Annotated in this window: 97 protein-coding genes and 4 tRNA genes (2 of these 101 cut by a window edge); 51 read left to right on the top strand and 50 right to left on the bottom strand. The window is 35.4% G+C overall.

Annotated features, from left to right (window positions below):
- The 3 genes in view from JMA43_RS06860 to JMA43_RS06850 are tightly spaced (each overlapping or abutting the next) and all read left to right on the top strand, a layout consistent with a single transcriptional unit that may run on beyond the window.
- Nucleotides 1–503, top strand: partial view of an RNA polymerase sigma factor gene (locus JMA43_RS06860; RefSeq protein WP_342155742.1) — the 3' portion only. The gene continues 40 nt to the left of window position 1, outside the view; only the last 503 of its 543 coding nucleotides appear in the window; the start codon falls outside the window, past its left edge; it ends in the stop codon at nt 501–503.
- A complete protein-coding gene (locus JMA43_RS06855; RefSeq protein ID WP_342155741.1) occupies nt 487–1,080 on the top strand; it encodes a hypothetical protein in 594 nt (197 codons plus the stop codon). The genes JMA43_RS06860 and JMA43_RS06855 overlap by 17 nt, the downstream gene beginning before the upstream one ends.
- Nucleotides 1,052–2,485 carry a hypothetical protein gene (locus JMA43_RS06850; RefSeq protein WP_342155740.1) on the top strand — a complete coding sequence of 478 codons (1,434 nt, stop codon included), beginning with the start codon at nt 1,052–1,054 and terminating at the stop codon, nt 2,483–2,485. The genes JMA43_RS06855 and JMA43_RS06850 overlap by 29 nt, the downstream gene beginning before the upstream one ends.
- 18 nt (nt 2,486–2,503) lie before the next feature.
- On the opposite strand, the gene msrA is transcribed toward JMA43_RS06850, so the two are convergent.
- The 9 genes from msrA to JMA43_RS06805 form a co-directional block, all read right to left on the bottom strand.
- The gene (gene msrA, locus JMA43_RS06845; RefSeq protein WP_342155739.1) at nt 2,504–3,184 is read right to left on the bottom strand and encodes a peptide-methionine (S)-S-oxide reductase MsrA; all 681 of its coding nucleotides are present in this window, start codon (nt 3,182–3,184) and stop codon (nt 2,504–2,506) included.
- A 182-nt stretch (nt 3,185–3,366) separates the two neighbouring features.
- A complete protein-coding gene (secA, locus tag JMA43_RS06840) occupies nt 3,367–6,723 on the bottom strand; it encodes a preprotein translocase subunit SecA (protein ID WP_342155738.1) in 3,357 nt (1,118 codons plus the stop codon).
- A gap of 82 nt (nt 6,724–6,805) precedes the next feature.
- Nucleotides 6,806–7,027, bottom strand: a complete 222-nt coding sequence (locus JMA43_RS06835; RefSeq protein ID WP_008612884.1) for a DUF2795 domain-containing protein — start codon at nt 7,025–7,027, stop codon at nt 6,806–6,808.
- 132 nt (nt 7,028–7,159) lie between these two features.
- Nucleotides 7,160–7,747 (bottom strand): cob(I)yrinic acid a,c-diamide adenosyltransferase, encoded by a 588-nt coding sequence (locus JMA43_RS06830; protein ID WP_342155737.1) that lies wholly within the window; start codon nt 7,745–7,747, stop codon nt 7,160–7,162.
- Nucleotides 7,748–7,897 (bottom strand): hypothetical protein, encoded by a 150-nt coding sequence (locus tag JMA43_RS06825; RefSeq protein ID WP_342155735.1) that lies wholly within the window; start codon nt 7,895–7,897, stop codon nt 7,748–7,750. It abuts the gene before it with no gap.
- Nucleotides 7,898–7,951: 54 nt separating this feature from the next.
- The gene (locus tag JMA43_RS06820) at nt 7,952–8,506 is read right to left on the bottom strand and encodes a DUF4256 domain-containing protein (protein WP_342155733.1); all 555 of its coding nucleotides are present in this window, start codon (nt 8,504–8,506) and stop codon (nt 7,952–7,954) included.
- A 60-nt stretch (nt 8,507–8,566) separates the two neighbouring features.
- Nucleotides 8,567–9,052 (bottom strand): hypothetical protein, encoded by a 486-nt coding sequence (locus JMA43_RS06815; RefSeq protein WP_342155731.1) that lies wholly within the window; start codon nt 9,050–9,052, stop codon nt 8,567–8,569.
- 227 nt (nt 9,053–9,279) lie between these two features.
- Nucleotides 9,280–11,145 (bottom strand): ABC-F family ATP-binding cassette domain-containing protein, encoded by a 1,866-nt coding sequence (locus tag JMA43_RS06810; protein ID WP_342155729.1) that lies wholly within the window; start codon nt 11,143–11,145, stop codon nt 9,280–9,282.
- 198 nt (nt 11,146–11,343) lie between these two features.
- On the bottom strand, nt 11,344–11,772 hold the full coding sequence (locus JMA43_RS06805) for a hypothetical protein (RefSeq protein WP_342155727.1): 429 nt from the start codon (nt 11,770–11,772) through the stop codon (nt 11,344–11,346).
- A gap of 195 nt (nt 11,773–11,967) precedes the next feature.
- Here JMA43_RS06805 and JMA43_RS06800 point away from each other — a divergent pair, with 195 nt between their 5' ends.
- The gene (locus JMA43_RS06800) at nt 11,968–12,411 is read left to right on the top strand and encodes an Lrp/AsnC family transcriptional regulator (protein WP_342155726.1); all 444 of its coding nucleotides are present in this window, start codon (nt 11,968–11,970) and stop codon (nt 12,409–12,411) included.
- 11 nt (nt 12,412–12,422) lie between these two features.
- Here JMA43_RS06800 and JMA43_RS06795 read toward each other — a convergent pair whose 3' ends face one another.
- On the bottom strand, nt 12,423–12,986 hold the full coding sequence (locus tag JMA43_RS06795; protein ID WP_342155725.1) for a DUF1543 domain-containing protein: 564 nt from the start codon (nt 12,984–12,986) through the stop codon (nt 12,423–12,425).
- A gap of 130 nt (nt 12,987–13,116) precedes the next feature.
- Between JMA43_RS06795 and JMA43_RS06790 the strand changes: the two genes are divergently transcribed.
- Both JMA43_RS06790 and JMA43_RS06785 read left to right on the top strand, forming a co-directional pair.
- Nucleotides 13,117–14,496 carry an alpha/beta hydrolase gene (locus JMA43_RS06790; RefSeq protein WP_342155724.1) on the top strand — a complete coding sequence of 460 codons (1,380 nt, stop codon included), beginning with the start codon at nt 13,117–13,119 and terminating at the stop codon, nt 14,494–14,496.
- A gap of 216 nt (nt 14,497–14,712) precedes the next feature.
- Complete coding sequence (locus JMA43_RS06785; protein WP_342155723.1) at nt 14,713–15,456, top strand: class I SAM-dependent methyltransferase; 744 nt, start codon at nt 14,713–14,715, stop codon at nt 15,454–15,456.
- 108 nt (nt 15,457–15,564) lie between these two features.
- Here the strand turns inward: JMA43_RS06785 and JMA43_RS06780 are convergent, their stop codons facing one another.
- Nucleotides 15,565–16,767 (bottom strand): MDR family MFS transporter, encoded by a 1,203-nt coding sequence (locus JMA43_RS06780; protein WP_342155722.1) that lies wholly within the window; start codon nt 16,765–16,767, stop codon nt 15,565–15,567.
- A gap of 544 nt (nt 16,768–17,311) precedes the next feature.
- On the opposite strand from JMA43_RS06780, the gene JMA43_RS06775 reads away from it, so the two are divergent.
- Complete coding sequence (locus JMA43_RS06775) at nt 17,312–17,992, top strand: DUF1684 domain-containing protein (RefSeq protein ID WP_342155721.1); 681 nt, start codon at nt 17,312–17,314, stop codon at nt 17,990–17,992.
- Here the strand turns inward: JMA43_RS06775 and lnt are convergent, their stop codons facing one another.
- Nucleotides 17,993–19,579 carry an apolipoprotein N-acyltransferase gene (gene lnt, locus JMA43_RS06770; protein WP_342155720.1) on the bottom strand — a complete coding sequence of 529 codons (1,587 nt, stop codon included), beginning with the start codon at nt 19,577–19,579 and terminating at the stop codon, nt 17,993–17,995.
- A gap of 148 nt (nt 19,580–19,727) precedes the next feature.
- Here lnt and JMA43_RS06765 point away from each other — a divergent pair, with 148 nt between their 5' ends.
- Nucleotides 19,728–20,498, top strand: coding sequence for a CDP-alcohol phosphatidyltransferase family protein (locus JMA43_RS06765; protein ID WP_342155719.1), 771 nt, complete (start codon nt 19,728–19,730; stop codon nt 20,496–20,498).
- Nucleotides 20,499–20,579: 81 nt separating this feature from the next.
- Here the strand turns inward: JMA43_RS06765 and JMA43_RS06760 are convergent, their stop codons facing one another.
- The 5 genes from JMA43_RS06760 to JMA43_RS06740 form a co-directional block, all read right to left on the bottom strand.
- A complete protein-coding gene (locus JMA43_RS06760) occupies nt 20,580–21,386 on the bottom strand; it encodes a copper resistance protein NlpE N-terminal domain-containing protein (protein ID WP_342155717.1) in 807 nt (268 codons plus the stop codon).
- A gap of 77 nt (nt 21,387–21,463) precedes the next feature.
- Complete coding sequence (gene lptB, locus JMA43_RS06755; RefSeq protein ID WP_342155716.1) at nt 21,464–22,204, bottom strand: LPS export ABC transporter ATP-binding protein; 741 nt, start codon at nt 22,202–22,204, stop codon at nt 21,464–21,466.
- Between the two features lie 71 nt (nt 22,205–22,275).
- Nucleotides 22,276–22,626, bottom strand: coding sequence for a carboxymuconolactone decarboxylase family protein (locus tag JMA43_RS06750; protein WP_342155715.1), 351 nt, complete (start codon nt 22,624–22,626; stop codon nt 22,276–22,278).
- Entirely contained in the window at nt 22,619–23,464 is an 846-nt protein-coding gene (gene tatC, locus JMA43_RS06745) for a twin-arginine translocase subunit TatC (protein ID WP_342155713.1), read from the bottom strand. Before tatC ends, JMA43_RS06750 begins: the two co-directional genes overlap by 8 nt.
- Nucleotides 23,464–24,429 carry a KpsF/GutQ family sugar-phosphate isomerase gene (locus JMA43_RS06740; RefSeq protein WP_342155712.1) on the bottom strand — a complete coding sequence of 322 codons (966 nt, stop codon included), beginning with the start codon at nt 24,427–24,429 and terminating at the stop codon, nt 23,464–23,466. Before JMA43_RS06740 ends, tatC begins: the two co-directional genes overlap by 1 nt.
- Before the next feature lie 85 nt (nt 24,430–24,514).
- Between JMA43_RS06740 and recQ the strand changes: the two genes are divergently transcribed.
- Nucleotides 24,515–26,716 (top strand): DNA helicase RecQ, encoded by a 2,202-nt coding sequence (recQ, locus tag JMA43_RS06735; RefSeq protein ID WP_342155711.1) that lies wholly within the window; start codon nt 24,515–24,517, stop codon nt 26,714–26,716.
- Between the two features lies 1 nt (nt 26,717).
- Here the strand turns inward: recQ and JMA43_RS06730 are convergent, their stop codons facing one another.
- From JMA43_RS06730 to JMA43_RS06720, 3 genes are read right to left on the bottom strand one after another with little or no spacing between them, the layout of a single operon-like run.
- Nucleotides 26,718–27,104 (bottom strand): gamma-glutamylcyclotransferase family protein, encoded by a 387-nt coding sequence (locus JMA43_RS06730; RefSeq protein WP_342155709.1) that lies wholly within the window; start codon nt 27,102–27,104, stop codon nt 26,718–26,720.
- Nucleotides 27,104–27,604 carry a GNAT family N-acetyltransferase gene (locus JMA43_RS06725; protein WP_342155708.1) on the bottom strand — a complete coding sequence of 167 codons (501 nt, stop codon included), beginning with the start codon at nt 27,602–27,604 and terminating at the stop codon, nt 27,104–27,106. Before JMA43_RS06725 ends, JMA43_RS06730 begins: the two co-directional genes overlap by 1 nt.
- Nucleotides 27,605–27,662: 58 nt before the next feature.
- Nucleotides 27,663–28,724 (bottom strand): S66 peptidase family protein, encoded by a 1,062-nt coding sequence (locus JMA43_RS06720; RefSeq protein WP_342155706.1) that lies wholly within the window; start codon nt 28,722–28,724, stop codon nt 27,663–27,665.
- Nucleotides 28,725–29,108: 384 nt separating this feature from the next.
- Between JMA43_RS06720 and JMA43_RS06715 the strand changes: the two genes are divergently transcribed.
- From JMA43_RS06715 to JMA43_RS06700, 4 genes are read left to right on the top strand one after another with little or no spacing between them, the layout of a single operon-like run.
- Nucleotides 29,109–30,437 (top strand): 2TM domain-containing protein, encoded by a 1,329-nt coding sequence (locus JMA43_RS06715; RefSeq protein ID WP_342155705.1) that lies wholly within the window; start codon nt 29,109–29,111, stop codon nt 30,435–30,437.
- Nucleotides 30,438–30,446: 9 nt separating this feature from the next.
- Complete coding sequence (locus JMA43_RS06710) at nt 30,447–30,758, top strand: 2TM domain-containing protein (protein WP_342155704.1); 312 nt, start codon at nt 30,447–30,449, stop codon at nt 30,756–30,758.
- Between the two features lie 12 nt (nt 30,759–30,770).
- Entirely contained in the window at nt 30,771–31,100 is a 330-nt protein-coding gene (locus tag JMA43_RS06705) for a 2TM domain-containing protein (protein WP_342155703.1), read from the top strand.
- A gap of 9 nt (nt 31,101–31,109) precedes the next feature.
- Nucleotides 31,110–31,865: a LytR/AlgR family response regulator transcription factor gene (locus JMA43_RS06700; RefSeq protein ID WP_342155702.1), complete on the top strand. Its 756-nt coding sequence runs from the start codon at nt 31,110–31,112 to the stop codon at nt 31,863–31,865.
- 126 nt (nt 31,866–31,991) lie between these two features.
- Here JMA43_RS06700 and JMA43_RS06695 read toward each other — a convergent pair whose 3' ends face one another.
- Nucleotides 31,992–32,138 (bottom strand): hypothetical protein, encoded by a 147-nt coding sequence (locus tag JMA43_RS06695; protein ID WP_342155701.1) that lies wholly within the window; start codon nt 32,136–32,138, stop codon nt 31,992–31,994.
- Between the two features lie 104 nt (nt 32,139–32,242).
- Between JMA43_RS06695 and JMA43_RS06690 the strand changes: the two genes are divergently transcribed.
- The 4 genes from JMA43_RS06690 (at nt 32,243) to JMA43_RS06675 (ending at nt 36,336) form a co-directional block, all read left to right on the top strand.
- Nucleotides 32,243–32,788, top strand: a complete 546-nt coding sequence (locus JMA43_RS06690; RefSeq protein ID WP_342155700.1) for a hypothetical protein — start codon at nt 32,243–32,245, stop codon at nt 32,786–32,788.
- Nucleotides 32,760–33,590, top strand: coding sequence for a tetratricopeptide repeat protein (locus JMA43_RS06685; protein WP_342155698.1), 831 nt, complete (start codon nt 32,760–32,762; stop codon nt 33,588–33,590). The genes JMA43_RS06690 and JMA43_RS06685 overlap by 29 nt, the downstream gene beginning before the upstream one ends.
- 96 nt (nt 33,591–33,686) lie before the next feature.
- Nucleotides 33,687–34,823, top strand: coding sequence for a vWA domain-containing protein (locus JMA43_RS06680; protein WP_342155697.1), 1,137 nt, complete (start codon nt 33,687–33,689; stop codon nt 34,821–34,823).
- A 40-nt stretch (nt 34,824–34,863) separates the two neighbouring features.
- Nucleotides 34,864–36,336, top strand: coding sequence for a magnesium chelatase (locus tag JMA43_RS06675; RefSeq protein WP_342155696.1), 1,473 nt, complete (start codon nt 34,864–34,866; stop codon nt 36,334–36,336).
- A gap of 280 nt (nt 36,337–36,616) precedes the next feature.
- On the opposite strand, the gene JMA43_RS06670 is transcribed toward JMA43_RS06675, so the two are convergent.
- The 4 genes from JMA43_RS06670 to JMA43_RS06655 all read right to left on the bottom strand — a co-directional run bounded on the left by JMA43_RS06670 (nt 36,617) and on the right by JMA43_RS06655 (nt 42,273).
- Nucleotides 36,617–37,492 (bottom strand): alpha/beta hydrolase, encoded by an 876-nt coding sequence (locus JMA43_RS06670; RefSeq protein ID WP_342155695.1) that lies wholly within the window; start codon nt 37,490–37,492, stop codon nt 36,617–36,619.
- Between the two features lie 55 nt (nt 37,493–37,547).
- Nucleotides 37,548–39,056: a M20 family metallopeptidase gene (locus JMA43_RS06665; protein ID WP_342155694.1), complete on the bottom strand. Its 1,509-nt coding sequence runs from the start codon at nt 39,054–39,056 to the stop codon at nt 37,548–37,550.
- A 264-nt stretch (nt 39,057–39,320) separates the two neighbouring features.
- Nucleotides 39,321–39,617 carry a hypothetical protein gene (locus JMA43_RS06660; protein ID WP_342155693.1) on the bottom strand — a complete coding sequence of 99 codons (297 nt, stop codon included), beginning with the start codon at nt 39,615–39,617 and terminating at the stop codon, nt 39,321–39,323.
- A 220-nt stretch (nt 39,618–39,837) separates the two neighbouring features.
- Nucleotides 39,838–42,273, bottom strand: a complete 2,436-nt coding sequence (locus JMA43_RS06655) for a M14 family metallopeptidase (protein WP_342155692.1) — start codon at nt 42,271–42,273, stop codon at nt 39,838–39,840.
- Between the two features lie 636 nt (nt 42,274–42,909).
- On the opposite strand from JMA43_RS06655, the gene bshC reads away from it, so the two are divergent.
- Both bshC and JMA43_RS06645 read left to right on the top strand, forming a co-directional pair.
- Nucleotides 42,910–44,523, top strand: coding sequence for a bacillithiol biosynthesis cysteine-adding enzyme BshC (gene bshC / locus JMA43_RS06650; protein ID WP_342155691.1), 1,614 nt, complete (start codon nt 42,910–42,912; stop codon nt 44,521–44,523).
- A 148-nt stretch (nt 44,524–44,671) separates the two neighbouring features.
- On the top strand, nt 44,672–46,057 hold the full coding sequence (locus tag JMA43_RS06645) for a pyridoxal phosphate-dependent decarboxylase family protein (RefSeq protein ID WP_342155689.1): 1,386 nt from the start codon (nt 44,672–44,674) through the stop codon (nt 46,055–46,057).
- A gap of 292 nt (nt 46,058–46,349) precedes the next feature.
- On the opposite strand, the gene JMA43_RS06640 is transcribed toward JMA43_RS06645, so the two are convergent.
- Complete coding sequence (locus JMA43_RS06640) at nt 46,350–47,543, bottom strand: LETM1-related biofilm-associated protein (protein ID WP_342155687.1); 1,194 nt, start codon at nt 47,541–47,543, stop codon at nt 46,350–46,352.
- A 174-nt stretch (nt 47,544–47,717) separates the two neighbouring features.
- Between JMA43_RS06640 and mgrA the strand changes: the two genes are divergently transcribed.
- The gene (gene mgrA / locus JMA43_RS06635; RefSeq protein WP_342155685.1) at nt 47,718–48,716 is read left to right on the top strand and encodes an L-glyceraldehyde 3-phosphate reductase; all 999 of its coding nucleotides are present in this window, start codon (nt 47,718–47,720) and stop codon (nt 48,714–48,716) included.
- 47 nt (nt 48,717–48,763) lie between these two features.
- Here mgrA and JMA43_RS06630 read toward each other — a convergent pair whose 3' ends face one another.
- Entirely contained in the window at nt 48,764–49,513 is a 750-nt protein-coding gene (locus JMA43_RS06630; protein WP_342155683.1) for a C40 family peptidase, read from the bottom strand.
- Between the two features lie 27 nt (nt 49,514–49,540).
- A complete protein-coding gene (locus JMA43_RS06625) occupies nt 49,541–50,716 on the bottom strand; it encodes an acetyl-CoA C-acyltransferase (RefSeq protein WP_342155681.1) in 1,176 nt (391 codons plus the stop codon).
- 481 nt (nt 50,717–51,197) lie between these two features.
- On the opposite strand from JMA43_RS06625, the gene JMA43_RS06620 reads away from it, so the two are divergent.
- From JMA43_RS06620 to JMA43_RS06600, 5 genes are all read left to right on the top strand, one after another.
- Nucleotides 51,198–53,246 carry an HD family phosphohydrolase gene (locus JMA43_RS06620; protein ID WP_342155679.1) on the top strand — a complete coding sequence of 683 codons (2,049 nt, stop codon included), beginning with the start codon at nt 51,198–51,200 and terminating at the stop codon, nt 53,244–53,246.
- Between the two features lie 133 nt (nt 53,247–53,379).
- Nucleotides 53,380–53,463: transfer RNA gene (locus tag JMA43_RS06615), tRNA-Ser, on the top strand.
- A 48-nt stretch (nt 53,464–53,511) separates the two neighbouring features.
- Nucleotides 53,512–53,589, top strand: a tRNA-Pro gene (locus JMA43_RS06610).
- A 5-nt stretch (nt 53,590–53,594) separates the two neighbouring features.
- Nucleotides 53,595–53,668 (top strand) — tRNA-Arg (locus JMA43_RS06605).
- Nucleotides 53,669–53,767: 99 nt separating this feature from the next.
- The gene (locus tag JMA43_RS06600; protein WP_342155677.1) at nt 53,768–54,226 is read left to right on the top strand and encodes a COG2426 family protein; all 459 of its coding nucleotides are present in this window, start codon (nt 53,768–53,770) and stop codon (nt 54,224–54,226) included.
- On the opposite strand, the gene JMA43_RS06595 is transcribed toward JMA43_RS06600, so the two are convergent.
- Complete coding sequence (locus tag JMA43_RS06595; RefSeq protein ID WP_342155675.1) at nt 54,204–55,205, bottom strand: helix-turn-helix transcriptional regulator; 1,002 nt, start codon at nt 55,203–55,205, stop codon at nt 54,204–54,206. The genes JMA43_RS06600 and JMA43_RS06595 overlap by 23 nt on opposite strands.
- 330 nt (nt 55,206–55,535) lie before the next feature.
- Here JMA43_RS06595 and JMA43_RS06590 point away from each other — a divergent pair, with 330 nt between their 5' ends.
- The 5 genes from JMA43_RS06590 to JMA43_RS06570 all read left to right on the top strand — a co-directional run bounded on the left by JMA43_RS06590 (nt 55,536) and on the right by JMA43_RS06570 (nt 62,688).
- The gene (locus JMA43_RS06590; RefSeq protein WP_342155673.1) at nt 55,536–56,591 is read left to right on the top strand and encodes an NAD(P)/FAD-dependent oxidoreductase; all 1,056 of its coding nucleotides are present in this window, start codon (nt 55,536–55,538) and stop codon (nt 56,589–56,591) included.
- 340 nt (nt 56,592–56,931) lie between these two features.
- Nucleotides 56,932–57,225, top strand: coding sequence for a hypothetical protein (locus JMA43_RS06585; RefSeq protein WP_342155672.1), 294 nt, complete (start codon nt 56,932–56,934; stop codon nt 57,223–57,225).
- An 8-nt stretch (nt 57,226–57,233) separates the two neighbouring features.
- Nucleotides 57,234–58,805 (top strand): PepSY-associated TM helix domain-containing protein, encoded by a 1,572-nt coding sequence (locus JMA43_RS06580; RefSeq protein ID WP_342155671.1) that lies wholly within the window; start codon nt 57,234–57,236, stop codon nt 58,803–58,805.
- Between the two features lie 128 nt (nt 58,806–58,933).
- A complete protein-coding gene (locus tag JMA43_RS06575; protein WP_342155670.1) occupies nt 58,934–61,309 on the top strand; it encodes a TonB-dependent receptor in 2,376 nt (791 codons plus the stop codon).
- A 113-nt stretch (nt 61,310–61,422) separates the two neighbouring features.
- The gene (locus JMA43_RS06570) at nt 61,423–62,688 is read left to right on the top strand and encodes a DUF4374 domain-containing protein (RefSeq protein WP_342155669.1); all 1,266 of its coding nucleotides are present in this window, start codon (nt 61,423–61,425) and stop codon (nt 62,686–62,688) included.
- 83 nt (nt 62,689–62,771) lie between these two features.
- Here the strand turns inward: JMA43_RS06570 and JMA43_RS06565 are convergent, their stop codons facing one another.
- Nucleotides 62,772–63,239 (bottom strand): hypothetical protein, encoded by a 468-nt coding sequence (locus JMA43_RS06565; RefSeq protein ID WP_342155668.1) that lies wholly within the window; start codon nt 63,237–63,239, stop codon nt 62,772–62,774.
- An 83-nt stretch (nt 63,240–63,322) separates the two neighbouring features.
- Nucleotides 63,323–63,673, bottom strand: a complete 351-nt coding sequence (locus JMA43_RS06560; protein ID WP_342155666.1) for a hypothetical protein — start codon at nt 63,671–63,673, stop codon at nt 63,323–63,325.
- Nucleotides 63,674–63,825: 152 nt separating this feature from the next.
- Here JMA43_RS06560 and JMA43_RS06555 point away from each other — a divergent pair, with 152 nt between their 5' ends.
- Nucleotides 63,826–64,377 (top strand): DUF4251 domain-containing protein, encoded by a 552-nt coding sequence (locus JMA43_RS06555; RefSeq protein WP_342155665.1) that lies wholly within the window; start codon nt 63,826–63,828, stop codon nt 64,375–64,377.
- 37 nt (nt 64,378–64,414) lie between these two features.
- On the top strand, nt 64,415–65,626 hold the full coding sequence (locus JMA43_RS06550) for an OprO/OprP family phosphate-selective porin (RefSeq protein ID WP_342155664.1): 1,212 nt from the start codon (nt 64,415–64,417) through the stop codon (nt 65,624–65,626).
- Here JMA43_RS06550 and JMA43_RS06545 read toward each other — a convergent pair.
- Complete coding sequence (locus tag JMA43_RS06545) at nt 65,623–66,465, bottom strand: AraC family transcriptional regulator (RefSeq protein ID WP_342155663.1); 843 nt, start codon at nt 66,463–66,465, stop codon at nt 65,623–65,625. The two genes, JMA43_RS06550 and JMA43_RS06545, sit on opposite strands and share 4 nt — an antisense overlap.
- A gap of 79 nt (nt 66,466–66,544) precedes the next feature.
- Complete coding sequence (locus JMA43_RS06540) at nt 66,545–67,264, bottom strand: NUDIX hydrolase (RefSeq protein WP_342155662.1); 720 nt, start codon at nt 67,262–67,264, stop codon at nt 66,545–66,547.
- Between the two features lie 176 nt (nt 67,265–67,440).
- On the opposite strand from JMA43_RS06540, the gene xylE reads away from it, so the two are divergent.
- The 12 genes from xylE to JMA43_RS06480 all read left to right on the top strand — a co-directional run bounded on the left by xylE (nt 67,441) and on the right by JMA43_RS06480 (nt 90,789).
- Entirely contained in the window at nt 67,441–69,069 is a 1,629-nt protein-coding gene (xylE, locus tag JMA43_RS06535) for a D-xylose transporter XylE (protein ID WP_342155661.1), read from the top strand.
- A 10-nt stretch (nt 69,070–69,079) separates the two neighbouring features.
- Nucleotides 69,080–70,573: a xylulokinase gene (locus tag JMA43_RS06530; protein WP_342155659.1), complete on the top strand. Its 1,494-nt coding sequence runs from the start codon at nt 69,080–69,082 to the stop codon at nt 70,571–70,573.
- A gap of 67 nt (nt 70,574–70,640) precedes the next feature.
- Nucleotides 70,641–71,954 (top strand): xylose isomerase, encoded by a 1,314-nt coding sequence (xylA, locus tag JMA43_RS06525; RefSeq protein WP_342155658.1) that lies wholly within the window; start codon nt 70,641–70,643, stop codon nt 71,952–71,954.
- A gap of 38 nt (nt 71,955–71,992) precedes the next feature.
- Entirely contained in the window at nt 71,993–75,124 is a 3,132-nt protein-coding gene (locus JMA43_RS06520) for a SusC/RagA family TonB-linked outer membrane protein (RefSeq protein ID WP_342155657.1), read from the top strand.
- A gap of 84 nt (nt 75,125–75,208) precedes the next feature.
- Nucleotides 75,209–76,792: a RagB/SusD family nutrient uptake outer membrane protein gene (locus JMA43_RS06515; RefSeq protein ID WP_342155655.1), complete on the top strand. Its 1,584-nt coding sequence runs from the start codon at nt 75,209–75,211 to the stop codon at nt 76,790–76,792.
- 24 nt (nt 76,793–76,816) lie between these two features.
- Complete coding sequence (locus JMA43_RS06510; RefSeq protein WP_342155654.1) at nt 76,817–77,734, top strand: hypothetical protein; 918 nt, start codon at nt 76,817–76,819, stop codon at nt 77,732–77,734.
- A 102-nt stretch (nt 77,735–77,836) separates the two neighbouring features.
- A complete protein-coding gene (galB, locus tag JMA43_RS06505) occupies nt 77,837–80,326 on the top strand; it encodes a beta-galactosidase GalB (RefSeq protein WP_342155652.1) in 2,490 nt (829 codons plus the stop codon).
- Between the two features lie 53 nt (nt 80,327–80,379).
- Entirely contained in the window at nt 80,380–82,770 is a 2,391-nt protein-coding gene (locus JMA43_RS06500) for a glycoside hydrolase family 31 protein (RefSeq protein ID WP_342155650.1), read from the top strand.
- An 84-nt stretch (nt 82,771–82,854) separates the two neighbouring features.
- Nucleotides 82,855–84,858, top strand: a complete 2,004-nt coding sequence (locus JMA43_RS06495) for a glycoside hydrolase family 97 protein (RefSeq protein WP_342155648.1) — start codon at nt 82,855–82,857, stop codon at nt 84,856–84,858.
- A 3-nt stretch (nt 84,859–84,861) separates the two neighbouring features.
- A complete protein-coding gene (locus JMA43_RS06490; RefSeq protein WP_342155646.1) occupies nt 84,862–87,030 on the top strand; it encodes a glycoside hydrolase family 3 C-terminal domain-containing protein in 2,169 nt (722 codons plus the stop codon).
- Nucleotides 87,031–87,041: 11 nt separating this feature from the next.
- Entirely contained in the window at nt 87,042–89,285 is a 2,244-nt protein-coding gene (locus tag JMA43_RS06485) for a glycoside hydrolase family 3 C-terminal domain-containing protein (protein WP_342155645.1), read from the top strand.
- A 7-nt stretch (nt 89,286–89,292) separates the two neighbouring features.
- Nucleotides 89,293–90,789, top strand: a complete 1,497-nt coding sequence (locus JMA43_RS06480; RefSeq protein ID WP_342155644.1) for an alpha-L-fucosidase — start codon at nt 89,293–89,295, stop codon at nt 90,787–90,789.
- 353 nt (nt 90,790–91,142) lie between these two features.
- Here the strand turns inward: JMA43_RS06480 and pgl are convergent, their stop codons facing one another.
- The 6 genes from pgl to JMA43_RS06450 form a co-directional block, all read right to left on the bottom strand.
- On the bottom strand, nt 91,143–91,868 hold the full coding sequence (gene pgl / locus JMA43_RS06475; protein ID WP_342155642.1) for a 6-phosphogluconolactonase: 726 nt from the start codon (nt 91,866–91,868) through the stop codon (nt 91,143–91,145).
- Nucleotides 91,869–93,383 (bottom strand): glucose-6-phosphate dehydrogenase, encoded by a 1,515-nt coding sequence (gene zwf / locus JMA43_RS06470; protein WP_342155641.1) that lies wholly within the window; start codon nt 93,381–93,383, stop codon nt 91,869–91,871.
- Nucleotides 93,384–93,410: 27 nt separating this feature from the next.
- Nucleotides 93,411–94,811 (bottom strand): NADP-dependent phosphogluconate dehydrogenase, encoded by a 1,401-nt coding sequence (gene gndA, locus JMA43_RS06465; RefSeq protein ID WP_342155640.1) that lies wholly within the window; start codon nt 94,809–94,811, stop codon nt 93,411–93,413.
- A 12-nt stretch (nt 94,812–94,823) separates the two neighbouring features.
- Entirely contained in the window at nt 94,824–95,288 is a 465-nt protein-coding gene (locus JMA43_RS06460) for an RpiB/LacA/LacB family sugar-phosphate isomerase (protein WP_342155639.1), read from the bottom strand.
- A 204-nt stretch (nt 95,289–95,492) separates the two neighbouring features.
- Nucleotides 95,493–96,593: a formylglycine-generating enzyme family protein gene (locus JMA43_RS06455; protein WP_342155637.1), complete on the bottom strand. Its 1,101-nt coding sequence runs from the start codon at nt 96,591–96,593 to the stop codon at nt 95,493–95,495.
- A 62-nt stretch (nt 96,594–96,655) separates the two neighbouring features.
- Complete coding sequence (locus tag JMA43_RS06450) at nt 96,656–99,904, bottom strand: S41 family peptidase (protein WP_342155636.1); 3,249 nt, start codon at nt 99,902–99,904, stop codon at nt 96,656–96,658.
- 240 nt (nt 99,905–100,144) lie between these two features.
- Between JMA43_RS06450 and JMA43_RS06445 the strand changes: the two genes are divergently transcribed.
- Both JMA43_RS06445 and JMA43_RS06440 read left to right on the top strand, forming a co-directional pair.
- Nucleotides 100,145–100,627, top strand: a complete 483-nt coding sequence (locus JMA43_RS06445) for a Dps family protein (protein WP_342155635.1) — start codon at nt 100,145–100,147, stop codon at nt 100,625–100,627.
- 59 nt (nt 100,628–100,686) lie between these two features.
- Nucleotides 100,687–101,073 carry an acyl-CoA thioesterase gene (locus JMA43_RS06440; protein WP_342155634.1) on the top strand — a complete coding sequence of 129 codons (387 nt, stop codon included), beginning with the start codon at nt 100,687–100,689 and terminating at the stop codon, nt 101,071–101,073.
- 120 nt (nt 101,074–101,193) lie between these two features.
- On the opposite strand, the gene JMA43_RS06435 is transcribed toward JMA43_RS06440, so the two are convergent.
- The 5 genes from JMA43_RS06435 to JMA43_RS06415 form a co-directional block, all read right to left on the bottom strand.
- Nucleotides 101,194–102,156: a DUF4625 domain-containing protein gene (locus tag JMA43_RS06435; protein WP_342155633.1), complete on the bottom strand. Its 963-nt coding sequence runs from the start codon at nt 102,154–102,156 to the stop codon at nt 101,194–101,196.
- A gap of 36 nt (nt 102,157–102,192) precedes the next feature.
- Complete coding sequence (locus JMA43_RS06430) at nt 102,193–102,669, bottom strand: DUF4625 domain-containing protein (RefSeq protein WP_342155632.1); 477 nt, start codon at nt 102,667–102,669, stop codon at nt 102,193–102,195.
- A gap of 61 nt (nt 102,670–102,730) precedes the next feature.
- Nucleotides 102,731–103,507 carry a DUF4625 domain-containing protein gene (locus JMA43_RS06425; RefSeq protein ID WP_342155631.1) on the bottom strand — a complete coding sequence of 259 codons (777 nt, stop codon included), beginning with the start codon at nt 103,505–103,507 and terminating at the stop codon, nt 102,731–102,733.
- 22 nt (nt 103,508–103,529) lie between these two features.
- Entirely contained in the window at nt 103,530–105,884 is a 2,355-nt protein-coding gene (locus tag JMA43_RS06420; RefSeq protein WP_342155630.1) for a TonB-dependent receptor, read from the bottom strand.
- Between the two features lie 625 nt (nt 105,885–106,509).
- Nucleotides 106,510–106,583 (bottom strand) — tRNA-Met (locus JMA43_RS06415).
- A gap of 157 nt (nt 106,584–106,740) precedes the next feature.
- On the opposite strand from JMA43_RS06415, the gene JMA43_RS06410 reads away from it, so the two are divergent.
- Both JMA43_RS06410 and JMA43_RS06405 read left to right on the top strand, forming a co-directional pair.
- On the top strand, nt 106,741–107,124 hold the full coding sequence (locus tag JMA43_RS06410; protein ID WP_342155629.1) for an START-like domain-containing protein: 384 nt from the start codon (nt 106,741–106,743) through the stop codon (nt 107,122–107,124).
- A gap of 57 nt (nt 107,125–107,181) precedes the next feature.
- Nucleotides 107,182–108,030, top strand: a complete 849-nt coding sequence (locus JMA43_RS06405) for an aminotransferase class IV (protein WP_342155627.1) — start codon at nt 107,182–107,184, stop codon at nt 108,028–108,030.
- On the opposite strand, the gene JMA43_RS06400 is transcribed toward JMA43_RS06405, so the two are convergent.
- From JMA43_RS06400 to JMA43_RS06380, 5 genes are all read right to left on the bottom strand, one after another.
- Nucleotides 108,027–108,587 carry a YqgE/AlgH family protein gene (locus JMA43_RS06400; protein ID WP_342155626.1) on the bottom strand — a complete coding sequence of 187 codons (561 nt, stop codon included), beginning with the start codon at nt 108,585–108,587 and terminating at the stop codon, nt 108,027–108,029. The genes JMA43_RS06405 and JMA43_RS06400 overlap by 4 nt on opposite strands.
- 132 nt (nt 108,588–108,719) lie before the next feature.
- Nucleotides 108,720–108,992 carry an HU family DNA-binding protein gene (locus JMA43_RS06395; RefSeq protein ID WP_342155624.1) on the bottom strand — a complete coding sequence of 91 codons (273 nt, stop codon included), beginning with the start codon at nt 108,990–108,992 and terminating at the stop codon, nt 108,720–108,722.
- Between the two features lie 187 nt (nt 108,993–109,179).
- Complete coding sequence (fmt, locus tag JMA43_RS06390; protein WP_342155623.1) at nt 109,180–110,133, bottom strand: methionyl-tRNA formyltransferase; 954 nt, start codon at nt 110,131–110,133, stop codon at nt 109,180–109,182.
- A 66-nt stretch (nt 110,134–110,199) separates the two neighbouring features.
- Nucleotides 110,200–112,107, bottom strand: a complete 1,908-nt coding sequence (locus JMA43_RS06385; protein ID WP_342155622.1) for a RecQ family ATP-dependent DNA helicase — start codon at nt 112,105–112,107, stop codon at nt 110,200–110,202.
- Nucleotides 112,108–112,136: 29 nt separating this feature from the next.
- Nucleotides 112,137–112,670, bottom strand: a complete 534-nt coding sequence (locus JMA43_RS06380; protein WP_342155621.1) for an ATP-binding protein — start codon at nt 112,668–112,670, stop codon at nt 112,137–112,139.
- Between the two features lie 139 nt (nt 112,671–112,809).
- Between JMA43_RS06380 and JMA43_RS06375 the strand changes: the two genes are divergently transcribed.
- The 3 genes from JMA43_RS06375 to murA all read left to right on the top strand — a co-directional run bounded on the left by JMA43_RS06375 (nt 112,810) and on the right by murA (nt 115,178).
- Nucleotides 112,810–113,100: a DUF493 family protein gene (locus tag JMA43_RS06375; protein ID WP_342155620.1), complete on the top strand. Its 291-nt coding sequence runs from the start codon at nt 112,810–112,812 to the stop codon at nt 113,098–113,100.
- Nucleotides 113,101–113,195: 95 nt separating this feature from the next.
- Nucleotides 113,196–113,849, top strand: coding sequence for a DUF4290 domain-containing protein (locus JMA43_RS06370; protein ID WP_342155619.1), 654 nt, complete (start codon nt 113,196–113,198; stop codon nt 113,847–113,849).
- 18 nt (nt 113,850–113,867) lie between these two features.
- A complete protein-coding gene (murA, locus tag JMA43_RS06365) occupies nt 113,868–115,178 on the top strand; it encodes a UDP-N-acetylglucosamine 1-carboxyvinyltransferase (protein ID WP_342155618.1) in 1,311 nt (436 codons plus the stop codon).
- Between the two features lie 19 nt (nt 115,179–115,197).
- Here the strand turns inward: murA and JMA43_RS06360 are convergent, their stop codons facing one another.
- Nucleotides 115,198–115,343, bottom strand: partial view of a SnoaL-like domain-containing protein gene (locus tag JMA43_RS06360; protein WP_342155617.1) — the 3' end only. Its footprint extends 283 nt past the window's final position; the window shows 146 of its 429 coding nt (coding positions 284–429); its start codon lies beyond the right edge, outside the window; it ends in the stop codon at nt 115,198–115,200.

Genomic DNA, 115,343 nt, shown 5'->3' with positions numbered 1-115,343 from the left:
ATCGGAAGTCGCAAATGCAACTTTACGACAAATATTGCGACGGAATGTTTTGTGTTGCTATGCGATATGTTAAAAACACCGACGACGCGCAAGATGTCATGCAAGAAGCATTTATCAAAGCGTTTCAGAAATTAAATCAATTTAAGGCAGAAGTTACTTTTGGAGCGTGGTTAAAACGTATTGTAATTAATAAGTGTTTAGATTTTTTAAAATCGAAGCATCAAGAAGTGGTAGCGATTAATGAAAATATGTCTTTGCTGAAAGACGACGATACTTGGGAAATTAATGAAACCATTGATGTAGCGGTTATAAAAAATGTTATTGAGACACTTTCTGATAAATATAAATATGTATTGATGTTATACTTGATTGAAGGGTATGACCACGACGAGATTTCTCAGATTTTAGGAATTAACAATGCAACTTCCCGAACCAATTTATTGCGTGGGAAACAAAAGTTAAAAGGGCTTTTAAAAGAATTAAATTATGGCGAAGGATATTAAAGAGTTATTACAAGCTAGCAAAGACGATTCGGCGTTTCAATTGCCAAAAGGACATCGAGATCGATTTGCAACACTTTTGGATGAAAAACTTCCGCAGAAAAAACAAAAGAATACTTACCTGTTATGGAAAGTTGCTGCTGTGATTGCTGTGGTTTTTGGAGTGGGAATAAGCGTTTATTTCAATACAAACACGGAAGTTGAAACTAATGCTGTTGTTGCAACGCCAACGCAAAACAGTTCCGAAGAAACAGCCAAAATTACACTCGGAGATATATCGCCAGATTTAAAAAAAGTAGAAGACTTTTACGTAGCAAATATTAATTTGGAACTCGCCGATATCGATTTAACCGAAGCGAATAAAAAGCTGTTAGATGGATATATGAACAGACTTTCGGAGTTGAATGATGCCTATAAAGAGCTTACACTCGAACTCAATGAAGTAGGACCAAATAACCAAACAATCAATGCACTTATAAACAACTTACAATTGCGTTTACAGTTACTATATCGATTAAAAGAAAAGATTAACGAACTTAAAGAAACTGAACATGAAAAATTTGAAAAACAAGCCATTTAGTATAAGTGTGTGTCTGTTTTTTATAGCTTTTGGGTTGTATGCGCAAAAGCAATCTAAAACATTTAAAGAGAGTTTTGATGTGCAAAAAAATGCCGTAGTTGAAGTAAATACAAGCTACGCCGATGTAACTTTTGATACTTGGAATAAAGACAAAGTTGAGGTGGAGGCAATTATTGAAATTGAAAATGTTTCAAAAGAAGAAGCCGAAAAGTATTTTAAAGCATGGGGTTTTAAAGCTGAAGGGAATTCGAGTAAAGTGCGAATTACTACCAACAATGGTGTTCGTTGGACTTCGGGAAATAGGGTAGTTGTAATTTCTGATGATGAGAATTTTAACTTTTCGTTTCCAGATTCCATCCCGATGCCTCCAATACCACCAATGCCACCGCTTCCTCCAATGGATTCTTTGGTGGTAATGGCACCTGTTCCACCAATGCCACCGTTGCCTTTCAATTTTGATGAAATGTCGTTTGATTACGAAGCTTATCAAAAAAATGGTGACGCATATTTAAAAGAATGGAAAAAGAAGTTTAACGAGAGTTTTAATGACGATGTAAAAGCTAATTTGGAATCTTGGCAAAAAGAGGTGAAAGCGCAACAAAAAGAGTGGCAACTTAGTCGAAAAGAAATAATGGAAGCTTCTCGGGAGGCTAGAGAGGCTTCAATAGAGGCGAGAAAAGCGTCTACAGAAGCTCGCAAAGCAATGAATGAAGCACGCCGAGAAATGATTAAAATTCGTACTAGTACAGCTCCAGGAAGTCACCAAATGTATTATTTTAATTCTGAAGGGAATGATAATTTGAAAGTGAAGAAAACGATTAAAATTAAAATTCCGAAAGGCGTAAAATTAAAAATGGACGTCCGTCACGGGGAAGTGAGTCTGGCAGAAAATACATCAAATATCAATGCAACCTTGTCTTATTCAAGGTTGCATGCTTTTAATGTTGATGGCGATGCGTCGGTTATAAAAGCATCGTATTCGCCAGTTTTAGTCGATAATTGGAACAAGGGAGAGTTAATGGTAAATTATACTGATGTAGTTACCCTTAAGCAAGTGAATAGTATTAAACTTACCTCCAAATCATCAAACGTTGCAATTCAAAATTTTTCTGGAGATGCTTTAGTTGAAGGAAGTTTTGGCAATTTAGCAATTGAAAGAATCGCTGATGATTTTAATACACTAAATATTCTTTTAGACAATTCTGAAGCGCAATTAACATTACCAAAAACTGCTTTTAATTTTTATAGTAATGCTTCAAATTCCATGATGAAATACCCAAAAGCATTGGTGTTAAATGTATCGAAGCACTACGGAAGTGAAGTAGCAAATGGTTTTTACGGACAAAAAAATAGCAACAAAACTATTAATCTTGTTGCTACTTTTAGTGATGTATCTTTAAAATAAACTGTTTCTAAGTCAGTATTAATGAGTACTGTCTTTTAATAACTCAGGATATAATTTCTGAAATTTACGTAACCTAGGGATCGATACATTTTGCACGTATGGATTGTTAGGATTTCTTTTTTCATAATCTTGGTGATAATCTTCAGCTTTCCAAAACTTTTCAAAAGGAACCACTTGTGTAACTATAGGTTTGCTATAAATTTTTTCGTCTTCTAACTGTTTAATATAGCGTTCTATAATTTCTTTTTCCTTATCATTCTTATAAAATGCAATAGAGCGGTATTGTGCTCCTTTGTCTGGTCCTTGGCGGTTGTATTGTGTTGGGTCTTGCGAACCAAAAAATACGCGAACTAAAGTTTCAAACGATACTTCTTCAGGATTGTAATATACCTCAACAGCTTCTGCGTGACTTGTTAGTCCAGAACCTACTTGTTTGTAATTTGGGTTTTTCTCGGTACCTCCAGAATATCCAGAGACCGCCTCTTTTACACCTTTTACACTTTCGAATACAGCTTCAACACACCAAAAACAACCGCTAGCAAAATAGGCAGTTTCGTATTTTGATAAATCTTGTGGAGGTTTTGTAAATGTTACTTCCGGAATTTCTTCTGCAAGTGGTGCTTCTTTTTTAGTTGAAGACTGACAACTTGTTACTAAAAGCAAAAAAGCAAATAAGAAGTTTAATTGTATAAGTTTCATCAGTATTAATATGTTATGATTGAGAAAAATAGTTCTCATGGTTATGTTTTTTTGGTCGAATTTACATTGATAATCTTACAGGTTTTAGCTTAATTTTAACGCACTGTAAATGTTTTCAGTACAAATAAAAAAGCGATAGAAATTTATATTCTACCGCTTTTAATTATCTTTTTGAATAAAGGCTATTCTTCAACAAGTACCCATTCTCCTTTACTAAGAAGCGGTTCGGCTTGTTTAAATTTAACCGTTTTATTCACTCCTGTCATTACATTTTTAATGGTAACCTTGTCGTTTCTTCCAATTTTTGGACGATCTCTTACAATGGTTTCTGTAACAGGAGGTCTTTGCTGTGTTTGCCCTGCAGCTCTGTTTTGTGCAGCCAACTCATCGCTATTTGGAATTTCTTCTTTTGAAGTTTGGAAGTTTTCTTTCTTTTTCACTTCTCTCGCTTCTTCGATGTTGTTGGTATCTTCCGTAGGAAGTTCTCCTTTGTATAAGAAAGAAATCACCTCTCTGTTTACTTGGTCAATCATCACTTTAAACAATTCGAAGGCTTCAAATTTATAAATTAAAAGCGGGTCTTTTTGTTCGTGTACAGCCAATTGAACAGATTGTTTTAACTCGTCCATTTTACGAAGATGTGTTTTCCAAGCATCGTCAATAATAGCTAGTGTGATGTTTTTCTCAAAATCGGCAATAAGTTTTTTTCCTTCTGAGTCGTATGCATCTTTAAGATTGGTGACAACTTTTAAAGTTTTAATACCATCTGTAAAAGGCACAACAATACGCTCAAATCTGTTGCTTTCGTTTTCATAAACATTTTTGATAACAGGGAAAGCTGTTTTGGCATTGCGCTCAATTTTATTTTGATAATAAGTGAGTGCTGTTTTGTAAACGATATCTACAATTTCTCTAGCCGATTTTTTCTTGAATTCTTCTTCTGTTACCGGAGAAGTAATCGAGAATACTTTGATAAGTTCAAATTCAAAGTTTTTATAATCGCTCGCTAGTTTGTTGCTTTCAACGATTGCCTCGCAAGTGTCGAACACCATGTTGGCAATATCGAGTTTTAAACGCTCTCCTTCTAAGGCGTGTCTTCTTCTTTTGTAAACTACCTCACGTTGTGCGTTCATTACATCGTCATATTCAAGTAAACGCTTACGAACACCAAAGTTGTTTTCTTCAACTTTTTTCTGAGCACGCTCGATAGATTTTGTCATCATGGAATGCTGAATAACCTCTCCGTCTTCAAGTCCCATTCTGTCCATCATTTTTGCAACTCTTTCCGAACCGAAAAGACGCATTAAGTTATCTTCTAAAGAAACATAAAACTGAGAACTTCCTGGGTCTCCTTGACGTCCAGCACGACCTCTTAACTGGCGGTCAACACGTCGAGAATCGTGACGTTCTGTACCAATAATTGCAAGTCCGCCAGCATCTTTAACTTCTTTGATAAGTTTAATATCGGTACCACGTCCTGCCATATTGGTTGCAATGGTAACCACGCCAGGTTGTCCTGCTTCTGCAACAATATCAGCCTCTTTTTTGTGCATTTTAGCATTCAATACATTGTGAGGTATTTTTCTGATAGAAAGCATTTTAGAAAGTAATTCTGAGATTTCTACAGAAGTTGTCCCTACAAGTACTGGGCGACCTTCGCCAACCAATTTTACAATGTCTTCAATAACGGCATTGTATTTTTCTCTTTTGGTTTTATAGATAAGGTCTTGCTTGTCTTTTCTAGCAATTGGGCGGTTGGTTGGAATTTCCATAACGTCCAATTTGTAAATCTCCCAAAACTCTCCAGCTTCAGTAATTGCAGTACCCGTCATTCCAGAAAGTTTTTTATACATTCTGAAATAATTTTGAAGTGTTACCGTAGCAAATGTTTGCGTAGCAGCTTCAATTTTTACATTTTCTTTAGCCTCGATTGCTTGATGAAGTCCGTCAGAATAACGTCGGCCATCCATAATACGACCTGTTTGCTCATCAACAATCATAACTTTGTTGTCCATTACCACATATTCGATATCTTTTTCAAAAAGCGTATAGGCTTTTAAAAGCTGATTCATGGTATGGATACGTTCGCTTTTTACTGAGAAATCTTTGAAAAGCTCTTCTTTTAATTCGGCTTCTTCTTCAGCAGGAAGATTTTTATTTTCTATCTGAGCGATTTCTGTACCGATGTCTGGCATTACGAAGAACTCAGAATCTGTATCTCCAGAAAGGTATTCGATTCCTTTATCGGTAAGTTCAATTTGATTGTTCTTTTCATCGATAACAAACCAAAGTGCCTCATCAACTTTTGGCATCTCTCTGTTGTTATCTTGCATGTAGTGGTTTTCGGTTTTTTGCAATAATTGCTTAATCCCTTCTTCACTTAAAAACTTAATTAAAGCTTTGTTTTTAGGAAGTCCACGGTGTACTCTTAATAATTGGAAGCCACCTTCTTTGGTATCTCCAGCGGCAATTAATTTTTTAGCTTCTGCTAAAACTCCAGTAAGATATTGACGTTGTTTAGCAACGATATCTCCTACTTTTGGTTTTAGTTCGTTAAACTCGTGTCGGTCTCCTTGAGGTACTGGACCAGAAATGATAAGCGGCGTACGCGCATCGTCAATCAATACAGAATCGACCTCATCGACAATGGCATAATTGTGTTCGCGTTGAACTAAATCGGCAGGAGTGTGCGACATGTTGTCACGGAGGTAATCAAAACCAAATTCGTTGTTGGTTCCGTAGGTAATATCTGCTAAATACGCTTGTCTACGCCCTGGAGAACCTGGTTGATGATTGTCGATACAATCTATCGAAAGTCCGTGAAACTCAAATAAAGGTCCCATCCAAGCGCTATCACGACGTGCAAGGTAGTTGTTTACAGTTACCAAATGCACACCGTTACCGGTAAGTGCGTTGAGGTATACAGGAAGGGTAGCCACAAGGGTTTTTCCTTCACCTGTTTGCATCTCGGCAATTTTACCTTGGTGCATTGCAATACCACCAATAAGCTGTACATCGTAGTGTACCATATCCCAGGTTACTTCTTTTCCAGCCGCATCCCAAGAGTTTTTCCAAATAGCTTTGTCGTCTTGAAGTGTAACGTAATCGTTATTTCCAGAAATTTCTCTATCGAATGCCGATGCCGTTACTGCAATAGTTTCGTTATTGGCAAAACGTTTTGCTGTTTCTTTAACAACAGCAAAGGCTTCTGGAAGAATTTCGTTAAGTGTTTTTTCGGTAGCTTCGTACACTTTTTCTTTAAGTGCATCAATTTCTGTATAGATATCTTCATTTCTGTCGATGTCGTTTGATGCTTCAGCTTCTGCTTTGAGAGCTGTTATTTTTTCGTCTAAAGAGGCGTAAGAAGCTTTTATTTTATCTTTAAACTCTTGTGTTTTAGCGCGAAGTTCGTCGTTGGAAAGTTGGGAAAGCGCGCTCTCGAAAGATTTTATCTGATTTAAGATAGGCTGTAGTGCCTTTACATCTTTCTTGGCCTTGTCGCCAACGAAAACTTTTAAAACTGAATTGAGTAAACTCATGTCTTTATGTGTATTTATATTTCAAAATTAAGCAAAAAAAAAGCCTCGACAGAGACTTTTTTGCTTTATAATGTTGTGTTTATTAATATTCATCCTCATTCCAAAGGTAATCTTCCTCTGTTGGATAATCTGGCCAAATCTCTTCAATAGATTCATACATATCGCCTTCGTCTTCCATTGCTTGTAGGTTTTCAACAACTTCCAATGGAGCACCGGTTCTAATAGCATAGTCAATTAATTCATCTTTTGTTGCTGGCCAAGGCGCATCGTCTAAGTATGACGCTAATTCTAAAGTCCAATACATCTGCTATTGATTTTAATTTTGTGCAAAAATAAATTTTTATCGTAAAAAGTCAAGTAAAATTTGTATTATTTACATATTATTTCTAAGAACGTAGTTTTTAGGGTTTTATATTGATAATTAATCAATGTTTTATCACTTATCTTTCAATGTTTCCCTATTTGGAACCCATTTTACCTCGGTTGCCTTAACATCTGAAGTCAACTTTCGTGCCAACACAAATAAATAGTCCGACAAACGATTAAGGTAATGAAGTACAAGTTCGTCAAAAGATTCATTTTCATATAAATAAGTGGCTTTTCGCTCGGCTCTTCGGCAAATGGTTCTGGCTATGTGACAATATGACACGGTTGTGTGTCCGCCAGGTAAAACAAAGTGTGTCATCTGTGGAAGCACAGCATCCATCTTATCTATTTCCGATTCTAAAAACTGAATGTCTTCCGAAGAAATTGTAGGAATATCGAGGCGTTTTTTACCGTTTTTTAAAAACTCCTTTTCGGGTGGTGTTGCTAAAATAGCCCCCAAAGTAAAAAGTCGGTCTTGAATTTCGATTAATGCTGTTTTGTAGCTTTCGTCAATTTCTTGGTCTCTAATGAGTCCGAGCCAAGAGTTAAGTTCGTCTACCGTTCCATACGCTTCAATTCGAATATGGTGTTTCGGAACCCTTGTACCGCCATACAAAGCAGTTGTTCCTTTATCGCCGGTTTTGGTGTATATTTTCATTTATTCTTTTTTATTTCTTTTAGAGGAATATCGGTCTTCAAAGCGCTGTTTTCTACGTTCACTTTTCTTTTTCATGTTACGCTGGTTGTTCAGCCAAACTAAAATGAAAAGGATGGCAATAACAATTATCCAAATAATTTGCGTTTCCATATTGTATGTTTTAGTAAGTTAAGAGTTGTAAATTTACCAAATTACGGGAGGAATTTACAATTTTAAAATTCCGCGGAAACCTCTCGCTGCATAATAAGAGTCGGCACCGTTGTGATATATAAAAACAGTGTTGTAACGGCAATCGCCAAAAATAGCACCGCCTAGGCTTCTAATTTCATCGGGAGTTTGTAACCAACTTGAGGTTTTAGTATCGACAGGAATAACCGATTGTAGTTGGCGATATTGATTTTCTGTCATAAGCTCAATACCCATAGCTGTAGCCACATCGAGAGCGTTGTTGCTTGGTTTGAATTTTTTCCGTGCCTCTAATGCTTCTCTATCGTAGCAATAACTTCTTCTTTCTTTTGGGCTTTCTTTTGAGAAATCGCAAAATATATAGACCGCTGTAGCAGTATCGAAACTTAATAAATTTGGTTCTCCTCCAGTTTTTTCCATTTCGTTAACCGACCATAATTTTTCAGGGTGATTTTTGAATTTAAGTTCGATGTCTTTCCATTCGAGCGCCGGAAACCTGTCTTTATCTTTTAAAAATCGAGTTTCTAAAGTTTTTAAAATAGCTTCTGAAGCCGTTGGTGAGAGCAGTTGCATGCGGCGTTTTTTGTTAGTTGATAATTTCAAATTTACATAAAAAAGCATCGCAGTCGTTTTTTAAAACCGAATACAAAAATCTTCTTTTGCTTGTCCGCTTTTGATAAATAGAAATCCAATGTCGTAAAAATCTATACTGATGGTAAACGTCTCATCAGTTTTTAATTTTTGCCAAAGTAGTTGGGCTTTTTTACTTTCTTGTAGGTTGTCAATGATAAAAAAAGTAGAAGCATCCGTACAATTCATAATGTCTTGAAACGAATTTTTTTCTGCTGAAAAATATACAGTTTTAGTAGTTGTAAATCGATTTTCATGTACCGTTGAAAATGTATTTTCATTTAAAAAATACAACGCCCGATTGATTATTTTTTGTATGCGAGCACTAAAAGAAACATGTTGTTGCCAAGTTTTATAAAGTTTGGAAACCGACCTTAATTTACGGTTGTAAATTGCTTTGGTAATTAATTGATACACAAACGGCGAATGCACTCCATGTTGGTTGGTCGATTTAAAAAGGTATTGTATGTACGAGCTTTTAAAATACAAGGTATAAAGTGCGATTTAAATGTTTAATTTTTATGATTTTCCGCAATCTGTCATAATACACAGTCACCTCGAGCGAAGTCGAGAGGTTATTTGGCTTAACAGCTTTAAATAGTGTCTCGACTACGCCTGTCTGCCAACAAAGGCAGGCTCGACCTGACATTTTAATTTTGGTATGATATATTACGGATATTTAATTTTATCTTTTTTACTGAACACTAAATAAAAAATTACCCTTCCATTTTCATGGAAAGTTCAAACCAAGCTTCTGTTTTTTCGTCCAGTTCAGTCATGATTTCTTGTAACTTAATAGACTGTTTGTCTATTTCGTCGCCTTCCAAAGTTCCTGTGGCAAATACGGCTTCAGCTTCTTTTTTCTTTTCTTCCAATTTTTTTATGTCGCGTTCGAGACGTTTAAACTCTTTTTGCTCTTCGTAACTCAAAGCCGAATTGGCATCTTTCTTCCAAGTTTTTTTGGAGCTTTCTTCAGTAGCAGGTTTAACTTCTTTTTCAGGTTCGCTACTTTCGTATGCTCTGTAATCGGTGTAATTTCCTGGGAAATCTTCAATTTCTCCTTCCCCTTGAAACACAAATAAGTGGTCTACTATTTTATCCATAAAGTAGCGGTCGTGAGACACCACGAGCAAACATCCTGGGAAATCCAATAAAAATTCTTCTAAAACATTGAGGGTAACAATATCCAAATCGTTGGTAGGCTCATCGAGAATTAAAAAGTTTGGATTCTGAATTAAAACGGTACACAAATAAAGTCGTTTTAACTCGCCACCACTTAGTTTTTCAACATAGTCGTATTGCTTTTTTCTGTCGAACAAAAAGCGTTCCAAAAGTTGAGAAGCCGATATTTGTCGCCCTTTTGTAAGCGGAATAAACTCTCCAAAGGCTTTGATAATATCGATAACTTTTTGTTCTGGTTTAGGGTTGATACCGCTTTGTGTATAATACCCAAATTTAATGGTGTCTCCGATGATTACTTTACCAGCATCGGGTTTTAAATTTCCGGTAAGAATATTTAAAAAAGTAGATTTTCCGGTACCGTTTTTCCCGATAATTCCAACACGTTCGCCACGTTGAAAATTATATTCAAATTGGTCGAGAATTACTTTTTCTTGGAAGCTTTTTGAGACTTTGTGAAATTCTACAATTTTACTCCCAAGGCGTTCCATGTTTATTTCGAGTTGCACTTTATGGTCTTTTCGACGTTGGTGCGCTTTTTCCTTGATTTTGTAAAAATCGTCGATACGCGATTTAGATTTTGTGGTACGCGCTTTTGGTTGCCTACGCATCCAATCCAATTCTTTTGTAAAAAGGTTTTTTGCCTTGTCTACAGAGGCCTGTTCTGCTTGGATACGCGCTTCTTTTTTCTCTAAATAATACGAGTAATTCCCTTTGTATTGGTATATTTTACCTTGGTCTAATTCTATAATTTCGTTACAAACACGCTCCAAGAAATAGCGGTCGTGTGTAACCATAAAAAGTGTAATGTTTTCTTTGGCAAAGTATTGTTCTAGCCATTCAATCATTTCTAAATCGAGGTGGTTGGTAGGCTCATCTAGAATAAGTAAATCGGGGGTGTTTAGTAGAATTGTAGCCAATGCCAAACGCTTTTTTTGACCTCCAGAAAGCTTGCTTACTTTTACGTGTAGTGTATCGAGCTTTAACTGAAATAAAATTTGCTTGTATTGCGTTTCAAAATCCCAAGCATTTTTAATTTCCATTTGTTCGAATGCTTTTTGATAAGCTTCCGTATCATCTGGATTTTCGAGTGCTTTTTCGTAATTCTGAATGGTTTTTAAAACATTATTATCAGAAGCAAAAATAGTTTCCTCAATAGTTAAATCGGGATTGAGTTCTGGTTCTTGCGACAAAAACGAAATTCGAATTCCGTTTCTTGAAACCACTTGTCCGGCATCGGGAATATCTTTTCCGGTAATGATGTTGAGCATGGAAGTTTTTCCAGTACCATTTTTAGCAATGAATGCAATTTTTTGGTCTTTGTTTATTCCGAAGGAAATGTCTTCAAACAAAACGCGCTCTCCGTAAGCTTTGGCTATATTTTCTACTGATAAGTAATTCACAAAAATATTTTTTGCAAATTAAAGCATTTTAATGCGAAGTATATTTAATTATTATGATTGTCTGTAATCTATCATAATGCACTGTCACCTCGAGCGGAGTCGAGAGGCTATTTGGCTAAACACCATTAAATAGTTGTGGTCTCGACTACGCTCGACCTGACATTTAAATATTTGTATGATACATTATGGATGTTAAAATTAATTACTGTGGCAAACACTCAAAGCCCATTTACTTTGCAAATGTCCAAACTTTTTAACCTCTTTACGTAAAAGGTGTAAAAACTCTTTCCCTTGCCCGTGGCTAATTTCTAAGTTTTCACAATAATGTAATAATGCAGAAGTTGTATGCTGAAGCGATGAAACCGATGCCATTTTTATCGATAAATCTGGAGAGGTTTCTGCCATTGCAATTTTTGGCGCAAGCCCTAAAGAAGCCATTACGAGCTTGTCGGAAAATTGGTCGCAAGCATGTTCCGAATTATACATCGCTAAAACCGATTTGTCTCCTCTTAAATACTCGACAATTTGCCTACTTAGCTTAAAGATATAAAGCGCCTTCTTGTAAACCGGTAATTTGGTTACATTACGCCTTCGATAGCTATAGCGAGTGTAGTTTTTCTTCATCATTGCTTGTTTGTACAAATTTACTGAGGAACAAAATAAGTTAGATTTAATATTTAAACTTAAAATTGTATTTTACATTAATTATTAAGTATTTTGCTTTATTATTTTTTAATAATTAAAGAAATAAGTTTTAGTATAGTAAATCACTAGACTTTTGTGTTTTTCTGATGATAAGTCTATAAACTAGCGAATATATACATGAATATAGATAACTTAAATTGGTCGATTTTAAAACTGTTGCAACAGAATGCTCGGTTTACCAATGCGGAAATTGGGAGGAAAGTAGGACTTTCATCGCCAGCAGTAGCCGAGCGAATAAAAAAATTGGAAGATCTTGGTGTGATTCACGGATACAGAGCGGAGATTGACCACATCCAAGCAGGCTATCAACTAAAGGCATTTGTGACTTTACGCGCTTTTATGGGGAAATTAAAACCATTTTTGGAGCAAGTAAAAACCTATAAAGAGGTGCTTAATTGCTACCGAATAACAGGGAATGAAAACCTAGTGATGGAGGTTGTATTATACGACCAATTTCACTTGGAAGAATTTATTGATAAATTGATTACCTACGGAGAAGTGCGAACTTCAATTGTATTGTCTAACGTTGTTGAAAACAATCCTATTGGGAAAAATAGGTAGGCTTAAGTTGTTTATTCTTTCAATAATTTAGCGATTTTTAAATATCCAATATGCTGTTTGTCTTCTGGTAGTTTGCTGTTTTGCGTATACACCAATTGGTATTTCTCTTTGTAAACAGCAGGAAGCATTTCTTCAATATTATAAATGTCGTCTACATCGATACCGTATTTATCATCGATGTGCGACTCGGCTCCTTTAAATCCGCAGTGTTTATAAAAAGTAGTAGCTTTTGATTTTTTAATAGCTTCGGTTTTGGTAGGTGCAACCGCCAAAATTTTATAATGATATTCTTCAAATTCATTTTCCTTGTAGCCACCAAGATTGATAAAAAACAATTGTGCGTCGTTTTGCACAGTTTCTTTTCTTTCAGCAATAGAAATTTCAAAACCATCAACCATGGTAACTTCTCTCCAAGCATCGATATGAATTTGCCCTTTTGCTTCAGGCCAAAAAGCATTTATTTGTGGTACCAGTTCTTTTAATGAAGTTCCAATTCCAAAAAAAATATCGTGTTGCTCGGTAAATCTACCTTCTGGTTTGCAACCAATCATCACCATAAAAAGCTTTTTATCCATGTCTGTTTGTTTGATTTTACAGCGATACAAAGATATTTTATTAAAAGAATTTCCAAGCATTCTTTTAGAATCTATTTTTTTCAATACTTTTAAAACAGCTTTTGGCTAAATTTTTGAGGTACCATTTTATATGAAAAAACTACTACTTTTATTTTTTATTAGCACATTTGGTTTTTCGCAACAACCAACTCCTGGAACCATAACAGATTCAATTCAGATTAAATACAATCGAGGCTCATACGCGCTGTATGTGCCGAGTTATTATTCCGCAGAAAAAAAATGGCCTATTATCATGCTTTTCGATCCATCGGGGAGGGGAGCGATGGCTGTAAATCGTTTTAAGGAAGCGTCTGAAAAATACGGATTTATAGTGGCGTGTTCCAATAATGTTAAGAACGGCACTTATCAAGAAAGCTTGAACATAGCTCGGGCTTTTTATGAAGATGTTATTGAAAATCATTCGGTTGATACAAACGCCTTGTTCTTAGGAGGGTTTTCTGGCGGAGCGCGCTTGGCATCTGCAATTGCAGTAATTTCTAATAAAATAAAAGGCGTTATAGTTTGTGGTGCTTCTTTTGCAAATACCGATAATTTTATGCCCAAGGAAAATGATTTTATGTATGTTGGCTTGGTGGGCGATGAAGATTTTAATTACCGAGAAATGCAAAGCGCCAAAGTCTATTTGGATAAATTAAAGTTTGATTCCGAATTAATTGTTTTTCCTGGAGGTCACACTTGGCCCTCGGAGCAATATGTAAACAAAGCGGTGCGTACCCTTGCATTAAAAGCGATGACGCGCAACGTGCTTCCAAAAAATGAAACCAAAATTGCTGAGTTTTTTGCGGAAGATTTGGCTTACAACAAAAGTTTAGTTCAGTTGGGGGAGTCGTACAAAGCATACAACGATTTGGATGAATTGAAGCAAGATTATCGTTTTTATGTTGAAAACGATACGTTAAAGACACTTCAAAAAGAGGTGAAAAATACCAAGGAGTTTCGAACGCAACGTGCTTCGATGTACGAAATCGACCAAGTAGAACCTAGCTTTTATAGCGATTATCTAAATTATCTTCCGCAGGATGTGGCTTCAGGAGAATTAGAATCTTTGGGATATTGGGAGAAAGAAATAAAAACCATCAAAAAAGATTATGTAAATGCAACTGTTATTGAAAAACAGAAAATGGGAAAACGCTTGCTTAACTTTTTAGACATTATTTCTACGGAATTGGGAACCTCTTACGATGAGAAATTACAAATCGATAATTTGTTGTATATTAATATCTTTAAAACATTTATAACTCCAGAAAATCCAGACCCATACCTGAAAATTTTAAAATTTACTGTTCAAAAGGGCGAGTACGGAATGGCATTGTTTTATCTGGAAAAATTATTGGATACAGGTTTTAAAGACACAGAGCGATTGAATGCACAAGAGGGAATTTCTTTATTGAGAATTCAGCCAGAATATAATGAGGTTTTAGAAACGTATGGGTTGAAAACAATGTATTGATTTGTACTTTTTATGACTGTCAGCAATCTATCATAATGTACTGTCACCTCGAGCGTAGTCGAGAGGTTATTTTGCTTAGCATCTTTAAATAGGGTCTCGACTACGCCTGTCTGCCGACAAAGGCAGGCTCACCTGACATTTTAATCTCTTGGTATGATACATTACGGATATTCAAAATGCTTTTAAAAAAAACACCAATACAAATACATTTTTTGAATGAAAACAGCCATTGATAATTTTTCTACAGAATCGGATAAGTATGCAACGTTTAGACCTACTTTTCCGAAGGAATTTATAAACGATATTTGTCAGCATTTACATTACAGAAAATCGGCTTTGGATATTGGAACTGGAAACGGACAAGTTGCGGTGCTGTTAAGTGAGTTGTTCAATCAAGTTCAAGCGATAGATATTAGTGAAAACCAGTTGAAAAATGCAACCCAGGCACCTAATGTTCACTACCAAGTGTCGCGAGCTGAGAAAACCCCATTTTTTGATGAATACTTCGATTTAATTACTGTTGGACAGGCTTTTCATTGGTTTGATTTTGATGCTTTTTTTGCTGAAGTAAACAGAATATTAAAACCTGGAGGCATTATTGCTATTTTTGGATACGGACTTATAAAAGGTGATGATTTATTTAATGAAAAGATGGATGCTTTTTATAACAACACCATTTATCAATATTGGGATAAAGAACGAATTTACATTGATGAAGCTTATCAAAATATTGATTTTCCGTTTGATGAAGTTCAATTGGAAGCTAATTATACAATTAAAGTTCATTGGTCTAAATCGCATTTAAAAGGCTATTTAGAAAGTTGGTCGGCTGTAAAAAAGTACAGAACTGAAAAGCAAATAAATCCTGTAGATGATTTTATAGATGCTTTTCCAAATCGACAGACATTTGATTTACATTTTCCAATTTTTTATAGAATTGGAAGACCAAAGATTACCTGATATTTCAACAGTATTTTAAATAACAAAAGGCTAGGCTTGAGTGTTTTTCAATCCTAACCTTTTTTTTAAATTTAACTTTTGTTAAATGAAAATATCAATAATTCTAAACTAAGTAACTCTATTCAGTTTTCGACTTAAAAACAGAAGCAATAAAAAGCCAATTACGCCTAAGAAAATCATAATCCACCAAGTATAATTAAAGCCATGCGCTTCAATTAAATGGAACCCAGAGTTGTGTCCGAAAATATGTGAAACCGAAAAAGCAATACTGTACATTGCCAAGTATTCGCCTTGGTTACCACGTTTTGACCGATTCAAAGCAAACGCATTTGAAAAAGGGAAAACCAACATCTCACCGAAACTCATCAATATCATTCCGATGATAAGCATACCAATCCAAGTTGAAATATTCAGCATAAAAAAACTTAAAAAAGTAAGTGCAAAACCAATCATGACAACTGTCAGATTTGTTACTTTTTTCTTTTCAAAAAATTGCACCAAAGGCATTTCAAATAAAAAAATTAAAAAGCCATTAAAGCCTAAAAGTAACCCAATTTCGTCTTCTGTTAGTGTAAAAACATTTTTGTAAAATAGTGGCATTGTTGAGAAATATTGCAAGAAAATAAATCCGAACAAAATCATGGATATAAAAAACACCCAGTAAGGACCATCAGTGTAAGCCGACTCTGGAGCTTCATTTTTTACTTCATCTAAAACCTTAGAACGTTTAGGGTTTAAAACTTTCAGCAATAAAAGGCCTGCAAAAAAACAAGTAATACCATCTACCCAAAACAAACCGTCATAACTTAGTTTTGTAATGATAAGTCCGCCCAAAGCGGGTCCAGCCGAAAATCCTAAGTTTATGGCCAAACGAATAAGGGTGATAGAACGCGTTTTATTTTCGGGTTTACTATAGGCGCTTAACGCCACAAATACTGCGGGACGAAACATATCGGCAACGAGCATCACCATAAAAATACCAATGCAAATGCTCCAAAAAGTATCTAAAAATTGAAGCGAAATAAAACTGAGTGCCGAAGCCAATAAGCTAAACACCATAATTTTATAGTAGCCAATTCTGTCGGTTAATTTTCCACCAATCCATGAACCTACTACCGAGCCCAACCCAAAAGATGTCATAATCCACCCTACATCTGCAAGATTGAAGTTTAAATTTTGTGTGAGGTACAACGATAAAAATGGGATAACCATGGTGCCAGCACGGTTTATTAGTGTAATTAATGCGAGCCACCAAACCTCTCTAGAGAGTCCTTGGAAAGACGAAATGTAGCTTAAATAAAGTTTTTTCACTGGTTTAATTTTTGTTTGATAGGAATAAAAAAGCCCGACGTTTTTGTGCGTCGGGCTTGTATATAAAGTTGTTTAAATTACAACATATAAAAGCGCCAACTTTGCAGCAGCGTATACACACATGTGTTTTTATATGATGAAATTAAACGTGTCATTTTGTTTTCTATTTACAACAAAGCTACTTAAAAAAGGTTTAAGTTGTATTTTTGTTTTTAAAAAGAATTTATTTTTAGTTGAATTATAGTGTTAGAATTAACATTTTCTGAAGGATGACCTATTTAAAAAATGTTGAAAATCAAGGAAGCAGTAGGGGTATAGATAAAAAGCTGTTTGAGCGTAGCGAGTTCTTTTTATCTGTGGTAGTTGTTTCCGTAGATTTTCTTATACTTTTTGAATCAGTCTTGACTTTTTTGTTTCGTTTTTGTGTCAAGACAAAAATGAAAATTAAGAGTATCGTCATTATAATTCTTATGTGTTTTTATAACTAAATACACTGCTGAACGTAGATTAATTTAAATTGAATTCACAACAAAATACTTTTAAAATGAAGTTTATTACGTCTTATATTTTTGTTTTTCTTCTGATGTTTGTTTCCTGTAAAGGCGAAAAGAAATACCACGATACCAACGAGCAACATGTTGTTGTTTCTGATACAATTTCTTCGGAAGTAAAAGCGAAACAGCTAAGTAAATACGAATCGGCAGTTGCATTTCAGAAAGAAATAAATGAAGAATATACCAACCCAAAAGAGTCGCCACTTACCAAGGAAGACTTTATCGGTTTTGAAAGTTTAGACTTTTTTACAATTGATACTACATTCAACGTCACAGCAACTTTAGAACGAACACCAAACGCCCAACCGTTTTTAATGCCTACTACAACCGATAAATCTTCAGAAGAAGTTTTGTACGGTATCCTTCATTTCGAATTACACGGAAAGCCATTTCAGTTAAACGTATATCAAAGTTTGCAATTGCGAGAAACAGAAGCTTACAGAGATTATCTGTTTTTACCGTTTTCGGATAAAACAAATGGCGAAACTACCTACGGAGGCGGGCGTTACATCGATTTACGAATTCCAGAGGGAGACACTATTACAATCGATTTTAACAAAGCTTACAATCCGTATTGCGCATATAATAAAAAATATTCGTGTCCAATTGTACCTAAAGAAAATACGTTGGATTATGCAATTACAGCAGGGGTGAAGAAGTTTAAAAAGTAGTTATTGTTTCTTTCGAGCAATAGCGTATAATAAAATCATCCCAGCGAAAAGTACACCGATACGCGCAATAAAATCGCCATAGGTTACATAAAACGTTTTTTTGTTGTTGATGGAAACATTGCCAGCAAGCGCCCCTTTTGCATTGTAAGCAAGTGTTTGGGTAATTTCTCCTTTTTCATTTATAAATGCCGAAATACCAGTATTGGCACTGCGAGCAACACTTTTTCGGGTTTCTATGGCACGAAGGCGGGCATAGCTTAGGTGTTGTTGGTGTCCTTGTGTGTTGTCCCACCAAGCATCGTTGGTAATAATTGCTAGGAAGTTGGCGCCTTTTTCTACATATTGAGTGACAAATTCGCCGTAAATGGACTCGTAACAAATGATAGGAGCTACCTTAACTTGCTTATCATATGATGTAAATACAGAACGTTCTTTTTGTGTAGCACGCATGGCAACAGTTCCACCTAAATCGAGCATTACATCACCAAGTAAAGGCTCTAAAATACTTTTAAAAGGAAAGTTTTCAACGCCCACTACTAGTTTGGATTTGATGTAAGTTTGCGAAGGGTCTTTTTTACTGATTTGCACCGCAGCATTGTAAAAATCAAACCAACCGTTTTGTCCGTAATAATTTGCTGTTACCGAAGGTTTGTCTTGTTGCGGATAATGACGGTAAAAATCAACCCCGGTAATAAATTGCATATTTGGAAACTGACTTACAAATTGCTGTAACACCATCTTTTCAGTAGTGTTGTCAAATTTATTTATCGATGTTCCTCGGGCAAGCGCAGTTTCAGGAGCAATTACATAATTGGTTGTCGGCGTTATATTGGTTTTTGCCAATTCAACCAAGTTTTTTGCCATCTGTACATTCGAAATATCATATTTTTCTGAATACGGGTCGATATTGGGTTGTAAGAGTGTAACCGAAACTTTCTCCGTACTTTCTTCATAATTTTTTAAAATGAATAAAGAGCAGATAATCGGGATTGCAATAAGTAAAACGTGTGAGGCAAGTCTTTTTGTAAGGACTTTTCTGTTTTGAGTTGCTTGATAATTTTCAATCGCTTTGAAAATTCCGATGTTGACAATCCAAATCCAAAGTGCACCGCCAAAAACTCCAGTGTATTCGTACCATTGAATCCACGTTGTATATTCAGAAAAAACATTTCCAAGATTTAGCCAAGGCCAAGAAAAATCCCAATTGAGATGAAACTTTTCGAATGCCATCCAAATGGCGGGTAAAAATATTATATGAACTTTTGCTGGTAAACGTTTCGCTACAAAATGATACAGCCAAAAAACAATTGTCATTAAAAGGGAGTTTACGGCTAGTGCAAAAAACATCCCGAACGGAGTTGAATACCAAATCCACCAAGTGGTAATGCTATTCCAAATTATAAATGTGAGGTATGCGGTGAAAAATACTTTTGTTCCTTTTCTTTTATAAGTTGAAGTGCGTATGTTTTTTTCAGCTAAAAGTAAAGGTACAAAACCAACAAAAGCTAGGAGAGCGACTCCGTATGTTGGCCAAGCAAGAGCTAAAAGTAATCCAGAAAGTATAGCGAGTAATATGTTTTTTTTCATGAAAAAGAATTAGTACTGCTAATATCTTAATAATATTTGACAGCGCCACAAAAACACGGGGTGTTGTTATTGTGATTGTATTTTTTTAAAGCAGATTTAAAGCTTGACGTTTAAAAGTATTAATTTTACAATGTTGAAACTTATACTCATGAAAAAATTTATCCCTAACGGAATTACACTTTTAAATTTATTATGCGGAACAATCGCCGTTATTTTGGCAGTTCAAGGAAACTTAATTGCTACTGCTTTTTTTGTTTTTGCGGGTATCTTTTTTGATTTCTTTGACGGACTTTCCGCACGCTTGTTAAATGCGCAAAGCGAACTAGGGTTACAACTCGATTCTTTGGCAGATATGGTTACTTCTGGCGTTGTGCCAGGAATAGTGATGTTTCAGTTGTTTAATTTAAGTGCAGGAAGTTATACTTGGGGAGTTCCAGAAACCAATAGTTTAGTTGCTTTTGAAGGTTTTCATTTAATGCCACTTTCTATACTCGGACTTTTAATTACGTTAGGTTCGGCGTATCGATTGGCAAATTTTAATATTGACGATGAGCAAACAACCTCGTTCATTGGGTTACCAACTCCTGCAAACGCACTTTTTATCTTGTCGTTACCCTTAATTCTTCATTTTCAAGAAACTACTTTTTTACATACTTTAATTTTAAACAAGTGGTTTTTAATTGGTGTAACACTTGTGAGCACTTATATGTTGAATGCTAGAATTCCGCTTTTCGCTTTAAAATTTAAAACTTGGGGTTTTAAAGAAAATAGCGTACGGTATGTGTTTTTAATTTTATGTGCTGTTTTATTGCTATTGCTTCAGTTTATAGCAATCCCGTTGATTATTGTTATTTACGTACTCTTGTCGGTAGGGATGAGTTTTCAGCAAAAAGCTAATGTGACAAGTAAAAAAGACTAATGTTTAAACATAAAAAAACTGCTTAAAGGGAAGTTTAATTTCCACAATTAAGCAGTTGTTGTTTTATTTTTTATTCTGAAATTACTCAGCAAACTCAAATGTAGCAAGTGGTGCCATACGAGCTTTTGTTATAGAAAGAACACCATCTTTTATAATGTAAGTATCGGCTTTTTGAAGAACCCCTAAAAACTGAGTTTCAACCGTCATATCCATACAAGCTTTGCGAGTACTTATCATTTGAGAAGTTCCAAATCTGTTGCCTTCTTTTAAAGAATAAGTTCCAGAAAAAGAATTACAACCAGAATTTCCAAAAACTCTACCTTCTTCAGTATTAAATTCAATAAATGGTTCGGTACCAACTTTTCCTATTTCAGCAACTGGTTTTCCCATTAGCGTTACCAATTTCCATTTTTTGTTGGTAAGAGCGTTATCGGTAATCATAGTTTTTTTCTTTAAAATGTATTTGTCTGCCAATGTTCCTTCAATTACAGCACCCGAGTTGTCCAACTTCGTTAATCTGCTTTCTCCAACTGCAAACTGTAAATTAGCATCGTTATTCAGTGTAATTTTATTTCCATCTTCATTCCAAGAATACGTTCCTGTTTGCTTTTCAGTTTTACTTTCTTTTCCTAAATAAGACATTGAAGATGTAAACGTATTGTCGTTTTTCAGTTCGATAGAAGTTTTTATTCCCTCACAATCGGCACATGGTAAAACACCTTGGTATGTACCAGCATAATCCAACGAAATTTCGCTTGTGTGCATGTCAACTACTTTTTCTTCTGAAGTTGTAGTATCGGTATTTTCTTTTTTTGTGTTATCGTTGCATCCTACAGCGGTAAGCGCTGTAAAAAGCATACTCATAGAAACTACTTTTAAATTCATCATTGCTTGTGTTTTTAATTTTTATAAAACCTTAAAAGTGTAGTTTGGTTTTTTCTGAAAATTTCAGTTAAATAAGTAGATTAAAAATCTAGTTTTTTCTTTCTGAGCTCGAAGTTTTGTCCGAGATACACTTTTCTAACCATCTCATCGGCAGCCAGTTCTTCTGGAATTCCAGCTTTCAAGATGTTTCCTTCAAACATAAGGTACGAACGTTCGGTAATTGCAAGGGTTTCTTGTACGTTGTGGTCGGTAATTAAAATCCCGATATTCTTGTTTTTAAGCTGAGCTACAATTCGCTGAATATCTTCTACCGCAACAGGGTCAACTCCTGCAAAAGGTTCATCTAAAAGAATAAAACTTGGGTCGGTTGCAAGTGCACGCGCAATCTCGGTACGTCTACGCTCTCCCCCCGAAAGTAAGTCGCCTCGGTTTTTTCTGATATGTCCTAAACTAAACTCATCGATTAAGGCTTCCATTTTCATTTGTTGCTCTTTTTTAGAAAGTTTGGTAAGCTGAAGCACACTCATAATATTGTCTTCAATACTTAATTTTCTAAAAACAGAAGCTTCTTGTGCCAAATAACCAATTCCATTTTGCGCACGTTTGTACATTGGATAATTGGTAATTTCTTGGCTGTCTAAAAATATTTTTCCGCCGTTAGGCTTAATAAGACCAACAATCATATAAAAAGAAGTGGTTTTTCCTGCTCCGTTAGGACCAAGTAATCCCACAATTTCTCCTCGGTTAACTTCCAAAGAAATTCCTTTAACTACTTTACGTCCTTTGTAGGACTTCATGATATTTTCAGCTCTTAGCTTCATAGATTGTTGCTTGCTTTATGTACGTAAAAATATATATTTTAGTTGTAATAGATGTACAGTTTAATATAGGTTTAGGAATTTTTCTGCTCTAAGGCGTCCCAAAATTCGTAGGCTTTTCGCAAGTGCGGAATTACAATTGTACCTCCCACAAGTGTTGCAATCCCAAGCGCTTCAACAACTTCTTCTTTGGTAAGTCCTTCTTTGTGGCTCGTTTCGAGGTGGTATTTTATACAATCGTCGCAACGCAAAACCGCAGAAGCTACCAATCCAAGCAATTCTTTGGTTTTTACATCGAGCGCTCCAGGCATGTATGCGTTGGTGTCGAGGTTAAAAATACGTTTTATTAGTTTGTTGTTATCCTCTAAAATGCGGTCGTTCATTTTCGAACGGTATGCATTAAATTCATCTACTATATCAGCCATTTTTTGCTTTTTCTTTTTTTAGTTTTCGTTCTTCTCTTTTCAGTACAATTCTAGAAATATAAATACTGAGTTCGTATAAAATTATAATCGGAATTGCTACTACAATTTGACTTGCTACATCTGGCGGAGTTATTACTGCGGAAAGAATAAGCACGATTACGATAGCTATTTTTCGATATTTTTTTAAGAATTCTGGAGTTACAAGACCAATTTTGGTAAGGAAATACATTAAAATAGGAAGCTCAAAAATGAGTCCGCATGAAATAACTGAAGCTCTTATAGTTGAAATATACGATGATAAATCGATGTCGTTAAAAACTTCTTCACTTACATGGTAATTGGCTAAGAAATTTATCGATAAAGGAGAAATTACATAGTATCCAAAAAGTACTCCTAAGAAAAATAGAAACGAAGCAATTACAATAAATCCACGCGAGTTTTTGCGTTCTTTTTCATAAAGTCCAGGGCTTATAAATCGCCAAAGCTCCCATAAAATATACGGAAATCCAATAATAAATCCAGCCCAAATAGATGTCCAAATATGCGCAGAAAACTGCCCAGCCATTTGTCTACTTTGTATTCTAAACTGTGGTCCTTCACAAAAAGATTCGTCCATTCCTAAAGCTTTAGAAATGTTGCAAAAAAACTGATATGTAGGAAAATCGGCTTTCTTTGGTCCGAAAAGTATAGTGTCGAAAATAAAATCTTTGGCAATAAAGGCTACAATTCCAATAATTAAAACACCAAAAGTGGCTCGTATTAAATGCCATCTAAGCTCTTCAAGATGGTCTAGAAAAGACATTTCGTCGGTGTTACCCGTTCCAATTTGTTTTGTCATTATAAAATTCCTTCTTTAATTAGGTCATGAATATGGATTACTCCATAGTATTGATTGTTTTTTTCGACTAATAATTGAGAGATACCAAATTCGTCCATAATATCCAAAGCATCAACAGCTAAGATGTCGGCATTGACAGTTTTCGGATTTACTGACATAATGTCCATAGCTTTTAATCCGCTTATGTTGTCATATTTTCTCAGCATTCTACGGATGTCCCCATCAGTTACAATTCCAATAATTTTATTGTTTTCTGTCACTGCTGTTACCCCCATTAATTTTTCAGAAATCTCAACAATAACATCTCGCACGTCGGCATCTGCATCAACCTGAGGTTTAAAATTTGCTGCGGCAATATCTTTTACACGCAAGTACAATTTTTTACCAAGGGCACCTCCAGGATGATATTTGGCAAAATCTTTACTACTAAATCCGCGAAGTTCTAACAGGCAAATTGCCAATGCATCTCCCATTACCATTTGCGCTGTGGTACTGGTAGTTGGCGCTAAATTGTGCGGACAAGCTTCTTTTTCTACATGTGCATTTAATATAAAATCTGCTTGTTGAGCAAGGAAGGATTTTTTGTTAGAAGTGATGGCGATAATTTTATTTGGCCCTTCTTTAATGAAAGGAACAAGCACTTTAATTTCGGCAGTATTTCCACTCTTCGAAATACAAATTACCACATCGTCTTCCAAAATAGTTCCTAAATCTCCATGGATGGCATCACCTGCATGCATAAAAACAGCAGGGGTTCCTGTGGAGTTTAAAGTGGCTACAATTTTGGTGGCAATAATGGCACTTTTTCCAACTCCTGTAACGATTACTCTACCTTTTGAATTGTATATATACTCTACGGCGTCAGCGAATTCATCGTCAATAAATTGGGCAAGGTTTTTGATGGCATTACACTCGTTATCAATGACCTTTATAGCATTGGTTTTGATGACACTCTTAGTATTCAAATTTTAATTTTTTAGAATTTGTTATAACTAAAGATTAATAGTATCTTTAGTAGTGCAAATGTATATAAAATAGTAAAACGAAAGGATGAGTTCAGCTGAAATTGACTTACAGGCAGCGCTTAAACAGTATTTTGGATTTAGTCAGTTTAAAGGTTTACAAGAAAAGGTAATACAGAACATTGTAGATGATCATAACACGTTTGTGATAATGCCGACTGGTGGAGGTAAGTCCCTCTGCTACCAATTACCAGCGCTAGTTAAAGATGGTACAGCCATCGTAATTTCCCCCTTAATTGCACTGATGAAAAACCAAGTGGATGCCATTAGAGGAATTTCTTCCAACCATGGTATTGCACACGTTTTAAATTCTTCACTCAATAAAACGGAAGTTAAACAAGTAAAGGAAGACATAACTAATGGAGTTACAAAACTATTGTATGTCGCTCCAGAATCGCTTACAAAAGACGAATATGTCGAGTTTTTTAGAACGGTTAAAATATCTTTTGTAGCCGTAGATGAGGCCCATTGTATTTCCGAATGGGGACACGATTTTAGGCCCGAGTATCGAAACATTAAAACTATTATTCAACGTTTAGGAGATAATATTCCTATCATCGCGCTAACTGCTACTGCAACGCCAAAAGTTCAGGAAGATATCTTGAAAAACCTTGGAGTGAGTAGTGCGGAAGTGTTTAAAGCGTCGTTTAATAGACCAAATTTATATTACGAAGTACGCCCAAAAACCAAAAATGTAGATGCCGATATTATTCGTTTTGTAAAACAGAACGAAGGTAAATCTGGAATTATTTATTGTTTGAGTCGTAAGCGCGTAGAAGAACTCGCGCAAACGCTTCAGGTAAATGGTTTAAAGGCAGTTCCATACCACGCTGGGCTCGATGCCAAAACACGCGCCAAACATCAAGATATGTTTTTGATGGAAGATGTTGATATTGTGGTGGCTACCATCGCTTTTGGAATGGGAATTGACAAGCCAGATGTTCGTTTTGTAATTCATCACGATATTCCGAAAAGTATAGAGAGTTACTACCAAGAAACGGGTCGTGCTGGTCGTGATGGAGGCGAAGGTCACTGTTTGGCATTCTATTCTTATAAAGATATAGAAAAACTAGAGAAGTTTATGAGCGGGAAACCTGTAGCAGAGCAAGAAATTGGCCATGCGTTGTTACAAGATATGGTAGCTTACGCCGAAACTTCAATGTCTAGAAGAAAATTTATCCTTCATTATTTTGGTGAAGAATTTGACGAAGTAAATGGTGAAGGTGCCGAAATGGATGATAACATTCGTCATCCGAAGAAAAAGCACGAAGCCAAAGAAGATGTTGTAAAACTTTTGAAAGTAATTAAAGATACCAAAGAAAAGTACAAAGGCAAAGAGATTGTAAATACGCTTGTAGGAAAAGTTAATGCCCTTATTAAGTCGCATAAAACCGATGAGCGTCCGTTTTTTGGCTGCGGAAAAGAGCACGATGCATCCTACTGGATGGCACTCATCAGGCAAGTGTTGGTAACAGGAATGTTGCGTAAAGAAATTGAGCAATACGGAGTGTTACACGTAAATGAAAAAGGAGATGAATTTATCAAAAATCCGACTTCTTTTTTAATGACAGAAGACCATACCTACGACGAGACTACCGACGATGCTATTGTTACAGCAGGAAAAAGTGGTGGTGCCGTAGCCGATGAGACATTGCTTAAAATGCTGAAAGATTTAAGAAAGCAACAAGCAAAGAAACTTGAAGTTCCGCCGTTTGTAATTTTCCAAGATCCATCTTTAGAAGATATGGCTTTAAAGTATCCTGTAAGTTTGGAAGAAATGAGCAATATCCATGGCGTTGGCGATGGAAAAGCTAAAAAATATGGGAAGCCATTTGTACAAATGATTGCAAAATATGTGGATGAAAATGATATTATTCGTCCAGATGACATGGTGGTTAAAACCACGGGTGCTAACTCTGGATTGAAATTATACGTTATTCAAAACATAGACCGCAAACTTCCGTTGGATGATATTGCTGCTTCAAAAGGTTTAAAAATGGACGATCTGATTAAAGAAATGGAACAGATTGTTTATATGGGAACCAAGCTTAATTTGGATTATTGGATTAATGAAATTTTAGACGAAGACCAACAAGAAGAGTTACACGATTACTTTTTGGAGGCCGAAGATGATAAAATTTCAAATGCCATGGAAGAATTTGATGGCGAATATGAAGACGATGAAATTCGTTTGTATCGTATTAAATTTATTAGCGATGTAGCGAATTAAGCTATAAAAAAGAATTGTAATCTCCGCTTTCGATCAGTTGAAAACTATCTGTAGCGATGATTAAATGATAAACAACGGCTTTTATTTGAGTGGTACCAACTTGAATGAGAGCCGTTGTTTTTTTGTAATAATTAAAACTTGGGTCGTCGATTCCTTCATAATCGTCTAGAAGTTTTTCTAACTGTTTGTTGGTAGTTTCAACTTTAAAAACATCGCCGTAAATTAAATTCTTTGAAGTGGTTTCGAAAACCGCACCAGGGAAATTTCCTAAATTATAAAGCCTTCCAGGTGTATTTCCTTTACCGATATAAACACTATTTGCATGTAGTTTTTTTGCAATAGGATTGTTTGACTTTTTCCTTAAGGTTCCGTAAACAAAAAAATACATCAGTTGGATAGTTTGTAATAACGATCAATACAATTGTCTTCTTCGTTATAAAATTCCTTGATAAAATTAAAAGTAGAGTCTAAAATACGAACCGAAGTAACATTCTCTTTGTCCACATAAGCAACAATCTCTTTAATTTTTTTCACCTCAAAAGCATACTTAATAAGTCCGTTGGTAACTTCTTTTCCGTAGCCTTGTCGCCAGTGTTCTTTTAGAAGTCGGTAACCAATTTCGTACTCATCTTTTTCATTGCGCACCAAAGCAATAGTTCCTATAAATTGTTCGGTAGCACTGAGTGTAATTGCCCATACCCAAAAGTCGTTTTTTGGGAGTTTATAAAACTTTAAAATGTTTAAGAGGTCTTTTTTATTTTCTTCCAAAGAATACGTTTTACCGCCCACATATTTCATAACTGCTTGGTCGTTTTGCATTTTATGAAACAAGTCGAGATCGCTTAAAGTGAGTGCGCGAATTGTTAATCTTTGGGTAGTAAATATCATACGTTAAAGGTATGATAAAATACTAAGAATCAAAATGTTTTAACTTGTTGACTTGTAATTAAGAAACACTATTTTCTAAAAGTTCCAAACTGTAAGTATCGGCATTGAGTCGAGCTTCAATTCCAACTGGCAAGGTAATGTTGTGGTCAACATGCCCAATTGGGAAACCGTAAACAGCAGGGATATTTAGGGTTTTAATTCGGTCTAAAATAACTTCTTTTAAAGAAAAAGAATTGGAACGTTTTGGATCGTCGCATCCTTTAAATACCCCAAGTACAATCCCTTTGGCGTATTTCATGGTTTTAGAATTGAGTAGTTGTGTTAACATTCGATCTACACGATACGGATCTTCGTCAATTTCTTCAATAAAAACAATCTTATCGGTATAATCTACATCAAAATCGGTACCTGTCATTGCTGAAAGTAGCGAGAGGTTTCCGCCAACAAGTCGGCCTGTTGCAGTTCCTGGAGTAATTACATAATTCTCGAAAGTAGAATCGGATTGCGTAGTACTCGCAGAAAACTTTTCAGTAGTTACGATAATTTTATTAGACGGATTTTCTAAAATACGAGAGGTTTCAAGTTTGTTGAAATCGTTGTTGAGCGTTGTTCCAACTGGGCCGTGAAATGTTACAATACCTGTTTTTTGGTAAATGCTATTTAAAAGCGCTGTAATATCGCTAAACCCGAGGATGATTTTTGGATTTTGCTGAATGTAATCGAAGTTAATATCTTTTAAAATACGTGTACATCCGTAGCCACCACGCGCACAAAATATAGCATCGATTTCTGGATTGAGAAACATTTCGTGAATGTCTTCCACACGGGCTTTGTCGGTATTACTAAAATAACCATAATTCCCCGAAATACGAGAGGTGTATACAGGTTCAAACCCCATTGCTTTTACATTGGTAATGGCATTTTGTAATGCTTTATCAGACAGTGCGTAACCAGGAGCAATAAGTCCTACTTTAGCTCCTTTTTTAAGATGCTTCGGAAGAATATGATTGTTTTCTTCTTGTGGTTGTATGGTGTTATTTTGTGCAAAAACACTTCCTATTGGGGTTACTGCCAAAGCCGAAACTTGTGCACTACGTCTGATAAATTTTCTTCGATTCATACCTTTTAACTCGTAAATTATAATTTCAAAACTACTTATTTTTTTTGGTTCGTCGTGTGTTTTTACAATTCATCTATAAAATCCTACAATTCGGAATGTTCTTTTTTGTAAAGGCTTCAACTTATTACAACTTTGACCTTGTAAAACCAAAACAGCATTATGATACAATTACTTTTTTTCATTTTACAATTCTTTTTTAATATGCTCGCTTAGGGTTTTTAAAGAATTCATCAATCATCAAAAAACGAAACAGTCAACTTTAAAATGAAGCCATATGAGGAATTAGTAAGATTATTCAGAATTAAAGAAAAACGGAAACTTACAAAGCTTTTAAGTAACTTTAAGTTTTCAGAAGAACAAAAAGTATAAAACAAATTACAACAAGTGAAACTTATAATTAAAGATTTTGGACGCGCATTTCTTTTGGGAATGGTTATCTTTTTAATCATTAAAATAGTGTCGTTTGCCTACGGAAATGAATTAGTGTTCGATAAAAATTTGGTCACGAATTTTTTTATAAACCAGCTGTATAGTATTGTTTTATACTTTGTTAACGCCAATTACATTCGGTTTTTGTTTAAAAAATTTGGTAAAAAAATCAACTCATTCTCGATTGTTTGGCGATTTGTTTTAGGCACCTTGCTTATCACATTAGTATCGGTTTTTATATTGAATTCTGTAATCTTGATGCTGAAGTATGATGTATCGTTTACAGTTTCATTAACCATGCAAGACATTGCAAATTATTTAGCTCCATTGATAATCACCATTATAATTTCGGTACTTTTTGTGGCTTTCTTTTTTTATAAAACAAACCAAGAAACAAAAGTAAAAGAGCAGAAAGTAATTGCAGGTCGTGCTACGGCGCAGTTTGATGCTTTGAAAAATCAGTTAGACCCACATTTTTTGTTTAACAGTTTAAATGTTTTAACAAGTTTAATAGAAGAAGACCCGCAGAGTGCCCAAAAGTTTACCACTTCTTTATCCAAGGTGTATCGATATGTTTTGGAACAGAAAAATAAAGAATTGGTTACGGTAGAAGAAGAAATTCGGTTTGCGCAAACCTACATTAGTTTACTGCGGATGCGTTTTGAAGACAGCATTGTATTTAAGGTGTCGGATGCGTTATTACAAAGCGATGCCAAGGTTGTTCCGCTTTCGCTACAATTATTGTTGGAAAATGCGGTAAAACACAATCAAGTTACGCCAAGCAAACCTTTAGAGATTTCTATTTCAGAAGAAAATAATTATTTAGTAATTACCAATAATTTACAACCAAAATCGGTATTGAAACACAGTAGTGGTGTAGGCTTAACAAATATTCAGCAACGATATTATTTATTGACATCTCGCCCTGTTGAAATAGCAAAAGACAATCGCTTTTTTATCGTGAAAATACCAATGTTAACAAAACAAATAGCAACAATGACAACACAAGAATCATACATACAAGATAAAAGATACAGTCGCGCAAAAGAGCGTGTAAATGCCATCAAAGGTTTTTACGGAAACCTTATCGCATATGTAATTATCATTCCATTTTTAGGATGGCTCAACTACCGAACAACCAGTTTTCCGTGGGTGATTTTTCCTGCAATGGGGTGGGGTTTCGGACTCTTAATTCATGCGATGGAAGCTTTCGGGTTTAATCCGCTATGGGGAAAACGCTGGGAAGAGCGAAAAATTAGAGAATTTATGGAGAAAGATATTTAATTGATAACCATGGAAAATTTAGAACAACAAAATAAATACCTCAGAGCGAAAGAGCGTGTTGAAGAACTTAAAAAGTTTTATAACGGACTTACTGCTTATGTTTTGATAAATGCATTTTTGGCAGGGGTGAATTACTGGTTAGACGGATGGAATTATCCGTGGTTTTTATGGTCGGTTATTCCTTGGGGAATCGGAATAGTGTTTAATGCTGTAAAGGTTTTTGGATGGAATCCTACATTTTCTAAAAATTGGGAGGAGCGAAAAATTAAAGAATTTATGGAAAAAGACACCGAAAGTAATCAATACTCCCGTTGGGAATAAACTTGTTAGATTATGGAATTAAGCGAAAACGAAAAATATCAAATAGCCAAAAAACGAGTAGATAATTTAAAAGGATTTTACTGGCACCTCACAATTTTTATCATTATAAACACGTATATCTTAGTAAATAGTTACATTTCGTCGACTTATAATAATCACGATTTTTGGAACTTAGGAACCTTTTCAACGCTGTTTTTCTGGGGAATAGGATTGTTTTTTCATGCGTGGGGAGTTTTCGGAACCAGATTTGTGTTTTCTAGGAATTGGGAAGAAAAACAAATTAAAAAATATCTAGAAAAGGAAGAACAACAACAAAGAGAATGGTTGAAAAGAAACCGTTAAAAAAAGCATATGAACGTAATTATTATTGAAGATGAAGCGCCCGCAGGAAGACGACTTCAGCGAATGCTTGAAAAATTAAATGTTGAGGTAGCAACAACGTTACAATCGGTTGCCGAAGCTATTTTGTGGTTTAAAAACAATCCGCAACCAGACCTTATATTTTTAGATATTCAATTGTCCGACGGACTTTCTTTCGAAATATTTGATGAAGTAACCATTACGAGTGCTATTATTTTCACAACTGCATACGATGAGTATGCGCTTCAAGCTTTTAAGCTCAACAGTATTGATTATCTTTTAAAGCCTATTGACGAAGATGAGTTGAAGCAAGCTGTAACAAAATATCAAAATTTCCAACCTGTAAAATCCGATGTGCAACTCAATTTTGAAGATATTAAAAAGTTATTGGTTAACCCAATCGAGCGCACGTATAGAAAGCGTTTCACAGTAAAAGTAGGGCAACACTTAAAGTTAATTCCTGTAGATGAAGTGGTGTGCTTTTACAGTGAAAATAAAGGTACTTACCTACACACCAATCAAAACCGAAGTTACTTACTCGACACTACTTTAGAAGCTTTGCAAGACGAACTTCCTCCAGAAAAATTCTTTAGAGTGAGCCGAAAATTCTGTATTCATATCGATGCCGTAAAAGACATTATAAATTATTCAAACGCGCGTTTACAGGTAAAACTTAACCAATTTGATGCCCAAGAAATTATTGTAAGCAGAGAACGCGTAAAAGATTTTAAGGATTGGTTGAGTTAAAATAACGTGAGTGCTACATAAGAATGATGGATATGTAATAAATATGACCTATTTAAAAAGCATCGAGAATCAAGGAAGCGGTGTGGGTTGATAGATAAAAAGCTGTTTGAGAGTAGCGAGTTCTTTTTATCTGTGGCGGTTGTTTCCGTAGATTTTCTTATGCTTTTTAAATCCGTCTTGACTTTCCTGCCTTCCGCAGGCAGGTTTGTTTCGTTTTTGTGTAAAGACAAAAATGAAATTATTATTAAATAACTGAAATGCAGGTGGTTGCATTTACTTTATGTTGACATTTATATTGTACAGAGGTTTAAATAATCTTTTATCAGCATTAAAATATTTTTTGTAGCTTTTCGTCTGTAATTTATTACTGTTTTTCTATGAATAATCGAAAAATAATAAAGATAATCGGACTGATAGCTTTGCTGATTGTAATTTTAATGAGCACAGGTCTTGGGTATTTGTATTATAAATATGAAGGTAGGTATAACGTCAATAGTGATAAATATCCTTATCATGTTGGACATATTGATGCTGAATCTACAATTATAAATGATTCTTTTGAGCTATGTGAGGATGCAGGTATCGTAGGGACTTACTCTAGTTCTGCTCCAAAAATCTATAAAGGCAGTAAATATAGTTTTAAACAAAAAATTCTTTCAAAATATCAAAATAATGAATATCCCGATACTGGCTACCTAAATCTTCGATTTCATATTAATTGTAATGGAGAAATAGGAGATATGGAAGTAAATGAATTGAATTTGGAGTTTGAAAGAATTGATTTGGCAGATGAAATGGTTGAGCAATTGATAAAGCTTACGCATTCGTCTGAAAATTGGGATTTGTATCTCGAAAATGCCAATTACTATATGTATTTAATTTATAATATTGAAAATGGAGAGATTGTTGAAATTTTGCCTTAGCGGATTATTTATAATTTCTTTGAGTTGCACTACTTCAGATTTTAATAATTTATCTACTGAAGAACGAAAAGAATTAGCAAAAGAAAAGTGGGAAGCTAATAATACATACCAAGGAAGTCCTGCATCACAAACACTTTTTGATGAAATTATAGCACTAGACTCTCTGCATTGCGATGCTGTTAGAGAAAAATCAGTTCCCTATTTAAAAAGAGGAATGGCGTTCGAATGGAAACCTTTGTTTGATAATGCTGTTGCCTGCAACCCAAAAGTTTGGCAACCCATGCGTGGCTATTTGTACTTGTATTTTTATCGAGATTTTAAAAGAGCAATTAAAGATTTCAATGCGAGTGATATTTTAACTCCAAATTTTGTCGATGCTCCACAGGGGCATAGTGTTAATTATTGGAGAGGAATAGCGTATATTGGACTTGAAGATTATGCAAATGCCATAGTGTTTTTTGAAAAGCATATTAATACTGAATTGGAAACTTTAACTGAAGATTGGATAGAACCGTCAGCTTTTCTTTATTTAGGAATTGCTCAATATGAATTAGGAAACTTACAGGATGCTGAAGTGAATTTTAAAAAGATGCTCAAATACAATCGAGAGCAAAGCGCCGATGCAAATTATTATTTAGCGTTGCTGAATTATAAATTGGGAGATAAGACTACTGCATTGAAACACGTTGAAAAGGCAATAGCCGATTATAAATCAGGAATTTTTAGATATAGAGATTATGTTGAAGAAATTAGACAAATATATCCTCAACAGCTAGAGAGCTTGAAGGCTGAACTCTTGTGAGGCTAAATTTTTCTGAGAAATTTTATTAAAATTATAACACTTCTTATAGCTTGAAATAAGCTATTTTCCCTCAAAAATCCTTACTTTTATAAAGCTATGAAAACACGTAAAAGACAAGGATTTATATTTACAAAATATGAAGCTCCCGAGCAATCTCCTTTCGAAAAACTCTTCGAAATCTTTAAAGAGCTCATTACGCATACTTCTGGAGATTTTAATGAAGCAATCGATTGGCTTCGAGAACTCGATACCGAATACCAACTTACCGACGATGAGTATACCATTGACGATTTTATAGAAGACTTAAAACGAAAAGGGTTTATTCAGGAGGAAATCGACCCAGAAAATGGTGATGGAGGGCAAGGGGAAGGCAAATTTTCCATTACTGCAAAAACCGAACAATTGATTCGGAAACATGCACTCGACCAAATTTTTGGAAAACTGAAAAAAAGCACGAGTGGAAATCATCGTACCAAACACTCGGGAAGAGGCGATGAGCATACGGGCGATTTTAGAGCGTATCAATTTGGTGATGCACTCGAGCGTATCTCAATGACCGAAAGCATGAAAAATGCGCAAATAAACAACGGTCTCGATCATTTTTCTTTAAATGAAAGTGATTTAATTGTTGAAGAAACGCATTACAAAGCGCAGATGAGCACCGTACTTATGATTGACATCAGTCATAGTATGATTTTATACGGGGAAGACCGCATTACTCCTGCTAAAAAAGTAGCCATGGCATTGGCAGAACTTATCACTACTCGATACCCAAAAGACACACTCGATATTATTGTTTTTGGTAACGATGCTTGGCCAATTTCTATTAAAGATTTACCATATCTAAAAGTCGGTCCTTACCACACAAATACCGTAGCTGGTTTACAATTGGCGATGGATATTTTACGCCGAAAGCGAAATGCCAACAAACAAATTTTTATGATAACCGATGGGAAGCCAAGTTGCATCCGCCAATCTAATGGCGATTATTATATGAATAGTGTTGGTTTGGACACCTATATAGTCGACAAATGTTACAGCATGGCACGGCAGGCACGTAAACTCAACATCCCGATTACCACTTTTATGATTGCTCAAGATCCTTATTTGATGCAATTTATTCGTCATTTTACTGAAGCCAATAAGGGGAAAGCCTTTTTTACAGGGTTGCAAGGGCTTGGAGAAATGATTTTTGAAGATTATGAAGCCAATCGAAAAAAACGAATTCGTTAATTTTTTAAATGAATTCAGTATAAAAAAGATATAACACAGCATGAAAGATAAAGAAATACAAAAAATAAAAACTTTAGGAACATTAGTTGCCTCTGGATATAAGTCAAAACATATAAAAGATGAGTTACGAGATAATCTTATCAAGAAAATAAAAAGTGGAGAACCTACTTTTACAGGAATTCATGGGTATGAAAACACTGTTATTCCAGAGTTAGAGCGTGCTATTTTGTCGCGACATAATATCAATTTGTTAGGACTTCGAGGACAAGCAAAAACACGTTTGGCAAGACAGATGGTCGATTTACTTGACGAGTGGATTCCAGCTGTAAAAGGTTCTGAAATTAACGACGATCCGTTGAATCCAATTTCACGATTTGCAAAAAAAGCAATTGAAGAACACGCTGATGATACTCGAATTGTTTGGATCCATCGAAGCGAGCGCTTCTATGAAAAACTCGCTACACCCGATGTTACAGTAGCCGATTTGATAGGTGATGTAGATCCTATAAAAGCGGCCAACCTAAAATTGTCGTATGCCGATGATCGCGTGATTCACTACGGAATGATTCCGCGTGCCAATAGAAGTATTTTTGTAATCAATGAATTACCCGATTTACAAGCGAGAATTCAAGTAGCATTGTTTAATATTCTTCAGGAAGGCGATATTCAAATTCGAGGATTTAAACTGAGACTTCCGTTGGATCTTCAGTTTATATTTACAGCAAACCCAGAAGATTACACCAATCGTGGAAGTATTGTTACGCCTTTAAAAGATAGAATCGGTTCTCAGATTTTAACACATTATCCTGAAAGTATTGAGATTGCTAAAAAAATTACGCAACAAGAAGCAAAGTTAGAAGCAACTCAAAAAGAGTCGATTTACGTTCCGTCATTAGTGTATGATGTTTTAGAGCAAATAGGATTTGAAGCTCGTAACAGTGAGTACATCGACAGTAAAAGTGGAATTAGTGCGCGTTTAAGTATCTCTGCTTTTGAAAATTTAATGAGTACTGCCGAGCGTAGAATGTTACGCAATAATGAAGAACAGACGAGTATACGATTAAGCGATTTTATGGGAGTAATTCCTGCAATTACAGGAAAAGTAGAATTGGTTTATGAAGGCGAGCAGGAGGGAGCAGGTTTTGTTGCACAGCAATTAATTTCTGATGCTATTAAAACAATATTTCCAACATATTTCCCTAAAATAGAGAAGTTGGAGCGTCCTAATACGCCGAGTCCTTATGATGAAATAGTTACTTGGTTTTTTGAAGGAAGTGGTTTTGAGTTGTTAGACGATGCCACAAATGAATACTATAAAACTCAGTTAAAAGAAATTACGCCTTTAGAAACCTTATTGAAAAAGCATCAGCCGACGGTAAGTGAAGAAGATAGTTACTTTTTTAAAGAGCTAGTTCTTTGGGGGTTGGTAGCTTATAAAAAGTTGAGTAAACACCGATTTACAGAAGGTTATCAGTTTAGAGATCCCTACGGAAGTTATATCAATGGTTTATAATTAAAAATTCTGAAGCTGTCTAAAAATATTTTAAAAAGTCATTCTAGATTCATTTTATAATCTCATCATAAGTCCTAGGTTCATATGATGAGATTATTTTTTACTGAAAACGACCTATTAAAAAGCCCGAAGACAGAAGGCAATAGGCGATAAGCCATAAGCAAAAAAGAAAAATAGTAAAAACGTCATTCTGAACTTGATTCAGAATCTCATCATGCTAGTGTGAACCTGAATCGAGTTCAGGTTGACAAAAAATTAAACTTAGAAAAAGTCTCAGTTTTTATTTGTTTTCATCTAAAAATAACAACCACTCCGCCAATCTATCTGGCCAAGTTTTTAAGTGTGGATGCTCAAGTCCTAATCCGAATCCATGACCACCAATTGGGTATAAATGCATTTCAGCAGGAACCTTATTTTCTTTTAACGCTCTGTAAAAATCTAAACTGTTTTCCACTGGTACGGCACCATCATCGGCGCTATGCACAATAAAAGTAGGTGGTGTTTGCGGTGTTACTTGTAGTTCGTTTGAATATTCTTTTACGAGTGCTTCCGAAGGATTTTCTCCCAATAAAGAAATACGAGACCCCATATGCGTATATCTCTCATTCATGGTTACAACTGGGTACATCAAAATTAAAAAGTCGGGACGTGCACTTATCGTTTTGTAAGGATCATTAGGAATCTTTGTATCGGTGTTAAAATGTGTCCCGAGAGTAGACGCCAAGTGTCCGCCTGCAGAAAATCCCATCACTCCAATTTCATCTGAATTCAATCCCCATTCAGTAGCATTTTTTCGAATAATTTGTACCGCACGAATAGCATCTTGTAGTGGAACTTCAGTTTTATTAATAACGCCACTGCCTACTGGTAGTCGGTATTTTAAAACAAAAGCGGTAACACCTTTCGAATTAAACCATTGTGCAATTTCGGTACCTTCCCAATCGTATGCAAGTCTTTGGTAACCACCTCCAGGAAGTATAATTACAGACCTTCCGTTAGCATTTCTTTTACTTGGTAGAAAAGCTTCTAATGTTGGATTTTGAACATTAGAAATGCGTAAAATTTCGCTCTGATCGTGAATTTCTTTTTCTTCGGAAGGAATACTGTTTGGAGTTTCAGCTTCGTAAAGTGGAATAATTTTTTCTTGTGAAATCATGTTTTGGACACAAAAAGGAAGTATAACAAATAGACAAAAAAGGCTTCTTAAAATATTAGTTGGCATCAGATTTATTATTCAAATTAAAAATTAAAAATTTCTTTTTTTCCTGACTTTCATCAGAAGTTGCTCGTAAAATACAATCTTCAATAAATTTCACATAAGTGTTTTTACCCTCAACAAGAACTCCTCTTGGAATTCGTTCGTTTTCACTATGGATGTTATCGAGGTAGCTCATATCTAAACTGATAGGAGTAGCGGTAAAAGTCGTAATTCCTTTTGCTCTAAAAACTCCAGCGTCGCTTGTGTTTGGGAGTATAATTGTAATAACATCGGTATCGGGGTAGTTTTGCTCGATGGCAGTTTTTAAACTTTGGTAATACGTACTTTTATCATCCGACGATTTCATTTCTGGTTGCGAATGAATAATAGAAATTTCAATATCGTCGTTTTTTAATCGCTTTTTGACATCGGCAAGAAATTCTTCTTTTGAAGCATCAGGTAAGAGTCGGCAATCCAACAGAGCAGTTGCTTCCGTAGGAATTACATTTACCACATCATTATTACTGTCGATACTCGTTAGCGTGATTGTATTTGAAAAAACCGAAAACAATTCTGGTTGTTCCCTCAGTTTAGGTGTGATAAACATTTTGAAAAGCTTTGGATGACGCATGGCAAAACCAGTAAGTCCTTTTTCGAGCTTTCCAATATCTTTCAGCATTTTAATATTTAAATCGTTGTAAATGGCCTTTTGTTTTTTACCTAAAAGATTGTCTAAAGCTTCCACCATTTCTCGGTTTGCGTAGCGAAGTGGCGTTACCGAACCATGAGCCGATGAGTTTATTTTGAGAGTTAGTTTCAACCATAACGACCTCTTGTGCGCTACTGAAATTGGAAAAACAGCTTTGTCTGGATTGGTTTGAATAGCACCTTTAATAGCAGGAGGACCTTCACCAATAACTACTGCAGGATTGAGTTCTTTTAAATGATTTGCAATTACATACTCGGCACCTCCAGTACATTGCGTTTCTTCACAAGAAACAGGAAGAAAAGTAACGTTGAAAGGCAGTTGTTGGTCTTTGTATTTCTTGAAAATTTCGATGACGCTAAACAAATGCATTATTCCATTTCCTTTATTATCCCAAGCTCCTCGTCCCCATATTTCGGTATCTGTAATTTCTCCTGAAAAAGGTGGATATACCCATTTTTCTAGGTCTCCAGCAGGAACAACGTCGATATGGTTTAAAAGCACAATGTTGGGTAAATTGCTTGAAAGCGGATAAATTGAAGCAGTAAAATTGTACTGAGCATCTTCATTTCCCATTTGCTGAATGTGCAATCCGTTTTCAATACAAATGTTCTTCAACCATTCACCGGCTTCTTTTTCGTGTCCGCTTATAGATTCAAACTGAATATATCGACTCAAATAATTTTCAATATTACTATCGGAAGGAATACCTAATTCCGAAGAAGGATTTATGCTAGTTGAATTTTGCGAATACGTAACTTGAAGGGCTAAAATAAGTAAGATAAAGTGACTTAAAACGCTATTTTTTTGTGGCATAAGATCTGCTAAAGTTTGAAAACAAGATATTGATAAAATATTGTTTTATAGAAATATTTTTCCGTTAAATGTTTAAATTTTTTCAAGGTTTGCAGGGTGTAGAAATAAAATATCAATTTGATTATTTATTGACTCAAAAGTAGCGCTTTATTTCTAAACTATAAATAAGCTAAAGGGATTTAAACTAAAAAGATGCCTTCTCGAAATGTGCAAGAAGGCATCTTAGATGTACCTAAAACATCTATTTATGTATGTTGAGATTGACTATTGTTCAACCCATTCTCCATTTTCGTTTGCAAATAGAATTCCCGATTGATCACCCATGGTTACTTCCAATTTATAGGTTTTTTCATCGTTTACATATGCTTTGGTAATGGTTGCTCCAGCATAATCCGCTTGTAGCGATTCTTGAACTGCAGTTGGAATTTCACTCACCGCAATTTCTTTATAATCATCTTGAAGTGTTACAACAGCTACATCGTTGTTTGCTGTTACTGGTGTTGTTGCAAATGCAGTTAAACTTCCTAAAGCCATTGCTGCTACTAATACTACTTTTTTCATGATATTAAAATTTTATGGTTTTACTTATTTGTAGTGAATAGTGCTACAATTGTACCATTACTTTTTAATAATGAAATAATCTTATTTTTAGCTAACAATCAGTAAGTTGTGTTTTTATACTGATTTTGCGTGTTGTGTAAAAGGCGTGTAAACGAACCGAAGCTTGTGTAACGATTACACAGAAAAGTTGTGTTTTGTATTTATTTCGGATGTAGTTTTGCTATTCAACCATAAATAATGCATTTACAAAAAATAGCTTTCCATTTTCCCAAAAACCTCTAAAAAGAGGATTGTCTACAAAATACACCACTGTACCTTTTCCGACTTTCTCTGTGCCAAATACAACACTATTCGGTTGCTTTTTCTGTGCATTAACTCCTGCAAATCCAGATAAAGGAGCACTTGTGTTTTCAAGGTAAACAGCGTTTTTAGTAGTTAAATAGTTGTAGGCGTCTCCGTTAAGTTTCATGCTGTAATAGGTATCTGTATATCCAAAAGCCAACGGATGTGTAGTATCTACTTTCGCTTTATAAATTGCTCCTGTAATGAGGTTTTGTATATAATTTCGGGCACTTAAAGCATAACTTTTAGGTTTAGAAATACTATCGTTTTCTTCATCTTCTTTTAATGAAATTGAAAAATCATCATCCGAAGCTAAACTTTTATTTGCCTTGCCAATTGCAATAAGCTTCCCTCCATCTTTAATCCAAGTTTTTATTTTTCTTAGCTGTTCTTCTTTTAATGAACTTGTTTCAGGAAGAATTAAAATATCATACGCATCTATGTCAATATTACTAAAATACGTTGCATCTAAAACTGTAACGGGATAGTGAAGTTGCTGTTCAAAAAAGTGCCATACTTCTCCAAAATTTAAAGTAGAAACTTTTCCGCCAGAAAGTAGGGCAACTGTAGGTTTTGAGATTAAATCAACACTTCCCGAACCAAAATCTTTCCCTTTATTAACAAAACCCGTAGTTGTGCTAGTAAGTATTTTATGGTGTTTTTCGGCTATTGTTTTTAAAGTGTTTGAAAAGTTTTTTACAGTTGAATTATCACTATTTCGAACGATTAAACTTCCGCTTTTAAATTGTGTTTCATTTATACTAAAAGGTTCTTTGGTGTATCTTACACGAATATTTTTTTGTAATAAATCAGTTAAAAAGCGCGCATCGTCCATACTGTTCCAATCGGTAACATAGGCATACGAATTCTCTTCAAAAGTAAAAGCAGGAACAAATAATTTATCGGTTTCCGTAGTAATAATATTTTTTGTTGCCACAGCATCCAATCCATAAGCGTAAGGAAGCGACCACGCCGTAATATCGTAGGTAAGCGAGTCGGTAAGCATAGTTTCGGGCTCAAATAAAACCGTAATCAACGTAGATTTTGGCTGATTGGTACTTATTACCAATTTTTGGTCGTTATTATCGAGAGTTGCTGTTTTCTTACTTTTATAATCAAAGCCTTTTATTTTTTCTGAGGTAAAACCGTACGAAATTTTATGTACATCGAGCAGTTTGGTCAACATAGAGAGTTTGTCCACATTTCCAGCGAGCACATAACTGTTGTATTCATAGTTCTTTTCCGTATAAAAATCATTGAGTTCTTCGTTGAGTTTTTTAGCATTTTTAGAAGCCATTTCAACCGTCGAAATTCCAGTAGTAAAGTGGTGCTCTATTCTATTTTTAAGTGTTAGCGTATCGCCATTAGCCGTTTTAACTGCAAGTCCAGCTCTTCCGCTACCACCTTGTTCGTAGGTCATTCCGATAGCTCCATTGTAAATTGGATACGTGTCGCCATAGCTTGGGTAGAGTAAATCAAACTCTTCTTTGGTAAAATACAACCACCCATTATTATCAAAGTAGGAAGCGTGATTCTTTCCAATTTCCGTCTGAAAATTGCGTTGCCATTTGGTAATTACTTCATGCATAGGTTCCGAAGCAGGAGCAAAATAGTAAGGACTGTCCATGCTTTGTTCATGAAAATCTACATGAATATGCGGAAGCCACTCGTTGTAAAGCGGTACGTATTGCTGACTCTCCTTTTGTGTTACCCAAGCCCAATCTCTGTTTAAGTCAAACATATAGTGGTTAGGACGACCAGAAAGCCAAGGCTCGTTGTGTTCTTTTGAGTTTTTATCAACTGTAAAAGGAGTGTTTTTGTAATTGTAGTACCAATTTACGTAGCGGTCGCGACCATCTGGATTCATACACGGATTAAATATAAGCACGGTGTTTTTTAACCAATCTTTTTGAGTCGTCAGAAGTTCGTATATCGTTTTCATCGAAGCTTCCGTACTTACCGCTTCATTTCCATGCACATTGTAACTCATCCAAACAAGTGCAATTTCCGAAGCCGATTTTCCTTCCAAACTCTTTAAATGCTCTTGTTTTATTTCTTCTAAATTGTGTATGTTTTCAGCAGTCGAAACAAAAGCAACCAACAATTTACGACCTTCATAGGTGCTTCCGTAACTTTTAAGTTGCACCATGTTTGGCAGTTGTTCCGCCAAGTATTTGTAGTATGCAACCACTCGATGGTGCCTTGTGAAATTGGTTCCCAGTTCGTATCCTAAAAATTCAGAAGGCGATTGTATATTTTGCGCAAAAGTGCAAAGAGAAATTAAAAGTAGGGTGGCAAAAAACCGATATTTCATAGCGATTAACTAAAAGTTGAGTATACAGCGAAGATAAATTAATTACATTAATTAATATGATTTCAAAAGACTTATAAAAATTTATCGAATTGACCTATTAAAAAAGTTTTGAAAATCAAGGAAGCAGTAGGGGTGAGAGATAAAAAGCTGTTTGAGCGAAGCGAGTTCTTTTTATCTATGGTGGATGGTTCCGTAGATTTTTTCATGCTTTTTTAATCAGTCTTGACTTTTTTGTTTCGTTTTTGTGTCAAGACAAAAATGAAAATGATACTATTCAGAATTACAGCATTTACTTATGTATGACTTAAAAAATCGAATTAACTAAATTTTAGCATTAAAAACAGCACTTCACTTTATATTTACAATTTAATTTGGGCGCTTCCCAAAAATTATGAAATTTCATAATTTTGGGTCGGGCTTTTCGCTGTATCTATTTTGCTATATTTTTATCAATTAAAAAAGCGGTAACCGTAAGGAAACTATATTGTAATAGACAGATGCAAGAGCAAAATAGGATGTCGCTTCAATCCCTAGCGCAACTATTTGCAAAATAAAACAACAAATACCTACAACACAAATGCGCTAAAAAGTGTAAATTCAACTTTAAATTGCGTGTATTATATTGAAAAAACAACGATGCCAACAAACTATATTTCATTTAAAGAAACAGGATATTTTTCAAACCTTATTTGCGATTATCTTAGCGAAAAAGACGCGTTAAAACCATTTTATAATCGTTTTCCGAAGCTCGAGAATTTTAAAGCGCAAATCGAAGAAAAGAAAGCTTCTTTCCCTAAAAAGCATCGTGAAATATTGGTTTCGGTTTTACAAGCACAATACCAAAATGTAGAAACATCTGAGGCTACCCAAACACATATTTCGGCATTATCCGCAGAAAATACTTTTACAATTGTTACGGGGCATCAGTTAAATTTATTTACAGGACCGCTGTATTTTTTATACAAAATTATAAGCACCATTAATTTAGCAAAACAACTTCAAGAGACTTATCCAGATTCACACTTTGTGCCTGTTTATTGGATGGCAACCGAAGACCATGACTTTGAAGAGATTAATTACTTTAATTTCCACGGAAAGAAATTTCAATGGAAAGGGCCAGAAACCAAAGAAGTTGGAGGAGCAGTGGGCGAGTTGCCAACCAAAGGGTTAGAGCAAGTTTTTGAACTCTTTAGTCAGGAGTTAGGAATTGGAGCCAATGCAGAAACGTTAAAGCAATGGTTTAAAGAAGCTTATTTGCAACATGATAATCTTACCGATGCCACACGATTTTTGGCAAATAAACTTTTTGGGCAACGCGGACTGGTAATTATTGATGGAGCCGATAAAAGCTTGAAGCAACTTTTTATTCCGTTTATGGAAAACGAATTGTTTGAACAGACTTCTCAAACAGCGGTTAGTAAAACAATTGAAAAGTTAAATGAAGTAGATACTTTATATAAAATACAAGTAAATCCGCGAGCCATTAATTTGTTTTATTTAGACGAAGGTTTGCGAGAGCGAATTGTAGAAATCGACGGGAAATTTCAAGTAAATGAGACCACTATTTCATGGACAAAAGACGAACTGAAAGCACATTTACAAACACATCCCGAACGATTTTCACCCAATGTAATGACGCGTCCTTTGTATCAAGAAGTAATACTTCCAAATTTGTGTTACATAGGCGGTGGTGGAGAGCTCGCATATTGGCTAGAACTAAAAAGCTTTTTCGAAAGTGTTTCAGTGCCTTTCCCAATGTTGTTATTGCGTAACTCAGCATTGATAGTTACAGAAAAACAAGCTCAAAAACTCGATAAATTAAATATAACTTTTGAACAATTGTTCTTAAAAAGACACTCTTTCATCAACCGAAAAGTAAGAGAAATAAGTAATATCGATATTAATTTTGATGCACAAAAAGAACATTTGGTGGCTCAGTTTCAAGAGATGTATCGATTAGCAGAATTAACCGACAAGTCTTTTTTTGGTGCTGTAAAAGCCCAAGAAGTAAAGCAACTTAAAGGATTGGAGCATTTAGAAAAACGACTTTTAAAAGCTCAGAAGAAGAAACTTTCTGAGCATGTATCTCGAATTACCGAAATTCAAAACGAATTATTTCCAAACGAATCATTACAAGAGCGAACCGAGAATTTTGCCAATGTGTTTGATGCTTACGGAACTACTTTTATCGATACGTTGTTTGAATCTTTAGATCCACTTCGTCAAGATTTTGTTATTGTAACTTTGTAAGAATTTGAAAATTTAAAGAAGTTACTTTTTAAGTTGGTTGTTATTTTCCTGCCGTTATGCGGGTTTGTTTAGTTTTTCAAGTCTTTATAAACCGTAAATTCTACTCAAAACAGAACAAAACCGTACCTTTGCAAAAAAGAGATTTTTTATGCACAATATAGATATGGATTCTGTTGAAATGACGCTCGATGTCATGAAATATGCATTGAACAGAATCACAATGATTTCCCCAGAATTAGGAAAACCCAAAAAGGAAGAAGAATTAAAAGCATTAGTAGGAGAGACCGTTACCGAAAAAGGGATTGGAGGCGAAAAGGCTTTTCAACTTTTTAAAGATGTTCTTATCAAAGCAACGGTGCCAATTGATCATCCAAGACATTTGGCTTTTGTGCCAGCCTCACCGACGAGGGCTTCTATTATGTTCGATTTGGTAACATCAGCATCTAGTATTCACGGAGCTTATTGGATGGAAGGTGCAGGTGGAATTTTCTGTGAAAATGAAGCTATGAAATGGCTTGTTTCTTTAACAGGACTTCCAGAGGGTGCTTTTGGTGTTTTTACCAGTGGCGGTACAGCTGCAAACCTTTCGGCAATGGTGACTGCTCGTGAGAATTGGCGAAAAGACGAATCGAATGTTGGTGAAAAAGGACTCATAATTACTTCGATTGGAGCGCATTCTTCAGTAAAATCGATGGCAAAGGTTATCGATGCTGATGTGATGCTTATCGATACGGAAGACTGTATGACTAAAGATGATTTACAAAACAAACTTAACGCACTTACGGCACACGAACGTAAGCGTTTATTTGCAGTTGTAGGAACAGGAGGGACGACCAATGCTGGAATTATAGACGACCTTGATGGAATTGCTACAATTTGCGAGCAAGAAAATTTGTGGTTTCACGTAGATGCCGCTTACGGTGGTGGAGCACTAGCAGCCGATTCGGTTCGACACCTTTTTAACGGTATCGAACGTGCCGATAGTATTACCATCGATCCGCATAAATGGTTGTTTTCTCCATACGATTGTGGTGCAATTATTTATAAGAATCCGGAGTTGGCAAGACAAGCGCATTCACAAGAAGGTTCGTATTTAGATATTTTTAAAGATGAAGGTGCGCAAGGTTTCAACCCTTCAGATTACCAAATACAATTAACACGTCGTGTACGAGGATTACCTTTGTGGTTTTCGTTGGCAATGCACGGAACCGATAAGTACAAATGGGCTGTAGAAGAAGGTTTAAATCTAGCGAAGTTAGCTGGTAGAATTATTACTGAAAACGAACATGTGGAGTTGGTAAGAGAGCCAAGTTTGTCGTGTGTTTTATTCAGAAGAAAAGGATGGACGCCAGACGATTATCGAAACTGGACCTACAAAAATCATCGTGATGGTTTTGCTTTGGTTACACCAACAAAATGGAAAACTGGTGACAGTTTTGAAACTGTGGCTCGTTTTTGCTTTATAAATCCAGATACAACAGAAGCCGATATTCGCGCTATTTTGGATACCATGAAACCCGCTTCTATAGAATAGTTTAATTCAAATTGAATAGCAAGGATATTATTATAGACAAAAACTGACCTATTAAAAAAGTTTTGAAAATCAAGGAAGCAGTTAGGGGGAAAGATAAAAAGCTGTTTGAGCGCAGCGAGTTCTTTTTATCTGTGGTGGGTGGTTCCGTAGAATTTTTTATGCTTTTTTAATCAGTCTTGACTTTTTTGTTTCGTTTTTGTGTCAAGACAAAAATGAAAACTTATTAAATAATACTTTTATTAAAAATAATTCAAATAAAAAAGTCCGTTAAAAGATACTTTAACGGACTTTTTTATACTTCATCAACTCGATTATCATCAAAAGCAGAAGGGAGCATTTTAGGAATTAACTTTATAAAAATAGGTAATAAAATAGCGCCTCCAGGTAAAGCAAAAATAGCTAGAGATGGAATGGTTTTAAAAATGTCTAACAACTGTTCTTTTATTTTTTTTCGTTCTTCGGCAGTGAGATCTGTAGTTGTAGATTTTCCAAGAAGTACCAATAACTCTTTACTCCCTAACAATTCTTTTTTTAACCGTTTGCTATTCCGTGTAATTAGTTTTTTTACAAGCGTGTGTGAGTTGTCAAAAAACTGTTTAACGGGGTTTGCATTTTTAAATAGCGAAACTTCATCTTTATATTTTTCAAAAAAGTTACCAACATGTAAAACCGCTTCAGTAATATAGTTTTCGTCAATTTTAAGGTCTTTACCTGTTCCGAAGATAAACTCAGATTCCTGATAATTTATAGAGTGATCTTCCCAAGCAGAAAGGCAAACCATATCTAAAAAGTACATTTTTTCAAGTTCAGAAAAATCCTTTTTGAGTAAAATGCGGTAACTGCCATCAAATTTACTTTCATCTATTTTATTGTAAAAAAGAGAAGCTTGTAACAGTTTTAATAATTGCTTGTCGTTTTCGTTCTTCTCTTGTTTTGTACTGATGGCGTGCAGCGCAAGATTGATTAAAATGAGTTCGATTTCTTGAGCGTAGTTCCGCAAATTACTTTCGCCTTTGATGTATTTTTCATACACCAAAATATCGATGTAAAGTAAAGAGTTTGTAAGTAGTTTATTGAAGTTTTTTGTTAAGATATTGTCTAAGATGTAAACCCGCTCGTGTATGATTTTTTCAAGTCGGAATGCATTTCTTTTTTCAGCAAAAAAAGTTTCGAAAAAAGATAGTTTTTCAGCTTCTAATTGTTCGTAAAATGAAATTAAATGCTGAAGAAATTCCTCAAAAGTAGCGTCTGGGTTATAGATGTAAAAAGTGTTGTGTAAGGCAGCAAATAAGTTAAGCTTTGCCAACTCGTCTTCCGATAAATCGTTTGCGGTAGTAAGTTGCTCAAACGTAGCTACATTGGCACCGTAAACAAAACCAATTTCACGAAGTTTGTTGTACAACATTTTACTAGTGGTGTACAAGTTTTTTTTACTTTTTGTAAGCGATGCAAATTTATTTATCCAACCTTGGGCAGAAGGGTTCATTGTATGAAAATTTCTTATGTAAAAATACAATAGATATTATAAAAACAACCAATAGGAGTTAGGATTCTTATGTAATTTTGGGAAGTCTTTTTTTAGTTAAAATATATTTTATTACTTTATAATTTTAAAGGTGATTACTGAAAGTCGACCTATTTAATTTTAATAAATCAACACATGAAAAAATACAAGCCAGAAGTAAATAGATACGAACAAATGCAATACCGAAGATGCGGTAAAAGCGGGATTGATTTACCTTTACTTTCGTTAGGATTATGGCATAACTTTGGTGATAACGACGACTTTGACAATGCAGCTGAAATACTTCGAACAGCTTTTGATAACGGAATTACACACTTCGACTTGGCAAATAATTACGGACCTCCGTATGGTTCTGCTGAAAAGAATTTTGGAAAAATATTTAAACGCGATTTTAAAAAGTATAGAGACGAACTTTTAATTTCAACCAAAGCAGGTTGGGATATGTGGCCTGGACCTTACGGAAACTTTGGTTCGCGTAAGTATTTAATTTCGAGTTTAGATCAATCTTTAAAGCGCATGAAATTGGATTATGTTGATATTTTTTATCATCATCGTCCGGATCCAGAAACGCCTTTGGAAGAAACTATGGGAGCACTCGACCAAATTGTGCGACAAGGAAAAGCTTTGTATGTTGGAATATCACAATACAATGCCGAAGACACTAAAAAAGCAGCTAAAATTTTAAAGGCACAAGGAACACCTTTTTTAATTCATCAACCTCGCTATAATATGTTGGATCGTTGGGTTGAAAACGGACTCTTGGATGCGTTAACTGAAACAGGAATAGGAAGTATTGTATTTTCTCCTTTAGAGCAAGGAATTTTAACGTCTAAATACTTAAAAGGAATTCCTGCAGATTCGCGTGCAGCGATCGAAGGAGGGTATTTGGATGCTTCACAAATTAATGCGGAGTTGGTTTCTAAAATTAAAGCGCTTCATGATATTGCAGAAAATAGAGGGCAAAGTTTGGCGCAAATGGCTATTGCTTGGCTTCTAAAGGATGAACGTGTAACTTCGGTGTTGATTGGGGTTAGTAGAGTTTCTCAGTTAAAAGATAATATCGAAGCTTTGAAAAACTTAAGTTTTACAAAAGACGAACTCACCATGATAGATGAAATTATTTTGGGTAAATAGTAAAAGTCTAGATACAACAAAATAAAAAAATAGTGTAGTTGTTATGGCTACACTATTTTTTTTATGACTCTTAATTTGTGTGTATGTGTTTTAGAATCTACATTAAAAATTCCGGTATGGTCTAAACGATCAATTCTCACTTTACCGTGTGCGTGGATAATGTAGTTATCTTTCATAATTATACCTACATGCACAATATTTCCTTCATCATCATCAAAAAATGCAAGATCTCCAGGTTCGCTTTCTTCTATAAAACTTAGGGCTTCACCTTGTTTTGCTTGCTGTGCAGCATCGCGTGGAAGTTTATAACCATTCAGTTTGTAAACCATTTGTGCAAGTCCAGAACTATCAATCCCGAATGGAGTTTTACCACCCCATAAATATGGTGTGTTGAGGTATAAAAAAGAGGTTTCAATAAGTGCTTCTTTTGGAAGAATACCTTGCTTTGTTTCCCCTTCAAAATTAGTCTGTAAGTGTGCAATAGCATTTACATTGCATCCCATTGGGATAGGAAGTAAGTTGTTTTGCTGATCAAAAATAAACTCAACTAAATCTGCCGAAAGCACAATTGTTTCTTTACTGATGGTTTCATACAGCAATTCATCAATAAGTTGGTACTGAACATTTTCAATCCAACCTTCGTAATTATCAAAGGCTAGTCGAATTTTACTCCAATGTTTTCTTCGTTCTAGTACTTTAAAATGTTCCCCATAAAGTACCTGAGAGGTTAACTCTCCAGTATGTTGGGGTTCGTTTCGTAAAGGAACAATACTTAAATGGCAAATTCCGTATTGCATTTAGTTGATGTTGATTTAAATAGCAAATTAATTTCTTTCGATAACAATTGCAGAAGCACCTCCGCCGCCATTACAAATAGCTGCGGCTCCTTTTTTGGCGTTATTTTGCTCTAAAACGCTGAGTAAAGTTATTAAAATTCTAACTCCAGAGCATCCAAGCGGGTGCCCCAAAGAAACAGCACCTCCGTTTACGTTTACATTTTTATCGGTAAGACCTAAAATTTTCATGTTTGCCAAACCAACAACCGAAAAAGCTTCATTGAATTCGAAAAAATCAATATCGTTTAATGTTAAGTTTGCTTTTGCCAATGCTTTTGGCAATGCTTTTGCTGGAGCTGTAGTAAACCATTTTGGTTCTTGCGCAGCATCAGCATAACTTAAAATAGTAGCAAGCGGTTTTACACCGAGTTCTTGCGCTTTTTCTTCACTCATTAAAATTACAGCACCTGCACCATCATTAATTGTAGAGGCATTGGCAGCTGTAACCGTTCCGTCTTTACTAAAAGCGGGTCTTAAAGCTGGGATTTTATCTAATTTTACGTTTTTGTACTCTTCGTCTTCTTTAAAAACAATGGCATCGCCACGACGTTGAGGAACCTCCACAGGAACCACTTCGTTGTCAAATTTTCCTTCTTCCCATGCTTTTGCTGAACGTTGGTACGATTGAATGGCGTATGCATCTTGGTCTTCTCTTGAAAACTCATATTCGGTAGCACAAGCATCTGCACAAACTCCCATTGCATTTTGGTCGTAAGCATCAACAAGACCATCTTTTTGGAGTCCGTCTTCCATCTTTCCAGGACCAAATTTCACCCCGTTTCTCATATGCACATAGTGCGGAATAGAACTCATGTTTTCCATTCCTCCAGCAACAACAATCGAAGCATCGCCAAGAGCAATAGCTTGAGCAGCTTGCATAACGGTTTTCATTCCGCTTGCGCAAACTTTATTTACAGTAGTGCAAGGCACCGTATTTGGAATTCCTGCATAAATAGCGGCCTGGCGTGCAGGCGCTTGCCCTTCGCCAGCTTGTACTACATTTCCCATTAAAACTTCGTCCACTAACGCTGGGTCTAAGTTTATCTTTTCTAAAGCTCCTTTTATGGCAATAGCGCCTAATTTTGGGGCTGGAATTGATGAGAGTGTTCCTAAAAAGCTCCCAATTGGTGTACGTGCAGCCGAAACTATTACTACTTTTTTCATCTATTCTAATTTATTTGTTTAATCGGTCTGATTGAATTTTGCTATTTCACTTTTGGTTTCAGTTAACCGAAACAGCATCAGTCAAAAGGCGATTATTTTATCCCTCAAAATCTTGCTTCGAGGTAGTTAATCACAACTTTATTCTATTCAGAAAAAAATAAAAAACTATTCATTTTTATTTTGAATGCCAATATCCGTGATGTATCATACCAAGATTAAAATGTCAGGTCGAGCGTAGTCGAGACCCTATTTAAATCTTGTTAAGCCAAGTAACCTCTCGACTACGCTCGAGGTGACAGTGCATTATGACAGACTGCGGACAATTATATTTTTATTCTTTCAATTACAAAAGCAATAGAATAAGACCGTTTTGTTGTTGCGAATTTAGTTAAATTAAAAAGATAAACATAAAAAGTTCGTTTTTAATAAATAACAATAAGGACACTATTTTTTGTTACATTTGAATATCAATACCTAATGGATGAAGCATTTTTTAGACAATCTTTATAAAAATCAATCTTTAATTTACAAAGGCTTTTTATTTATTGCCACCATTGTTCTCGTTGTGTACATGTTTCCAAAAGGAGGGAAGTTTAAGTACGATTTTCAGAAGGGAAAACTTTGGCAATACGAAACCTTGTATGCGCCATTTGACTTTGCAATTTATAAAACGGATGCCGAAATTAAAGATGATAAAGCTGCTATAAAAGCAAATCATCCAGACTATTTTAGGTATGAAGATGCTGTTAAAGACGCTGTTTTTAATGGGTTTGATGAAAAGTTTTCTTCTTATTTTTCTTCGGAAGATTATAATGAGAAGACACTTGAAAAATTAAAGTCCTTCGGGAAAGAACTGCTAGAAACAATTTACGAAAAGGGTGTAGTGCAAAATAGCAACGATTACAATGCTGATAAAGTGGTAAACGTTGTAAAAGGGAATGAAGAGAAAACTATTCTGTTCGGAAATTTTGTAAAACTAAGTCAGTTAGACCAACTCATTAGTGGGTTTATTGAAAACAACAACCTTGAGGAGTATAAAGATTTATACAGCAGTATTTACTTTGATGTAATTCAGCCCAATGTGTTTTTTGATGAAGGTTTAACCCAAAAAACATTGGAGCGAGAGTTGCGAATGGTAACTTCTACTCGAGGAAATATCGACAAAGGAAAAAGAATTGTTGCAAAAGGAGAAGTTGTTGAAGGTGAAAAATACAATATTTTAAATTCGCTTCGTAAAGAATATCAATCTAAATTATGGAATGAAAACAATTACAATTGGATTGTTTTTGGATACACAATTTTAGTAGGTTTAACGCTCTTTATGTTGTTGTTGTTTTTACAAAAATACCGTCCAGATGTATTTGTAAACAACAATAAAGTAACCTTTATATTCTTTAATATTTTGGTGATGATATTTTTAACCACCACCGTGGTGAAATTCAATGTGCAATACGTCTATGTGGTTCCGTTGTGTATCATGCCATTAATTTTAAAAGCATTTTTCGACCCTCGATTAGGACTTTTTACACATGTGCTCACCGTACTTTTATTAGGCTTTATAGTTCCCAATAGTTTTGAGTATGTGTTTTTACAGATTATCGCCGGAATTGTAACCATTCAAACTATTTCAGAATTGCACAAACGAGCTAATTTGTTTATTTCTGTGGCGCAAATTACGTTGGTTTACATTATAGCTTATTTTGCTTTTTATATTATTCATGAAGGAAATTTCGATTCGCTTCATTGGGTAACTTTCGGACTGTTTGTGTTAAACGGATTGGCAACCTTGGCAGCGTTTCCGTTAATTTATATATACGAAAAACTATTCTCATTAGTGTCCGATGTGTCTTTATTAGAACTTTCAGATACCAATTCAAAACTATTAAAAGAACTTTCAGATAAAGCGCCAGGTACATTCCATCACTCTTTACAAGTTGCCAATTTAGCTGAGGCGGCAGCCAATGAAATCGGTGCAAATTCAATGTTGGTAAGGGTAGGGGCTTTGTATCACGATATTGGGAAGATGAACAATCCTGCGTATTTTACCGAAAATCAAACCACAAGTTTGAATCCGCATAACGAATTGTCTCCAGTAGAAAGCGCCAAAATTATTATCAACCATGTTATTGAAGGAATAGAACTTGCTAAGAAGAACAATTTACCCGACCGTGTAATTGATTTTATCCGAACACACCACGGTACTTCGTTGGTTTATTATTTTTATAAGAAAGCTTCGGAAGTTGATGAGATGGTAAATAAGGAAGACTTTCAATATCCTGGTCCAATTCCATATTCAAAAGAAACAGCAATTTTAATGATGGCCGACTCAGTTGAAGCGGCTTCAAAGAGTTTGAAGAATCCGACTTTTTCAATGATTAATCAGTTTGTCGATAAAATTATAAACAAGCAAATTGAAGAAGACCAATTTTTAAATGCGAACATAACGTTCAAAGAAATTCAGTCGATAAAAAAGGTGTTGAAGCAAAAATTAACCAACATTTATCATTTACGAATAGAATATCCAGAATAGTATTTTGTTGGTTTTTAGGAGCGTATTAAATAGTTTGAAAATAATTTTAAAAATAGTTGCATTGTTCTAAGCGAACTATTACATTTGCATCCGCAATTTAAGGTTGTGTGTTCATAAAGATATTAAAGAATTAGGAGAGGTGCCGGAGTGGTAACGGAGCAGATTGCTAATCTGTCGACGGGTAACTGTCGCCAGGGTTCGAGTCCCTGTCTCTCCGCTTTTTTATAAAATAATAATTGTTTTTGCAATTGTTATAGATAGCCATCGGGGTGTAGCGTAGCCCGGTTATCGCGCCGCGTTTGGGACGCGGAGGTCGCAGGTTCGAATCCTGCCACCCCGACCAAATTAGGTCGCGTAGCTCAGTTGGATAGAGCATCTGCCTTCTAAGCAGACGGTCCCAGGTTCGAATCCTGGCGCGATCACTTGAAAGTCTTACTAGTTTTAGTAAGACTTTTTTGTTTTTAATATAATTTTCCAGCCGTTTTTCAGTTTAAAGAAGTTTAGATCCTAAATAAAAAAGAGTGATTATAGATATATTAATAGCAATGCTTTGGAGTATTTCCCCTTTTGGAGAAGCAAAAGTGGGTATTCCTTACGCTGTGTTTAATGGCGTAAACATGTATGTGGCTTTTGTGGCTTGTTTTGCGGCAAATGTATTGGTGTTTCCTGTTATGACTTTCTTTTTAGATTATTTAAATAGGTATTTACTTCGTTGGGGTTTTTATAAACGTACGGCGCTTAAAGTTGCACGTCGTGTAAAAAATGGAGCAGGCTCAAATATTAAAAAGTTCGGATTTTGGGGTATTATTTTATTCGTAATGCTACCAGTTCCAGGAACAGGAGTTTACGCAGGGAGTATTGCTTCGTACTTATTTGGGATGCCATACAAGCAAGCTTTTTTAGCCAATACTATTGGGATTTTCTTTTCGTGTGTGATGGTAATGGCAATGACAATGGCTACTTACCATGGAATGAACTAAGTTTGAATTCGCTTGGCGCAACACCAAACTTCTTTTTAAAAGCTGTAGAAAAGTGCTGCGGGTTTTTGTAGCCTATTACTTCGGAAACCTGACTTATTGTGCTGCCGTCTTCTTCAAGCAATCGTTTGGCTTTGTTCATTTTTAGGTTGTTAATACATCCAAATACCGTTTCTCCATACAGCGTTTTGAAGCCTTTCTTTAAGGTGAATTCATTCGTTCCAACCGTTTTTGCTAGTCGTTGGATTGTAATTGGCGTTTTGTAGTTTTTTAGCAGGTATTGCTTAGCTTTTTCGATTTTAATTAAATCGGATTCCGATATAACTTTATTTTTTTCTGAAGAAGTTAAATTGTACTGTTCCAGCTGAAGCAATAACAACTCAAGCACTTTAGCGTGTAAAAATAGCTTTCTGTAGGTGCCTTCTTTTGGTAAATCTTTTATATCGTCAATGATTAATTGCATGGCAGAATTAATCGTGTTATTCTCACATTTAATGCAACCTGTTTTATTGGTTTCTATAAGTTGTATAAAATCTTCAAAGTTTCCTTCGGAAGGAATTAAATCTTTAAAAAATTTAGTGTTCAGCTCAATTATTAAAAACTCAGATTTGGTGTCTTTAAACTTTATCTCCGTTTTATTATTCTTGCAATGAAATAAATTGTGGGTTTTGCTTGTGAACTGCTGACTGTTGTTGGATTGGTTGAAATACACTTTTGAGTTCCCTCTAATTATGAAAATCATTTCAATAACACTGTCTGTGTAATTACAAACCAGTTGAAGTTCTTCTTTGTTTACATCAAACTCGCTAACACCAATTTTAAATTCTGTATATGTAAGTTCTTTAAACCAGCCTTTTATAGATTTTTCATCAAAAATAGTAGTGGTTTCGATAGCGGTTTTTGCATCCTCCGTAACGTTTCTTTTTCCGCAGTTAAAATCTGTAGGGTTTAGACTGCTTTTGTATATTTCAAGAACTTTCATTTTTCTTAATCAGTGGGTTTTGACTTTGTTTAAGTCGGGTGGTTTCTTCTACAAAAGTAATTATTTAAAATTAATCTAAATAAAATATTAGTTTTTTATTAACTTATAAATTCTGTTTATGAGATGTAGCTCATGTATCTGTAACATTAGCAATAGACTAGGATTGTCTAAAATGACTTTTGTGATTTAAGTTTCGTTCTGAATTTTATTTTTTCCGTATTGCGTATAAAGCGTTCCGTATTGCGTAGGTGTATTAGCATTGAATAAAATACATTTGCATTATTTAAAATTAGTCTTAATAAGCCTATTTTTAAATTATATTTTAAGATTATGATTAAAACAGATATACTGATTATTGGGGCGGGTCCCACAGGATTATTTACCGTTTTTGAAGCAGGATTGTTGAAGCTGAAATGTCATTTAATTGATGCATTACCACAACCTGGAGGACAATGTTCTGAGATTTATCCGAAAAAGCCAATTTACGATATTCCTGGTTTTCCAGAAGTATTGGCGGGCGATTTGGTAACCAATCTCTTAGAGCAAATAAAATCGTTTGAGCCAACTTATACGTTGGGAGAACGTGCCGAAACGATTGAAAAGTTGGAAGACGAAACTTTTATTGTTACAACAAATAAAGGGACAAAACACCACGCGCCAGTAGTTGTAATTGCTGGAGGTTTAGGAAGTTTTGAGCCTCGTAAACCACAAATCGACAACATCGAGCAGTTTGAAGATAACGGCGTGGCATACATTATCAAAGACCCAGAAGTATATCGCGATAAAAAAGTATTAATTGCAGGAGGAGGAGATTCCGCTTTAGATTGGTCTATTTTCTTAGCAGATGTAGCTTCGGAAGTGTACTTGGTTCATCGTAGAAACGAGTTTAGAGGTGCTTTGGATTCCGTAGAAAAAGTAGCAGAGTTATCTAAAAAAGGAAAGATAGAACTTATTACCGAAGCAGAAGTAACACAGTTGCATGGCGATGGAAAATTGGAGGCCGTAACGGTGAAACATTTAAAAGATGGAGAATCGCATGTGGAGGTTGATAATTTTATTCCGCTATTTGGATTGTCACCAAAATTAGGACCGATAGCCAATTGGGGATTAGAGATTGAAAAGAATGCCATCAAAGTAGATAATTCATACGATTACGCAACTAATATTCCTGGAATTTACGCCATTGGCGATGTAAATACATATCCTGGAAAATTAAAACTGATTTTATCTGGATTCCACGAAGCTGCGGTAATGTGCCAGAGTGCATACCAACGTATTTTTCCAGATAAAAAGTACATCATGAAATACACCACAGTTGGTGGCGTACAAGGTTTTGATGGCACTAAAAAGGAAGCTAAAAAAGAAGTGGTAAAAAGTATTAAGTAATTATTATATGCTGTCATTGTCTGTTTTTTTTGTCTTTATGGGGTTTTACTTTTTGTACATCACCTCTCAAAGATCTGTTTATACAAGTTCGTTAAATGTATATAAGTGGGGAAAAGACAATCCTTCAAAATCAAAGTTAATAGGAGGTTTTTGCTTGCTCATTGGCTTGGTTTTAGAGCTAATTGTGTTAGGTTTTGGAAGTGGTATCTTTTCATTTTTTGTGGTGTTAATGACTTTCGGAAGTTTAATTGTTTTAATAAGTCCGACTAAATTCTTCTCAACTAAAAGTCTACTAATTATAGCCGTACTATCAATTTTACTTGAAATAAATATCTAAAATATGCCAGCTAATAAAAAACATTTATCATCTCCTTTACAACGATTTTTAAAAATTACAGCAGGCTTTATCGGTGGTTTTGTAATTACAGAGGCACTACATATGGTTTTGGCAATTTATTTTGATACTGCATCTATGATATTTACGGTTCGCTATATGGGCTTTATCGTTTGGGCGGCATTAATGATTGTAGCTTTTTTAGCCAAAAGCGGATGGAAAATATGGGGAATTTACTTCGCGATTTCTGTTGTGTTAGGGCTCATTGTTTTCTTCAATAATAATATTAATACTTTATAATTTTTTTCATGTCTAACAGAATTTATAACATTCTATTTCATACGCATACAATCAGTGGTATTTTTATAAGTGCTTTATTGTATCTCATATTTTTTACGGGTTCTGTATCATTTTTAAGAGATGAGATTAATGCTTGGGAACGTAACGAACCTATTGAAAAAGGTTATTTTGAGCATATAGATTTTGATGCTGCGCTTCAGAAATTAAAAACAGAAGACACTCTTTATAGCAGAGATATTACTTTTTCTCAACGTTTTTTTGAACGTAGAATTAGTGTGTTTATGACGCAGCCTAAAGACACTACCATTGAAACTAAAAAAGGTGGAGGTCGTCGTAGAGGCTTTTTCTACATGGACATGGATAATTATACTAAATCCGACTATGCATCTGGGTATTCGTTGGGAGAGTTTTTTTATCGATTGCATTTCTTTGCTCAGCTTAACTTTTTTGGGCGTTCAGGATATTTCTTAGCAGGTTTAGTAGCTTTCTTTTTCTTATTTGCTGTAGTTACAGGTGTTTTGGTGCATTGGAATAAAATAGTATCGAGTTTTTATGTATTTCGTCCCAAAGCAAAACTCAAAACAATTTGGACAGATGCGCATGTTGCATTAGGAGTTATTGGTTTGCCTTATCAATTTATTTTTGCAGTTACAGGAGCATTTTTAATTGTTGGGTATATGGTGATGTTGCCGCCTATGCAAAAGTTTCTTTTCAATGACAATGCACAAGAAATGCAAAAAGTTATTGAAGTGCCTGCTCTAGAGACTTATGACTATTTTGGAGATCCGTTAACGAAAGAGTTTAATGTTAACGAGTTTATTAAAACTACAAAAGAAAAGTGGCCGTCGCTTAACATTAATGGTTTTAAAATTTTTAACTACGGAAACGAAAACATGCACGTTCAGGTAATGGGTTCACCAAAATATACTGATGGTTTTGTAGGGACTGGTTACCAAACTTTTAAAGTAGAAGATAATTCTTTGGTTAGTGAAAAAGATCCGTACAATAACATTTCATATGTAGAAGGTGCTAACGATGTTATCAAACGCTTGCACTTTGGGGATTATGGCGGGTATGCAATGAAATTTATTTATCTAATTCTTGGGTTTATAACATGTTTTGTAATCATCTCTGGAGTTTTGATTTGGTTGGTTGCTCGCGATAAAAAGAATTTAGAACCTCGTAAAAAGCATTTCAATAATTGGCTTGTGCGTGTGTACATGTCGAGTATGCTAAGTTTGTTTCCTGCTACGGCACTTACATTTATCCTTGTAAAATTATTTGCAGACGATTTTGAAGGTGTTCGAATGAGTTTTATAAACCGAACTTTCTTCTGGACTTGGTTAATTATTGGAGTGTTATTGCTACTAAAAAGAAGCAATTACTTTACCAATAAAGTATGTTTAATAACGGGGGCTGTGTTTAGTTTGTTTATTCCAATTGCAAATGGAATTAAAACAGGAAATTGGCCATGGGTTTCGTATTCACACGGATATTCTCAAATTTTGGTTATCGATCTTTTCTGGATAATTGTAGCGATACTTTCTTTCGCTGTATTACTAAAACTCAAGCGAAAATAGAAACGCATTACGCACAGAATTATTCCCGATTGCGTAGGTAATTATCCGTTTTGCGTATCATTTTCAACTACTGAAATGGATACTTTTGCCGAAAATTATATTTTTAATAAGTCTAAATAAGAACTAATATGCTGATTACTTGCATAAAAAGATTAACATTTGTCGCCTTTTTAATAAGTACGTTAGTTGCTTTTTCACAAACGTCAAATGTACGTGTTTCAGGAAGTGTAACAGATGCTTCTGGAGTACCTGTAGCAGGTGCAACAGTATTACTTGAAGAACTTTCAAAAGGAGTAACAACTAATATTGATGGGCATTATGAGCTAAATGTAAAAGCTCCAAGCGGAACCTATACACTTAAAATTTCTTATTTAGGATTTGAAGAACAAGAAGTTGCTGTGAATTTAATTGCTGGAGAAGAGATAAACTATTCAGTAGCATTAAAAGAATCGTCATACGATTTAGATGAAGTTGTTGTGTCGGGTAAAAGTGTTGTAAACCAAGTTAGAGAAAAGGCATTTAACGTAAGTGTGGTAGATGCTAAAGAACTACACAATACAACCCTCGATTTAGGGCACGCATTAGATAGAGTTTCAGGAATTAGAGTTAGAGAAAGTGGAGGAGTAGGTTCTCAAATGAATTTTTCTATCAACGGATTTAGAGGAAAACAAGTACGTTTTTTCATTGATGGTGTTCCTATGGATAACTTCGGAAGTTCATTTCAGTTGAATAATATTCCTATCAATTTAGCAGAAAGAATTGAAGTTTACAAAGGGGTTGTTCCTGTAGGTTTGGGGTCTGATGCTTTAGGAGGAGCTGTAAATATCATTACAAATTCTTACACAAAAAATCATTTGGACGCGTCGTATTCCTACGGATCGTTTAATACCCATCGATCTACTTTAAACGCAATTTATGTTTCTAAAAACGGATTTACAGCACAATTAAATGCGTATCAAAACTATTCAGATAATTCGTATAAAGTAACTGTAGATGTTGCCGATATCAATACAGGGGAGTACTACCCAAATCAAACAGTTAAACGTTTTCACGACCAATATCACAACGAAACAGTAATTGCCAATTTTGGAGTTGTAAACAAATCGTTTGCAGATCAACTTTTGTTCGGAATTACGTTGGGTAATAATTACAGAGAAATTCAAACAGGAGCTCGTATTGTTAGTGTTTTTGGAGGGTGGCACCGTAGAGGAAATGTTATTATGCCGAGTGTAAAGTATAAAAAGAACAACTTTTTGATTGAAGGTTTAAATGTGCGAGTTAACGCAAACTATAACTTAGGTCAAGAAAAAAACATCGATACACTGCATAGAAGATACAACTGGTTTGGAGAGTACAAAGAATATGAAAATCCAGGGGGAGAACGTTCGTATTCGTTGTACAAATACAGAAATAATAATGGTGTAGGAACTGCATCTTTTGATTATACCATAGCAAACAAACACAGAATTTCTTTAGGGAATACATTAAATACCTTCAATAGAGAAGGTAAAGATGAGTTAAACCCAAATAACAATACGTACCAACAGCCAAGAAAAACAATGAAAAATATTCTTGGATTGAGTTATGGTTACGAAACCGAAAATTGGAATGCTTCTGCTTTTGCAAAGCAATATTTTCAGCAAAATAAATTTACACAATCTTACAATCCAACAGGAAACTATGGTGATGTAGCTTACCGAGATCAAATTAGTATTTATAATTTCTTCGGATATGGATTTGCAGTTTCGCACTTTTTCAATGAAAACTTTCAGATGAAGGCTTCTTTTGAAAAGAGTTACAGACTTCCAGATTCAGAAGAACTTTATGGGGATGTTATAAACCTTCAAGGGAATATCGATTTAAAACCAGAGCACAGTTATAATTACAATTTAGGGGCGAGCTATTGGTGGCATTTAGATAACCAAAATCATATCAACTTCAATTTAAATGGGTTTTATAGAGATGCGAAAGACTTTATTCGTCCGCGTTTAAATAACAACCAAACAATGCAGGTGATGGATAACCTTGGAAGTGTTACCAACCTCGGAATTGAAGCAGAAGTGCGTTACGATCGTGGAAGACATTTTACTGCTGGAATGAATTTAACATACCAAGATTTAAGAAATAACACCAAATACGAAGAAGGACAAACCACCGAAAGTATTGTTTATAGAGACCGAATTCCGAACATGCCTTACTTGTACGGAAATGCAGATGCAAGCTATACTTTCGAGAATGTTTGGGGTAAAGGAAACTTGTTGAGTATTGGTTATAATTTGTTGTATGTACATGCATTTTACTTGTATTGGCCAAGTTTAGGTTCGGATAAGTTGGATATTCCTGAACAGATTTCGCACGATTTAAATGCAACATATACGTTTAACGAAAAGCTTCAGTTTACGCTAGAATGTAGAAATATTTTTAATGCTGAATTGTACGATAATTTCAGTTTACAAAAACCAGGAAGAAGCTTTACAGGGAAATTAAGATACACCTTTTTATAAAATATAATGGTGGCGTTATAACCGCTAGAAGCATTTTTAATGATTCAGAAAAAATACAAAAATGCATTATAACAACTCACGGAAATATTAATTTTTATTTTAAAATTACAAAGATGATCAAAAAATCAGTTTATTTTTTCAGTTTATTATTAGCTGGAGGTTCGTTGTTAGTAGGATGTAGCGACGATGATAGTTCGGACAACCCAGGTGGTGGAGAAAACCCAGATCCAGAAGCGGCATCAAAATACATCATTACGGCAACTCCAACAGCATCAGAAGGGGTAGCAGATTATATTTTAACTGCCGATGATTTATCGCAAGGAAGTATTACTACTGCCGGAAATGGAATTGAGCAAGATGGTACTTACCGTTACTACATCACTACAAACAATAAGTTTTTTAGTATGTTATACGGACAAGGAAATCCAGGTGCTGTAACAACTTACCAATTGGATGGAGAGAGCAACTTACAAAAGTTATCAGATTTCCAAACTGAAACAGTTCAGGCTTTTGGCGCGGTTAACGACGATATCTTAATGATTAAAATTGCAAGAAACGCAGAGTCGCCATACGCATACTGGTACCAAGTGAATACAGAGTCTTCTACAATTACTTCAGAAGGACAAATCAACACGCAAGAGTTGGCAAATAAAGAAAACGGAGAGCTTGCATTTTTCTCTTGGATTACTCAAGTTGGAGACAAAGTGTATTTACCATACTTTACAATTAAAGGATGTTGTAACGATTCTTTCGGAACAGAATATCCAGACGAAGCAAACATCGCTGTTTACTCATACCCAGAAATGGAATTGGAAACAATTATTCACGATGATAGAACTAGCTACATAGGAAGATATTTTGATAACGGACTTTCTGTTGATGAAAATGGAGATGCTTATGCGTTTTCTGCTGCTGTAGCAACTACAAACGGAGAGTTAAGTTCTACAAAAGCGTCTGCAATTACAAGAATTAAAAGCGGAACTACAGAATTCGACGATTATTATTTTGATATCGAAGCTGCTGCTGGTGGAGCTTATATTACCGACCATATCTATATTGGAGGCGGTAAAGTATTAGGTATTTTAAAAGATGAAAAAACTTCTGCTTATGCAACTGGAAACAGACTGGCTATTATCGATGTTTACAACAAAACTCTTGATTGGGTAACAGGTATGCCGGCTGCAAGTACTATTTTAAACATTACTAAAGGAATGGATAACTTAGTGTCTGAAGATAAAAGTACTGTTTTTGTTGGTGTTACAACAGAAGAAGGAAGTTCTATTTACAATATTGATGTAGCTGGAGTTAGTGCTACACAAGGTATTGTTGTAGAAGGTGGTTTAGTTACTGCTATTAGTAAGCTTGAACCTGCTGAATAAGTTTAAGTTAGCTTTAAGTTTGATTAAAAAAGTCGTCTGAGCAATTGCCTAGACGACTTTTTTCATTTTATATTGATAACCTATTATAACTTAGAATTAATCAAACGGTTCCATTTTTCTGCATAAAGTACTTCGGGAATCAATTGTTTTGATTCGTTTATATCGTACACAATTAAATTGTCTACTGTTTTAGAATCTTTCTGTAACTCAATTACAATTTTAGTTACTGTGGTGCTTCTGTTTTTGTTTTCACTCTTTCTTTGTATGTTGAGTTTACTTGTTTCCAGATCTTTCAAATAGATGGTTTTTAACTCATTTTTCTCGCTTGTTTCTCTGTAGTAATACAACACGTTTTGTTGTTCATCCATAGCAAAACAAACGTCTAAAATCTGCTCGTAAACAGTAATTTTCCCTTGTCTTTGTTTAACTTCTTCTAAAATTGGAGTTAATAATTTTTTCGAATTTCTTTTAATTTGACTTCCTAAAAGAATTAAAGGAATAAGGCATGCCGCAAATATTATGACACCCCAAGTAATTGATGATAAATCCATCGATATATATTTTTTAAGTGAATGTTTTTACGCTCCAACTTGTTGAAAAGAGGAGTGTGTAAGCTTTAATAAGAAGAAGCTATTCACCAGAAAAAATGAAAAGGAAAGATGATGATTTTTGTGGTAAGATGCGTTAAGATGTACTTGTAACCAACATACAAAACATTGTTGTTAAGTGTACATAATTGCAAAACCTCAAAGTCAGCACCAAAGTCTTTGTTTATTTTTCCGCTTATATTGGTATAACCAATAATGTGTTCAGAAAAATTAAGAATTCCAACTCCCAAGTATTTATATCCTAACGATATGTTTTCAGTAGGGAAATTGTTTTTTGCGTGATTAAAAGTTTTATTTGAATCCACAGCACGTACAGGAGCACTTGTGTAAATAAGTGCGCCTAAAATGGCTATCGATATTATTTTCCAAAACTTCATCCTGCAAATATATGGTATAGTGTGAGTATAAAAGTATATTTTTACATTTTCTAAGTGTTTTAACATTAAATTAGAGGTATTTAGTTCACTTTTAGGATTTTTAATGTGTAGTAAATTTCTTAACTTGTATGAGTGTTTTAAAAAAATAAATTATGAAAGTTGTATTTAAAATCATGGTTATATGTTTGTTGGTTTCGTGTGGGAGCACTCAAGATCCGGCAACAGTTGCTAAAGAGTTGGAGGCTGTAGATGCACTTTTAAAAGAACCAGCTTTCCGTATAGAAAATCAATGGGCAATGCCTCAAATAAGCTCAAGTATGGTGCGGTTGAGCAACAGCGGAATTATGGGACCAGGAAATAATTTGCAACGTGTAGATCTTACCGGAAATGCCAATTACCTTGAAATTAAAGGAGATTCTGCAAAAGCATATCTTCCATTTTTTGGAGAACGACAAATGGGTGGTGGTTACAATACCGATGGAGAAGCGATACAATTCGATCAAAAAATAAACGATTTATCAATAGAATATCTGCAAAATAAACAACGTTACAGAGTTGCGTTTACCGCTCAAAATGGTACTGAATCTTTCGATATAACCTTATTTGTTTTTCCAAATAAAAAAACCTCACTTTCTGTAAATAGTACGCAGCGAGACCACATAACCTACGACGGATTACTTTCTGAAATTCCACAAAAGCAATAAACCCAAAATAAAAGTACAATTTTAGTAATTTAAGTAGATGAAAAACACGTATTGGAAGTATGTAATAATTGGGATTGTTTTTATTTTTTCTTCGGAAATAAAAGCGCAAGAAATACAAAAAGATTCGCTTCGGAAGTGGGAAATCGATTATGGTAAAAAAGGATTTGAATTTAAATCTACAGACGATCGTTATTTATTGCAAATTCAAAGTAGATTACAATTTAGATTTGCTACGCCAGACGATCAAGATCCTATTACTTTTGATGACTACGACGACGAAAATAGCAACCTTTTTAAAATAAATAGAGCGCGTTTAAAAGTTGGAGGAAACGCTTATCAAACTTGGTTAAAATATTATTGGGAGTACGAGTTGAGCAGGTCAAATTTACTCGATTTCCGAATTATGATCGAAAAATGGGAGTGGCTTAATTTTAAAGTCGGGCAGTGGAAAATTGAATATTCCCGTGAGCGTAGAATAAGTAGTGGTGAACAACAAGCCATGGATCGTTCTATCTTAAACCGACCTTTTACGGTAGATAGACAGCAAGGTGTTGAGTTGTACGGTAGGGTTAAAGCCGAAAAAGAGTTTTTAGACTTTAGTTATTGGGCAGCGGTTTTAACGGGTGTTGGTAGAGGTGCTACCGAAAACGACGATAAGCATTTAATGTATTTTGGGAGGTTTCAGTGGAATTTTTTAGGCGAAGATTTAGGTTTTGAAGGAAGCGATATTGAAATACACGAAAAGCCTGCTGCAATAATTGCCATTGCTGGAGTAACCAATAGGAGTCCATATACCAGATTCTCACAAACGGGCGGAGGCTCATTGGTTGGTTTTGAAGAGGAAGAAATTGGCGAGTATCGTGTAAACCAATACAATATTGAGACCGCTTTTGTGTATAAAGGTTTTAGTTGGCAGTCTGAATGGCATCATAAAAACATTATTAATAAACTTGAAAATGATGCTGAAACTAAGCTAGAAGGTTTTTATTTACAGGCGGGTTATTTAGGACATTCAAGCATAAACTGGTGGCCTAAACCATTAGAAGTTGCTGGGCGATATTCTCGCTACCAACCAAATACAGCGCTTTCAGATAATTATCAGTATGAAAAAACACTAGCCTTAAACTGGTTTTTTACCGAGCATAAAAATAAACTAACCTTCGAGATTAGCCATTTTGATTACGAAACACAAACAGGTGATGTAGACAATAAAATCCGATTTAGAATTCAGTGGGATATATCACTTTAATATTGTGCTCTGTACTGTGAAGGTGTAACTTGCTTTAATTCTTTAAATTTTCGGTTGAAGTTTGTTATGTTCTGAAACCCACAAGCATCAGAAATACTAGCGATTGACATGTCTGGATTTTTGTATAACAGTTTGCATGCGTGTTCGATTCGTATTTCTATTAAAAACTGAAAAAATGTTTTATTGGTTCGCTTTTTAAAATACCTGCAAAAAGCATTTTTTGTCATCGATGCTTTTTCAGCAATTTCATCAAGAGTGATATTTTTATTGTAATGCGTCATGGCGTGTTCAAACACAGCTCTCATGCGTTTTCCTTCATCGTCACTGTATATTTTTTGATATACAAATGACGAAAGCGCAACAAACTCAGACTTTAAAATTTCATTGATAATTATCAGCAGCGAAGCAATGCGTTCAATTTTATTCTGACTGCTTAAAGTCTTGAAGATTTCAATGATTTTATCTTTATTGCTCGTTAGTTTCATCCCGAGCGCAGCATTTTTAAAAAACGAATCGATTTCTTTAAAATCAGGAATTCCAAAAAAACTTTTTCCAAAAGAATCTACCGTAAAAAACAGCGTGTACATTACCGATTTTGAAGTGAGTTCAATATCACTTTTAAACACATGTGGAACGTTACTCCCGATAACTAAAATATCGTTTTCTTGATAATGATTAATGGTGTCTCCAACAATGAGTGTTCCAGTTCCTTTTACAATAAAACTTATTTGTATTTCTTCGTGTTGATGTAATTGATCGTAAAAAATTATTTCGTGATCTTCTTGGTAAACAAGTGCCTCTTGCTCTGGTTTTGGAATTTTAAATGGGAGAACTTTCAAGTGGTGTTATTTGTGGTTATTACTCAAAAATAACAAAATAAAATTTATTTAGGGTAATATAGTATTGTAAGTTGAAAGATTACATTTCAAAGTTGAATCCTTTTTTCGCAAGTTTTGTATAGATTTCAGGATCAAATTTGTAAAGTTTTGCTGCGCGATGCGAAACATCTTGTTGCTTCTCTTTTAAATCAACAAGGAGTTTCATTTTTAATATTTTTCTACGGAAATTAGGTTTGTCGAGTTCAACGCCTAAAATTTCTTGATACAGCTGCATTAACTGGTACAAAGTAAATTTTTCAGGAAGTAAATTAAAACCAATAGGGGCAGTTCGCACTTTATTTCTTAGATGCGCAAGGCTGTATTTTAAAATTTCGTTGTGGTCGTAAATAAGGTTTGGAGTATCTTCAATTTTATACCACTTAGCATCAGAAGCTGTAAAACCAGCTTTAACATCGTAATCTTCTTTTTTGATAAGAGCGTAATACCCAATGGTGATAACTCTTCCGAGCGGGAAACGATTTGGATCGCCAAAAGCTTTTAATTGTTCAAGGTATAAATCAGAAATTCCTGTAAGCTCTTTTAACAATCTATGAGCAGCGTTGTCAATGCTTTCATCTTCTTTAATCCATCCTCCAGGTAATCCCCATTTTCCTTTGCTTATTCCTTCAGCATGCTGAATTAATAAAACCTCAAGTTTACCTTGTTCAAAACCAAAAATAGCACAATCGATCGTAATGGCATTCATTACTTTTTGCTCGATTATTTTTCCTGATTCTTCATCAATAAATTTTTTAATCATTTTAAAGAAGGTCGATTTGTTAATTATGCATAAATACAAAATAATTTCTATATGTCATATTATCGATAATAATATTACAAATTATTTACATTTAACTATATTATTTTGATAATATGGAAATAATTATTTAGTATTGTAGTCAAATTAACTATAAGATATAGTTTAAACGACTATTAATGAACAATCAAACTAACCTAAAACCTAGCAATGTTTATTTAATTACAGCCGTTGCTAGCCTCGGAGGCCTACTTTTTGGCTACGATACTGCTGTTATTTCAGGAGCCGTAGGCGGACTTAGAAGCTTCTTCGTTTCGCCATTATCAGAAAGTGCTCAAACTGCAGCGAGTGCAATAATAGAATTTAAAGGATTAATAGCCATGTGTGCGCTGGTAATTTTTTTACTTTTTAGTTCTTTCATCTTCAAATTCTTTAAAAAAGCAACCGCAATTATAGTATTATTAGTTTCGGTATTCCTTATCGGAATTTTACTTTACAACAACTTTTTATCCACTCCAAATGTGTTAACCGAAAACCTTGAAAATTCTATTTTAGGATTTATGGTAAGTAGTGCTTTGGTGGGCTGTATTATTGGTGCAGCGTTGGGAGATAGAGTTTCAAACTCTATTGGCCGTAGAAACGGACTTATCGTTGCGGCGCTGTTGTTTATCATCTCGGCATTAGGGTCTGCGTACCCAGAAACACTGCCGTTTCCAATGGTTGGAAATTTAACCACTTTTATAATTTATAGAGTTATTGGTGGTATTGGTGTAGGGTTGGCAAGTATGTTAGCGCCACTTTATATTGCCGAAATGGCACCTGCCAATATGAGAGGAAAATTGGTTTCTTGCAATCAGCTCGCAATCGTTAGCGGAATGTTGGTGGTATATTTTGTAAACTACTTTATTGTTAAGGGTCAAGAAGATAGCTGGATTGATACTGTTGGATGGAGATTTATGTTTTTGTCGGAATGTATTCCTGCTGTTTTATTTTTCTTCTTTTTATTAATTGTGCCAAAAACTCCGCGTTTCCAAGTGTTAAAAGGAAATGATGAAGCAGCAATTGCAGTATTGACAAAATACAATGGTTCCTCTAAAGCAACAGAAATTTTAGCCGATATTAAAAAGTCATTTAAAGTGAAAAAAGCACCGTGGTTAAGCTACGGATGGGCAATTATTATCATCGGACTTTTACTTTCTATTTTTCAACAATTCGTAGGAATTAATGTAGTGCTTTATTATGCGCCTGAGATTTTTAAAGGAATGGGTATGGAAACCGACGCTTCGATGATGCAAACCATTATTGTTGGTGCTATCAACTTATTGTTTACTGTTGTTGCAATGTTTACGGTAGATCGCTTCGGAAGAAAAATTTTAATGATTATCGGAAGTATTTTCATGGCAATTAGTATGCTTGGTTTAGGAACTGTTTTATATGCTGATAATAGTGGAATTGCAGCGCTACTCCTTATGTTACTTTACATTGCAGCTTTTGCGATTTCTTGGGGGCCTGTTACTTGGGTTTTACTTTCTGAAATTTTCCCGAATAAAATAAAAGGAGTGATGGCAGTTGCTGTTGCTGTGCAATGGTTGGCAAACCTTGTAGTTTCTTGGACATTCCCAATGATGAACAACAATACTTATTTGAACGATATGTTTAACCACGGATTTGCATATTGGATTTATGGGTTGATGGCAGTTTTATCGGGTGTTTTTATCTGGAAATTCGTTCCAGAAACCAAAGGAAAAACATTAGAGGAAATGGAAAATATTTGGGGACAATCGTCGGAAACGGTTTCAGAATCATAATAAAGTAAACATGTATTTTTTAGGAATAGACTTAGGAAGTTCTTCAATTAAGTTAGCTGTTTTAGATGCTGAAACAGAAAAGTGTATCGTATCGATTTCCGTTCCAGATTACGAACTTGAAATTAACGCTCCAAAAAATGGTTGGGCAGAACAAGACCCAAACATGTGGTGGGAGCATGTTAAAGACGGAATTTCGAAATTACATACCGAGCACGGAATTGATATAAAAAAAATTAGCGGAATCGGAATTGCATACCAAATGCATGGTTTGGTGTTAACCGATGAAAACATGACCCCTGTTCGCTCATCAATTATTTGGTGCGATAGTCGAGCAGCGGTTATTGGAGATGCTGTTTATAATGAAATAGGAGCAGAAGCTTGCCAAGAACAAATACTTGGAAGTCCAGGTAATTTTACTGCTTCCAAATTAAAATGGGTAAAAGAAAATCAGCCAGAAATTTATGCCAAAGCTAAACACATGATGCTTCCTGGCGATTTTATTGCAGCGAAGTTGACTGGTGTTGCCCAAACGAGTACTTCTGGATTGTCGGAAGCTGCTTTGTGGAATTTTAAAGAAAACAGACTTGCAACTGAAGTTTTGGATGCGATGGGGATTTCAGAAGAAATTATTCCTGAAGTGGTTTCAAACTTTGGAAATCAAGCGGTTATTCAAAAAGAAGTTGCGCAAGCTTTAGGATTGTCTGAAAATGTTCAGATAAATTACAGAGCAGGCGATCAACCAAACAATGCATTGTCGTTAAACGTACTAAATCCTGGTGAAATTGCTGCTACGGCAGGTACTTCGGCAGTAGTTTATGGTGTGAGTAACACCGACGATTACGATGCTAACAACCGTATTAATACCTTTTTACATGTAAATAATTCTTCGTCTGCAAAGAAAAACGGAGTAATGGTGTGTATTAACGGTTCTGGAATTTTGTACCAATGGCTTCGTAAAACCTTATCAGAAAACACAAAAAATCTTATCGATTATAACACCCTAAATGAACTTGCTTCTCAAAGTGAAGTAGGAGCAAAGGGACTTCGTTTTTATCCGTTTGGAAATGGTGTAGAGCGAATTTTTAATAACAAACCAGCTTTTTCAGGAATCGATGGGTTGAATTTTAATATTCATCAGAAATCAGATTTGGTGAGAGCAGCCTGCGAAGGAATTGTTTTTGCACTGAATTATGGTTTTGAAATTATGCGAAATGTTGGTGTTGAAGGAAAAGTGGTAAAAGCTGGGAAAGCAAATTTATTTTTAAATCCTGTTTTTAGAGAAATTTTTGCCAATACAACCAATACTACGCTAGAGTTATACAATACTTCTGGAGCTGAAGGTGCTGCGAGAGGTGCCGCTTACGGATTTGGATATTTTTCAACACTAGAAAAAGCTTTTCAAGGACTAGAATGTTTAGAGCGAACAGAGCCAAAAGCTTCATTAGTTGAAGCATATCAAGAAGTGTATCAAGACTGGAAAAATCAGATAAAAATAAATCAATAAAAACTAAAGCATCGTTTTTTCTGCTGAATAAAGAAAACGATGTAGCAACAACATAAAAACTAAACACATGAAATCTACATTTTTTAAGAACATAGACAAGATTCAATTTGAAGGAAGAGAAAGCGACAATCCATTAGCGTTTAAATGGTATGATGAGAATAAAGTAGTAGCAGGAAAAACTTTAAAAGAACATTTAAGATTTGCAACTGCATACTGGCATACATTTAACAACAAAGGAGGAGATCCGTTTGGAGCGCCAACCGAAACTTTTGCTTGGGACCAAAGTAACGATGTTATTGGTAGAGCAAAAGATAAAATGGATGCTGCTTTTGAATTTATGAGCAAATTAGGAACTCCGTTTTATTGTTTTCATGATGTAGATGTTGTAGATGAAGCACCAACACTTGCTGAGTTTGAAGGAAGAATTCAAGAAATGGTTGCTTATGCAAAACAAAAGCAAGAAGAAACGGGTATAAAATTACTTTGGGGAACTTCAAACTTGTTTAGCAATCCTCGTTTTATGAATGGTGCTGCTACCAATCCAAATTTTGATGTAGTTGCTTATGCGGGAGCGCAAGCAAAAATAGCAATCGATGCAACAATCGCCCTTGGCGGAGAAAATTATGTTTTCTGGGGAGGTCGCGAAGGTTACATGAGTTTGTTAAATACTGATATGGGGCGTGAGTTAGACCACTTAGGAAACTTCTTAAATATTTGTAAAGACTATGCTAGAAAACAAGGGTTTACAGGGACTTTCTTAATCGAGCCTAAGCCAATGGAGCCTACAAAACACCAATACGATTTTGATTCGGCAACTTCAATTGGATTTATCAATAAATATGGTTTACAAAACGATTTCAAACTTAATATTGAAGTAAATCATGCAACATTAGCAGGACATACTTTTGAGCACGAACTTCAAGTTGCTGTAGATAACGGAATGTTAGGAAGTATCGATGCGAATAGAGGAGATTACCAAAACGGATGGGATACCGATCAATTCCCATTAAACTTATTCGAAATTACTGAAGCGATGTTGGTTATTCTTCAAGGAGGAGGAATTCAAGGTGGAGGTGTAAACTTCGACGCAAAAGTTAGAAGAAACTCTACCGATCTTGAAGATAAATTTATCGCTCATATCTCTGGGATGGACGCATTTGCACGCGGATTAATCTGTGCAGATCACATCTTACAAAATACAGACTATAAAAAATTACGCAAACAACGTTACGAAAGCTTTGATAGCGGTAACGGAGCAAAATTTGAAAATAAAGAGCTTTCATTAGAGCAACTAAGCGAAATCGCAAGAGCTAATGGAGAGCCAAAACAAATAAGCGGAAAGCAAGAATTATTTGAGCAAATTCTAGCCAACGCTTTTTAGTAGCTAACTGATTATTTTATTCTAACAAATTATTTATTATGGAAAAACAAACAGATTTTTTTTGTGCCAAAAATTTTCTGAAAGTAGCAGTATTGCTTTTTGTTTTCCTTTTACAAACGAGTTATGCGCAAGCGCAAAGCATAACAGTAAAAGGTACAATTACATCTGCTGAAGATGGAATGCCTATTCCTGGAGCAAGTATCATGGTTGATGGTACAACAAAAGGAACAACATCAGATTTTGATGGGCTTTATCAAATTGAAGTTCCTGAAGGAGGAGTGCTTCAATTTACCTACATTGGTTTTGTGAGTCAAAAAGTGCCTGTTGGTTCGCAAACAACTATCGATGTAGCTTTAAAAACCGACACACAACAACTGGATGAAGTAGTTGTTATTGGTTATGGGGTTCAGAAAAAAGAACTTGTAACTGGAGCAAACCTTCAAGTATCTGGAGACGATCTTCAAAAGCAAAGCACAACAAATGCCTTACAAGCTTTGCAGGGTCAAACTCCTGGGGTACAAATTACCTCTACTTCTGGGCAACCAGGAGAAGGAATTAATGTGGTAATTAGAGGGCTTGGTTCTACAGGAAGCAATGCTCCTTTGTATGTTGTAGATGGAGTTTTAACAAACGATATTTCATACCTTAACAATGCCGATATTGAAAATATTTCTATTTTAAAAGATGCCGCATCTGCAGCTATTTATGGTTCGCAAGCAGCAAACGGAGTTGTTTTGGTAACCACTAAAAAAGGGAAGAAAGGACATGCTCAAATTACTTTCGACCACTATTATGGTTTACAAGAAGTGCCACACGTTATGGATATGGCAACCGGAAAAGAATATGCTACGTTGCTTAACGAAGCAGCTTTAAATTCTGGTAGTAACCCAGTGTTTACTAATGCTCAAATCGATGCTTTAGGTGAAGGAACTAACTGGATGGAAGAAATGTTTTCAACTGCCAAAACCGAAAACTATACCTTGGGAATTACAGGAGGAAGCGATACATCTAACTATTCTTCTTCTCTGTCTTATACAAATCAAGAAGGAATTGTAGGTGGAGCAGATTTATCAAACTACGAGCGTTATAATTTCAGATTTAATTCTGAACACAAATTATATGACGACCGAATTACTTTTGGTCAGAACTTAAGTTTTGCATACATCAAAAATAATGGAGTAGGTGTTGGAGATCAATATAACAATGCGTTAAGAGGTGCTTTCCAAGCGAGCCCATTAATCCCGATGTTTGATGAAAACGGAAACTATTACAACACTGCTGGAGCATCTGAAGTATGGTTATCTGGAATGTCTAATCCATACGCATCAATGGTTTACGGAAATCAAAACAGAAGCGAAACACAAAAAGTTCTTGGAAATGTGTACATGGAGTTTAAATTGGCAGAAAACTTAAAATTCAGAACAAGTTTAGGGTTAGATTATTTCTCATCTCAAGGACATTCATTTAGTCCAATTTACCAATTATCTGCGTACGATTTTAACCAATTCTCAACGGCTTCACAAAGCATGAACGAAGGGAAATCGTTAATTTGGGATAACTTATTAACTTACACATTTGATGTAAAAGAAGATCATCATTTTGAAGCGATGTTAGGTACATCTTCATTTAAATACGATGGTGTTTCTATGTACGGAAGCAACGTAAATTTAGTATTCGACGATTTACAGCACGCATGGTTAAGCAATGCGACAAACTCAAACGGAGCGCAAATTTCGCTTTCTGGAGGTCCAGATTCAGTAGTAAAAAGAATGTCTTACTTTGGACGTTTAAACTACAATTTCAAAGAGAAATACTTACTTAACTTTACATACAGAGCCGATGGTTCTTCAAACTTTGCAAGTGGTAATCGTTGGGGATTCTTCCCTTCTGTTTCTGCAGGATGGATTATGACACGTGAAGACTTTTTAGACGATTCAGAAGTATTAAACTACTTCAAGCTTAGAGCTAGTTGGGGACAAGTAGGAAACCAAAATGTTGGTAATTTCCAATACTTAGCGCCTATTACATACAGCGGAAGTAACTATACTTTTGGTGGAGAAGAAGGTGTTTTAACGCCAGGTGCTTACCAAAACAGATTGGCAAATCCTGAGTTACAATGGGAAACTTCAGAGCAATTAGACTTAGGGTTTGATGCACGTTTCTTTAATAATAAATTGACTGTTAACTTCGATTGGTACGAAAAAACAACTAGAGATTGGTTGATTAGAATTCCAACATTAGCAACTTCTGGGGTTACTTACCAATGGACAAACGGTGGTGATGTTACCAATACTGGGGTTGAGTTGGCGTTGTCTTACAGCGATAGAATTGGCGAAGACTTTAGTTTTAATATTGGAGTGAATGGTGCCTATAACCAAAATGAAGTTGGTAATATTCCTACTGAAGATGGAATTATCCACGGTGAGATTAACCAACTTTGGGACAACTCACCAGAATTTTATAGAGCAGAAAACGGACATCCGCTTGGATATTTCTGGGGATATAAAACAGACGGTGTTTTCCAAACTGAAGAAGAAGTTGCAAACTACCAAAGTAGCAACGGAAACCAAATTCAGCCAACAGCAGTTCCAGGAGATTTAAGATATGTAGACACAAACGGAGACGGTGTTATTAATAACAGCGACAAAGTAGAAATAGGAAATCCAAATCCAGATTTAACGTACGGGGTGTCTTTATCTGCAAATTACAAAGCTTTAGATTTTTCGGTTCAAACCAGTGGTGTAGCAGGAAACCAATTAGTACAATCGTACAGAAATGTTTCTAATGCCTACGGAAATTTACCAGCAGAATACATTGAGCGTTGGCATGGACCAGGGTCTTCAAACGAAATCCCTAGACTTACTTTAGATAACAGAAACTTTTCTCAGTTTTCTGATATCTACGTAAAAGATGGTGACTTTTTTAGAATTAGCAATATTACTTTAGGTTACGATATTGCAAAAGGTGTTAATAAAGAAAACTTCTTTGCTAGCCAGTTAAGAGTTTACTTCTCTGTATTGAATGCCTACACGTTTACAAGTTATAACGGAATGGATCCAGAGGTGGGTTATGGAGTTTCTACAAACGACTATAACTTTTCATCTGGGGTAGATGTTGGATACTATCCACGTCCGAGAACTTACATGATGGGACTAAACATTAAATTCTAAAAAACAATGAAACATCCGTAGGATTTCTTTCAGAAGTAAAACGGATGTTCCATGTGACTTTTGATAAACAATAATTATTGACACATGAAAAAACTTAGCATATTTACCATAAGCATAGCCATGTTAACATTGGGTTCGTGTACAAAAGATTACTTAGACACCGAGCCGTTGACAGAGCTAACAGATCAAAATTTTTATAAAACCAAAAGCGATGCCTATGATGCGCTTGTAGGTTGTTACGACGGAATGCAAATTGCAGAGGGAGCTTCGGCAATACCATTTGCATTAGTTTCTGAAGTTATTTCCGACGATTGCTTTGGAGGAACAGGAAACTCAGATACCTACAGCTACCAAGCTCTAGATGAGTTCGACCCGAGTAGATCACCTTCAGATGTAGATTTCTTTAACGATACATGGACAAAGTATTACGCAGCAATTTTTAGATGTAATTCTTTGTTACAAAAAATGGATCAAATAGATTGGGAAGGCGATACAGCTTTAAGAAATACATACGAGTCGGAAGCTCGATTCATCAGAGCGTATATGTATTTCGACCTTATGAGATTGTTTGGAAGCGTACCATTAATTACAGTTCCTACAACAGACAACGTGCCACAGGCACCTGCAGAAGATGTTTATAAAGTTATTGCTGAAGATTTACAATTTGCAGCAAATAACCTTGAAAATGCTGCATATACTTCTGTAGAAAGTGGAAGAATTACCAAATGGGCTGCCCAAGCGATGTTAGCCAGAGTTTATATGTTTTATACAGGTTATTACAGCGCTTCAGATTTAGTTGGAGTTGTAACAAAAGCTGAAGCTTTAGCTGGTTTAGAAGATGTAATTGCAAATAGTGGTCATGGTTTGGTTGAAGATTTTAGTGCGCTTTGGCCAGCAGCATCTCTTGAAGATTATGCAGGAGAAGATAACAAAGAAGTTGTGTTTTCTGTAAAATACACTTACACTAGTGATTACGACGGAAATACAGACGGAAACCATTGGATGGTATTCTTCGGAATGAGAGAGTTTGATTATTATCCTTACGGAAGAGGTTGGGGAGTTACAGCTACTCCAGAAGTGTATAACGCCTTTACAACTGGAGATGCTCGTAGAGATGCTTCAATTATTGCCGTTGCTGAGGATAATATTCCTTTTGAAAATCAAGATAAACAAAGAGAATATACAGGGTATTACAACAAAAAATATACCCCAATGATTGACGAAGATGGAAACAGTGTAGCCGAGCAAAACGGAGCTGTAAACTTCCAAATTGGTCAGTTTCAAGATTATTTTGTAATTAGATATGCCGATGTACTTTTAATGGCTGCCGAACTTGGAAGTCCAAATGCACAGCAATATTTCGACGAAGTTCGTGAGCGTTCTTTAGGTGAAAACTTTACGTCTGTTGCAGTAACACAAGCTAATATTTATAAAGAAAGAAGACTAGAGTTTGCTTTTGAAGGAATTAGATATTGGGACTTACTTAGAAGAGGCGTGAGTACAGCAGCTTCAGAAATTGCCGAAAATACAACCGTACTTAACGGCGGTATTGAAACAACAAAAGTTATTTCAGCAGGAAAAATTCAAGCTACCAATGGTCTGCAACAAATTCCGAATACGCAAATAACATTGTCAGACGGAGTATTGAAGCAAAACGCAGGTTGGTAATCGATAAATTATAAAATTAAAGACATGAAAACAATATATAAATTAAGTCTTCTTTTAGTTGCAATCGGACTTATCTATAGCTCTTGTGACGACCATGAGTACGAAATGGGTTCGAAGCTAGCTATCGATAAGATAGACTTTACAATCGAACAAGATTTAAGTATCGATGCTGGAGGAAATACTGTAATTCTTACCAGTAATACCCCAGAAATTATTCCTATTTGGGATTACGGTACAGGAAAATCAAACAGAGCAATAGACACTATTAACTTTGCTTTTGCTGGGGAATATGTTATTAAATTTTCTGCAATGACCGAGGGTGGAGTTGTAGAAGCAGATCCTGTAACAATTACTGTTACTGAAGATAATTTTAACTATGTTCAAAATCCACTTTGGATTAAACTTTCTGGTGGTGTTGGAGAAAGCAAAACTTGGGTGTTAGATTTAGATGAAAACGGAGTTTCTAAATATTTTGTTGGACCACAGTATTTCTACGGAACCGATAACGGATGGCTTGAAGATGGAAACGAATGGAGTGGTGGAAGCACTGGTTGTTACGGAGACGATTGTTGGAATTGGAGTCCAGATTGGCAAGGTAACCAATGGCTAATGGAAGCTGGAGATTACGGTACTATGACTTTTAGTTTAGATGGAGGTCCGTTTGTAAGTGTAAATCATTTAATGATGCCTTCTTTAGGTGAAGAAAACGGTACTTACTACCTAGATGCAAATGCACATACCTTAACTTTGACAAATGCAGAAATGCTACATAACCAAGGAAATGACGCTTGTGTAGATAGTTGGTCGTCTATTAGAATTTTCTCTCTAACAGATGACACCATGCAACTTGGAGTGCTGAGAAAAGATAGTTGCGACGGTGCTGCAATGCTTGTTTATAACTTTATTTCTAAAGAATATAGCGATAATTGGGTGGCCGAGTAATTTAAACACATAATTAATATGAAACTGTCTGAAGTAACTTGTTTTTTGTCAAAGCCTTGACATTCTTTATGGTTTTTCAGACAGTTTTTTAACAACAAAAACATGAACATCCCTTCATATTTTAAGTTAGTTTTATTTGTTGCATGTATTGGATTTTTCAGTGCATGCAATTCTTCATTACAAGGAGACAACATTGCAGAAAGTAGAATAGTCAGTTTTAACGATGGGTGGTCGTTTCATTTAAACGACAGTTTGCAGGACAACGACACTATTTCAAATACTACAAAATGGCAAGATGTAAAAGTGCCACACGATTGGAGTATCGAAATGGATTTTGACGAAAACAGTCCAACAGGTCACGGTGGAGCATACCTTACTGGTGGCTTAGGTTGGTATAAAAAGTCGTTTAAAATTAGTGAAAACGATAAAGATAAACGCCTTTCAATTGTTTTTGATGGGGTGTATTCTTATAGCGATGTTTGGGTGAATAATCATTATTTAGGAAACCGTCCAAACGGTTATGTTGGTTTTGAGTACGACATTACACCGTATGTAAATTTTGGAGATAAAACGAACGAAATTATTGTAAGGGTGAACAATAAAAATCAGCCGAATTCTAGATGGTATTCAGGATCTGGAATTTACAGAAATGTATGGCTGAAAACTACACACAAAATTCATGTAGCACAGTGGGGAACTTTCATTACTACGCCTCAAGTTTCTGCTGAAAAAGCAACAGTTCGCATTGAAACGGATGTGAAGAATGAAACGCTTCAGCAGGAAAATGTATCGATAGTGCAAACAATTTACAGCGATGAAACGGTGGTGGCAACATCAGAAGAAAAAATCGATGTAAATTCAAGTAAAACACAAAAAAGTATCCAAACATTAACGGTTGAAAACCCTAAACTTTGGTCGGATGTTTCGCCAACTCTTTATAATACAGAAACCAAAATATATGTAGGCGAGCAGTTGGTAGATACGTACCATACTTCCTTCGGAATTAGAAGTTTTAAGTTTGATTTGGAAAAAGGATTCATCTTAAACGGAACGCAAGTAAAAATTAAAGGAGTTTGTTTGCATCACGATTTAGGACCTTTGGGAGCTGCTGTAAACACAAGAGCTATTCAACGTCAGTTGGAAATCATGAAAGAAATGGGCGTAAACGGTATTCGTACAGCGCACAATCCGCCAGCACCAGAGCTTTTAGATTTATGCGACCAAATGGGCTTTATTGTTATGGACGAAGCTTTTGACATTTGGGAAAAAAACAAAAATCCTTTTGATTATGGAAACGATTGGGATGATTGGCATCAAAAAGATTTGGAAGACCAAATTCTAAGAGATCGTAATCATGCGAGTATTTTTATGTGGAGCATCGGAAATGAAATTCCAGAGCAATGGAGTGAGCGTGGTGCAGAAATAGGTCGCGAATTATCTAAAATTGTAAAAAGCTTAGATACTACGCGCTTGGTAACTGCAGCGATGAATCCTCCAATTCACATTCAAAATAAAGAAGTTACACTTCAATTTGAAGAAACTGCGGCACAACCAAATGCGTTGGCAGGGTCGGGAGCTCTAGATATTATTGGGTATAATTATGCGCATCAAACGTATGAAGACCACCAAAAGAATTTCCCGAATACTCCATTTATTGCTACCGAAACGACTTCGGGCTTACAAACTCGTGGACATTACGATTTTCCTTCAGATACTACCAAAATATGGCCAGTTCGTTGGGATAAATTGTTTACTGAAGGAAATGCCGATAATACAGTTTCTGCCTACGACCAAGTAAGAACTCCATGGGGATCGTTACACGAAACCACTTGGAAAATTATTAAAAGAAACGATTATTTATCTGGATTTTATATCTGGACAGGGTTCGATTATTTAGGAGAACCAACTCCTTATGTTTGGCCTTCAAGAAGTTCTTACTTCGGAATTGTAGACTTGGCAGGTTTCCCAAAAGACGTGTATTATATGTACAAAAGTGAATGGACAAACGAGCCAGTACTACATTTATTACCACATTGGAATTGGGAACAAGGGCAACTTATAGATGTTTGGGCATATTATAACAATGCCGATGAGGTTGAACTTTTCTTAAACGGAAAGTCCCTCGGAACAAAACAAAAAGAAGGAGAAGATTTACATATTATGTGGCGTGTTCCATTTGAAGCAGGAACATTAAAAGCAATTTCTCGTAAAAACGGAAAAGTTGTGTTGGAGCGTGAGATTAAAACTGCAAGTGAACCAGCTCAATTAAAGCTTACTGCCGATAGAAATACCATAAAAGCAGATGGAGATGATTTATCGTTTATTACGGTAGATATCCTGGATGCAGATGGAAATTTTGTGCCTACAGCCAACAATTTAATAAAGTTTGAAGTAGAAGCAGGCGATGCCACAATTGTAGCGGTTGCCAATGGAGACCCTACCAATCACGAATCGTTTAAAGGGAAACAACACAAAGCTTTAAACGGAAAATGTTTGGTGGTTGTTCAGGCTGGTAAAACAGCGGGAAGTGTAACATTAAAAGTAACTGCAGACGGATTAACGTCGAATACAATTACGCTTCAGTTGCAGTAAAAACTATAATAAACTAATTTCTTCGGAAGAAGATATTCAGAAAAATTAAATAAATGAAAAAACTAAACCTAATTCAATATACACTCGGCGTATTGTTGCTTTTGGGAACTGCTAAAAACAGTAATGCCCAAATTCAAAATGCGGATGTTTTGAATGCTCCAATCGATGTGAGCGAGTATTTTTACGACTATCAAAACACTTTTTATTTTGCTGATAAATTAGCGAGTTTCGACCCAAAAACAGGAAAAGGAACAGTTGCTTACCAACGTTACCAATACCAAAGCAAGCAGGCTTTTAACAATATGCTGATGAAACCAGATACGGTTCCTGCCAATGAGTTCCCAGCAACAGAATACGAGGCGACACCAAATTTACCGTTCGAAATTCAGTTTATTTCTGATAGAACAATCCGAATTAAAATGACCTCAGGACCGCAATTTAGTCCTCAAAAAGAGTCGCTAATGTTGGTTAACGGTCAAGCGCCTCAGAATCCAGATCAATGGAATTATTCTAAAATTAAAGACGGACACAAATACACCAGTGCGCATGGAACTGTAGAAATTCATACCAATCCGTGGCATGTAAAAGTATTTGATGAAAACGGGAAATTGCTAACAAGTACCTTACACACAACCGATGTTACCAATACCTACACGCCTGTGTTACCATTTTCGTATGTTCGAAGAAACAGCGATTATTCAAGAAGTTTTTCTGCAGCGTTTACATTGCAACCAGACGAAAAAATATTTGGTTGTGGTGAGTCGTTTACGCAGTTTAACAAACGCGGACAAAAAGTGGTTTTATACACCGACGATGCCAATGGTGTACAAAACGAAACTATGTATAAGCCAATTCCATTTTACATGAGTAGTAGAGGGTACGGAGTGTTTATGCATCATTCAACACCAATTACGGTCGATTTTGGAAAGTATTTTAGTGGCGCAAATGAAATGATGATTGGCGATGACGAAGCCGATATTTTTATCTTTTTAGGAGAGCCAAAAGATATTTTAGATGAATACACCAATCTTACAGGAAAGTCGGAAATGCCACCACTTTGGTCTTTTGGTTTTTGGATGAGTAGAATTACTTATTTTTCTGAAAAAGAAGGAAGAGAAGTTGCTAAGGAGTTGCGTAAAAATAAAATCCCTAGTGATGTTATCCATTTTGATACAGGTTGGTTTGATGTAGATTGGCGCAACAACTATGAGTTTGCTTCTGATAGATTTGACAATCCGAAGAAAATGCTTTCAGATTTAAAAGACGAAGGGTTTGAAGTTTGTCTGTGGCAATTACCATATTTCACTCCAAAAAACACCTTGTTTAACGAGATTGTAGATAATGGATTGGCAGTGAAAGACCGCAAAGGAAATCTTCCGTATGAAGATGCAGTGCTCGATTTTTCAAATCCAGAAACAGTTGCTTGGTACCAAAACAAATTAAAAAACTTATTCGATTTGGGCGTAAGTGTTTTTAAAGTAGATTTTGGTGAAGCAGCGCCTGCAAACGGAATTTATCATTCAGGAAGGACAGGTTTTTATGAGCATAATTTATACCCACTTCGTTATAACAAAGCAGTTGCCGAAATCACTAAAAAGGAGAAAGGCTATACACTTATTTGGGCGCGAAGTACTTGGGCAGGAAGTCAGCGTTACCCATTGCATTGGGGTGGAGATGCTGCAACAACCAATACAGCAATGTCGGCTACCTTACGTGGTGGACTTTCGTTAGGACTTAGTGGTTTTAGTTTTTGGAGTCACGATGTAGGAGGGTTTGTAACCAAATCTCCAGAAGATTTATACCGCAGATGGACACCTTTCGGAATGCTTTCCTCGCATGTTAGAAGTCACGGAGAGCCACCAACAGAGCCTTGGTTGTACAATAAAGACTTTTTGGAAGCCTTTAGAAAAGCCGATAATATGCGTTATGAATTAATGCCATATATCTACGCGCAAGCAAAAGAGAGTTCGGAAAAAGGATTACCAATGATGCGTGCTCTTTTTGTTGAATTTCCAGAAGATGCAGGATCTTGGTTAGTCGATAACGAATACCTTTTTGGTTCGAGTATGTTGGTAGCGCCACTTTTTGAAAACGGTACTTCGAGAGATGTGTATTTACCAAAAGGAACTTGGGTAGATTACCAAACAGGAAAAACTTACGAAGGTGGATGGCACCATATAGAAGCGGGAGATATTCCAATTATTGCATTGGTGAAAAACGGAACAGTGATTCCTCATATCAAACTAGCGCAATCTACCAAAGAAATGGATTGGAGCAACATTACTTTAAAAGTATATGCTTCTGCTGAAACTACTACTGCTAGCGGGCTTGTGTATCTTCCGGAGGGAGAGAAAATAGAAACTGTAGAAGTGGTGAAAGAAGGAACAAACTATAATCTGAAAGGAAATCCGTTACAAGGAAAAACATCTTTCAGCATAAAATAATAATACTAACAGCGACAGTAAATACCCTTTTGAAATGATTTTGAGAGGGTGTTTGTTAAGCTTTGCAATACTAAAACAAACATAATGAAACCTAAACATTTAATCGCATCGGCAGTAGCTTTAATAAGCTTTGCTTGCCAGAAAGAGCAGCCAACTCAGTATGATGTATCATCTCCAGAGGGAGTGAATAAAATATCTTTTTCTTTGGAAAACGGTACACCAACATACAGTGTTTCTCACGGAACAAAAACAGTTTTAAATCCATCAAAATTAGGATTTGTATTTAAAGATGGAGACTCGTTACACACCAATTTTGAAGTAGCTGGAATTAAAGAACGTAAGTTTGATGAAACCTGGGAACAAGTTTGGGGAGAGAAAAAAGAAATTAGAAATAATTATAATGAGTTAGTTGTTGAGCTTCAAGAAACAGCAGCTGCAAAACGAAAATTAAATGTAGAGTTTAGAGCTTTTGATGACGGGATTGCCTTCCGTTATGTATTTCCAGAGCAAGGAATTCAGGATAGTATTTTTATCATGGACGAGCTTACAACGTTTAATTTAAAAGACGATGGAAAAGCTTGGTGGATTCCTGCATACGGGGAGCAGCGTTATGAGTATTTGTTTAACAACGACCCGGTAAGTACGTTGGATACGGTGCATACGCCTTTAACGATAGAAAGCAAAAACGGATTGTCGCTTAGTTTTCACGAAGCTAATTTGGTAGATTTTGCCAGTGCAACTTTAGCACGTACTGAAGGAACTACTTTAAAAACCGATTTAGTGCCGTGGGCAGATGGTGTAAAAGTACGTACTACAAAATCATTTACAACACCGTGGAGAACGATTCAAATTGGAGAAAAGCCAACCGATTTAATCACTTCGTATTTAATTTTAAACTTAAACGAGCCAAATAAAATTGCAGACACAAGTTGGATTAAACCTTTTAAATATTTAGGGGTTTGGTGGGCTATGCACATCGGAAAATATACTTTCTGGGAAGGAGAAAAGCAAGGAGCAACCACTCAACATGCTAAGGAATATATCGATTTTGCTGAAAAAGTAGATATCGACCATCTTTTAATTGAAGGATGGAATAAAGGATGGACACCAGATTGGTACAAAAATGCAATGCACCAATTTAGTTTTACAAAAGAAGCTGATAATTTTGATTTAGAAGCTGTTACCGATTATGCAAAAGAGCACAATGTTAGAATTATAGGATATCATGAAACTGGTTCAAACATCAATAACTATTTACAACAAATCGACAGTGCATTTGCATTGTACAATAAAGTAGGTATTCACGATGTGAAAATCGGTCATGTAGGTTCGTTGTTAAAAATGAAAGAATGGCACCACGGTCAGTTTGGAGTGAATTATTTTAGATATGTTTTAGAGAAAGCAGCAGAATACCACTTAACTGTATTGTACCATGAGCCAATTAAAGATACTGGAGAACGTAGAACTTTTCCAAACATGATGGCGAGAGAAGGTGCACGTGGACAAGAATACAACGCATGGAGCGATGGAAACCCGCCAAGTTACACAGCCACTTTGCCATATACAAGGTTACTTTCTGGACCGATGGATTTTACTGCTGGAATTTTAGATGTAGAAGTAAAACAAGGATACCCAGGAAGGCGTGTACACAGTACTGCAGCAAAACAATTAGCCTTATTGGTTACTATATTTTCACCAATTCAAATGTTGGCAGATTTACCAGAAAATTACGAAGGGCAACCTGCATTTAAGTTTTTACATGAAGTGCCTACAAATTGGGAAGATACTAAAGTGCTTAACGGAGAAATAGGAGAATATATCACAACTGTTCGTAAAGATATCGATAGCGACGATTGGTATTTAGGAAGTTTGACAAATGAAAAAGCTAGAGATTTCGAAATTTCTTTATCATTTTTAGATGAAGGAGCTACTTACGAAGCAGAGATTTATGCGGATGCTGAAGGAACCGATGAAACTCACAATCCAGTAGCAATTGCAATTTCTACAAAAGAAGTAAAAGCTTCAGATAAGCTAAACTTAAAACTTGGTGCCTCTGGAGGTGCAGCTATTAGGTTTAAAAAATTATAAAGCATGAAGAAGTATTGTTTTTACTTTTTAATACTATTAACAATACCATTAGTAGCACAGCAAAAAGGTTATCAATACCCTTTTCAAAATCCTAATTTGGATACCGAAAAGCGTATTGATAATTTGCTGTCGCTAATGTCATTGGATGAAAAAATTCAGGCGTTAAGCACCAACCCTTCGGTGCTACGTTTAGACGTTAAAGGCACCGGGCATGTGGAAGGTCTTCACGGGCTCGCATTGGGCGGACCTGCACAGTGGGGAGGTAAGGGAAAAGAGCCTTTGCTTACTACAACTTTTCCTCAGGCTTATGGTCTTGGAGAAACTTGGGACACCGAATTGCTTCAGAAAGTTGCCGCTGTAGAGGCCCTAGAAACACGTTATGCTTTTCAGCATTACAACCGTGGTGGTTTGGTAGTACGCGCACCAAATGCCGATTTGGCAAGAGACCCAAGATGGGGACGTACCGAAGAAAGTTTCGGAGAAGATGCTTTTTTTAACGGGATGATGACTGTTGCCTTTGTAAAAGGTTTACAAGGCAATAACAAAAACTATTGGCAAACGGCTTCGCTTATGAAGCACTTTCTAGCCAATAGCAATGAAGATGGTCGTACTTATACTTCGTCTGATTTTGATGAGCGTTTATGGCGTGAATATTACTCAGTTCCTTTTAGAATGGGAATTATTGAAGGAGGTTCGCGTGCTTATATGGCTGCATATAACAAGGTAAATGGTATCCCAGCAATGGTTCACCCCATGCTGAAAGACATTACAGTTAAAGAATGGGGGCAAAACGGAATTATTTGTACCGATGGTGGCGCTTTTAAATTGTTACTTTCAGACCATAAATATTACGAGGACAAATTTTTAGGCGCTGCAGCTACGATAAAAGCGGGGATTAATCAGTTTTTAGATGAATTTACCGAAGCTGTATATGGAGCAATTTCTAATGGATATCTTTCTGAAAATGATATTGATGAAGTATTAAGAGGTAATTACCGCGTGATGATAAAGTTGGGAATGCTTGATGCTTCAGCCAATAATCCGTATGCTAAAATCGGACTTGATACAGACACTGAAGATCCATGGTTGACAGAAAGTCATAAGCAACTAGCCTTGGAAGCGACTCGAAAATCAATTGTGCTTTTAAAGAATGATCCAGCCAAGCAATTACTTCCTCTTAACAAAAATAACATTAAGAAAGTTGCCGTTATTGGGCAGTATGCAGACGATGTGTATTTAGACTGGTACAGCGGAACTCCGCCATACAAGGTGAGTCCGTTACAAGGAATAAAAGCAAAAGCAGGAGAAAATATTGAGGTAACCTACGCCAAAAATAACGCTGACGGGAAGGCTGTAAAAATAGCTTCGGAAGCCGATGTAGTAATCGTTGTTGTAGGAAATCATCCCTATTGCGATGCTGGTTGGGCAGATTGCCCAGTGCCTAGCAACGGAAAAGAAGCTGTAGACAGGCAGGCAATAACTTTAGAACAAGAAGATTTAATTAAAGTTGTACACCAAAGCAACCCGAATACCGTGGTTGTGTTGCAGAGTAGTTTTCCGTATGCAATCAATTGGACACAAACGAACGTTCCAGCGATAGTACATATTACACATAATAGTCAGGAAACAGGAAATGGTTTAGCAGATGTGTTGTTTGGCGATTACAATCCGGCAGGAAGACTAACACAAACTTGGGTGAAGGATATAACCGATCTTCCAGATTTAATGGATTATAATATCCGAAACGGAAGAACATATATGTATTTTCAAGGAACGCCTTTATATGCTTTCGGACACGGATTAAGTTATACTTCTTTTTCTTATGATAAGATTGACATCAGCAGTGAAACTTTTGCTAAAGATGAAGAAATAGCCGTAAAAGTAACGGTTAGCAATACAGGAGATAGAGATGGGGAAGAAGTGATTCAGCTTTATGTAAAACATCTCAACTCCAAAATTGAGCGTCCAATTCAAGAATTAAAAGCTTTTAAAAGAGTTGAAATAAGTAAGGGAGAAACTAAAACAGTCTCGCTAACACTAAGAGCAAAAGACCTTGAGTATTGGAATACCGAAAAGCAGCGTTTTGAACTCGAGCCAGAACAAATAGAAATTTTGGTTGGTGGCGCTTCGGATGCTACGGTACTTAAAAAACAGATTTCGATAAAAGAATAATATACGTATTTATGAATAATAAAATTTTATGCCTTTCGGCTGCATTGATACTTTCTTTAGTGTCATGTAAAGAAGATAAAACTGCAGATGTTGCTGTTTCTACGGAAACAATCGAGGCTTATGCAGGTACTCCAATGACGGATGAATATGATGCGAAAATCGATTCGATTGTTGGGCAGATGACATTGGAAGAAAAAGTAGGATTGTTACACGGATACACGATGTTTACAAATGAAGGAGTGGAACGCCTTGGTGTACCAGAACTTCATATGGCAGACGGACCTTTAGGAATTCGTGAGGAACTTCAGCGTATGAGTTGGGCACCACTTGGGTTGGATAACGATTTTGCAACCTATTATCCTGCTGGTGCCGGACTTTCAGCAGCTTGGAGTCCAGAGCTTGCACATACTTTTGGTAGAAGTATTGGAGAAGAAGCTCGTGCTCGTGATAAAGATGTTTTACTTGCTCCTGCTTTCAATATTATTAGAACTCCGCTTGGAGGTCGTACCTATGAGTACATGACCGAAGATCCTTTTCTTAACAAAACACTTATTGTTCCTTATGTAGTAGGGGTTCAAGAAAATGACGTAGCGGCTTGTATAAAACATTACGCAGCCAATAATCAAGAAACAAATCGTGGTACAGTAGATGTACTTATGGACGACCGTACGCTACGCGAAATTTACCTTCCAGCTTTTCACGATGCTGTTGTAAAAGCCAACGCATACAGTGTAATGGGAGCTTACAATAAATTCCGAGGAGATTATTTATGCGAAAATCCTTATATGCTTCAAGATGTTTTAAGAGATGAATGGGGTTTTAAAGGTGTTGTGATTTCAGATTGGGACGCTGTTCACACTACTAAAAAAGCACTTGAGGCAGGAACAGATTTAGAAATGGGAACCAATGCGCCTTCGTTTGACGAATTCTGGTTTGCCAATCCTTTAATTGAAGCTGTAAAGGAAGGGACTGTTTCTGAAGCTGAAGTTGAAAAACATGCAAAGAGAATTTTAAAACTGATGTTTAATGTAAAGGCAATGGGGAATACCAACAGCCGAGCTGAAGGAAGCATAGCTACTGAAGCACATTATCAAGATGCATATAAAATTGCTGCGGAATCGGTAGTACTTTTAAAAAATACTGAAAGTTTATTGCCAATTAATACTGAAGAAGTTAAAAGTATTGCTGTAATCGGAGCCAATGCAAAGGCAAAACATGCGCAAGGAGGTTTTGGAGCTGGAGTAAAAACAAAGCGTGAAGTAACTCCTTTTGAAGCATTGACTGCCAAATTACCACAGTCGGTTACAGTAAATTATGCCGAAGGTTATAAAACTTTATTTAAGCCTAAAAGAGAAATGAAGTTTGGAGATGTAACGCAAGAGGCTAAAGAAACAGTAACAGATTTGGACCCTGAAATGGTTGCAGAAGCAGTAGCAGCTGCGAAAAACTCAGATGTGGCTGTGCTGTTTGTAGGAGCAAACCGCGATTATGAAACAGAAGCAAGCGACCGACTTGACCTTAGTTTACCATTCGGACAAGAAAAACTTATTGCCGCTGTAAAAGCTGCCAATCCTAAAACAATTGTAGTTTTTATTGCAGGGGCACCGTATAATATCAATGAAATAGAAAGAGAAAACGCTACCATTGTTTGGAGTTGGTACAACGGGTCTGAAGGTGGAAATGCACTTGTTGATGTGTTGTTGGGAACTGTAAATCCTTCAGGAAAATTACCTTGGACAATGCCTAAGCAATTAGCAGATTCGCCTGCGCACGCTACCAACAGTTTCCCTGGTGGGGAATCGGTTACTTATAACGAAGGGATTTTAATTGGGTATCGTTGGTTTGATACCAAAAACATTGCACCGCTTTATCCTTTTGGTTATGGGTTGTCGTATACTTCTTTTGAATTGAAAAATGCTAAAGCAGATAAAAATTCATATAAAGAAAATGAAATTATTACTGTTTCTGTAGATGTTTCAAATACAGGAAAAGTTGACGGAAAAGAAGTCGTTCAGTTGTATGTTTCTAAAACAGATTCAGCTATTGAACGTGCTGCTAAAGAATTAAAAGGTTTTGATAAAGTGTTGGTTTCAGCAGGAAATACCGAAAAAGTTAATATTCAAGTGCCAGTAAAAGAACTTGCTTATTACGATGAAACTAGTAAAGGTTGGGTAGTTGAAAAAGGAAACTACACTTTCAAATTAGGAAATTCTAGTAGAAATATCACTCAAGAAGTAACTATAACTATTGAATAATTTTATAATGATAAAACGCAATCTATTATTCATAGCAGCATTTGTAATACTTACAGCCTGTTCAGAAAAAAAGGCAACACCCAAAGCTGAAGCTAAAGTGTATGAAGCCAATTGGGATTCGCTTGCTAAATACGATGAAACTGCTGAATGGTTTAAAAATGCTAAATTCGGAATTTACGCGCATTGGGGAGTGCTTTCTGTGCCTTCGTATGCCAACGATTGGTATCCTAGAAATATGCACATTGTAGGTACCAACGAATACAAACATCATGTTGAAACTTATGGAGAACCAAAGGAATTTGGTTATCATGATTTTGTACCGATGTTTACTGCTGAAAAATTTGACGCGCAACAATGGGCTTCTCTTTTTAAAAAGGCAGGAGCGAAGTTTGGAGGGATTGTAGCCGAGCATCACGATGGATGGTCAAACTGGAAAAGTAGCATCAATCCGTGGAATTCGTTCGATAAAGGACCTCATAAAGATATTGTTGGCGAACTCGAAAAGGCTATTAAAGCTGAAGATATGAAGTTTGTAACATCTTTTCATAAGGCTAGAAATCTTCAAATTTTTCAGAAAGATTCTACAAAATGGTTAGATGATACTTCGTATTTTCCGTACAATCCAGATATGCCAACTTCATCTGAAGATCCAGAGTTGAGTATAATGTATGGAAATATTACTCCTGAAAAATTCTATCAAAATTGGATGGGAGAGCTTAAAGAAGTTATTGATAATTACAGCCCAGATTTAATTTATTTTGATAGTAAACTCACCAAAATTCCTGAGCAATACAAACAAGAATTTACTGCGTATTATTTTAATAATTCAGTAAAGGAAAACAAACAAGTTGTAATAACTCATAAAGAGGGAGAACTACCCAAATCTGTAAGTGTAGAAGATTTTGAAAAAGGAAGAATGAACAAAAAAACTTCGGAGTTTTGGCTTACCGACGAAACTGTTTCTGTAGGAAGTTGGAGTTTTACAAATACTTTAGGGTTAAAATCGGCTAACGAGATTATAGATTTATTGGCAGATATTGTGAGTAAAAACGGAGCTTTAATGCTAAATGTTTCGCCAAAACCAGATGGTGAAATTCCTTTGGATCAACAAGAAATTTTATTGCAAATAGGAGATTGGTTAAAGATTAACGGAGAAGCCATTTATAGTAGTCGAACTTGGGATGTTTTTGGTGAAGGGCCAACAAAGCAAGAAAAATCAGGGATGTTTTTAGATAAGCTTTCGTATACCGAAAAAGACATTCGTTACACTCGAAATGGAAATACAGTCTACGCAATTGTTTTAGGATGGCCAGGTGAAAATACTTGGGTTGATTTAACAGCTTTTAATTCGCCTAAATATCAAAATTTACAAATCGAAAAGTTATCGATTTTAGGTTCCGATTCAGAAATTGAATTTAAGAAAGATACAGAAGGACTACACGTTAAAACACCATCTAAACTTGTAGATGATAAAGCTTTTGTTATCAAGATTGAAATGAAGTAGAAATCTACTTCTCTTAAAACTTTAAAGTTTAAAAAAATGACCTATTTAAAAAAGTATTTAAAATCAAGGAAGAAGTAGGGGTGAGAGATTAAAAGCTGTTTGAGCGAAGCGAGTTCTTTTAATCTGTGAAAGATGGTTCCGTAGATTTTTTTTACTTTTTTAATCAGTCTTGACTTTTTTGTTTCGTTTTTGTGTCAAGACAAAAATGAAATGAAGACAAAAAAAGCTGCCTAATTATATTTAAAAAGTGTCATTCTAAATTTAATTCGGTTTCTCAATAAATTCTTTGTTTAATGAGAAACTGAGTCAAGCTCAGTTTGACGAATATTAAATATTCAGGCAGCTTTCTTATATTATAAACTCAACTTACTTGCGGCAGCCTTATCTACCATCCAAGTTACATTTCCGTTTTCAGCATTAATAAGTTGCGACGGGTATTGGTTGCTATTGCGTTCACCTTCGATAACTTCATATAAAGCATTCGATTTTTTGTCTCCAAATACAATAAAAACAATTTGTTTGGCTTTGTTAATAAGTGGAGCAGTAAGCGTAATACGGTACATATCTTGTGGCGCTAAAAAATAAGCAGCCACCTTTTTTTCGGTTTCTTTCAAGATGATTTCTTGATTTGGAAATAAAGATGCCGTATGCCCATCGTCTCCCATTCCTAAAATAATTAAGTCGAATCGATCTCCCAACTCTAAATGATTTTCTAAAATAGCTTCATATTCTTTTGCGTAAGCTTCAGGAGAAACATCTTTTTTCCACATCGGGAAGATATTTTCCTTCGGAATAGGAATATGGTTTAAAAAATCTTTCATCGCAGCACCTGCGTTACTCTTTTCGTCATCTAGAGGAACCCAACGCTCATCACCCCAAAAAACAAACACTTTGTTCCAATCAACTTTACTTTTATACGCATCAGAAGCTAGTAAACGATGTAATCCCGCAGGAGAAGAACCTCCCGTAAGGGCTACTGTAAACGAATCTTTCTGCTGAATAGCTTCGGTAGCTTTTTCGACAAAAAGGTCGGCTAATTGCGTGTTTAAATTATCTGTATTTTCAAAAACTTGAATCATTTATTTTTTGTCTTTTGTATGTTTGTTAACAGCCCACACATGTCCTTGTCTTGCAATAAGGGCTTCCGCAGTTTCTGGTCCCCAACTTCCTGCTGGATAATCTGGAAAGTCTAGAGAATCTCTATTTTCCCACGCTTCTTGAATGGTTGAAATAACATCCCAAGCCTCTTCAATTTGGTCGGATCTCATAAATAAAGTGGTATCTCCAACCATCGCATCGAGCAATAAAGTTTCGTAAGCTTCTGGAGTTTGTTTCGATCCCGTATCGTAATCGAAAATCATTTCCGAAGGATTCAAATTCATTTCTAAACCAGTTCTTTTGGTCATGAAACGAAGTCTAATATCCATTTGCGGTTGGATATTAATTGTCAATCTATTTGGTTTGATACTATCCACTTGCGTTGCTGGAAACGAAGCGTGCGGAACAGGTTTAAATTGAATAGTGATGGAAGAAGTTTTTTCTTGCATACGTTTTCCCGTTCTTAAATAAAACGGAACGTTTTGCCATCTCCAATTATCGAGATAAAACTTAATAGCCGTAAAAGTTTCGGTATTCGAGTTTTTATCGACACCATTTTCTTCTCTATATCCAGGTACTTTTTCGCCTTTTATCCATCCTGCGCCATATTGTCCTCGAACTGCGTAATGATGTACTTCATCTGGTTTTATTCTTCGGATAGCTTTTAAAGCATCGTACTTTCTATTTCGAATTTCTTCAGCATCAAATGAAGCAGGTGGCTCCATTGCTACCATACAAAGTATTTGTAGCAAGTGGTTCTGAATCATATCTCTAAGCGCACCAGCACCTTCGTAATAACCTCCGCGGTCTTCAACTCCAACTTCTTCAGCAACAGTGATTTGTACAGAGTCGATGTAGTTTCTATTCCAAAGTGGCTCAAACAACGTATTTGCAAAACGAAAAGCCAAAATATTCTGAACAGTTTCTTTCCCTAAATAGTGATCGATTCTAAAAATCTGTTCTTCATCAAAAGTTTGCGTAAGCATTTTATTGAGCTCAACTGCCGATGCTTTATCGTATCCAAAAGGTTTTTCAACAATAATTCTATCTTTAGTTTTATCGCTTGCCAAGCCAGAACTACTTATGTTTTTTGTTGAAGTTTCGATAAATCGAGGCGAAACCGATAGGTAGAACAATCTGTTGGAGCGAACATCCCAAGCATCGTCTTTCTCATCAATTTTTTTGAGAAGCTCTTTATAAGAAGCTTCGTCGTTAATGTTTGAAGGAAAATAATGTAACGATTCTTTAAACTTATTCCATTGCTCTTCATTCGGAACACCACTTCTAGAAAATTCTGCTAAACCTTCGTAAAGATTTTCACGGTATTGGTCGTCGTTCAATTCGGTTCTTCCAAGCCCGTAAATTGCAAAATTTTCAGGCATCCAGTTTTCGATAAATAAATTGTAAAATGCAGGAATAAGTTTTCGCTTTGCGAGATCTCCTGTTCCTCCAAAAATTACAATAATTGTTGGGGTTGCCTTTTTATTTGTTTTCATCAGTTCTTTTTTATTTTTTCAAAAAGGTTACCATTCGGTATGAAAAATACCTTCTTTATCGATACGTTCGTATTTATGAGCTCCAAAATAATCTCTTTGTGCTTGAATTAAATTTGTAGGAAGCGTTTCACTTCTGTAAGCGTCAAAATAAGCAAGCGTAGCGCTAAATACAGCCATCGGAATTCCTTTGTCTATACCTGTTTTTACAACTTCTCTAACCGCTTTTTGTTGCGTATTTAACGTAGATGCAATATTGCTGTCTAACAATAAATTAGGAAGTGCTGTGTTTGCTTTGTATGCTTTTCTGAAATCTTCTAAAACTTTCGCACGGATGATGCATCCGCCACGCCAAATTTTAGCAACCTCTTCAAGGTTTAATCCGTAGTCAAACTCAGCAGAAGCAATGGTAAGTTGTGCCATTCCTTGCGCATAAATTGTTACCATGGTAAAGTAAAAAGCATCTTTAAATGTAGCAACAATACTTGCCTTGTCGGTATTGCTAGCATCACTCCAAGGATATAGTTTTGAAGCTGTTACACGCTCTTCTTTGTATTTAGAAATGTCGCGCATAGTTACTGCCAAGTCGATTGACGGAACTGGCGCTTGGATATCCATTGCATTTTGTGAAGTCCATTTTCCTGTTCCTTTAGACTTTGCAGTATCCGAAATTAAACTTACCAAACGTTTTCCGGTAAGGTCGTCTTCTTTTTTAAGAATATCCGCAGTAATTTCGATGAGGTAGGAGTGTAGTTCCGATTGGTTCCACGACTCAAAAACTTCTTGTAATTCGTTATCGTTAAATTGGAAACCTCTTTTTAAAACATCGTAGGTTTCAGCAATAAGTTGCATAATGGCATATTCAATTCCGTTATGCACCATTTTTACGTAGTTTCCTGTAGAACCACTTCCAAGATACGTTACACAAGGTTCGCCATCAACTTTTGCAGCTACAGCTTCAAAAATAGGACGTAATCTTTCGTATGCATTTTCATTTCCGCCTGGCATCATACTCGGTCCGAAACGCGCTCCTTTCTCTCCACCAGAAATTCCCATTCCGAAGTAATTTATACCTTTTGCGTTGAGAGTTTCTACACGGCGATTAGTATCTTCAAAAAACGAGTTTCCACCATCTACAACAATATCGCCTTCTTCTAGATGAGGTAATAGCGAGTTGATAACGCTGTCAACAGGTTTTCCTGCTGGAACCAATAGCATGATAGCTCTTGGTTTTTTTATCAGTTGAACAAATTCTTTTGTATCTGTAGTTCCTTTAATTGTATGTTTTTCGTTGGCTTCATTTTCTAAGGAAGCAGCTTTTTCAGCATCAAGGTCTAATCCAGCAACCGAGAAACCGTGATCTGCCATATTGAGCAGCAAGTTTCTTCCCATGACACCAAGACCAACCATACCAAAATCAAAATTCTCCATAACCTACTATTGTTAATTTATTTCTTTAAAGTTGTTTTTTTCAATTTCTAAAACCTTGTTTAATCTTCTTTGAAAGCGCTCTTCGTTTTGAAAATTTGCTTGTAAAAAAGTTTCTGTTAGTTCCCAAATAAGTGCCGACCCAATTACTCTACCACCAAGACACATGAGGTTCATGTCGTCGTGTTCAACACCTTGATGAGCCGAGTAATTTTCGGTAATTAAAGTGGCGCGTACGCCAGGGAACTTATTGGCAGCAATAGAAACTCCTACACCGCTTCCGCAGATTGCAATTCCTTTTTTTATTTTTCCTTCGGAAATAGCTTTTGCTAACGGAATGATAATATCAGAATAGTCGTCGTTTGCATCAAAAGTGAAAGCACCAAAATCTTCAAAAGTGTATGAATGTTCTTTTAAAAGTTTTTTTAATTCTTCCTTCTTTTCAAATCCTGCATGATCGGCTGTAATTCCTATTTTCAAACTATGAAGCTATAAAGGTTTAGAAAGTATAAAATTAAGTAATTCTGAATGATTAGCGTAATTTTATTTATTTATATAACGATAGTTTAACCAAATAGTGAATTCTATAAAGTTTGGTGTAAGGTAATTAATGCAAAAAGCTATAAAATGGATTAATTTTATAGCTTTTTGTATGTTTTTATTATGAATCTTTTTCTTAAGATTTTATTTTTTTAGCATCTCTGGAGTAGCAACAGTTCTAAAACCAAGGTGCTCTTGGCCAGAGTCTAGTGCAGTTGCCATTCTTGCTGAAATACGATAGCTCGAGCAATACGACTCGCTACATAAAAATGAACCTCCTTTGATAACTTTTTCTTGAACGTACGGATTGTTCGGGTTGTATGCTTTGGTAGCTCCTTTTGGATTTTGAACTTCTCCTTTTTGAAGCATTTCGTTGTAATAATTTACATTGTACCAATCTTGCGTCCACTCCCAAACATTTCCTGAAATTTCATAAAGTCCGTATGCATTTGGAGGAAACGATTTTACAGGAGCTTTGTTTTCGTAGCCATCGGCTTTATCGTTTGTGGTAGGGAATTCTCCATTCCAAGTATTCGCTTGCGAAACAAGTTTGTCTTTTTCGTCGCCCCAGGTGTACATGGTATTTGTTGAACCAGCATGCGCAGCCAATTCCCATTCTGCTTCCGTAGGCAAACGTCTACCAGCCCATTTGCAATAGGCAATTGCATCTTCATAAGCAATGTGCACCACTGGGTAGTTTCCTTTACCTTCGATGGAAGTGTCTGGCCCTTTTGGATGTTTCCAATCTGCCCCGATTTTCCATTCCCACCATTGTGAAAAATCATATAAATTAGGAACGCTTGTTTTTGTTTTTTTGAAGATAAGCGAACCAGGTTGTAAGATAGAATCGTGTGGTCTTGGAGTTCCTGGAGGTACTTGTTTTTTTATTTCTTCCCAATCGATAGCTCTTTCGGCAACCGTAACATATCCAGTTTCTTCAATGAATTTTGCAAATTGGTCGTTGGTAACTTCTGTAATATCCATAAAAAAACCATCAACTTTTACTGGGTGAGCGGGTCTTTCGTGGTTTAAAGCAAATTCGTCATCGTTTCTAGCACCTTGGGTATAACTTCCGCCAGGAATCCAAACCATTCCTTCTGGAGTTTTTACATCCGATGGTTTTTCAGTAGTAACAGAAGCGATTTCGGTACTATTGATACTTTCTGAAGCGGAGTTTTTATTTTCTTTACATTGAGAAAAAATCAGCCCAATGGAGCAAATTGTTGCGATACGAATTATATTCATTATTCTTTTTTATTTTCTATGATACCAAACTTACAAAAGTCTTTTCAATAAAACATTTTAATTTAATTGTTATTGAAGGATTTGTTCGGGAATGCTGGTGGTTCTGGAACCAATCTAGGGTCTTTTTTAATTAATTCTAACAAGTGATTTATAGCTGTTTCGAGCTGAGCATCTTTTCCGTTAAAAGTTTCATGAGGTAAATTATCGACTTCAATATCTGGTTCAAAACCATGTCCTTCAATAACCCATTCGCCTTTGTCATTATAAACTCCCATCATTGGAGCTCTTGCAATTCCCTTATCAGATAGTTGATTTACACCACTTAGCCATATTTCGCCACCCCAAGTCCTTGTTCCTATGGCTTTACCGAGATTTAACTCTCTAAATCCTTCTGCAAACGCCTCACCATCGGAAGCGGTATTTCCGTTTACTAAAATAACAATATGCCCTCTAAATGCGTATTGCATATTCCAATAAGGTTTACCAGATCTTTGCTTCCAATACATCCATGCTTTACGAAGTAATTTTTCTAAGATGAAGCTTTCAATATTACCTCCTCTGTTGTTTCGAACATCTATAATTAAACCTTGTCTATCAAAAACAGGGTAAAACTCTCTATACCATTGATTAAGGTCTGGAGCAGTCATGGCTTGCAGATGCACATAACCAACCTTGTTATCGGTTTTATTTTCTACTTCTTTTCGTCTAGAATATTCCCAATCTCTGTAACGTAAACTGTATTCATTTTTTATAGGTTTTACAATTACATCTTCAGCTTTTCCTTTGATGGTTAATCGAACTTGCTTGTTTTCTTTATTTCTGATGAGTGCACCAATATCGGTTGTATTGATAACATCTTGTCCGTCTATAGCGGTGATAATATCTCCAACATTTATATCTAGCGCCGGATTGTCTAATGGAGATTTTTCATCAGGATAATCGGGATCAGCTTTATATATATGTTCAATTTTATATCCGTTATTTTTAGTGTCTCTACTGAATTTAGCTCCTAAACTAGCTACATTAATATCGTTTTTATCTTCTCTTGTATCTCCGCCACGAACACTGGTATGCAAGGCTGAAAGTTCGCCAACATATCTTCCTATAAGGTCTGATAACTCTTCTCTTGTAGTAACTCTATTTAATAAAGGCTTGTATTTATTTAGCATAGCATCCCAATTAACACCATGCATGTTTTGGTCGTAAAAATAATCTCTTTCCATTCTCCATGCATCTACAAAAATTTGTTCCCAATCTTCTTTTGGAGTTATTGGAAATTTCCAATTTTCTAAACTGATTTTACTCTCATCAAGGTCACTTACCTTTTTTGAAGTTGTTTTAAACATGTAGTAGTTATTACTCTTTTTAAGTAATATATTAGACTTGTCTCCAGACAAATCAAAACTCTGAACATCGTTTACAATTTCTTCTATTTTAGGAGATTTATTTGTAATTTCTATTGTTGCTAAATGTGTTTTAGCACCAATTCCTGTTTCTCTTTTAAGTAGAAAAATGTTGTCTTTAGAAACTTGTAAATTACTATAATTTCCAGCTTTTATAGGGATTTCATAAAGCCTGCTGATGATGTTGTTAGCATCAATTTTGACAGTAACAGTGTTTTCTTTATCTTCTTCTTTGCATTTAGGTAGCTTGGTCAATTCATTTTCTTCTGTAAAAGGGGTAGTAGTACCTTCAGTTAAAGGTATGCAATAAAGCTTTTCGCTCGCATCAAAATATGGTTCAGGTTGTCTGGTTCCCCAAGGAGATCCTACCAAAGAAGTAAAACTCCTATCAGAAAGAAAATAAATATACTTTCCGTCTAAACTCCATTGCGGGGATTTGTTGTTTGCTCGGTCGGTTGTTATCGGGAAATTCTCTTTAGATGCGATATTGTACACATAAATTTGATCCATTGTGTTGTATGCCGTTTGTACATAGGCGATGTATTTACTGTCTGGCGACCATGAAATACTACCAATACCTTCATTCTTTGTAGGTACTTCAACACTATTTCCTGTATCGATAGTTAGTATAAATAGTTTGTTTTCAAGGTCACTGTAGGCAATGTGTTTACCGTCGGGAGAAACCTCGCCTTCATATCTTAAAACGCTACCGTTTGTAGAAATTTGCTTTTCTTTTCCGATTCCGTTTGCAGGAAGCGAAACAAACTCAAATTCGCTTGACTCATCAGAAAGAGCGTAAATGTTTTCATCGTCATGCGAAAAAATAGCATCGCGATAACGAACATTGCTTTTTTGAGTGAAGTTTACAATTCTTCCTTCTTTTGTAGGAAAAACAAAAACTCTTCCTCTAGATGTAATTGCAATTTTATCTCCTTTAAAATTGGGTTTTACAGAGGTTATATATTTTTTTGGGTTTTCTTCCCATTTTTCTTGTAATTGAGAAAGGTCAGAAGCAATTTTAATATCAACTTTATTATTGGTGTTTTTACTGATGTCGTAAAGCCAAATATCTGCACCTAATTGGTATACAATTTTTCCTTGGTTTTGTTGGGCGTAGCGAATGTCAAAATCTTTATGAAAAGTATGTTGTTGTAAATCACTTCCGTTTAGGTTTACCGACCAGATGTTCATTGTTCCATCTCGGTCTGTTATATGATAAACTCTCTCGTTGAAATACATCGGATGATGACTTTCACCAGCGTAATCGTTGGTTAGTTTTATGGCCTCAGTACTACCTTTTTGAAATTTCCAAACCTGTCTGGCTGTTCCTCCTTTGTAACGTTTTGTAACATTTCCGTGGTCGGCAGGGCGTACAAAAAATACAGTTTTTCCATCGTTACTGAAAGAAGCTTCACTTGCTTGACTTAACGGAACTATTTCTTTTTGCTTCGAGTTAATATCAATAGTAACCAATTGTCTGTTCGGAAGTGTAGAAAATGCTCTTGTGTCGTAAACTATTTTTCCATCTGGAGTCCATCCATTTACCAATGAAAAATCACTTTCATAGGTCCATCTTGTAGGAATTCCTCCATTTATAGGAATTGTGTACACTTCGGTCGGCCCTTCATAATTTGCAGAATATGCAATAAGTGTCCCGTCGGGAGAAAATGCAGGCGCAATTTCTTCTTCTAGATGCGATGTAATTCTTTGTGCGATACCACCATTTTGAGAGACTTTCCATAGATCACCTTCAGCAGTAAAAATAATAGTGTTACCATGTATGTTTGGATACCTGTAATAGCCTTCAAAACCTTGGGCTAACATTGAAGAGTTTAAACTAGTTGCAAAAAAAACAAGAAGTAAAGCAAGTAATTTGTATGCTTTTTTGGAGGATTTTAGTGTTGTCATTAAAATTACATTAAGTTGAAAATGAATGGGAAAATACTAATTTTATTTGAATAGGAATGTATTTGTTTTAAAGCAAAATTATTTTTTCTGAATTCATAAAATAAGCTGCTTTTTATAGGGAGAATTTTAATGGCATATCGCATAACTATAACTTATGATTATATAGTTTTATAATATCGATAATTAAAATTTATTGCATGTAATTAGGGTATATTGCACTCGAATTAAAAAAGAAACAAAATGGATTTACAAGGAATTAATAAAATAGGACTAGAAAAAGAAGGATCAAAACAAATTGCTGAAAGCTTAAACGAGTTACTCGCAAATTATCAACTATTTTATATGAATGTAAGAGGTTTACATTGGAATATTAAAGGCAAAGATTTTTTTGTGTTACACGAAAAGTTTGAAGAACTTTACAATAGTTCTCTTGAAAATATTGATGAAATAGCTGAGCGTATTTTAACGCTAGGAGTAACACCATTACATTCTTATAAAGCTTACACAAAGATTTCTAAAATTGAAGAAGCTGAAAATATTTTTGATAGTACTACTGCATTACAAACCGTTTTAAATGGCTTAAGACAATTGTTGATTATTGAACGTGAAATTTTAGCTGTGGCTTCAGAAATAAATGACGAAGGAACTGTATCTTTAATGAGCGATTATATTACAGAGCAAGAAAAATTGGTATGGATGTTTTCAGCAGTGGTAGCGCAATAAACACCTTGGTTTTTGGTGTTTTAAATTGAAATAATTAAGTTGAAAATAAAAAATAAGTTATGAGATTTCATACAAGAAAATGGGTAAAACCAGAAGATTTAAATGCAAATGAAACCCTTTTTGGAGGTAAATTGTTAGCGTGGATTGATGAGGAAGCTGCTTTGTACAGTATCATTCAGTTGGAAAACAATTATGTGGTTACCAAGTATATGTCTGAAATTAATTTTATCTCATCGGCTAGAAAAGGAGATATTATAGAAATTGGAATCGAAGTAATAAAATTTGGACAAACTTCGTTGACACTAAGTTGTGAAGTCCGAAATAAAATGACACGACAAACCATCATAACAATCGACAAAATAATTATGGTAAATTTGGATAAAGAAGGAAAACCTTTGCCACACCACAAAACAAAAATAGAATACGTAAAAGACAGATTGAAGTAATAACTTCCTGAAAAATATAAAAGGCTTTCGATATCGAAAGCCTTTTTTGTGTTATAGGGAGGTGACGTTTATTATACATGAGCTTTTTAACTTTAGAAAGCTAACGTATACATGAGAATTTTAAAATCCGTTTATTTCAAACTCTATATATTTAAATGTGCTTCTATTGTATGAAATGTTGGTATATACAACTCCATAATAATATGTGCCATTTTCCCATTTTTTTCCGTCAGTAATTGGGTTAGGCTCTGGAATATTGTTATCCGTTGCGGCTCCTATTTCAAGCGCAAAACCATAATTCCAATGTCCTGTATTGATGTTGTTTTTTAAGGTGATAACTTCTTCTTCATCGGTGTGTTCAACAACTTCAGTTACGATAGCTTTAGAAAAATCGATTTGCTCGATAGTTTCTGGCAAATGGTTATAACTTTTTTTAATTAACAATGCATACATTACACCATCGCCTTTAACGCTTCCAATTTGTAAAGCAGACCATATAGATTCTCCTTTGCTGAAAAATGCGTTGTCTGGATCTTTAAAATCACCATTGTTATAGAAGCTATTAAATCCTGATTTCCCATCAGCATCAATTTTATCAATACCAAAAACACTCACATATGGAGTTACTTCTGGATAATCGGAAGCATCAATAATGTTAATTTCTCTAATTTCTTGAACATTGGTTCCGTTTTGATCGTTTACTGTTATAATAAAATCGTATTTTCCTCTAGGAGCATCTACTGGAATATCAAAGTGTCTATGTAGTGTAGCATTCTTTAATCCTGTAATTCTTTCAGTAAAAACTACTTCAAAAGACCAAGTTGCATCATAAGTTTCTTCACTTCTCTGTTCTATATTTATTTGAACATTTTCAAGTAAATCACCTGCAAGGACTTCAGCATTAAAATGAAAATCTTCGCCAATAACTCCGATTTCATTATCATGAAGACCTACTTCTATTTCTGATATTGTTGGAAGTGGTTTAGGGGTGTTGTCCTCATCATCTTTACTACAAGAGGCGAATACAAATAAAATTACAGGGATACTTAGTAGTAGGGTTTTAAGTTTTTGTGTATTTTTCACAATTAGTACTTGTTTTATATTTAGTTTCTATTTTGTTTATTCAACGATTTTAATGTCTACAGAAGTCCTAGATTGCCACCCTGTTTGGTCGGTAACAGAGTAAGCACAGTGATAATCTCCTGTGTCAACATCATCTGGAATAGTTATTAAAATGTCTATTTCGTATGAAGTTTGTCCGTCAGGAATACTAAAATTTTCCATATAAATTAATGGGTTTACAGCCTCTTTGAGAGCGTCTAACTCACAATCCGCTCCTTGGTCGTCATGTGTATGATGATCAAAATTATGATGGAGATCTAAACTGTAGGCTGCTAATGCCATATTATCTGTAACTAGAGCTTTAAAATGATAGCTTTCGCCACGTTTTAAAGTTTCGCAGGCTTGAGGGAATCCGCCTTCGTAATTAACAGTAATGGTTGGTTTTTGTTCGTCTTTTTCTACATCGTCACTAGAACAAGAAACTATGGTGAAGAGCATCAAGAAAATAGTGACAGTTTTTAATAAAAATTTCATCTTAAATAAGTTTTAAAAACAACCTCAAACAAATTATCTGTTTGAGGCTGTTTATGAATTATTACTCTGTTACATCAATATGAGATTCGAATGTAGTAGTATTTCCATTTTCATCTTCAATAGTGATTGACATATGGTATTCTCCTGCTGGAGCTGTAGCTGGAACATCGATATGCTCATGGAATTCTACTTCTGTTAATTCGTGGTATCCTTCTTCGTAAGTTTGTTCGAAATCCCATTCTACTTCTCCTTCTGCTAGAGTAAGTCCGTGAGCGTGGATATCAACTAAAATATTATGAACACCATTTACGGCATTAATCATAAATTCAGCATGAAGATCACTACCTCTTGCTACGGAAGAATCGATTGAAACATCGCTAATTGTAATTGGATCTAGGATATCTAAATGTCCTTCAACCTCGGTGCTGTTTCCTGCTTGATCTGTTACAGTTAAAACCACGTGGTATTCTCCTGCAGGAGCTGTTGTTGGGATGTCGATATGCTCATGGAAAGTTGGATTGATTACAAGATATTTTTCATCTGTGTAAGTTTGCTCAAAATCCCATTCTTCTTCTCCCTCTCCAACTTCAAGATCGTGCGCATGGATAGAAACGGCAATACTGCTTACGGTAGCTTCCGCATAAATTTCGGCTTCCATATGAATATCCGAACCTATGTATGCGTATTGATCGCTTCCATGGTCGCTACCACCCATTCCGTATTCGAAATTCGAAATCTCTGGAGCTCCATTGCTTAAATTATTATCGTCGTCACTGCTACAAGAGGAAACGATAATCCCTAAAAAAAGTACTGCTAAAAATTTAAAATTTAACTTCATAATCATTGGTTTAAAATATTAATTAAAATGTTTGTGTTAGTGAAATTGATATGTTTCTACCAGCTTCTGGAACATCTATAAGTCTGTAGAAACTGGTGTGATTAAAGTATTTTGTATTGAAAACATTGTTGAGTTTGAATCGTAACTCCAACGGGTTTTTATTTGTAAATGCGTTTATTTTTGCTTGCATTGCGAGGTCTAAAACTTGGTACCCGTCTGTTATTTCTTCAGGCGGAACAATTTCTTTTTGAGTTGCAGTAACTTTGAAATTCGCACTAAATGTAGTTTGTTGTAGAAATAGCATGTTAGCTATCTCATAACGCGCCGTAAACAGTCCTGAAAGGGGAGGGGAAAACGGAATTGTAAATCCTTTTTTTGGTCCGCTTGTTTGTTCTGAATACACATACTCTGCAGAAGCGCTTAAGTCTAGCTTGTCAAACAGTGTTGTGTTAACCTGCATTTCACCTCCGTAGCGTATCACTTCGCTTTGCGTATACTCATAAATCTGCAAAGTTTCGTAATAGTTTGACGTAGGATTTAGGTAAATAAAATTGCTGAAATAGTTAAAAAACGGACTCGCACTTATACTGAAATTTTTAAAGTTGTGACTCACTTCAAAATCAAACTGATAAGATTCTTCTGGATCGAGATTTATATTCCCCTTTTCATATCGATACATATGATAATTTACCCCATCTGAAGCTAGTTCGTTTGCCAACGGCATACGGAAGCTTTTTCCTATATTGAATTTATAAGATGTTTTTTCCTGCTGATAATTAACACCTACAGAACCACTAAAATTCCCAAAGTGTAAAGACTCGTTTTGTGCGCGTTGCTCATATATATAAGAAGTAGATCCATCAGGGTTATTCACTGTTGAAGGATACCAATCGTAATATGCATCCGTATTCATAAACCCATAATCAAAACGAACTCCTCCTAAAACATGAAAGTTCGGATTAACTTCATATTGGTCATAAACAAACGCCCCTAAAGTGTAGCGTTCATATGCTGGTATTAAAAAGCCCCATCCGCCGATATTATTATTTTGTAATTCAGCCTGTAACCCTGTTGAAAGCAAATGGTTGCCAAGAGCTTTAAGTTTGTCTTTAACATTTAGGGTGTACGTATTTTTATTAAAAATTCTTTCAGTGGTGTTGGGAGGTGTAGGCATATACCCATGCGGAACAGGCTCGGAATGTTCTTCTCTATAATTGTTTTGATAGCCAACATCCAGCGTAAGCGTATGCGTGTCAAAAAAGATATTTGTATTGTTGACAATTTTAAAATGGTTAACCGTGTGATACGGCAAATCAATATCTCTGTTAGAACTATCGTAATCTATATCTGAGGTTCTAACTTCCAAACCGTGAGCATTTGCAAAGAATCCGTTTTTTGCATTTACATTGCTGATGAAGGTTTCTGATTTTATTCTGTCTGAAATAAATCCGAAACTCGCACTTGCATTGGCTTCTTTTCCTGCGGTATTTCTTAAATGATTTTTATATAAATCGAATACATAACCTTCGTAATTGATGGTATTTGCGGGAACTTTATAATCTCCGTAATCTCTGTAAGTTAAACGTCCACGGAAAAACCAATGTTCTTTTCTAGATGCTATTCCGCTAGAAATCCCGAATAAATCATTGTTGCTTTCTGCTAATAAATTTACATCTCCCGAAAAGCCTTTCGACGGAACAGCAGAGGGTTTAATATCTACAACTCCTGCAATAGCATCCGACCCATACATTAAAGAAGCGGGCCCTTTAATGATTTCTATGTGTTCAATTCCGTATTGATCGATTTCCAGTCCATGATCGCTTCCCCATTGCTGTGCTTCGTGTTTTACACCGTTTTGAACAACACTTACTCGGTTAAAACCTAAACCTCTAATAATTGGTTTAGATTGCCCAGAACCAATATTAATTGTGCTTACACCAGGAATTTTACTCAATGTTTGCATTAAGCTATTTTCTCGGTTAGACTCGAGAAACTCTTTTGAAGCACTTATGGAAACTACCGAAGAATTATCAACTTTTTTGCTTTGTAATTCTACTTCTTCCAAAAGGACATCTTCGCTTTCTAGCGTTATAATAAAGTCGCTTTTATCAGCAAATAAATCTATAGGGATTGTAGCTGTTGCATATCCTAAATGTGTGATTTTTAAATTGTGTTTCCCCTGTTGTAGTCCGTTTAAACTGAACGTTCCATCATCAGCAGAAACAGCATAGATGTTAGCAACCGAAAGGGTAGCTCCCGAAATAACTTTGTTTGTACTTGCATCAAGAACCTTCCCGTTTATAGTGTAGGTTTCTTGTGCATGCGCGTATGACCATAAGAAAATACTTAGGCATACTCCCAATAATTTTTGTAACATTAAATATGAATGTGAAATTCTTATTCAGCTCATTATTAGAGCTTTATTTTGGTAGATATAACTTTGTAATGTATTTAGATACAAGAGTAATACAAGCGCCAAAAGCACTATATTATTCTGAAAATAAATAGATTGTAAAAATTATATGTAAAAGGTGAGGTTATACAGTAGGAGGAGGCCTAGAGAAAAGGTGCTTTGCAATATCCTGTGGAGAATATTGAAAGTGATACGTTGTAGAAGTACGTGTTACAATCTCTACGTTAACTTCCGTTACTGTATATTCTGGTGAGTCCGATGGTAGTAAAGGTGTATGATCGTTGGTAATGATATGATCACAAATCGTACAATTTATAACATGGTCTTTATCTTCATCATGAGACAAGACATGTAGTCCAGCAAATTTTATAGAAATAAAAAGTGCGAGGAATAAATAGGAGACGATATGTTTGAATTTACCACTCATCTGAATCGCAAACTTACAATAAAAAAATATCTTAAAAGCAATTAAACGTTTTATCTGAAAACATTTAATGTTAAATTAAAGTATAGTGTATGGAATAAAAAAGCGATTTCTAATTACTGTAGAAATCGCTTTTACTTAAGTTTAAGAACGCTTGTTCTTTTGTAGCGAGGACGGGAGTTGAACCCGTGACCTCCGGGTTATGAATCCGACGCTCTAACCAACTGAGCTACCTCGCCATTGTTTTTATGTGTCGCCTTTTTCTGTTAGGCGGGTGCAAATATATAAACAAAAAGTTAGCAATCAAATCAAACTTGAAAAATATTTTTATTTAAAAAAATACACCAAGTTAATTAGAAATAATTATATTGTCGCTTTATAAAATATGATTTACGTATGGAAGAGAAAGTAAAGTATGAATTAGAGTTCCCTATACACTCCTCACCTCAATTATTGTATCAATATATATCTACACCTTCAGGGTTGTCAGAATGGTTTGCCGATAATGTAAATTCTCGTGGAGAATTCTTTACATTTATTTGGGATGGTTCAGAAGAACAAGCAAAATTACTTAGAAAGAAAAGCGGAGAGCTTGTTAAATTTAAGTGGGTTGAAGGAGATGAAGATACCTTTTTTGAAATTAAAATTGTAGTAGATGAAATTACCAAAGACGTATCTTTAGTGATTACAGACTTTACAGATGAAGATGAAGTAGAGGAAGCAAAAATGTTATGGGAAAATCAAATTTCCGATTTAAAACAAGTATTAGGTTCTGTTTAGGAATCCTAAATCTTTAAAAGTATATTTGTGCCTTGAAATTTTCAAGGCATTTTTTTTATGGTAAATTTTAACGGAAATATAGTAGCCAATAATACAAATTTTTTAAACGAAGAAAATAGAGCGCTTAAATACGGTGATGCTTTGTTTGAAACCATTCGCGTGGTTAATAATAAGGTTTTCTTTTGGGAGTCGCATTACCTTCGTTTAATGGCGTCTATGCGTATTTTACGTATGGAAATCCCGATGAATTTTACTATGGAATTCCTTCAGGAGGAAATAGAAAAATTAATTGCTGAAAACAATCAACAGCCCAAAGCGCTACGCGTACGGATGACTGTTTTTAGAAATAACGGTGGTTTATATACTCCTTCCGATAATAATGTTTCTTACATCATAGAAACAAAAGAGCTTCAGAATCCGTTTTACGTGTTAAATGACGCTCCATACGAAGTAGAGCTTTACAAAGATTTTTATGTAAATTCTGGACTTTTAAGTACCTTAAAATCTACCAATAAAGTTTTGCATGTGTTGGCAGGAATTTTTGCTGAAGAAAATAACTATCAAAATTGTTTGCTTGTAAACGATAAGAAAAATGTAATTGAAGCTACCAACGGAAATTTATTTTTAGTGAAAGGAAACACTATAAAAACACCGCCAATTACAGAAGGTTGTTTAAACGGAGTTTTAAGGCAACAACTCATTGAAATTATAAATAAAACTGAAGAATTAGAATTGGTAGAAGAAGCTATTTCTCCATTCGAAATTCAAAAAGCCGACGAGTTGTTTTTAACAAATGTAATTTCAGGAATAATTCCAGTAAGTAAATACCGTAAGAAGAGTTTTACCAGTACGGTAGCTAAACAATTGGTAGGGAAGTTAAATGCAAAAGCGCGATTACAAGCTTAGTTTAACATTGGGTTTTCTGGTGCGTTAGACCAAATTAAATAGTCGCCACCCAGCTCTAGCATCTTTTCTCTCCAAAAGTACAATGGTGCTTTTTTAATGATATTGCTTTTGTACTTGTTTTCAGAAACTACCCAAGAGTTGCTGGTGAGTTCTTTTTCGAGTTGCATAATATCCCAACCCGAATATCCTAAAAAGAATTTTATTTCGGAGTCTTTAATATCGCCACTATTTATCAAGTCGATTATAGTTTCAAAATCGCCACCCCAATAAATTCCATTCGATATTTCGATGCTGTTAGAAATAAGGTGAGGTATTTTATGAATAAAATATAAATTATCCTGCTCCACAGGACCACCATTATACACTTTTAGCGATTTTGTAATTTCCGGAACAAGTTCGTTCAGTCTAAACTCCAAAGGTTTATTAAGTATAAATCCTATGGACCCTTCGTTGTTGTGCTCGGCGAGCAAAACTACTGACCTATTAAAAGCTACATCGCCAATTATAGAGGGTTCGGCAATTAGCAAATGGCCTTTTTTTGGAGTTAAAGCAACCATAAGCTGTTGTTTTTATTTTAAATCTATAAAAAAAAAGAGCAATCTTCAAAAAAATAATGTGCTTTTTTTAGTTGAGAGCAAAAAAAAGCGTCTCAAAAAAGACGCTTTCTATAACTATATTGAGCTATATAATTAGTTTACAGCACTTGCTAATTCAGCACCTGCTTTAAATTTAACTACATTTTTAGCAGCAATTTTGATAGTTTTACCAGTTTGTGGGTTTCTTCCTTCTCTTGCTGATCTTTGAGATACAGACCATGATCCAAATCCTACTAAAGATACTCTACCACCTTTTTTAAGTGTTCCTTCAACACTTCCTAAAAAAGATTCTAATGCTTTTTTTGCTGCAGCTTTAGTGATTCCTGCGTCAGCAGCCATCGCATCGATTAATTCTGTTTTGTTCATAATTTTAAAGATTTAAATGAATATAAGATTAAACATTTATTTAATTTCCTACACAAAATTATACGGATTTACTTCCCACGCAAGTAATATCAAAGGAAATCAAGGATTTTGTTAATAACTTAGAGGGATTGTTAATAAAGTTGACACTTTTTTACTACAAAACGCTCGTTTCAACTATAATGCGGGTTTACAGCATTTTTGCCGTTGCTTCAAATTCGTAACCGTTTAAAATGTCTTTTATATCCATTTTTCGCTTTCCTGGTAACTGTATCTCTTTCAGTAAAATAAAACCATCTTTAGTAGCTACTTTTACTTCTTTTTTATCTGTTAAAATACTTCCTGGAGCTTCATTGTGTAGTTTAATTTCTTTTTCTACGTCAAAAAACTTCACATTTATAGGATTTTCTTCTCTATTTTTTAAAAAACTCCATGCAGTTGGATACGGACTCAAACCTCTTATAAGGTTGTAAATTGTATCGGTAGATTCTTCCCAGTTTATTTTTGTATTCTCTTTATTGAGTTTATAAGCAGTTTTTAAATCTTCCTCATGTGGTTGTAATTTGGTTGTTACAGTACCATCAGCAATCGATTTTAGTGTTTTTACAACTAAAGACGCTCCCGTAGTCATGAGTTTGTCGTGTAAACTACCAGCATTTTCGTTAGGTAAAATTTCTACTTCTTCTTGAAGAATTACCGCACCAGTATCAATTTTTTTATCAATAAAAAACGTAGTAACCCCAGTTTTTTCTTCGCCATTTATAATAGCCCAATTAATTGGAGCTGCACCTCGATAGTCAGGTAAAAGGGAAGCGTGTAAGTTAAACGTACCGTGTTTAGGCATGCTCCAAACGCTTTCAGGAAGCATTCTAAAAGCAACAACAACTTGCAAATTGGCATCAAGTGCTTTTAATGTTGCTAAAAACTCAGGATCTTTTAAATTGGTAGGTTGTAAAATAGTTAAATCATGCTCAAGGGCGTATTTTTTTACAGCCGATTGTTGTAGTTTTCTTCCTCTTCCAGCAGGTTTGTCGGGAGCTGTAATCACTCCAACAACTTTATAATTAGCTTCGATAATACTGTGAAGTGTTGCCACAGCAAAATCGGGTGTTCCCATAAATACAATTCGTAATTGCTCGCTCATAATATCTGATCTCAAAATTGTGAATGCTCAAAGATACTGAGTTTCATAAAAACGCCATCGAAACTGCTATACAATATAATATTGATTGATATGATTAACCGAAATAACTTCCTCTTGCGACAATTCTTTTAAAGCTTCAAGAATGTAAATCTCTTTAAAAGTGATGTTTTCAAGAAGTTCTTTGGAGCTTAGAGGGGCTTTCTTCAGGCATTTTAAAACTTCTTCTTTCGCGATGGATAAAATATCGGTTGAAAGTTGACTTTTCTTCTGAAGGCACACCGAACAAATTCCGCAGTTCTCGGCATTTTCTTCATTAAAATAAGTAAGCAGTTGCACACTTTTACAAACTTTGTCGTTGTGAATGTAGTTTAGTACATCTGCAATTTGCTTGGTTTTATGCTCATTTTGTTGTTTGATGAGTTTCGCAATCACATTAATGGTATTATCGTCTTCGCGAGGCACCAAAAATGTAATAGTAGCATCGGTATCAATCCCTTCAAAATCGATAATATTATCTTTTTTTAATTGCTGTAAAACCTCTACGATTTTCTGTTCAAAAGTGTTTAGTTTTTTGGCAATGGCAAGTGTGTTGATATTTGTAGGAATATCGAATATTCCGCCGTAGGTTCTTAAAATGTGCTGTACTATTTTTTCTACGGAAGGATTTTGGTCGAGGTAGTAAAACAATTGCGCATTGGTGGTGATAAACTGTACCGTAGTTTTCTTTAAATGTGTTTCTGTAAGCGATATAACCGAATGTTTATCGAGCATTTTTAAGCCATTGTATGCCAGACGAGGGTTAATTTTATAGGTTTGGCAAAACAAATTGAAGTTGAGTGGAAACGATTGGTTAACACCTTCTCCGTATGAAATTTGAAAATAATTGTTCAGTTTTTTATACAGCAGTTTTACAAAATCGACACTCGGGAGTGTTTTTATAAACTGGTTTTTTAATTGGTCTTCGTCGCTTTGGTTTTTCAAAATTACTGCAACCGATTTTTCGCCGTCTCTTCCAGCTCTTCCAGCTTCTTGATAATAGCTTTCTAGTGCATCAGGAAAATTTAAATGCGCAACAGTTCGTACATCGGGTTTATCGATTCCCATTCCGAAAGCGCTCGTTGCAACCATAACTTGCACTTGGTTGTTAAGCCAAGCGTCTAACTTTTTGTTTTTTTCGGTATTTGGAATTCCTCCATGAAAAAACGTCGCGCTAATGCCAACTCTGTTTAAAATTTCACTAGTTTCTACCGTAGCTCTTCGAGTACCTGCGTACACAATAGCAGTGCCAGGGTTTTCTTTTAAAAGTTGTTCGAGCTTCGAAATTTTATCTTCCGAGTTGTAAACGCGGTACGAAATGTTTTCTCGTTTAAACGACTTTTTTACAACAATAGGTTTTTCAAGATGCAAATTTTCAACGATATCTTCAGCAACCAATTTTGTAGCCGATGCGGTAAGCGCCATGACGGGCACGTTGGGTTGTAATTCTTTTAAAATAGCCGTGTTTCTGTAGGCTGGTCTAAAATCGTTTCCCCATTGAGAAATACAATGCGCTTCATCAATTGCTATTAAATTTACATTCATAGCTTTAATGCGTTCTTGAACGATGTCCTGCTGAAGACGCTCTGGAGAGAGGTATAAAAACTTATAATTTCCGTAGATACAATTATCGAGTAAGGTATCTACTTCAGAAAAACTAATGCCACTTGTAAGCGCAATGGCCTTGATGCCTTTTTCTTTTAGCGTTTGTACTTGGTCTTTGATTAGAGCGATAAGTGGCGAAACAACAATGCAAATACCGCTGTTTACCATTGCTGGCACTTGGTAGCACAAAGATTTTCCTCCGCCTGTAGGAAGCAAAACCAACATGTCTTTTTGTTTGAGTGCATGCTGAATAATTTCTTCTTGTGGATTTCTGAATGAAGTGTATCCCCAATATTTTTGTAGAATTTCTAGCGGATTTTTTACAAACTCCATTTACTTATATTTAATGCTCTGTAGTGGTTTTACAGATGGCTCAATACAAATTTAGCTCTTTCTTCGACACTTCCAACAGGAACTTCAACAAGCGAGTAACCACAATCTTCATACATTTTTTTTAGATGAATATGGATTTCTTGGGCTTGTTCAAAATTTTCATACCGTTCGTTATCCGACGTATAAATGGCTTCCCAAGGCGGGAGTAAAAAAACTTTATCGTATCTGTAAGTGTCGCAGGCTTCTTTAAAATAGCTAGGGTAGGTGTCTCCAGCATAATTCATGTAGGCAGGAACATCTGGAATTCCTCTGTCAAAAAACACAGTGCCTGTGAGTGCTTCCGAAGCTTTGTGTTGTTGTATTCTTCCTTCGAGTAATTTGTTGCTAAAAAGTAATCCGTCTGTTAAAAAAAGTTGCTCAATACCTTGTTCGCGTGCTTCGAGGGTTACTTGCCTAGAGATTTCGAGCAAGCATTGGTGTCCGTTTTCTTTTAAAAAATCTATAACTGATGTTTTTCCGGTACCCGGTCCTCCAGTAATTACTATTTTTGTATTTGCACTCATTTTATCTCTTTTGGAGGTTTAGTTTCGTATAAATTTTCAAAAGTATTTTTCAAACTTAAAAGACAGCAAAATAACTAAATGATAACGGAATTAAAAAATTGATTCGTAAATCCTATCTTTGCAAAAAGAAAATTAACACATGAAAGATAAAAAAGAAGTAGAAGCGTTTTATGTGCGCCTGAAAGATGAATTGGATCGAACAACTACATGGCCTTCCTTATATCTTTATAAATTTATTGTTCCGACGAGCGAAGAAAAAATAAATCAGATTGAGCGTATTTTTGATAACCAAGGCGCTGTGATTAAGAAAAAAGAGTCTTCCAACGGAAAATATACGAGTTTATCTATCGAGCTTACACTAGACAGTGCCGATGCTGTAATCGATAAATACAAAGAAGTGAGCGTAGTAGAAGGTGTTATTTCTTTGTAAAATTCTTTCAGTCACCGCAAAATTTATTATTTTGCATACCAATAAAGATGTAAAGTAGCATCTTTAAACTTCATTTATAATTATATCATAACATTTTGGTTGAAAATATAGAATACAATAGCGAACGTCCAAGGCTTATTATTCCTGAATACGGGCGTCATATACAGAAAATGGTGGATTATGCCGTTTCAATTGAAGATAGAGAAGAGCGAAACAAAGTAGCGCAAGCTATTATTGGAGTGATGGGAAACTTAAATCCACATTTAAGAGACGTACCAGATTTTCAGCATAAATTGTGGGATCAGTTGTTTATAATTTCTGATTTTAAACTCGATGCCGATTCGCCATATCCAAAACCAACACGTGAGTTGTTAGACAAACGTCCTGAGCCATTAGGTTATCCACAAAATCATCCGAAGTATCGTTTCTACGGAAATAATATCAAAACAATGATTGATGTGTGTGTGAGTTGGGAAGATGGAGAGCTAAAAGACGCTTTGAAGTTTACCATTGCCAACCATATGAAAAAAAGTTACCTCAATTGGAATAAAGATACTGTTGAGGACAAAGTAATTTTTGACCATTTATACGAATTGAGTGGAGGGAAAATTAATCTAGCGCGTTTTGATGAAGATCTTGCCGAAAGTAAAAACTTGGTGCGCAATAGACCATCGAACGGGAAAACTAGAAATAACAACCCTAGAAAACACCATAACAACAATAAAGGACGAAGCAAAAAACGCTACTAATAAAGTACGACATTTTATATGGGGACATTTAAAATTGAAGGTGGCGCCAAATTAAAAGGCGAAATTACACCACAGGGCGCAAAAAATGAAGCATTACAAATACTTTGCGCAGTATTACTAACCGACGAAAAAGTTACAATACACAACATACCAAATATTATAGATGTTAATAAACTTATTGAATTGCTCGAAAATTTGGGCGTTAAAATTCAAAAAATAGGAACATCTTCATATACTTTTATTTCTGATGATCTTCATTTAGAATACCTTCAATCGGAACAATTTAAAAAAGACGGACGTGGTCTTAGAGGTTCGATTATGATTGTTGGTCCGCTTTTAGCACGTTTTGGAAAAGGATACATTCCGAAGCCAGGAGGTGATAAAATTGGAAGAAGAAGATTGGATACCCACTTTGAAGGATTTATAAAACTCGGAGCAACTTTCCGTTACAATCGAGAGGAATACTTTTACGGAGTGGAAGCTAAAAAGTTAAAAGGAGCTTACATGCTTTTGGATGAGGCTTCTGTAACTGGAACAGCAAATATTGTAATGGCTGCTGTTTTAGCTGAAGGAACAACCACAATTTACAACGCAGCTTGCGAACCATACTTACAGCAATTGTGTAATATGCTGAACAGAATGGGTGCTAAAATAAGTGGCGTAGGTTCTAACTTATTAACCATAGAAGGGGTTGAAAAATTAGGCGGAACCGAGCATACTATTTTACCCGATATGATTGAGATTGGAAGTTGGATTGGGATGGCAGCAATGACAAAAAGCGAACTTACAATTAAAAATGTTCGTTGGGATTATCTAGGTCAAATTCCTACTGTTTTTAGAAAGTTAGGAATTACGCTTGAACAAAAAGGAGACGATATTTATATTCCAGAACATAAAGACGGTTACGAAGTTCAAAACTTTATAGATGGTTCGATATTAACAATTTCAGATGCGCCTTGGCCAGGGTTTACACCCGATTTGTTGAGTATCATTCTAACTGTTGCAACACAAGCAAGAGGAAGTGTTTTGATTCATCAGAAAATGTTTGAAAGCCGACTTTTTTTCGTGGATAAATTAATTGATATGGGTGCAAAAATTATTCTTTGCGATCCGCATAGAGCTACAGTTATTGGGCACGATTTTGAGTCTACTTTAAAAGCAACCACGATGACTTCTCCAGATATTAGAGCGGGGATTTCGTTGTTAATTGCGGCGCTTTCTGCAAAAGGAACTTCTACTATTCATAACATCGAACAAATCGATAGAGGATATGAAAATATAGATGAAAGATTAAGAGCTATCGGAGCAAATATTGTTCGTTTAGACTAAGTTTTTCAGATAAAATAAATTATACAAAAAGTTCCTCCTCGAGGGACTTTTTGTTTTTTAAGTCGTTTGCGTTGAATGGAGCAGTTTCCATAGGAGAATAGAAAAATTGAGCTTCCGAAATTAGATTATTTTCAACTTTGTAAAGGCATAATTCTTCCATTTCTT

The organism is Joostella sp. CR20, from assembly GCF_038433465.1.
Taxonomy (GTDB): domain Bacteria; phylum Bacteroidota; class Bacteroidia; order Flavobacteriales; family Flavobacteriaceae; genus Galbibacter.
This window is presented reverse-complemented; position numbering and strand designations above follow the sequence as displayed.

Coding starts and splice junctions, on each gene's coding strand:
- JMA43_RS06855 (WP_342155741.1), top strand. CDS start 487: ATGGCGAAGGATATTAAAGAGTTATTACAAGCTAGCAAAGACGATTCG.
- JMA43_RS06850 (WP_342155740.1), top strand. CDS start 1,052: ATGAAAAATTTGAAAAACAAGCCATTTAGTATAAGTGTGTGTCTGTTT.
- msrA (WP_342155739.1), bottom strand. CDS start 3,184: ATGAAACTTATACAATTAAACTTCTTATTTGCTTTTTTGCTTTTAGTA.
- secA (WP_342155738.1), bottom strand. CDS start 6,723: ATGAGTTTACTCAATTCAGTTTTAAAAGTTTTCGTTGGCGACAAGGCC.
- JMA43_RS06835 (WP_008612884.1), bottom strand. CDS start 7,027: ATGTATTGGACTTTAGAATTAGCGTCATACTTAGACGATGCGCCTTGG.
- JMA43_RS06830 (WP_342155737.1), bottom strand. CDS start 7,747: ATGAAAATATACACCAAAACCGGCGATAAAGGAACAACTGCTTTGTAT.
- JMA43_RS06825 (WP_342155735.1), bottom strand. CDS start 7,897: ATGGAAACGCAAATTATTTGGATAATTGTTATTGCCATCCTTTTCATT.
- JMA43_RS06820 (WP_342155733.1), bottom strand. CDS start 8,506: ATGCAACTGCTCTCACCAACGGCTTCAGAAGCTATTTTAAAAACTTTA.
- JMA43_RS06805 (WP_342155727.1), bottom strand. CDS start 11,772: ATGATGAAGAAAAACTACACTCGCTATAGCTATCGAAGGCGTAATGTA.
- JMA43_RS06800 (WP_342155726.1), top strand. CDS start 11,968: ATGAATATAGATAACTTAAATTGGTCGATTTTAAAACTGTTGCAACAG.
- JMA43_RS06795 (WP_342155725.1), bottom strand. CDS start 12,986: ATGGATAAAAAGCTTTTTATGGTGATGATTGGTTGCAAACCAGAAGGT.
- JMA43_RS06790 (WP_342155724.1), top strand. CDS start 13,117: ATGAAAAAACTACTACTTTTATTTTTTATTAGCACATTTGGTTTTTCG.
- JMA43_RS06785 (WP_342155723.1), top strand. CDS start 14,713: ATGAAAACAGCCATTGATAATTTTTCTACAGAATCGGATAAGTATGCA.
- JMA43_RS06775 (WP_342155721.1), top strand. CDS start 17,312: ATGAAGTTTATTACGTCTTATATTTTTGTTTTTCTTCTGATGTTTGTT.
- lnt (WP_342155720.1), bottom strand. CDS start 19,579: ATGAAAAAAAACATATTACTCGCTATACTTTCTGGATTACTTTTAGCT.
- JMA43_RS06765 (WP_342155719.1), top strand. CDS start 19,728: ATGAAAAAATTTATCCCTAACGGAATTACACTTTTAAATTTATTATGC.
- JMA43_RS06760 (WP_342155717.1), bottom strand. CDS start 21,386: ATGATGAATTTAAAAGTAGTTTCTATGAGTATGCTTTTTACAGCGCTT.
- lptB (WP_342155716.1), bottom strand. CDS start 22,204: ATGAAGCTAAGAGCTGAAAATATCATGAAGTCCTACAAAGGACGTAAA.
- JMA43_RS06750 (WP_342155715.1), bottom strand. CDS start 22,626: ATGGCTGATATAGTAGATGAATTTAATGCATACCGTTCGAAAATGAAC.
- tatC (WP_342155713.1), bottom strand. CDS start 23,464: ATGACAAAACAAATTGGAACGGGTAACACCGACGAAATGTCTTTTCTA.
- recQ (WP_342155711.1), top strand. CDS start 24,515: ATGAGTTCAGCTGAAATTGACTTACAGGCAGCGCTTAAACAGTATTTT.
- JMA43_RS06730 (WP_342155709.1), bottom strand. CDS start 27,104: ATGTATTTTTTTGTTTACGGAACCTTAAGGAAAAAGTCAAACAATCCT.
- JMA43_RS06725 (WP_342155708.1), bottom strand. CDS start 27,604: ATGATATTTACTACCCAAAGATTAACAATTCGCGCACTCACTTTAAGC.
- JMA43_RS06720 (WP_342155706.1), bottom strand. CDS start 28,724: ATGAATCGAAGAAAATTTATCAGACGTAGTGCACAAGTTTCGGCTTTG.
- JMA43_RS06710 (WP_342155704.1), top strand. CDS start 30,447: ATGGAAAATTTAGAACAACAAAATAAATACCTCAGAGCGAAAGAGCGT.
- JMA43_RS06705 (WP_342155703.1), top strand. CDS start 30,771: ATGGAATTAAGCGAAAACGAAAAATATCAAATAGCCAAAAAACGAGTA.
- JMA43_RS06700 (WP_342155702.1), top strand. CDS start 31,110: ATGAACGTAATTATTATTGAAGATGAAGCGCCCGCAGGAAGACGACTT.
- JMA43_RS06695 (WP_342155701.1), bottom strand. CDS start 32,138: ATGCAACCACCTGCATTTCAGTTATTTAATAATAATTTCATTTTTGTC.
- JMA43_RS06690 (WP_342155700.1), top strand. CDS start 32,243: ATGAATAATCGAAAAATAATAAAGATAATCGGACTGATAGCTTTGCTG.
- JMA43_RS06685 (WP_342155698.1), top strand. CDS start 32,760: ATGGAGAGATTGTTGAAATTTTGCCTTAGCGGATTATTTATAATTTCT.
- JMA43_RS06680 (WP_342155697.1), top strand. CDS start 33,687: ATGAAAACACGTAAAAGACAAGGATTTATATTTACAAAATATGAAGCT.
- JMA43_RS06675 (WP_342155696.1), top strand. CDS start 34,864: ATGAAAGATAAAGAAATACAAAAAATAAAAACTTTAGGAACATTAGTT.
- JMA43_RS06670 (WP_342155695.1), bottom strand. CDS start 37,492: ATGATTTCACAAGAAAAAATTATTCCACTTTACGAAGCTGAAACTCCA.
- JMA43_RS06665 (WP_342155694.1), bottom strand. CDS start 39,056: ATGCCACAAAAAAATAGCGTTTTAAGTCACTTTATCTTACTTATTTTA.
- JMA43_RS06660 (WP_342155693.1), bottom strand. CDS start 39,617: ATGAAAAAAGTAGTATTAGTAGCAGCAATGGCTTTAGGAAGTTTAACT.
- JMA43_RS06655 (WP_342155692.1), bottom strand. CDS start 42,273: ATGAAATATCGGTTTTTTGCCACCCTACTTTTAATTTCTCTTTGCACT.
- bshC (WP_342155691.1), top strand. CDS start 42,910: ATGCCAACAAACTATATTTCATTTAAAGAAACAGGATATTTTTCAAAC.
- JMA43_RS06645 (WP_342155689.1), top strand. CDS start 44,672: ATGCACAATATAGATATGGATTCTGTTGAAATGACGCTCGATGTCATG.
- JMA43_RS06640 (WP_342155687.1), bottom strand. CDS start 47,543: ATGAACCCTTCTGCCCAAGGTTGGATAAATAAATTTGCATCGCTTACA.
- mgrA (WP_342155685.1), top strand. CDS start 47,718: ATGAAAAAATACAAGCCAGAAGTAAATAGATACGAACAAATGCAATAC.
- JMA43_RS06630 (WP_342155683.1), bottom strand. CDS start 49,513: ATGCAATACGGAATTTGCCATTTAAGTATTGTTCCTTTACGAAACGAA.
- JMA43_RS06625 (WP_342155681.1), bottom strand. CDS start 50,716: ATGAAAAAAGTAGTAATAGTTTCGGCTGCACGTACACCAATTGGGAGC.
- JMA43_RS06620 (WP_342155679.1), top strand. CDS start 51,198: ATGAAGCATTTTTTAGACAATCTTTATAAAAATCAATCTTTAATTTAC.
- JMA43_RS06595 (WP_342155675.1), bottom strand. CDS start 55,205: ATGAAAGTTCTTGAAATATACAAAAGCAGTCTAAACCCTACAGATTTT.
- JMA43_RS06590 (WP_342155673.1), top strand. CDS start 55,536: ATGATTAAAACAGATATACTGATTATTGGGGCGGGTCCCACAGGATTA.
- JMA43_RS06585 (WP_342155672.1), top strand. CDS start 56,932: ATGCCAGCTAATAAAAAACATTTATCATCTCCTTTACAACGATTTTTA.
- JMA43_RS06580 (WP_342155671.1), top strand. CDS start 57,234: ATGTCTAACAGAATTTATAACATTCTATTTCATACGCATACAATCAGT.
- JMA43_RS06575 (WP_342155670.1), top strand. CDS start 58,934: ATGCTGATTACTTGCATAAAAAGATTAACATTTGTCGCCTTTTTAATA.
- JMA43_RS06570 (WP_342155669.1), top strand. CDS start 61,423: ATGATCAAAAAATCAGTTTATTTTTTCAGTTTATTATTAGCTGGAGGT.
- JMA43_RS06565 (WP_342155668.1), bottom strand. CDS start 63,239: ATGGATTTATCATCAATTACTTGGGGTGTCATAATATTTGCGGCATGC.
- JMA43_RS06560 (WP_342155666.1), bottom strand. CDS start 63,673: ATGAAGTTTTGGAAAATAATATCGATAGCCATTTTAGGCGCACTTATT.
- JMA43_RS06555 (WP_342155665.1), top strand. CDS start 63,826: ATGAAAGTTGTATTTAAAATCATGGTTATATGTTTGTTGGTTTCGTGT.
- JMA43_RS06550 (WP_342155664.1), top strand. CDS start 64,415: ATGAAAAACACGTATTGGAAGTATGTAATAATTGGGATTGTTTTTATT.
- JMA43_RS06540 (WP_342155662.1), bottom strand. CDS start 67,264: ATGATTAAAAAATTTATTGATGAAGAATCAGGAAAAATAATCGAGCAA.
- xylE (WP_342155661.1), top strand. CDS start 67,441: ATGAACAATCAAACTAACCTAAAACCTAGCAATGTTTATTTAATTACA.
- JMA43_RS06530 (WP_342155659.1), top strand. CDS start 69,080: ATGTATTTTTTAGGAATAGACTTAGGAAGTTCTTCAATTAAGTTAGCT.
- xylA (WP_342155658.1), top strand. CDS start 70,641: ATGAAATCTACATTTTTTAAGAACATAGACAAGATTCAATTTGAAGGA.
- JMA43_RS06520 (WP_342155657.1), top strand. CDS start 71,993: ATGGAAAAACAAACAGATTTTTTTTGTGCCAAAAATTTTCTGAAAGTA.
- JMA43_RS06515 (WP_342155655.1), top strand. CDS start 75,209: ATGAAAAAACTTAGCATATTTACCATAAGCATAGCCATGTTAACATTG.
- JMA43_RS06510 (WP_342155654.1), top strand. CDS start 76,817: ATGAAAACAATATATAAATTAAGTCTTCTTTTAGTTGCAATCGGACTT.
- galB (WP_342155652.1), top strand. CDS start 77,837: ATGAACATCCCTTCATATTTTAAGTTAGTTTTATTTGTTGCATGTATT.
- JMA43_RS06500 (WP_342155650.1), top strand. CDS start 80,380: ATGAAAAAACTAAACCTAATTCAATATACACTCGGCGTATTGTTGCTT.
- JMA43_RS06495 (WP_342155648.1), top strand. CDS start 82,855: ATGAAACCTAAACATTTAATCGCATCGGCAGTAGCTTTAATAAGCTTT.
- JMA43_RS06490 (WP_342155646.1), top strand. CDS start 84,862: ATGAAGAAGTATTGTTTTTACTTTTTAATACTATTAACAATACCATTA.
- JMA43_RS06485 (WP_342155645.1), top strand. CDS start 87,042: ATGAATAATAAAATTTTATGCCTTTCGGCTGCATTGATACTTTCTTTA.
- JMA43_RS06480 (WP_342155644.1), top strand. CDS start 89,293: ATGATAAAACGCAATCTATTATTCATAGCAGCATTTGTAATACTTACA.
- pgl (WP_342155642.1), bottom strand. CDS start 91,868: ATGATTCAAGTTTTTGAAAATACAGATAATTTAAACACGCAATTAGCC.
- zwf (WP_342155641.1), bottom strand. CDS start 93,383: ATGAAAACAAATAAAAAGGCAACCCCAACAATTATTGTAATTTTTGGA.
- gndA (WP_342155640.1), bottom strand. CDS start 94,811: ATGGAGAATTTTGATTTTGGTATGGTTGGTCTTGGTGTCATGGGAAGA.
- JMA43_RS06455 (WP_342155637.1), bottom strand. CDS start 96,593: ATGAATATAATTCGTATCGCAACAATTTGCTCCATTGGGCTGATTTTT.
- JMA43_RS06450 (WP_342155636.1), bottom strand. CDS start 99,904: ATGACAACACTAAAATCCTCCAAAAAAGCATACAAATTACTTGCTTTA.
- JMA43_RS06445 (WP_342155635.1), top strand. CDS start 100,145: ATGGATTTACAAGGAATTAATAAAATAGGACTAGAAAAAGAAGGATCA.
- JMA43_RS06440 (WP_342155634.1), top strand. CDS start 100,687: ATGAGATTTCATACAAGAAAATGGGTAAAACCAGAAGATTTAAATGCA.
- JMA43_RS06430 (WP_342155632.1), bottom strand. CDS start 102,669: ATGAAATTTTTATTAAAAACTGTCACTATTTTCTTGATGCTCTTCACC.
- JMA43_RS06425 (WP_342155631.1), bottom strand. CDS start 103,507: ATGAAGTTAAATTTTAAATTTTTAGCAGTACTTTTTTTAGGGATTATC.
- JMA43_RS06420 (WP_342155630.1), bottom strand. CDS start 105,884: ATGTTACAAAAATTATTGGGAGTATGCCTAAGTATTTTCTTATGGTCA.
- JMA43_RS06410 (WP_342155629.1), top strand. CDS start 106,741: ATGGAAGAGAAAGTAAAGTATGAATTAGAGTTCCCTATACACTCCTCA.
- JMA43_RS06405 (WP_342155627.1), top strand. CDS start 107,182: ATGGTAAATTTTAACGGAAATATAGTAGCCAATAATACAAATTTTTTA.
- JMA43_RS06400 (WP_342155626.1), bottom strand. CDS start 108,587: ATGGTTGCTTTAACTCCAAAAAAAGGCCATTTGCTAATTGCCGAACCC.
- JMA43_RS06395 (WP_342155624.1), bottom strand. CDS start 108,992: ATGAACAAAACAGAATTAATCGATGCGATGGCTGCTGACGCAGGAATC.
- fmt (WP_342155623.1), bottom strand. CDS start 110,133: ATGAGCGAGCAATTACGAATTGTATTTATGGGAACACCCGATTTTGCT.
- JMA43_RS06385 (WP_342155622.1), bottom strand. CDS start 112,107: ATGGAGTTTGTAAAAAATCCGCTAGAAATTCTACAAAAATATTGGGGA.
- JMA43_RS06380 (WP_342155621.1), bottom strand. CDS start 112,670: ATGAGTGCAAATACAAAAATAGTAATTACTGGAGGACCGGGTACCGGA.
- JMA43_RS06375 (WP_342155620.1), top strand. CDS start 112,810: ATGAAAGATAAAAAAGAAGTAGAAGCGTTTTATGTGCGCCTGAAAGAT.
- murA (WP_342155618.1), top strand. CDS start 113,868: ATGGGGACATTTAAAATTGAAGGTGGCGCCAAATTAAAAGGCGAAATT.